The organism is Shewanella sp. 2_MG-2023 (assembly GCF_030548905.1).
Classification (GTDB): domain Bacteria; phylum Pseudomonadota; class Gammaproteobacteria; order Enterobacterales; family Shewanellaceae; genus Shewanella; species Shewanella electrodiphila.
The window spans coordinates 57,672-173,014 of sequence record NZ_JAUOSO010000010.1 but is presented as its reverse complement, the minus strand read 5'-3'; the positions used below and the strand labels follow the sequence as shown (position 1 = coordinate 173,014).

99 protein-coding genes, 2 pseudogenes and 1 riboswitch (2 of these 102 cut by a window edge) are annotated in these 115,343 nt (G+C 41.6%); of the genes and pseudogenes, 49 read left to right on the top strand and 52 right to left on the bottom strand.

The genetic code is table 11. From position 1 onward, the window contains the following. Nucleotides 1-762, top strand: the 3' portion of a protein-coding gene (locus Q4600_RS11955) for an adenylyltransferase/cytidyltransferase family protein (protein WP_303516319.1). The gene continues 96 nt to the left of window position 1, outside the view; 762 of the gene's 858 nt are visible here — the last part of the coding sequence; its start codon lies off the left edge, out of view; it ends in the stop codon at nt 760-762. Between the two features lie 46 nt (nt 763-808). Here Q4600_RS11955 and Q4600_RS11950 read toward each other — a convergent pair whose 3' ends face one another. Further along, nucleotides 809-1,819 (bottom strand): glycosyltransferase family 9 protein, encoded by a 1,011-nt coding sequence (locus tag Q4600_RS11950; RefSeq protein WP_303516321.1) that lies wholly within the window; start codon nt 1,817-1,819, stop codon nt 809-811. A gap of 644 nt (nt 1,820-2,463) precedes the next feature. On the opposite strand from Q4600_RS11950, the gene Q4600_RS11945 reads away from it, so the two are divergent. The 3 genes from Q4600_RS11945 (at nt 2,464) to Q4600_RS11935 (ending at nt 6,197) form a co-directional block, all read left to right on the top strand. Beyond that, nucleotides 2,464-3,213 carry a glycosyltransferase family 25 protein gene (locus tag Q4600_RS11945; protein ID WP_303516323.1) on the top strand — a complete coding sequence of 250 codons (750 nt, stop codon included), beginning with the start codon at nt 2,464-2,466 and terminating at the stop codon, nt 3,211-3,213. Nucleotides 3,214-4,117: 904 nt separating this feature from the next. After that, nucleotides 4,118-4,609, top strand: a complete 492-nt coding sequence (gene coaD, locus Q4600_RS11940) for a pantetheine-phosphate adenylyltransferase (RefSeq protein ID WP_303516325.1) — start codon at nt 4,118-4,120, stop codon at nt 4,607-4,609. A 169-nt stretch (nt 4,610-4,778) separates the two neighbouring features. Further along, a complete protein-coding gene (locus tag Q4600_RS11935) occupies nt 4,779-6,197 on the top strand; it encodes a capsule assembly Wzi family protein (protein WP_303516509.1) in 1,419 nt (472 codons plus the stop codon). Between the two features lie 108 nt (nt 6,198-6,305). Here the strand turns inward: Q4600_RS11935 and mutM are convergent, their stop codons facing one another. The 8 genes from mutM to Q4600_RS11895 form a co-directional block, all read right to left on the bottom strand. After that, entirely contained in the window at nt 6,306-7,121 is an 816-nt protein-coding gene (mutM, locus tag Q4600_RS11930; RefSeq protein ID WP_303516328.1) for a bifunctional DNA-formamidopyrimidine glycosylase/DNA-(apurinic or apyrimidinic site) lyase, read from the bottom strand. Nucleotides 7,122-7,197: 76 nt separating this feature from the next. Next, nucleotides 7,198-7,653, bottom strand: a complete 456-nt coding sequence (locus tag Q4600_RS11925; RefSeq protein ID WP_303516330.1) for a hypothetical protein — start codon at nt 7,651-7,653, stop codon at nt 7,198-7,200. Nucleotides 7,654-7,816: 163 nt separating this feature from the next. Beyond that, nucleotides 7,817-8,803: a GTP 3',8-cyclase MoaA gene (gene moaA / locus Q4600_RS11920; RefSeq protein ID WP_102527018.1), complete on the bottom strand. Its 987-nt coding sequence runs from the start codon at nt 8,801-8,803 to the stop codon at nt 7,817-7,819. 23 nt (nt 8,804-8,826) lie between these two features. Continuing rightward, a complete protein-coding gene (locus Q4600_RS11915) occupies nt 8,827-10,641 on the bottom strand; it encodes a bifunctional molybdopterin-guanine dinucleotide biosynthesis adaptor protein MobB/molybdopterin molybdotransferase MoeA (protein ID WP_303516333.1) in 1,815 nt (604 codons plus the stop codon). A gap of 39 nt (nt 10,642-10,680) precedes the next feature. Then, entirely contained in the window at nt 10,681-11,265 is a 585-nt protein-coding gene (gene mobA / locus Q4600_RS11910; RefSeq protein WP_303516334.1) for a molybdenum cofactor guanylyltransferase MobA, read from the bottom strand. Continuing rightward, nucleotides 11,249-11,959 (bottom strand): energy-coupling factor ABC transporter ATP-binding protein, encoded by a 711-nt coding sequence (locus Q4600_RS11905; protein WP_303516511.1) that lies wholly within the window; start codon nt 11,957-11,959, stop codon nt 11,249-11,251. The genes mobA and Q4600_RS11905 overlap by 17 nt, the downstream gene beginning before the upstream one ends. Then, nucleotides 11,956-12,663, bottom strand: a complete 708-nt coding sequence (locus Q4600_RS11900; protein ID WP_102527014.1) for an ABC transporter permease — start codon at nt 12,661-12,663, stop codon at nt 11,956-11,958. The genes Q4600_RS11905 and Q4600_RS11900 overlap by 4 nt, the downstream gene beginning before the upstream one ends. Then, complete coding sequence (locus tag Q4600_RS11895; protein ID WP_102527013.1) at nt 12,663-13,484, bottom strand: substrate-binding domain-containing protein; 822 nt, start codon at nt 13,482-13,484, stop codon at nt 12,663-12,665. Before Q4600_RS11895 ends, Q4600_RS11900 begins: the two co-directional genes overlap by 1 nt. Before the next feature lie 301 nt (nt 13,485-13,785). On the opposite strand from Q4600_RS11895, the gene Q4600_RS11890 reads away from it, so the two are divergent. Together Q4600_RS11890 and Q4600_RS11885 are read left to right on the top strand one after the other, a co-directional pair. Continuing rightward, on the top strand, nt 13,786-15,168 hold the full coding sequence (locus tag Q4600_RS11890; RefSeq protein ID WP_102527012.1) for a sigma-54 dependent transcriptional regulator: 1,383 nt from the start codon (nt 13,786-13,788) through the stop codon (nt 15,166-15,168). A 3-nt stretch (nt 15,169-15,171) separates the two neighbouring features. Beyond that, nucleotides 15,172-17,301 (top strand): HAMP domain-containing sensor histidine kinase, encoded by a 2,130-nt coding sequence (locus Q4600_RS11885; RefSeq protein WP_102527011.1) that lies wholly within the window; start codon nt 15,172-15,174, stop codon nt 17,299-17,301. Between the two features lie 820 nt (nt 17,302-18,121). Here the strand turns inward: Q4600_RS11885 and Q4600_RS11880 are convergent. Beyond that, the gene (locus Q4600_RS11880) at nt 18,122-18,577 is read right to left on the bottom strand and encodes a GNAT family N-acetyltransferase (protein ID WP_102527010.1); all 456 of its coding nucleotides are present in this window, start codon (nt 18,575-18,577) and stop codon (nt 18,122-18,124) included. A 64-nt stretch (nt 18,578-18,641) separates the two neighbouring features. On the opposite strand from Q4600_RS11880, the gene Q4600_RS11875 reads away from it, so the two are divergent. Then, nucleotides 18,642-18,782: a hypothetical protein gene (locus Q4600_RS11875; protein ID WP_229370550.1), complete on the top strand. Its 141-nt coding sequence runs from the start codon at nt 18,642-18,644 to the stop codon at nt 18,780-18,782. Between the two features lie 11 nt (nt 18,783-18,793). Here Q4600_RS11875 and Q4600_RS11870 read toward each other — a convergent pair whose 3' ends face one another. Both Q4600_RS11870 and Q4600_RS11865 read right to left on the bottom strand, forming a co-directional pair. Next, nucleotides 18,794-19,477 carry a 7-cyano-7-deazaguanine/7-aminomethyl-7-deazaguanine transporter gene (locus tag Q4600_RS11870; RefSeq protein ID WP_102527009.1) on the bottom strand — a complete coding sequence of 228 codons (684 nt, stop codon included), beginning with the start codon at nt 19,475-19,477 and terminating at the stop codon, nt 18,794-18,796. A gap of 259 nt (nt 19,478-19,736) precedes the next feature. After that, nucleotides 19,737-21,038, bottom strand: coding sequence for an isochorismate synthase MenF (locus Q4600_RS11865; protein WP_102527049.1), 1,302 nt, complete (start codon nt 21,036-21,038; stop codon nt 19,737-19,739). Nucleotides 21,039-21,443: 405 nt separating this feature from the next. Here Q4600_RS11865 and Q4600_RS11860 point away from each other — a divergent pair, with 405 nt between their 5' ends. From Q4600_RS11860 to Q4600_RS11850, 3 genes are all read left to right on the top strand, one after another. Further along, nucleotides 21,444-22,622, top strand: coding sequence for an HD-GYP domain-containing protein (locus Q4600_RS11860; protein WP_303516340.1), 1,179 nt, complete (start codon nt 21,444-21,446; stop codon nt 22,620-22,622). 160 nt (nt 22,623-22,782) lie between these two features. After that, on the top strand, nt 22,783-23,445 hold the full coding sequence (locus Q4600_RS11855) for a paraquat-inducible protein A (protein ID WP_303516342.1): 663 nt from the start codon (nt 22,783-22,785) through the stop codon (nt 23,443-23,445). Between the two features lie 180 nt (nt 23,446-23,625). After that, nucleotides 23,626-23,847, top strand: a complete 222-nt coding sequence (locus Q4600_RS11850) for a hypothetical protein (RefSeq protein WP_303524401.1) — start codon at nt 23,626-23,628, stop codon at nt 23,845-23,847. Between the two features lie 84 nt (nt 23,848-23,931). Here Q4600_RS11850 and Q4600_RS11845 read toward each other — a convergent pair whose 3' ends face one another. After that, the gene (locus tag Q4600_RS11845) at nt 23,932-24,870 is read right to left on the bottom strand and encodes a YeiH family protein (RefSeq protein ID WP_102527005.1); all 939 of its coding nucleotides are present in this window, start codon (nt 24,868-24,870) and stop codon (nt 23,932-23,934) included. A 192-nt stretch (nt 24,871-25,062) separates the two neighbouring features. Between Q4600_RS11845 and Q4600_RS11840 the strand changes: the two genes are divergently transcribed. The 4 genes from Q4600_RS11840 to Q4600_RS11825 all read left to right on the top strand — a co-directional run bounded on the left by Q4600_RS11840 (nt 25,063) and on the right by Q4600_RS11825 (nt 31,097). After that, nucleotides 25,063-26,505, top strand: coding sequence for a sigma-54-dependent Fis family transcriptional regulator (locus Q4600_RS11840; RefSeq protein WP_303516343.1), 1,443 nt, complete (start codon nt 25,063-25,065; stop codon nt 26,503-26,505). A gap of 190 nt (nt 26,506-26,695) precedes the next feature. Then, nucleotides 26,696-28,201, top strand: a complete 1,506-nt coding sequence (ccoG, locus tag Q4600_RS11835) for a cytochrome c oxidase accessory protein CcoG (protein WP_303516345.1) — start codon at nt 26,696-26,698, stop codon at nt 28,199-28,201. 210 nt (nt 28,202-28,411) lie between these two features. Further along, nucleotides 28,412-29,248 (top strand): formate/nitrite transporter family protein, encoded by an 837-nt coding sequence (locus Q4600_RS11830; protein ID WP_102527002.1) that lies wholly within the window; start codon nt 28,412-28,414, stop codon nt 29,246-29,248. A 70-nt stretch (nt 29,249-29,318) separates the two neighbouring features. Further along, nucleotides 29,319-31,097 carry a bifunctional protein-serine/threonine kinase/phosphatase gene (locus tag Q4600_RS11825; RefSeq protein WP_303516346.1) on the top strand — a complete coding sequence of 593 codons (1,779 nt, stop codon included), beginning with the start codon at nt 29,319-29,321 and terminating at the stop codon, nt 31,095-31,097. Nucleotides 31,098-31,190: 93 nt separating this feature from the next. On the opposite strand, the gene cynS is transcribed toward Q4600_RS11825, so the two are convergent. Both cynS and Q4600_RS11815 read right to left on the bottom strand, forming a co-directional pair. Next, nucleotides 31,191-31,631: a cyanase gene (gene cynS, locus Q4600_RS11820; RefSeq protein WP_102527000.1), complete on the bottom strand. Its 441-nt coding sequence runs from the start codon at nt 31,629-31,631 to the stop codon at nt 31,191-31,193. 258 nt (nt 31,632-31,889) lie between these two features. Further along, a complete protein-coding gene (locus tag Q4600_RS11815; protein WP_102526999.1) occupies nt 31,890-32,408 on the bottom strand; it encodes a malate synthase in 519 nt (172 codons plus the stop codon). A 198-nt stretch (nt 32,409-32,606) separates the two neighbouring features. Here Q4600_RS11815 and Q4600_RS11810 point away from each other — a divergent pair, with 198 nt between their 5' ends. After that, nucleotides 32,607-34,130, top strand: coding sequence for a DUF3612 domain-containing protein (locus tag Q4600_RS11810; RefSeq protein ID WP_229370557.1), 1,524 nt, complete (start codon nt 32,607-32,609; stop codon nt 34,128-34,130). 28 nt (nt 34,131-34,158) lie between these two features. Here the strand turns inward: Q4600_RS11810 and Q4600_RS11805 are convergent, their stop codons facing one another. Both Q4600_RS11805 and Q4600_RS11800 read right to left on the bottom strand, forming a co-directional pair. Continuing rightward, on the bottom strand, nt 34,159-34,797 hold the full coding sequence (locus Q4600_RS11805) for a type 1 glutamine amidotransferase (protein WP_303516348.1): 639 nt from the start codon (nt 34,795-34,797) through the stop codon (nt 34,159-34,161). 24 nt (nt 34,798-34,821) lie between these two features. Beyond that, on the bottom strand, nt 34,822-35,598 hold the full coding sequence (locus Q4600_RS11800) for a hypothetical protein (RefSeq protein WP_303516350.1): 777 nt from the start codon (nt 35,596-35,598) through the stop codon (nt 34,822-34,824). Between the two features lie 568 nt (nt 35,599-36,166). Between Q4600_RS11800 and Q4600_RS11795 the strand changes: the two genes are divergently transcribed. After that, the gene (locus Q4600_RS11795) at nt 36,167-38,119 is read left to right on the top strand and encodes a BCCT family transporter (RefSeq protein WP_303516352.1); all 1,953 of its coding nucleotides are present in this window, start codon (nt 36,167-36,169) and stop codon (nt 38,117-38,119) included. 121 nt (nt 38,120-38,240) lie between these two features. Here Q4600_RS11795 and gorA read toward each other — a convergent pair whose 3' ends face one another. The 3 genes from gorA to Q4600_RS11780 all read right to left on the bottom strand — a co-directional run bounded on the left by gorA (nt 38,241) and on the right by Q4600_RS11780 (nt 41,227). Beyond that, nucleotides 38,241-39,596, bottom strand: a complete 1,356-nt coding sequence (gorA, locus tag Q4600_RS11790; protein ID WP_303516355.1) for a glutathione-disulfide reductase — start codon at nt 39,594-39,596, stop codon at nt 38,241-38,243. A gap of 271 nt (nt 39,597-39,867) precedes the next feature. Then, on the bottom strand, nt 39,868-40,380 hold the full coding sequence (locus Q4600_RS11785) for a hypothetical protein (protein WP_303516357.1): 513 nt from the start codon (nt 40,378-40,380) through the stop codon (nt 39,868-39,870). A 121-nt stretch (nt 40,381-40,501) separates the two neighbouring features. Next, on the bottom strand, nt 40,502-41,227 hold the full coding sequence (locus Q4600_RS11780; protein ID WP_303516358.1) for a hypothetical protein: 726 nt from the start codon (nt 41,225-41,227) through the stop codon (nt 40,502-40,504). 322 nt (nt 41,228-41,549) lie between these two features. Between Q4600_RS11780 and prlC the strand changes: the two genes are divergently transcribed. The 5 genes from prlC (at nt 41,550) to Q4600_RS11755 (ending at nt 46,390) form a co-directional block, all read left to right on the top strand. After that, the gene (gene prlC, locus Q4600_RS11775) at nt 41,550-43,604 is read left to right on the top strand and encodes an oligopeptidase A (protein ID WP_303516359.1); all 2,055 of its coding nucleotides are present in this window, start codon (nt 41,550-41,552) and stop codon (nt 43,602-43,604) included. Between the two features lie 262 nt (nt 43,605-43,866). Beyond that, nucleotides 43,867-44,538: a flagellar brake protein gene (locus Q4600_RS11770; protein WP_303516361.1), complete on the top strand. Its 672-nt coding sequence runs from the start codon at nt 43,867-43,869 to the stop codon at nt 44,536-44,538. A 179-nt stretch (nt 44,539-44,717) separates the two neighbouring features. Further along, a complete protein-coding gene (locus tag Q4600_RS11765) occupies nt 44,718-45,293 on the top strand; it encodes a DUF2975 domain-containing protein (RefSeq protein WP_303516363.1) in 576 nt (191 codons plus the stop codon). Next, nucleotides 45,293-45,502: a helix-turn-helix transcriptional regulator gene (locus tag Q4600_RS11760; protein ID WP_102526987.1), complete on the top strand. Its 210-nt coding sequence runs from the start codon at nt 45,293-45,295 to the stop codon at nt 45,500-45,502. The genes Q4600_RS11765 and Q4600_RS11760 overlap by 1 nt, the downstream gene beginning before the upstream one ends. Before the next feature lie 27 nt (nt 45,503-45,529). Then, nucleotides 45,530-46,390 carry an alpha/beta hydrolase gene (locus Q4600_RS11755; protein WP_303516366.1) on the top strand — a complete coding sequence of 287 codons (861 nt, stop codon included), beginning with the start codon at nt 45,530-45,532 and terminating at the stop codon, nt 46,388-46,390. A gap of 175 nt (nt 46,391-46,565) precedes the next feature. Here the strand turns inward: Q4600_RS11755 and ribB are convergent, their stop codons facing one another. Continuing rightward, complete coding sequence (ribB, locus tag Q4600_RS11750) at nt 46,566-47,222, bottom strand: 3,4-dihydroxy-2-butanone-4-phosphate synthase (RefSeq protein ID WP_102526985.1); 657 nt, start codon at nt 47,220-47,222, stop codon at nt 46,566-46,568. 145 nt (nt 47,223-47,367) lie between these two features. Here ribB and Q4600_RS11745 point away from each other — a divergent pair. The 3 genes and pseudogenes from Q4600_RS11745 to Q4600_RS11735 form a co-directional block, all read left to right on the top strand. Beyond that, nucleotides 47,368-47,562, top strand: a pseudogene (locus Q4600_RS11745) (hypothetical protein); the annotation flags it as partial. A gap of 16 nt (nt 47,563-47,578) precedes the next feature. Continuing rightward, a riboswitch (FMN riboswitch) is annotated at nt 47,579-47,754 on the bottom strand. Nucleotides 47,755-47,992: 238 nt separating this feature from the next. Beyond that, entirely contained in the window at nt 47,993-48,547 is a 555-nt protein-coding gene (locus tag Q4600_RS11740) for a thioesterase family protein (protein ID WP_248956735.1), read from the top strand. Nucleotides 48,548-48,590: 43 nt separating this feature from the next. After that, a complete protein-coding gene (locus Q4600_RS11735; RefSeq protein ID WP_102527048.1) occupies nt 48,591-49,280 on the top strand; it encodes a DNA-3-methyladenine glycosylase I in 690 nt (229 codons plus the stop codon). Nucleotides 49,281-49,286: 6 nt separating this feature from the next. On the opposite strand, the gene Q4600_RS11730 is transcribed toward Q4600_RS11735, so the two are convergent. After that, nucleotides 49,287-49,907, bottom strand: a complete 621-nt coding sequence (locus tag Q4600_RS11730) for a TetR/AcrR family transcriptional regulator (protein WP_303516371.1) — start codon at nt 49,905-49,907, stop codon at nt 49,287-49,289. A gap of 105 nt (nt 49,908-50,012) precedes the next feature. Here Q4600_RS11730 and Q4600_RS11725 point away from each other — a divergent pair, with 105 nt between their 5' ends. From Q4600_RS11725 to Q4600_RS11710, 4 genes are all read left to right on the top strand, one after another. Further along, entirely contained in the window at nt 50,013-51,104 is a 1,092-nt protein-coding gene (locus tag Q4600_RS11725; protein ID WP_303516373.1) for an MBL fold metallo-hydrolase, read from the top strand. A 378-nt stretch (nt 51,105-51,482) separates the two neighbouring features. Beyond that, nucleotides 51,483-52,637, top strand: coding sequence for an efflux RND transporter periplasmic adaptor subunit (locus Q4600_RS11720; RefSeq protein WP_229370571.1), 1,155 nt, complete (start codon nt 51,483-51,485; stop codon nt 52,635-52,637). A 9-nt stretch (nt 52,638-52,646) separates the two neighbouring features. Further along, nucleotides 52,647-55,799: an efflux RND transporter permease subunit gene (locus Q4600_RS11715; RefSeq protein ID WP_102526980.1), complete on the top strand. Its 3,153-nt coding sequence runs from the start codon at nt 52,647-52,649 to the stop codon at nt 55,797-55,799. A 190-nt stretch (nt 55,800-55,989) separates the two neighbouring features. Continuing rightward, complete coding sequence (locus Q4600_RS11710) at nt 55,990-56,460, top strand: TlpA disulfide reductase family protein (RefSeq protein ID WP_102526979.1); 471 nt, start codon at nt 55,990-55,992, stop codon at nt 56,458-56,460. A gap of 55 nt (nt 56,461-56,515) precedes the next feature. Here the strand turns inward: Q4600_RS11710 and Q4600_RS11705 are convergent, their stop codons facing one another. After that, a complete protein-coding gene (locus Q4600_RS11705) occupies nt 56,516-58,147 on the bottom strand; it encodes an AbgT family transporter (RefSeq protein ID WP_303516375.1) in 1,632 nt (543 codons plus the stop codon). 1,342 nt (nt 58,148-59,489) lie between these two features. Between Q4600_RS11705 and Q4600_RS11700 the strand changes: the two are divergent. From Q4600_RS11700 to Q4600_RS11690, 3 genes and pseudogenes are all read left to right on the top strand, one after another. Beyond that, nucleotides 59,490-60,035 (top strand): annotated as a pseudogene (locus Q4600_RS11700) (lytic transglycosylase domain-containing protein); the annotation flags it as partial. Nucleotides 60,036-60,043: 8 nt separating this feature from the next. Then, complete coding sequence (locus tag Q4600_RS11695; protein ID WP_303516378.1) at nt 60,044-61,426, top strand: M28 family peptidase; 1,383 nt, start codon at nt 60,044-60,046, stop codon at nt 61,424-61,426. 47 nt (nt 61,427-61,473) lie between these two features. Beyond that, complete coding sequence (locus Q4600_RS11690) at nt 61,474-61,722, top strand: hypothetical protein (RefSeq protein WP_303516380.1); 249 nt, start codon at nt 61,474-61,476, stop codon at nt 61,720-61,722. A gap of 105 nt (nt 61,723-61,827) precedes the next feature. On the opposite strand, the gene Q4600_RS11685 is transcribed toward Q4600_RS11690, so the two are convergent. Beyond that, complete coding sequence (locus Q4600_RS11685) at nt 61,828-62,670, bottom strand: 23S rRNA (adenine(2030)-N(6))-methyltransferase RlmJ (protein WP_102526976.1); 843 nt, start codon at nt 62,668-62,670, stop codon at nt 61,828-61,830. A gap of 133 nt (nt 62,671-62,803) precedes the next feature. Here Q4600_RS11685 and Q4600_RS11680 point away from each other — a divergent pair, with 133 nt between their 5' ends. Next, nucleotides 62,804-63,571 (top strand): class I SAM-dependent methyltransferase, encoded by a 768-nt coding sequence (locus tag Q4600_RS11680; RefSeq protein ID WP_229370605.1) that lies wholly within the window; start codon nt 62,804-62,806, stop codon nt 63,569-63,571. 137 nt (nt 63,572-63,708) lie between these two features. Here the strand turns inward: Q4600_RS11680 and Q4600_RS11675 are convergent, their stop codons facing one another. Continuing rightward, complete coding sequence (locus Q4600_RS11675) at nt 63,709-64,104, bottom strand: nuclear transport factor 2 family protein (RefSeq protein WP_102526975.1); 396 nt, start codon at nt 64,102-64,104, stop codon at nt 63,709-63,711. Between the two features lie 112 nt (nt 64,105-64,216). Here Q4600_RS11675 and Q4600_RS11670 point away from each other — a divergent pair, with 112 nt between their 5' ends. The 5 genes from Q4600_RS11670 to Q4600_RS11650 all read left to right on the top strand — a co-directional run bounded on the left by Q4600_RS11670 (nt 64,217) and on the right by Q4600_RS11650 (nt 71,815). Further along, nucleotides 64,217-65,086, top strand: a complete 870-nt coding sequence (locus Q4600_RS11670) for a LysR family transcriptional regulator (RefSeq protein ID WP_303516384.1) — start codon at nt 64,217-64,219, stop codon at nt 65,084-65,086. Nucleotides 65,087-65,507: 421 nt separating this feature from the next. Next, nucleotides 65,508-67,445, top strand: coding sequence for a GGDEF domain-containing protein (locus tag Q4600_RS11665; protein WP_303516386.1), 1,938 nt, complete (start codon nt 65,508-65,510; stop codon nt 67,443-67,445). Nucleotides 67,446-67,816: 371 nt separating this feature from the next. Continuing rightward, nucleotides 67,817-68,671, top strand: a complete 855-nt coding sequence (locus tag Q4600_RS11660; protein ID WP_102526972.1) for a mannosyl-3-phosphoglycerate phosphatase — start codon at nt 67,817-67,819, stop codon at nt 68,669-68,671. 1 nt (nt 68,672) lies between these two features. Continuing rightward, complete coding sequence (locus Q4600_RS11655; protein WP_102526971.1) at nt 68,673-69,893, top strand: glycosyl transferase; 1,221 nt, start codon at nt 68,673-68,675, stop codon at nt 69,891-69,893. Between the two features lie 179 nt (nt 69,894-70,072). After that, nucleotides 70,073-71,815, top strand: a complete 1,743-nt coding sequence (locus tag Q4600_RS11650) for a sugar phosphorylase (RefSeq protein ID WP_303516390.1) — start codon at nt 70,073-70,075, stop codon at nt 71,813-71,815. A gap of 128 nt (nt 71,816-71,943) precedes the next feature. Here Q4600_RS11650 and Q4600_RS11645 read toward each other — a convergent pair whose 3' ends face one another. Both Q4600_RS11645 and Q4600_RS11640 read right to left on the bottom strand, forming a co-directional pair. After that, on the bottom strand, nt 71,944-73,398 hold the full coding sequence (locus tag Q4600_RS11645; protein WP_303516392.1) for a methyl-accepting chemotaxis protein: 1,455 nt from the start codon (nt 73,396-73,398) through the stop codon (nt 71,944-71,946). A 356-nt stretch (nt 73,399-73,754) separates the two neighbouring features. Next, entirely contained in the window at nt 73,755-75,728 is a 1,974-nt protein-coding gene (locus tag Q4600_RS11640; RefSeq protein WP_303516394.1) for a diguanylate cyclase, read from the bottom strand. Nucleotides 75,729-76,167: 439 nt separating this feature from the next. Between Q4600_RS11640 and Q4600_RS11635 the strand changes: the two genes are divergently transcribed. From Q4600_RS11635 to Q4600_RS11625, 3 genes are all read left to right on the top strand, one after another. Next, on the top strand, nt 76,168-76,518 hold the full coding sequence (locus tag Q4600_RS11635; RefSeq protein WP_229370595.1) for a DUF4870 domain-containing protein: 351 nt from the start codon (nt 76,168-76,170) through the stop codon (nt 76,516-76,518). Between the two features lie 85 nt (nt 76,519-76,603). Next, complete coding sequence (locus Q4600_RS11630) at nt 76,604-77,260, top strand: Bax inhibitor-1 family protein (RefSeq protein WP_102529618.1); 657 nt, start codon at nt 76,604-76,606, stop codon at nt 77,258-77,260. Between the two features lie 45 nt (nt 77,261-77,305). Next, nucleotides 77,306-77,938, top strand: coding sequence for a GNAT family N-acetyltransferase (locus tag Q4600_RS11625; RefSeq protein WP_303516397.1), 633 nt, complete (start codon nt 77,306-77,308; stop codon nt 77,936-77,938). 19 nt (nt 77,939-77,957) lie between these two features. Here the strand turns inward: Q4600_RS11625 and Q4600_RS11620 are convergent, their stop codons facing one another. Further along, on the bottom strand, nt 77,958-78,503 hold the full coding sequence (locus Q4600_RS11620) for an NADPH-dependent FMN reductase (protein ID WP_303516399.1): 546 nt from the start codon (nt 78,501-78,503) through the stop codon (nt 77,958-77,960). Nucleotides 78,504-78,565: 62 nt separating this feature from the next. Next, nucleotides 78,566-78,970: a VOC family protein gene (locus Q4600_RS11615; RefSeq protein ID WP_303516401.1), complete on the bottom strand. Its 405-nt coding sequence runs from the start codon at nt 78,968-78,970 to the stop codon at nt 78,566-78,568. Nucleotides 78,971-79,251: 281 nt separating this feature from the next. On the opposite strand from Q4600_RS11615, the gene Q4600_RS11610 reads away from it, so the two are divergent. Next, the gene (locus Q4600_RS11610) at nt 79,252-80,154 is read left to right on the top strand and encodes a LysR family transcriptional regulator (protein WP_303516403.1); all 903 of its coding nucleotides are present in this window, start codon (nt 79,252-79,254) and stop codon (nt 80,152-80,154) included. 2,096 nt (nt 80,155-82,250) lie between these two features. Beyond that, nucleotides 82,251-82,745 carry a hypothetical protein gene (locus Q4600_RS11605; RefSeq protein WP_303516406.1) on the top strand — a complete coding sequence of 165 codons (495 nt, stop codon included), beginning with the start codon at nt 82,251-82,253 and terminating at the stop codon, nt 82,743-82,745. Between the two features lie 251 nt (nt 82,746-82,996). Here the strand turns inward: Q4600_RS11605 and hutW are convergent, their stop codons facing one another. The 10 genes from hutW to Q4600_RS11555 all read right to left on the bottom strand — a co-directional run bounded on the left by hutW (nt 82,997) and on the right by Q4600_RS11555 (nt 94,038). Continuing rightward, nucleotides 82,997-84,388, bottom strand: a complete 1,392-nt coding sequence (gene hutW / locus Q4600_RS11600; RefSeq protein ID WP_303516408.1) for a heme anaerobic degradation radical SAM methyltransferase ChuW/HutW — start codon at nt 84,386-84,388, stop codon at nt 82,997-82,999. Between the two features lie 373 nt (nt 84,389-84,761). Further along, the gene (locus Q4600_RS11595; RefSeq protein ID WP_303516411.1) at nt 84,762-86,633 is read right to left on the bottom strand and encodes a methyl-accepting chemotaxis protein; all 1,872 of its coding nucleotides are present in this window, start codon (nt 86,631-86,633) and stop codon (nt 84,762-84,764) included. 1 nt (nt 86,634) lies between these two features. After that, the gene (locus tag Q4600_RS11590) at nt 86,635-86,859 is read right to left on the bottom strand and encodes a hypothetical protein (protein WP_303516413.1); all 225 of its coding nucleotides are present in this window, start codon (nt 86,857-86,859) and stop codon (nt 86,635-86,637) included. Nucleotides 86,860-87,067: 208 nt separating this feature from the next. Beyond that, entirely contained in the window at nt 87,068-88,954 is a 1,887-nt protein-coding gene (locus Q4600_RS11585; protein WP_303516415.1) for an ABC transporter ATP-binding protein, read from the bottom strand. A 93-nt stretch (nt 88,955-89,047) separates the two neighbouring features. Then, a complete protein-coding gene (locus Q4600_RS11580; RefSeq protein WP_303516513.1) occupies nt 89,048-89,875 on the bottom strand; it encodes a heme ABC transporter ATP-binding protein in 828 nt (275 codons plus the stop codon). Nucleotides 89,876-90,005: 130 nt separating this feature from the next. Then, nucleotides 90,006-91,022: an iron ABC transporter permease gene (locus Q4600_RS11575; protein WP_102528624.1), complete on the bottom strand. Its 1,017-nt coding sequence runs from the start codon at nt 91,020-91,022 to the stop codon at nt 90,006-90,008. A gap of 65 nt (nt 91,023-91,087) precedes the next feature. Further along, entirely contained in the window at nt 91,088-91,990 is a 903-nt protein-coding gene (locus Q4600_RS11570; RefSeq protein WP_303516417.1) for a hemin ABC transporter substrate-binding protein, read from the bottom strand. A 60-nt stretch (nt 91,991-92,050) separates the two neighbouring features. After that, nucleotides 92,051-92,473 carry a biopolymer transporter ExbD gene (locus Q4600_RS11565; RefSeq protein WP_303516418.1) on the bottom strand — a complete coding sequence of 141 codons (423 nt, stop codon included), beginning with the start codon at nt 92,471-92,473 and terminating at the stop codon, nt 92,051-92,053. Then, the gene (locus Q4600_RS11560; protein WP_303516420.1) at nt 92,470-93,261 is read right to left on the bottom strand and encodes a MotA/TolQ/ExbB proton channel family protein; all 792 of its coding nucleotides are present in this window, start codon (nt 93,259-93,261) and stop codon (nt 92,470-92,472) included. Before Q4600_RS11560 ends, Q4600_RS11565 begins: the two co-directional genes overlap by 4 nt. Before the next feature lie 21 nt (nt 93,262-93,282). Further along, entirely contained in the window at nt 93,283-94,038 is a 756-nt protein-coding gene (locus tag Q4600_RS11555; protein ID WP_303516421.1) for an energy transducer TonB, read from the bottom strand. A 364-nt stretch (nt 94,039-94,402) separates the two neighbouring features. Here Q4600_RS11555 and Q4600_RS11550 point away from each other — a divergent pair, with 364 nt between their 5' ends. The 3 genes from Q4600_RS11550 to hutZ all read left to right on the top strand — a co-directional run bounded on the left by Q4600_RS11550 (nt 94,403) and on the right by hutZ (nt 97,680). Continuing rightward, nucleotides 94,403-96,439, top strand: coding sequence for a TonB-dependent hemoglobin/transferrin/lactoferrin family receptor (locus Q4600_RS11550; RefSeq protein ID WP_303516423.1), 2,037 nt, complete (start codon nt 94,403-94,405; stop codon nt 96,437-96,439). A 158-nt stretch (nt 96,440-96,597) separates the two neighbouring features. Beyond that, complete coding sequence (gene hutX, locus Q4600_RS11545; RefSeq protein WP_102528630.1) at nt 96,598-97,107, top strand: heme utilization cystosolic carrier protein HutX; 510 nt, start codon at nt 96,598-96,600, stop codon at nt 97,105-97,107. Nucleotides 97,108-97,137: 30 nt separating this feature from the next. After that, a complete protein-coding gene (hutZ, locus tag Q4600_RS11540) occupies nt 97,138-97,680 on the top strand; it encodes a heme utilization protein HutZ (RefSeq protein ID WP_102528631.1) in 543 nt (180 codons plus the stop codon). A gap of 119 nt (nt 97,681-97,799) precedes the next feature. On the opposite strand, the gene Q4600_RS11535 is transcribed toward hutZ, so the two are convergent. Both Q4600_RS11535 and Q4600_RS11530 read right to left on the bottom strand, forming a co-directional pair. Then, nucleotides 97,800-98,642, bottom strand: a complete 843-nt coding sequence (locus tag Q4600_RS11535; RefSeq protein ID WP_303516436.1) for a helix-turn-helix domain-containing protein — start codon at nt 98,640-98,642, stop codon at nt 97,800-97,802. After that, nucleotides 98,639-98,950, bottom strand: coding sequence for a helix-turn-helix transcriptional regulator (locus Q4600_RS11530; protein ID WP_102528633.1), 312 nt, complete (start codon nt 98,948-98,950; stop codon nt 98,639-98,641). Before Q4600_RS11530 ends, Q4600_RS11535 begins: the two co-directional genes overlap by 4 nt. A gap of 112 nt (nt 98,951-99,062) precedes the next feature. Here Q4600_RS11530 and Q4600_RS11525 point away from each other — a divergent pair, with 112 nt between their 5' ends. Next, on the top strand, nt 99,063-99,989 hold the full coding sequence (locus tag Q4600_RS11525; protein WP_303516437.1) for a permease: 927 nt from the start codon (nt 99,063-99,065) through the stop codon (nt 99,987-99,989). 88 nt (nt 99,990-100,077) lie between these two features. Here the strand turns inward: Q4600_RS11525 and Q4600_RS11520 are convergent, their stop codons facing one another. Then, nucleotides 100,078-100,416: a hypothetical protein gene (locus Q4600_RS11520; RefSeq protein WP_102528635.1), complete on the bottom strand. Its 339-nt coding sequence runs from the start codon at nt 100,414-100,416 to the stop codon at nt 100,078-100,080. A 216-nt stretch (nt 100,417-100,632) separates the two neighbouring features. Between Q4600_RS11520 and Q4600_RS11515 the strand changes: the two genes are divergently transcribed. Both Q4600_RS11515 and Q4600_RS11510 read left to right on the top strand, forming a co-directional pair. Continuing rightward, on the top strand, nt 100,633-101,181 hold the full coding sequence (locus tag Q4600_RS11515) for a DUF2937 family protein (protein ID WP_102528636.1): 549 nt from the start codon (nt 100,633-100,635) through the stop codon (nt 101,179-101,181). Nucleotides 101,182-101,368: 187 nt separating this feature from the next. Further along, the gene (locus tag Q4600_RS11510) at nt 101,369-101,842 is read left to right on the top strand and encodes a peroxiredoxin (protein ID WP_303516438.1); all 474 of its coding nucleotides are present in this window, start codon (nt 101,369-101,371) and stop codon (nt 101,840-101,842) included. A gap of 481 nt (nt 101,843-102,323) precedes the next feature. Here the strand turns inward: Q4600_RS11510 and Q4600_RS11505 are convergent, their stop codons facing one another. Next, nucleotides 102,324-104,312 (bottom strand): methyl-accepting chemotaxis protein, encoded by a 1,989-nt coding sequence (locus tag Q4600_RS11505; protein WP_303516439.1) that lies wholly within the window; start codon nt 104,310-104,312, stop codon nt 102,324-102,326. Nucleotides 104,313-104,678: 366 nt separating this feature from the next. Here Q4600_RS11505 and hmpA point away from each other — a divergent pair, with 366 nt between their 5' ends. Further along, entirely contained in the window at nt 104,679-105,872 is a 1,194-nt protein-coding gene (gene hmpA / locus Q4600_RS11500; protein ID WP_102529591.1) for an NO-inducible flavohemoprotein, read from the top strand. A 97-nt stretch (nt 105,873-105,969) separates the two neighbouring features. On the opposite strand, the gene envZ is transcribed toward hmpA, so the two are convergent. The 9 genes from envZ to Q4600_RS11455 all read right to left on the bottom strand — a co-directional run. Continuing rightward, complete coding sequence (envZ, locus tag Q4600_RS11495; RefSeq protein WP_102529590.1) at nt 105,970-107,292, bottom strand: two-component system sensor histidine kinase EnvZ; 1,323 nt, start codon at nt 107,290-107,292, stop codon at nt 105,970-105,972. Nucleotides 107,293-107,333: 41 nt separating this feature from the next. Beyond that, nucleotides 107,334-108,059 carry a two-component system response regulator OmpR gene (gene ompR / locus Q4600_RS11490; protein WP_102529589.1) on the bottom strand — a complete coding sequence of 242 codons (726 nt, stop codon included), beginning with the start codon at nt 108,057-108,059 and terminating at the stop codon, nt 107,334-107,336. Between the two features lie 196 nt (nt 108,060-108,255). Then, on the bottom strand, nt 108,256-109,041 hold the full coding sequence (locus Q4600_RS11485; RefSeq protein ID WP_248956583.1) for a hypothetical protein: 786 nt from the start codon (nt 109,039-109,041) through the stop codon (nt 108,256-108,258). Nucleotides 109,042-109,202: 161 nt separating this feature from the next. Further along, nucleotides 109,203-109,688 carry a transcription elongation factor GreB gene (gene greB, locus Q4600_RS11480; RefSeq protein ID WP_102529587.1) on the bottom strand — a complete coding sequence of 162 codons (486 nt, stop codon included), beginning with the start codon at nt 109,686-109,688 and terminating at the stop codon, nt 109,203-109,205. 94 nt (nt 109,689-109,782) lie between these two features. After that, nucleotides 109,783-110,265, bottom strand: a complete 483-nt coding sequence (locus tag Q4600_RS11475; protein WP_102529586.1) for a hypothetical protein — start codon at nt 110,263-110,265, stop codon at nt 109,783-109,785. A 52-nt stretch (nt 110,266-110,317) separates the two neighbouring features. Continuing rightward, a complete protein-coding gene (locus tag Q4600_RS11470; protein WP_303516440.1) occupies nt 110,318-111,004 on the bottom strand; it encodes a molecular chaperone in 687 nt (228 codons plus the stop codon). Between the two features lie 50 nt (nt 111,005-111,054). Next, nucleotides 111,055-111,735 (bottom strand): DMSO/selenate family reductase complex B subunit, encoded by a 681-nt coding sequence (locus tag Q4600_RS11465; protein WP_102529584.1) that lies wholly within the window; start codon nt 111,733-111,735, stop codon nt 111,055-111,057. Between the two features lie 12 nt (nt 111,736-111,747). Further along, nucleotides 111,748-114,261, bottom strand: coding sequence for a DMSO/selenate family reductase complex A subunit (locus Q4600_RS11460; RefSeq protein ID WP_102529583.1), 2,514 nt, complete (start codon nt 114,259-114,261; stop codon nt 111,748-111,750). Nucleotides 114,262-114,307: 46 nt separating this feature from the next. After that, a protein-coding gene (locus Q4600_RS11455; protein WP_303516441.1) for an MtrB/PioB family decaheme-associated outer membrane protein crosses the window boundary here: on the bottom strand, nt 114,308-115,343 show its 3' portion. Its footprint extends 953 nt past the window's final position; only the last 1,036 of its 1,989 coding nucleotides appear in the window; its start codon lies off the right edge, out of view; its stop codon occupies nt 114,308-114,310.

Sequence of the window (115,343 nt, the reverse complement as noted above, 5' to 3'; positions counted from 1 at the left end):
TTAGGTTCAATGGTATTGGTGTGCAAAGAAAGTGTTCATCATTACTCTGGTATTTCAAATGCGGCAGCTGAAGAGCAAAAGCAAATTATTTCAGACATTGAAAGGGTGTTAAAGTATCGTTTTGACTGCAATAAAGTTAACTATTTAATGTTGATGATGGTGGATCCTGCTGTTCATTTTCACATTATTCCTCGCTATGAATTTCCTGTCGATTTTTGTGGTCAAGACTACGTTGATTCAAATTGGCCTAAACCACCAAGTTTAGTTGATGAATTAAAGTTAGAAGCCATTTATCGTGACGAATTGCTTAAGACATTGAAGAGCGATTTTTGTAATGCGGCTGAAACAGTAGTTGCAGACTCTAAAAAGCCTTATAGAAGAATGTATACTTCTGGCTGCTTTGATATTTTTCATCAAGGGCATTTAAATATCTTGAAGAAAACCAAAGAACTGTGTGATTATTTAATTGTTGGTGTTTCTACCGATGAGTTGATTATTAAGTCAAAAGGCCGCCCGCCAATTATCCCTTTTGAAGAAAGAATTTCGATTCTAGAATCAAATCGATTTGTTGATGAGGTTATTCCTCAAATCGATAAAGATAAGCAAGCTGTTGTGGAACAGTATCAAATAGATGCGATTTCTGTTGGCTCTGATTGGAAGGGAAAGTATCCGAAAGTGTCTTGCGAGATGGAATATTTTGACTATACACCTAATGTGAGCTCTACAGTGTTAAAGCAAAAGCTTAACATTACGCCTAAATAACGTAAAAAGAGCTACTTTTAAAGTAGCTCTTTTTATATGTATGCTATTAATTTTTAATGTAAAGTCTATCTAGTAAGCTTGAAATATCTTCAGCGGCTTGTTTGAAATTGATTAACGACATATCTCTACCTGTCTTTCTGCCAATTGGAGGCATAAAGTGCAAACGCTTACTTTCTTCTGTTAATGTTTGCCATCTAATGTGTGGTGCAGAGCGCCTACCTGCATAAAAACCTACAGTTGGAACGTTATGGAGCCCTGCTATATGAATTGGACCTGTAGAGCCGGCAATAAATATATCTGCTGCTACAATCGATTCTGCAAAGTCTGCAAGATTATCCAAGGGTGTTGCTAATTCAATCTTTATTTCAGTGTTTGATAAAGTTGACATTATGCGCTCTGCAATCACAATCTCATTTTTTCCAAACGTTAAAATGAAACGACAATCCACTTTGGTTTTAGCGTTTATTGCTTGAACTAGCGTGGCTAAATCATTTTCAGCCACAGCCCCAGATGAGCCCCCCGTACCAGCATGAACAAAAATAAGCTTTTCATTTCCTTGCTGATGATAATATTTACGCCATTTGTCTTTTTCTGAGTCTATATTCCAAAGCTTTTTGGGAAGTTCCGGTATATTGACATTATGAGTTGTTAAAAAGTGATCAACGAGCTTACAGCTGGCCCTTCTCATTGGCTTTGCTCTATCGAAGGAGTGATCGACTCGATAGGTGTAGAAGTATTGATACCAACCAACTTTAGGAACAAGCATATAAGGTATATTACAAGGCTTAAGAATTTTGTAGATGCGATATCTTGATAAGGCTACTATAGCTGCATCATAATTATTTTTATGAATTTCAGTACTAATTGCATCATCATCGCCATTATCAATGATGATGTTGTCAATATAAGGACAACGCAGAGCAAACTCTTTCATTATTGGGGCTATAAATACATCTATTTCAGCTTCTGGATAGGCTGTTTTAAGCAGGTATAACGCTGGCCAGGTTAAAACGAAGTCACCAATTTTATCATGTCGAATTACAAGGATTTTTTTCATTTAAGCCTTTAGCGCAGGTTGTTGTGTATGATTAAAGTCATTTAGATTTGGTAGGTTAATACGGTAAGTATAATATTAATGACCTCTGCTTCAAATACATATTGTTAGCTTTAAACTTCTATTTTATCTCACTAGGTAAAGGCGTGATTTCGGATATATCGAATATGTTTTTTAATTTATGAGTTGAAGTGGAGTCTACCTTTTATCATTGTGGTCTTTTTATTTTGATTCTTTCATATATCATAGGCTCCTTTAACGTGCACACAGTGCTTTTATTTGAGTCGTATTTAAAATTTGTTTAGATCTAACAAATGCTTCGAGTTTACAAACATTGTATACAATTAAGCTAAGTTATAAAGAATATAAAACAATTTTAAAACAAAGGGTTATTGTGGGGGGTTATGGTTAATTTCCGATAAAGATGTGAGTGATGATTAATAAGTAACTGATATTAATAAGTTTACTAATTTCAACCTTTGTTATTCTTATTATCGAGGTCTATTGAAGTCGATATTGCGCTTATGACTGTCAACCAAAGCCATAAACGAATGGATTATAATTTAAACGAAACTGCAACAGTTAACCACTGAGTTAATCGATGTAGCGAAAAGAGAGATTGGCCTTGGGAAGGTACAAAAAACATTATGCAGTTTAAAGTGTTTGTTATAAATCTTGATAAAAGCACTGAACGAATGGCTTTTATGCATCAGCAACTCGAGCAACTCAATATTGAGTATGAGAGAGTACCTGCTGTTTACGGTAAAGATTTGAGTGAAGCCGAAGTTCAAGCTGTGTTTAACGAATCAGATAATTTAGCGAAATACGATAAAGTACTAAATGTGGGTGAGATTGGTTGTTACTTGAGCCATATTAATAGCTGGAACATGATGGTTGAGCAAGAATTAGATTTTGCGTTAATTTTAGAAGATGATTCGGTATTGCATGAAGAGTTACTTTCATTAATTAACAGTATTAGTGAGCTATCTTCCTCTTGGGATTACATTAAGCTATGCCATGGACGTAAGCAAAAATCGGTTATTGATACGATGAAGTTGACAGAGAAATTCTCATTATCGACTTGCTTAAAGTTGCCTTCATCTACTCGTGGACAGTTTGTATCGATTTCTGGTGCTAAAAAGTTGCTAGCTACCGCCACACCGATCACTAGGCCGATTGATATAGATATACAGTTTTGGTACGAAAAAGCATTAACTTGCTACGTGGTTAGGCCATTCCCGGTTTTGGAAGCTGATTTTGAAAGTGAAATCTGCAACTTAGGTAATCGTCATACCGTTCAAAAACATCCACTTAAGCGTATCTGGCAAAAAATTTGTTTTGAAAAAAATGTGAGATGGAATAAAAATAAAATACCTAAACTATCTTCTCTTCTGTAATTGCTTAGGTTTTATTAATGCCACTCTGGTAGTACGTTAGTTTATTTGAAATTACATTAATATATAGCTTCTGAGTAACCGTCTCCATAGTTCTTGATTCCTCAAGGGATACAAGTGGTAGCAATTAGTTGAGTATTTAAGCATTTTCTTTGATACTCCATGATTTATTAGGCGAGTACAAAACTCTTTATCTTCCCCAACAAAAACACAACCATTGAACTCACGCCAAAAACTAAAGTTGCCACTTACAACGTTCACTGCCTTTCTGTTTACTTTACTTAGCAATCTACTGAGTGGAGAGCAGAGTTTGTAGCCAATTTGCGGATCTATTAATATTGAGCCTCTGGTAAGTTGGCTGATCTCTGAGATTGCCTATTTACTGAATGTAGAAGAGAGCCTCACTCTTTTTGAGGTTTTGTATTTTTAAGATGTTCTTCAATAACTGTGGATGAAAACTCTATCACTTTCTATACAGGTTATATATTCAGATCTTGTTGCTTCGGTTACATTATTTGGGCTCTTAGCCACTCTGAAACCTAAATTTCCTGCCAGCATTGTATTTGTTTTAAACCTGACTTTTTTGGATATGAAGCTATCAGTGCCAGAGTTTCCTCTTTTGAGCCGCCATCAGTGATGATGACTTCGTTTGGTCGTATTGTTTGTAATAAATAACTTTCTATAGACTCCTAAAGGGCTTCGGCCTGTGATGCTAATTGATCATTACTGGCATATTATTTGGGTTTTATTCTTATATTTTTGAGTTTTATTTCATTATTTTGATAATAGAAATAAATAGAGTAAAAGTTTAAAACTTGAAATAAGCATCTAGATTCTAAATCAAACTTTGATGCGTGTATTTGATGCTGATAAACTGTCGATAATTACTCTTATTAATGACTTTTACATGCATAGACGAGCGATATATCCAGGCACTTTTGATCCTGTTACTAATGGCCATGCTGACTTGATTGAGCGTGCAGCAAGACTTTTCCGTCACGTGATTATTGGTATTGCATCAAACCCTTCTAAAAAACCCATGTTTACCCTCGAAGAGCGTGTTGAACAGGTTAAATTAGTGACAGCGCATTTAGACAATGTTGAAGTGGTTGGCTTTACAGGCTTATTGGTCGATTTTGCCAAAGAGCAGAATGCCAGTGTCCTAGTGCGCGGATTAAGAGCAGTGTCAGATTTTGAATATGAATTTCAATTAGCGAATATGAACCGTCGATTAAGCCCTGATTTAGAAAGTGTATTTTTAACCCCAGCGGAAGAAAATTCATTTATTTCATCAACTTTAGTGAAAGAGGTGGCTTTGCACGGTGGAGATGTCAGTCAGTTTGTACATCATGATGTTGCGAAGTCACTTTTACAAAAAATAGCACTCACTAAGTCGTAACACGTAAATTGAAATGGATTTTTCACTACGTTACTCATTTCCTTCACCGATTAAGCGAAAAATGAAACTATCACAGTCGTTATTTCAAAAATGTTCCTTTCCTAGAAAACGTATTTTAGGACTTGGCATAGCTGGGCTTGGCTTAGGGCTTTGCTTAAACACGTCAGTGATGGCTGCGCCATGGGTCGATACTTCAGATATTTATTTACGAGCGGACATTCAAGCACTTGCAGATGCTGGTGTGATTACTGTGCCTATTAACACCTTTCCATTGATGTGGTCTGGTATTGGTAATGATTTAAAAAAAGCTGAACCTTCAATAATGTCGCCAGCTTTAATTGATGCATTTGCACGGGTTAACTTTTATTACCAAAATGCAGTAGAAAACCGAGGTAACACCAGTATTTCAGCTACTGCGGCGACTGATGAGGCTCGCTTTCAGCATTTTGGTTCTGAATATCGTGAGAAAGGTGAGTTAAGCGCATCTTATGAGTATCTGGGAGAGCGATTTGCTTATAAGGTCTCAGCATCTGCTAATTACGATCCCGAAGATGATAAAGAATTTCGGTTAGATGACTCGTATATGGCCGTTGTGCTTGGAAACTGGATTGTCACTGCCGGCACGATTGAGCAATGGTGGGGGCCAGGGTTTGATTCTGCGCTGCACAAATCTAACAATGCTCGCCCAATGCCGTCTTTGATGTTTGCCAGAAATAATGCAGAAGCATTTGAGACGCCCTGGTTATCTTGGCTAGGTACGTGGACGCTTACTGGTGGTATTAGCATGATGGAGGAAGAACGCTATGCTCCTCATGCTTTGTTGTGGAACTTGCGCGCTTCTATTAAACCGTTGCGACAGCTTGAAATAGGTCTTTCTTGGACCACTCAATTTTGTGGTGAAGGTCAAGAGTGTGATTTTGACTCGGCTTGGAAGTCAATCACAGGACAGCGTGATTGCCGCAACGATACTGGTGACGGTTGTTCAAATTACGGCAACCAGATGGCAGGCTTTGATGTTCGTTACTCAGAAACATTTTGGGATGTACCGGTTGGTATATTTTTAGAGCGAACCTGTGAAGATTCAAAAGGTCAGCCTTGGGAAATAGTTGATTGCGGGAAAATGTACGGCGTAGACACTCGTTTTAGCTTTGATTCTCAACAGTATAAATTGTTTTTCGAATACACAGATACCATGGTTTTTTGTGGTGACGACCCGACTAAATTTAACTGTTTTTATGAACATAGCACTTATAAAAGTGGCTCTCGTTATCATGGCAGAGCATTTGGCAGCACCTATGACAGTGATGCACAGGTTTATGCATTAGGTTTGGTGGGACAGTTTAAGAATAGCCACGCGTTTACTTCAATTTTAAGGTATGCCCAGCTCAATAAAGATGGCGAAAGTCCGACACATGGTTGGGCGCCTCAGCCGCCTAAAGAGGACTTGCTGATGCTGGAGTTTTCATATCGATTACCACTCTTAAGCGGCATGATGACTTTAGGTGGGACTATTTCGCAGTCTGAGTTTGAAGTTGAAGACAGTGAAACCGATGGAACATTATTCACTCGATACGAATATAAGTTCTAAAATTAAAAAGCCTCAAATGCTATTTGAGGCCTTTTAATAACTGTTTCTGTTCGCAAAAATTTATCAGGTAAGCTTTTGCAGACAGTAGAGGCTCCTGCCAAATATGGCTTAGTGTGTTTGGCAAAGCCCACAAAAAACTGTGGTGCGTTGGCCAAGTTTAATTTCACTGAGTAAATTACCACATTCAGTACAACTTTCTCCGCCTCGCCCATAAACATGAAGCTTTTGGGCAAAATATCCTGGCTTACCATCAGCATTGGTGAAGTCTTTTAGTGTGGTGCCACCTTGTTTGATAGCGTGGGCGAGGATTTGTTTCACCTCAGTGACTAGTATCGTTAGCCTTTCAATATCAATACTCCCCGCTGCGGCTTGTGGGTGAATGCCTGCAGCAAATAACGCTTCGTTTGCATATATGTTTCCTGCACCGACGACAATGTGATTATCCATTAAGCAAAGCTTGATGGCTTTTTTCTTATTCGCTAATGCTGCTTGTAACTGCAGAGGGTTAAAAGCATCACTTAAGGGCTCTGGGCCAAGTTTAGCCAGTAATGGGTGGGCCTCTTCTGGTAGCTCATACCACAACCAAGCTCCGAACCTCCTCGGGTCGTTATATCGCAGCACTCGTCCGTTTTCTAATACCAGATCAATATGATCATGTTTCTCTACAGGAGTGTGTGCGGGTAATATCCGCAAGCTGCCAGACATGCCTAAGTGGACGATGGTGACGCCAGCATCGGTATCAATAAGCAAGTATTTGGCGCGGCGGCGGACTTGTTTGATGGTTTGGCCAATAATGTTTTTACATATCTCTGGCACAGGCCAACGTAAGGAAGCATTTCTGACAATGAGGTCGCTCACGGTTTGATTGACAAGGTGCGGTGAGATCCCCTGCTTGGTTACTTCAACTTCTGGTAATTCAGGCATATGAGTCCGTTTAAGTGTCTGTTAGCTATGTATTATGAGATTCACGATGTTGAGCTTCTCGTGAATTGAAAATCAGTTATTGGCTTGAAATCACTGGTTCTAGCTCGCTACGTAGGCTCGGTGGTATTTGGTACCAATTTTGTGATGTTGACTGTAAATAACCTGCTTGAGGGTAATACTGCCAATGCTGAGCTTGCTGTTGGTGATTTATTGCGATGGATAGTGTTACGTAGGCTGGCAATGATTGGATCTCACCTGCCGTCATTTGAACAGGAGAAACCATTAATGCTTCCCAGGCTGTCGCTAGCGATTGGCAATTCAATACACTGTCTGCACAACGCCAAATACCATTCGATTTATTGAGCCAAACACCATTTAACTGTAATTGGGTCAATTGATTACTGTCATCAAAAAGCGCATGAGCATCATCGGGCATTTTATTGGTTTTGGAGTCGATAAAGGTTAACACTGCGACCATAAATACACAGGCAATGATGAGAATGTTATTCCACTTCTTTCGAGATAAAGCCATAAGCGAATGCGTAAGTGATTGTTAGCCACAGTGTATATCAAAAACACGATAGCAAAAAGTTATCCCATAGGAGAGGTTTAAAAGACAAGTTGCGCGGGAAATTAAAGCAATATAAAAGGTGATGTATCGATAACATCACCTTTTATATGAATGACTAGAACGGTTAGCCGCCTGTGGAATTCATAAAACGTAGGATTTGCACATCATCATCTGTGCCAAAATAATGCTCTTTAGGCTTATGTTGAATACCGTCCATGATAGCCTCTTTCAGCTTGCCAATATCACCAGGGAATTCACGTACAATAGCCTTAAGGTCGACAGAGTTTTCATTACCTAAACATAACAGCAAACGACCTTCTACGGTGACACGGACACGATTACATTCGTGACAGAAGTTATTGCTGTGTGGAGAAATAAAGCCAATGTGAATATCACTGTCTGCCATCTTAAAGTAGCGAGCTGGGCCACCAGTGCGTTTACTTGAAGGTATCAGTGGATAAGTATCTTCAATAATGCCTCTAACTTCTTCACTTGAGCAGTGACGACTGCGTTTACGCTCATCAATAACACCTAATGGCATTTCCTCAATGAAGGCAATATCGAGTTCTCGTTCACGACAAAAATCAATTAAATCGATCACTTCATGATCGTTCTTACCGCGTAAAATAACAGCGTTGATTTTGATGTGTTTAAATCCAGCCGCTTTTGCGGCATCAATACCTGCAATAACGCGATCAACTTTACCGTTGCGGGTCATTTCAGTGAATAACTCAGGATTTAAAGTGTCTAAACTGATGTTCAGACGTTTCAAACCTGCATCATGCATAGGCTGAGCAAGCTTACTTAATCGAGAGCCATTGGTGGTCATCGATAAGTCGTCTAAGCCAGGTAATTTACCCAGCAAATCAATTAACTTGTCACAGTCAGTTCTGACTAATGGCTCACCACCTGTTAGGCGAATTTTCTTCACGCCTAACTCAGTAAAAGCTTGTGCAATCCATGCGAGTTCTTCAAGACTTAGTACGTGGTCTTTGGGTAAAAAGCTTGGATCTTCACTCATGCAATATACACAGCGAAAATCACAACGGTCAGTGACCGATAAACGTAAGTATTCTACTTTTCGATTAAACTTGTCGACGATTAAACTCATGAATTAGCACATCTTATGGTTAGTTATAACAGTTCAGCGAATGGCTGAATGTAGACTTGTTGGCCTGGCATGACTGAATCTTCGGCTTCACCGATAACAATCAGACAATTTGCTTTTACCATCGAGTTCAACATCCCTGAACCTTGTGCCCCAGTAGTGGCTACATGTAATCGTCCATCATTGCTTAAATGATACTGGCCACGAACAAATTCTGTTCGTCCTGTTCTACTGCGCAACATACTATCGGTAATTGCAGGTAAATACTGTGGTGTATAGTCGGTTTCGCCCGCTAATTTGCGAATAGCTGGTTGCACGAACTGTAAAAATGACACCATTACCGCAACTGGGTTACCTGGTAAGCCAAAGAATAAGCTGTCGTTCACGGTCCCAAATGCAAGAGGTCGCCCTGGACGCATGTTGATACGCCAAAAGTTAATCGCGCCAATTTTAGCTAATACGGTTTTGATGTAATCAGCATTACCAACAGAAACACCGCCAGAACTTATCACGATATCAGCATCTACGCTGGCCTGTTGCAGAGCACTCGTTAACGCATCTTCACTATCTTCAATGATGCCTAAATCGATAACCTTACAGCCCAGCTTTTGCGCCATAGATTTTATGGTGTATCGATTTGAGTCGTAAATGCAGTTAGCTTTAAGTGGCTCACCTGGTTGGCTGACTTCATCGCCAGTTGAGAATACTGCGATAACAGGTTGCTTCACGACATCAGCTTTAGCTAAACCCAGTGATGCTAATAAACCTTGTTCGGCAGCTTGCAAACGATGACCTTTTGCTAAGGCTAATGCGTCTTTAGCAATATCTTCGCCCGCTAAGCGAACATGTTGACCGGCTTCAACTTTGCCTTGTAATTGCACATGACCATCTTGTTCAATCACTAATTCACGTGCTTCAACAGTATCAGCACCATTAGGCACTGTTGCGCCTGTCATGATACGTACAGCTTCGCCAGCAGCTAATGTGCCAGGATATTCATGCCCAGCGAGGACTTCGCCCATTAATTTAAGTGGCGAAACAGGATTGCTAGGACTGTTATCTTGGCTATAAGCAAAAGCATAGCCGTCCATTGCTGAGTTAGTTTGCTGTGGCACATTCACAGGTGAAATAGCATCTGTTGCTAAAACCCGGTTTGCGGCATCATCAATGGTGACTTGTTCGCTGTCTGCCAGCGGTTTAACCATTGTCATCAACTGCTCTAAACCTTGAGCAACAGATAAGAACTTTTGCTCATCAGTGACAGCAGTTGCTGTCGTCGGAATAGGTAACTCAAGCGCTGGAGCTTGCCAATTGGTTTGGTATTCAATAACAAAGTCTGCAATTTGACCGACATTATTTAAGTCTAAACGCGTTAGCTCCGCAGGGGTGTCAGTTTCATCACAACAGGCAATGGCAACAATGTTGTCATCGTGAGTGTGGATGAGTGGTTTTCCATGTGCAGCTCGGTGTAATTCAATCTTCGGCAACTCAAGTTTTTTAAACCCTTCAACCAAGACGATATCGACTTTATCGGCTTCGATTTGCGCGAGTAAATGCGGCAGTTCAGGATCGCATTCTACGGCATCTTCTGTCATGAGTGCCCATCGTACATGTGAAGCGACTAGCATCTGCTTAGCGCCAGCTTTGCGCATTTCGTAGCTGTCTTTACCTGGGATATCAACATCGAAGTTGTGGTGAGCATGTTTAATCACAGCTAAACGAACGCCACGGCGGTTAAGCTCTGGAATTAACTGTTTTAATAAGGTGGTTTTACCGGTGCCACTATAGGCACAAAATCCGAGAACTGGAATACTTAGCGGATTGGTAAACGGTATACTCATAAAGACCTCATTGTTGGCTTATCACTGTGTTGCCACAGATTATTTGCCATTTTCGATGACAAGTTTTTGTTCAAGTGTATTCACATTAACAAATGCATTGGGTTGGTCAGCAAAGCTTGTGACCACATATTTGTGTTGTTCATACCAAAGGAAAATTTTACGGTCGCCAGCATCTAGAAATGCCTGCATTGATGTTTTCAAATGCGGCTTAAGCAACATGACCACAGGTTGTTGATATTCACCGTCGCTGGCAACTACGATATCGGCATCGGCTTCTACAAGCGATGCATACATACGTTCACATAAATCCTTTGGTAACATTGGACTATCACAAGGCACAACCAACAGTAACTCTGCTTGAGTGTTGTCCATTGCAGTGACCATACCAGCTAAAGGACCTAAATAGCCTGTTTCTTTATCGCTGAGCACATCAAAACCCAGAGCGGCATATTGCTCTTGATTGCGGTTAGCGTTAATCATAATACGATCAACTTGTGGTTTAACACGCTCAATGGTGTGGCTAATCATTGGTTTGCCGCTAAGCTCAACCAAACCTTTGTCGATACCGCCCATTCTTCGGGCCATACCGCCAGCTAAAATCACCGCATCAATTTGCACTGACATAGTGAAACTCCTGAGATTGTTCAAAGCTAGGTATATGGCTACTTTCAACAACTTTTTGCTCTGAGATATGCCAATGCTTTTGGCATAAAGCTGTTAAACCACAGGTTTGATGGCTACTGATCAGCAGCCCAGTACCTTCTTGTTTTAAAATATTAATCATGGCTAAAACTAGTTTTTGTGACTGCTTATCCATGTTAGAAATCGGTTCATCAAGCATCAATAACTTGGGTTGAGTTATCCATGCTCTTGCAATGGCGAGGCGCTGTCTCTCACCACCAGATAAGTCCGTGGCATCACTTTTTAGTAATGAGCCAAGTTGCGCACTTTCAATCGCTTGAGCGATTCTTGCTTGTAACTCTTGAGGGCTAAAACGAGTTTTTGGTAAGGCGTAACGCAAGTTGTATTCAACCGAGCCGTCAAACAGGTATGCATGTTGATGTAAATAAACAGCTTTGCCAAGTAATGAATTAGACTGCCACCACTTTTTAGGCGCAAAACCGGTAGCGATAACGTCACCTGAATTGGGCTTAATAATACCTGCAATCAGTTTCATTAACGTTGACTTACCTGAGCCGTTATCACCTTGAAGATAGATAACATCCCCTTCGCAGAATGATAAATTATCGAACTCAAACAACTTACGCTCTTTAAAGTTGATACTGACATTTTGTGCAGTGAGCTTAGCAGTCATTATTGACTCCTAGGCATGGCTTTACCACGCAAAGAGCCGATAGCGAAGTTAATCACAATGGCTAAAATTAACAGCACAAGGCCTAAAGCAATCGCTTGAGCAAAATCACCTTTACTGGTTTCAAGGGCAATGGCCGTAGGAATATTTCGAGTGTGATGCAGAATGTTACCGCCGACCATCATCGAACAACCCACTTCGGTAAGAATACGGCTAAAGGCTGCAATCACTGCCAATAATAATGGCACGCGTAATTCACGACAAACAGTCCAAATAGCGCGTTGCCATGAAGCGCCTAACGTACGAGATGTTTCATAAGCACGTTTATCAATACTGCTAAACGCGGCTTGGGATAAAGCGATTAAGACTGGCGCGCAAATCATCATTTGCCCGAGGATCATACCTTCTTGCGTGAACAGCCAGCGTAAATCCCCTAAAGGTCCATTTCGGGTAAGCAGCAGGTAAGCCAGCAAACCGATAACAACAGTTGGAATAGATTGAAGTGTTTGGACGATATTAGTGACAAACCAGCGTCCTGGGAATTGATAAGAGGCTAGGAAAAAACCAAGCACAATCGACGGTATTAATGTGATGATTAATGCCGCAAAAGAAACCGAAAAAGAAACACTTATGATAGACCATACGTCTGGATCTAAAGAAAGCAGCAAGCTAAAAGCTTGCTGCATTAGGGCTAACCAGCCTTCATTCATTACTTATATGTTGCCTTAAACAATTGTTCTCCCTGAACTTTAAAGTCATTAATCATCTGCTGAGCTTTAGGGCTAATAAACCAATCGCTCAATGCTTTCGCTCCTTGATGATTTAAATCAGGATATTTGTCTGCATTAATTAACATGATCTGATAAGGATTGGCTAATGCGTCGCCACCTTCGAAAGTAATCGTTAAATCTAATTTAGATTTATAAGCAACAAACGTACCACGATCGGTAAGGGTGTATGCTTGTTTTTCATTTGCCATCAGTAGAGTCTTACCCATACCCTGACCAATAGAAGTATAGCCTGAAAAGTCAGGTGTTACAGAAGCTTCATTCCAAATTGCGAGCTCTTTCATGTTGGTGCCAGAATTATCACCACGAGAAATGAAAGTATTCTCAGTTTTAGCGACTTTTTTGAAGGCTTCAACAACGTCTGTACTGCCTGCCATTTTCGCTGGATCGTTCTTCGGGCCTAAAACCACAAAGTCATTTTCCATGATGCCACGAGGCGTCGTACCGTAACCTTCATTAACAAATTTTGCCTCAGCTGCTGGAGCGTGAGTCATGACTACGTCTACGTCTCCTTGACGTGCAAGTTTTAATGCCTTACCTGTACCCGTTGCAATCACTTGAACTTTGTAACCAGATTCCGCTTCAAAAGTCGGCAAAATAGCGCGTAAAAGTCCTGAGTTATCCGTGCTGGTGGTCGTGGCTAATTTGATGACTTCGTTTGCTTCAACGGTATCACTTACCATTGTGCTACTCAGTAATGCCATACCGATTAAAGCGGTTAAACTTGACTTAAAATTAAACATTCTAGCTCCTTGAAAATACTGAATTGCATTGACACCAAGCCGTGCCAATTAATGTATTTCGAAAACGAGGGCGTTGTTGCCCAAAACAGTTAAATGCAAAGGCAATTACTATGCCAGAGTGAGTCAGAAAAATGTTGATCACGACAAAATTAAAAAGTGTGATCTAACTCTCGCATTCAATTGAGGTTTAACAGACAAATTGTCCCACGGGTCTAATTCTGTAGGGCAAACTGACCCACAGCTAGATTTTTAATGGTACGATAATGTTAAATCTAGTCAAAATGTCCAAAGTAGAAGCCATATGAACAATAATGAATCAAATTCAAAACCACTACCGACTGCTGTTTCGGTTTTGATTGTTGATGATGAACCAGGGATGCGTAGCTTCCTTAGAAAGGCATTATCAAAGAAATTTGCGTTAGTCGAAACGGCTTCAACGATTGAAGAAGCTGAAAAGCTTCGTAGCCGCGGCCATTTTGACTTACTGATTGTCGATATCCGTCTACCTGATCGTTCGGGCATAGAATGGCATGAAGCCTTAAACGAAAAAGAACGCCGCTCAGATATCATCTTTATGACTGGCTATGCCGATATGGATGTGGCGATTAAAGCCTTACGAGCTGGCGCATCTGATTTCATCATGAAACCATTTCATTTAGAGCAAATGATGACATCGGTGGACCGCTGTATTGAAAGACGCTTACTTAAGCGTGAAAACTTTATGTTGCGCCGAGAGCTATCCAGTGGCCATTCAACCACCATGATTGGTAACAGTGATGCAATGGTTGAAGTTAAACAGGTTATTGAGCGCGTAGCGCCAACCAATGCAGTCGTTTTGATTGAAGGCGAATCAGGTACAGGTAAAGAATTAGTTGCAAGACAATTACATCAACTGAGTGGTCGTACAGGTCCCTTTGTGCCAGTTAACTGCGGCGCTATTGCGCCAGAGCTATTAGGCAGTGAACTGTTTGGGCATACTGCGGGGGCATTTACAGGTGCAAAAGGTAATCGAGAAGGGTTATTTCACTTCGCCACTGGTGGCACCATTTTTTTAGATGAAATTGGCGAGATGCCAATGAAAATGCAAACTGCGTTATTGCGAGTACTTGAGCAAAAAGCGATTAGACCAGTAGGTAGTGAGAAAGAAGTCGCTATTGATGTCAGGGTATTAGCTGCAACCAACCGTACTTTATCTGAGGAAGTTGCCGAAGGGAATTTCCGGAGTGACTTGTACTATCGTTTGAATGTCTTAAATATTTTAATTCCACCGCTGCGTACTCGCCCTGAAGATGTGATTGAGTTAACCCATCACTTTACCTGGCAGCTTGCTCGTGAGCTTGGAGTTAAAGAAGTCGTATGGAGTCATGAAGATTTGCAGGTACTGCAGCAACATGAGTGGCCAGGTAATATCCGTGAACTGCGTAATATGATTGAACGCTGCATTTTATTGGGTAAGCCACCGGCAGAATACTGGAAGAAAAATGAACAAGCAGAAGTGGTAACGCAAGCAGGCTATCCACTCAGTTGGCCGCTAAAGGAAGTTGAAAAGCAACATGTCATGAGCGTTGTTGATGCTCATAGCGGTAATAAGTCTGCAGCAGCAAGAGATTTAGGTGTTTCGCGTAAAACACTGGATCGTAAATATAAAGAATGGTTTGAAGTCGAATCGGATAAGGAAGACTAAATCGTGTCTGTTTTTAGTCAGTTTTTTGGAGTCAGTTGGCAGCAAATGCAGGCCAAGGTGCGTTATCGCATCCTGATATTAACTCTGTTACCGATTTTACTTACCTTGATCAGTTTAGTTTTCATCACTATTTACTGGAATATCAGCTACACAGGCAAGCAGCTGTTTATGAAAGTAAAAGCTGATTTAACTGTGGCAACCAACACCTTAGAACAGGTTCAAAAGCAACAAGAGATTCAACTACTTAATGTTAGTAAGTCTTGGGATTTTCAAAATGCATTCCTAGAAGTCGATAAAGGGAATCAAAGTGAGTTAGCCGCGCTCAATCGTTACCTCAAACAGCAAAAAGATATTCTTCAGTTAGATGTCTTACGATTAATCAGGCTCGAAGAAGCGAATGCCGATCCAGATTTACGTCAGATGTTGCCTAGAGTTGAAAACAAAGCCTTATCAGGTTTAATGGTGTTATCTGCTAAACGATTAGACAGGTTAGATCCGAGTTTAGCTAAACTCGCAAGGGTGCCATTGTCTGCAACTATGCGTGCAGAAGAGCCAACAAAGCTTGCTGAAACTCGGGGCATGTTAAGCCGGACACTGCTGCCGATTGCTGATGAATCAGGTCAAGTAAGCTGGTATCTGGATGGGGCAACATTGTTCAATCGAGATACGGTTATTGTCGACCACATCCGGGATCTTGTTTACGATAAAGGTACATTACCTGAGCGCTCAATAGGCACCGTGACTATCTTTTTAGATAACGCACGGATTAGTACCAATGTGCCTATGGACATGTTCTCTCCGAATAAAGATCTCCAATCACGGGCGTTAGGCACATTAGTATCCGAAGAAGTTCGTCAAAAGGTGTTGGTTGACGGCACGCCATGGGTTGATCGTGCTTTCGTATTGAATGATTGGTTTATTTCAGGTTACTCACCGTTAGAAGATGTTCGTGGAAAACGAATAGGTATGATTTACACCGGCTTTTCTGAAGCGCCATTCATTCACACCTATATCTTAAACATCATCGAACTGGGCACCATATTAATGTTAGTGCTCTTGGTGTCTGGCTTTCTGGTGTATCGAGGAGCAAATAGCTTACTTGAACCAATCGAACGTATTCACCATGTGGTAAAAGCGGTGCAATCAGGCCGAGATTTGCGGATTGGTGAGCTTGGGTTAGATAGGGATAATGAGCTATCCAATCTTGCTGAACAATTTGATCATATGTTGGATTTACTGCAGCGCCGTAACTTACAGATACAGTCGGCTGCTGAGCAGCTTGAAGTCAAAGTAGAAGAGCGAACTCGCAGCTTGCAAGACAAAACTGAAGAGTTACAACGCAATGTGGCCTTACTTAATGAAACTCGCCAACAGTTAGTCACCAATGAAAAGCTGACAGCATTAGGTGAGTTAACTGCTGGTATTGCCCATGAGATTAATAATCCGACGGCAGTGATCTTGGGTAACATGGAGTTGATGAAATACGAACTTGGCCCCAATGCAAATGTGGTCGAAGAAGAAATTGAGTTAGTGATCCAACAGGTTGGTAGAATAAGCACGATTATTCGCAGTTTGTTGCAATACAGCCGTCCTGGTGAATTTAATGCCCCACTAGAGATGCATCAAGTACAGTCAATGATTGAAGAAGTGTTAGTTCTGGTTCGACATTCGATTGAAAAGCAAAAAGTAGAACTGATTCAGCAAGTCAATACAACCGCAGAGGTCCAAGTTAACCGCCCTCAGGTTATTCAGGTGTTGATTAATTTAGTGGTCAATGCTGCTCATGCAATTGAGAGTAAAGGCAAGATCTGGATTAGAGCTGATGACTGGATAGAAAATGGAAACGTGGTGGGCGTAAAAGTAGAAGTAGAAGATGAAGGTGTGGGGATTGCACCAGAGCGCTTAAGTCGAATCTTCGATCCATTTTACACCACCCGCAAGGATGGAACAGGTTTAGGCCTATCGTTGAGCTACGGTATTATTAAGCGCATTGGCGGCACCATTGAAGTTAAATCGACATTAGGAAAGGGCACTGTTTTCTCTATTGGTATTTATAATAAAGCCAAAGAAGAGCAAGCGGATAATCCTTATGATGGCTTACATTTTGGTGCGGTAGATGACACGAATGGCTAATTTATGGGAGTCATTTAATCTTATGCGACAAATGTTATGTGGCAAGTGTGATGTGACAAATGTGGTACAGCTAAGGCGTAACACGAATTATAGGCAAAAAAAAGCCGGGTGATGAACCCGGCCACAAAGAGTGTGTGAGCAATGTCGTGCTTGCATACTCAGTAGGGGTAATAGGAGATGAAGCTATTATCTTAACTGAGCTTTGGAACGCACATAAACAATAATCATTCTCATTATCGTTTGCAATCATTTATTCAAATTAATTACCTACTTTACATTCTCTTTACAACCTTTTTAGTCTCTGCCGTATTGATTTTTAGTCTTATTTTTAGTTTTTTCATTCAAAAACAAACTGTTACATAAGTTGTATATATGTCGTATCCAAGGGGATCAAATGTGGGTGTTTGCATGCTCATTAATGGAAAGTCGATTAGGGAAATAGATAACGAGAGGGCGTTTAACGAAAGAGCTTAATCTGTGCTATTCACTGAACGATAATAAGAAAAGATATAATCGGAAATTAAAAGCTGACTACAAGGCACGAGTAGAGGTTTTTAAATCACTAAATTTTAGGCGAAAAAAAGCCAGGTGATGAGCCTGGCGTTTAAAGAGTGTATGAGCAATGATGTGCTAATTCAGCGTGTTTAATAGGAGATGAAGCTATTAACATTACTGAGTTTTGGAACGCAATTAAATAGTAATCATTATCATTTGCGTTTGCAAGTCAATTGCTCAATATTTTTCAATTTTGTTATAAAAAAGCACCGTAATTGAAAATACTCTTCATTTTTCATTTCATAAAAGTCGTTAAGCCAATGATTTAAAGCGACTTTTGTAAATGTAATTTATTTTTAGCAATATTGCTGTGGCTTTCAACCTGTGTGATCTGATATTGATTCGCCACTAACATATTCAGCATCGCTTTGTATTGATTACGGGTTTTCACTTCTAGACGACTAAACCCCTGTGCTGCAGCCCATTTCTCTTGGTATTCAAGCATAGATTTTGCTAGACCAATATTTCTGAAATCAGCCACTACACCACCTAACCAACTGTAGAAGCAATGCGCTTCAATTTGGTACCCCAATTTAAAACCAGCCAGCTCACCTTCAACATAAGTCAGTAGAATTAAGCTGGTCTTGTTACTCAGCCTTTGCTCAATAGATTCAATCGTTTGAGCACGATCTAATTCACTAATTTGAGCCGTTAATAAGGCAATTTTTTCAGCTAGCTCAGCTGTCAGCTCTGTATGAGCTTCGATTTGGATATTTAACATTTAATCTTCCGCAAGGCCGATAAACTTAGCATGCTTACAGTAGAACTTTTCTGAACTATCTAGCATGGATAATTTAAACGGTAAAAAACACCTAAGCATTATATCTCATCGTACCAGTTGGGTCGTGGTAGTGATTAAAAAGTGCAGTATCGATCAAATTATCGCCAATCATTTTGAGCTTAAGCAAGACGAAGGCGATAAATAGTGTCGATATAGCTAGGTTATAGCTGGTTTATCGCCGTTATTCTCTTCCGTGTTTGCGCTGGTAGTAATCAGCTTTTCGCTGAGCACTTTGAGCAATACACCGTAAGCAGGCAGGAACAAACCTAAACTGACAATAAGTTTAAATGCATAATCCACCATGGCAATTTCAGGCCAGTGTTGAGCCATAAAGGTATCTGTAGAGGCATAGAAAGCCACACTGAAGAAGACAATAGTATCAACGAGGTTGCCAAATAAGGTTGATGCCGCAGGGGCAATCCACCATGCTTTTGCTTTACGCATTTTGGCAAATACAGTGATATCCATTAACTGACCGACTAAGTAAGCGACAAAGCTGGCGAAGGCGATACGAAATACAAACTGGTTCCATTGAGCTAATGAATCAGTACCTTGAAAAGCGCCATTATGGAAAATAACCCCCATAACGTAGGAAATCACAAGCGCTGGCAACATAGCTTTAAAAATAATACTTCGAGCCGCTTTTTGACCAAATATTCTGACCGTTAAGTCGGTGGCTAAATATACAAACGGAAAGCTGAAAGCACCCCAAGTGGTGTGATAGCCAAATATCTGAAAAGGGAGTTGTACCAAGTAGTTACTGGCACAAATAATAATGATATGAAAACTGACAAGAAACATCAGTGCTCGACGACATTGCGCCTGCGTTAGTTTTAACATGTTGTAGCCTTTTTATTGGGTTAGACGGGGTGAGGGAACCCGTATTTGAATGAGGTTGGCAGTGTTATTTGATTGATTATCGCGAACGTTTTGCTCTTTATCCAAATTGGATTAAAAATCGTCAGCTACGCCAAGGAGGACGCATTATAGAGAGCAAAAATTAAGATGCAACTATCAATTGTGTTTTTTGGTGTTTAGTCAGCTAAACCTAAGCACTAGTTAAGTAGCTAGAGTGTAAGTAGCTAAAGTTAGCAGAGCGTTATAGCTCGACCAATATGGATAAAATAGTGGTGAGTTTATTTTCAAGCTCTTGCCATTCAGCAAGAGGATCTGAGCCTGCGACAATACCAGCACCTGCAAACAGGTTAATTCGTCCCGGTTCGATTAAGGCGCTGCGAATAGCCACCGAAAATTCACTTTCATATTTGTTCAAATAACCACAAGCGCCGGCATACCAACCGCGATTATATCCTTCACGTTGGCGGATAAAACTGAGTGCCGATTCTTTTGGTAAACCGCCAACCGCAGGTGTTGGGTGTAAGCCTTGAAGTAACTGAAAGTCATTAACGCCAGCTTTTAACTCTGCGCGAATTGAGCGGTGTAAATGCTGAATATGGGTGAGTTTAAAGATTTTAGCTGATTCATCAGCACCTACATAATTGCTCAGAGGGGTGAGTACATCAACAATCTCTTGTCTAACCAATTGGTTTTCATGGCTGTTTTTTGAGTCTTCTAAAAGCTGTTTAGCTAAAAATTCATCTTCTTCCTGATTGAGCCCACGCACAGTCGTCCCAGCTAATGCTTCAGTAAACAATTCTTTTTGTCTACGCAAATATAAGCGCTCAGGCGAGCATGATATAAAGGTTCTGTCTGGGCTGAACTGAAAGCCAAATTGGAAACTATTTGGGTTTCTGCCTTGCCAACATGCCAGCACCATCCAAGGGTCGACAACATCATTAATTTCAAGTTGAGTTTGACGAGACAGCACTACTTTAGGTGTGGTTTGATTGAACTTGGGTTGAGTGACCTGTTCAACCAGCTCTTTCCAACGCTGATAATTAGGTAAGTCGCTACGGCCCATCAATGGCAGTTTATTAGGTGGTGATAGCGGTTTGGCTGGCTTTAATTGCTCTATTGCTTCTATTGCAGCATCGCATTCAGTTTGTTGATCAGTATCTTCAAAATTAAGGTTGACCAAGAGTTTGACAATATTGCCATGACGTCGAAGTTCGATACGTGGCAGCACAAAGCGTGTGCGCCCAAAATCAGGCCAGCATTCTACTGTGCGATCAAACGCGACGCCGCCATAATAGCGAATATCTTGATTACTGCTTTTACCGCGTTGTGATTGGTAAATCGATGACAGTAATTCATCATCAATTTCTTGTTCTTGTTTGAAGTCTTTACAGGCGCCAATAGCGGCAACTTCTTCCTGTTTATCACGCCCATGCCAATAAATTCGTGGATACTGTGTTTGAGCACCTAACCAAGACAGTAATGGAATTGACTTTGCTTCCACAGAAATCTGCACTATGTGTTCTTTGGCGTGAGCCAACTTCATAGCGTTTAGCTTGTCGATTAACTGGCTAAATTGCTCAGAAAAAATGTGGCTAGGCAACAAAGACTCCAATAGTTGATAACTCAAATTGATGAAATGAGGAAGAGTAATATGGGTTTATGTAAATTATGCCTTAAGTTAATGAAGGGTTCAAAAACTGTCAATCTTAAGCCGCAATTGCTGTGATCTTAATTGCTAATATAATCTATAAAAATGGGCGATAATGATAATCAATCCCGCTAACTGCCTGAATTTGAACACTGTTAAAGATTAGTACATTTTATTTGGAGTATTTAGTCGAGACAGGATAAAATAACGATACTAAATTTACATATTTAACATTTTAAGTCATAAGTATTAGCATTATTCACTACTACTTCTTTACCGTATTCGGAGATTTACCCGTTAATGAGTCAGATTGATGAGTCAAAAGATGTCATTCGCATTCCAGTAAGCCGCTTAGGTTTAGGGATGTTTGTGGTAGCGATTGACCGTAAAGAAAGCAAAGTGGCCATTAGCAATGCAGGACAAATTAAGCATCGTGACTCAATTGCGAAACTCGATAAAGCAGGTATCAAAACTGTTTGGGTGGATGTTGAGCGTTCATCTGATAGTTGTGGCTTAAAGAAAAATAATTCAGCTAAATTAGCACGAAAACCAGTAGCTACCCGCGAAACCAAGCAAACTCAAGCGAAGAAAATTCTCTCTGAGGCGAAAAACCTCGTGCGTAAAGTGCTGTCTGAAACTTATGAAGGTAAAGCGGTTGAAGTCGCGCCTTTTGAAGATATTGCAGACAAAATGATTGAATCAGTGATGGATGATGCCGATGCATTAAAGTGTGTTTCAGCGTTAAGAACAAAAGATGCCTATTTACTTGAGCATTCTGTCAATGTGGCATTTTTGCTGGTGACATTTGGTAAGTATCTAAATCTCGATAAAGCATTATTGAAAGAAATGGCTGTGGGAGGAATTTTGCATGATATTGGTAAAATTCAAGTGGATAACAAGATCCTCCACAAACCAGGCAAACTGACTGATGAAGAGTTTGAAGAAATCAAAATGCATCAGGTGTACGCAAGAGATATCATGCAAGAAACCACTGGTTTATCGCAAGTGAGTAAAGATGTTTGCTTAATGCATCATGAAAAGCTAGATGGTAACGGTTATCCCAATGGCCTTAAAGGTGATGAAATACCACAACATGGCCGTATGAGCTGTATTGTTGATATCTTTGATGCCTTGACTGCCACTCGTTGCTATAAAGAAGCAATGAGTCCTGCGGCTGCGTTTAAAATCTTAATGAAGTTAACCCCATTTCATCTCGATCAAACACTCGTTTATGAGTTCATCCGCTGCGTCGGGATTTACCCTGTGGGTTCACTAGTGCAATTGTCTGATGAAAGAGTTGGCATTGTGTGGGAATCAAAGGGACGTGATGCATTAAACCCTGTGGTGAAGTGTTTTTATTCGCAAAAGCATCGACGTTATACCGATGTCACCTTTGTTGATTTACGTAAATCAGATTTAAATATTGAGCGGGGTATATCTCCTCGTTCTCTCGAAGTCGACCCTAGCCCATTTTATTAATTCACAATAAATACAAACGCTCAATGAACACTCATGTGAGCGTTTGAAGTTAATTACTTACCCGTATTTTTTGATTGTTCCCATTCACCAGCGTCACCCTTTTTAGCTTTCTTGTTGTATATTCCCTTTGACTTACTCTCAATCCATTTTCGGAGATAAAATGAAATCTTTGGTTAGCATTATTGTCATTCTACTTTCTTTAGCGTTGCTTATTCCTGGGGTGACACAACCTATTTTGACCATTCAAGGCAGCATCGAAAAAGCTGAGTTGGTTGAAACTGGGGTCAATATGTTTACCGAAAGCCTGTCTGAAAGTTCACGTGGCAATGCAAGGAGCATGATGGACATGGCGATAAGTATGTTTGGTTTCGACACTATTGAAGGTGAAGTTGAGGTGTTTTATAAAACCCGCAGCATTGTCGATACTGTCAATGAGCTTTATCAGTCAAATAATGTGCTTGTCGCCGCTTTAGTTGGCATATTTAGCATGGTGTTTCCTGCATTAAAGCTACTCCTCATGCTGGTTATTTGTTTACCATGGTTTTCTCGTCAGCAGCAAAGTGTGATTAAGGTGATTAGTGCAATCGGCAAGTGGTCAATGGCAGATGTATTTGTTGTTGCCTTGATTATTGTATATATGGCGGGTAATGCTTCAGCGGGAATGGGGGAATTATTAAAGACCACTGCTCAATTTGAACCTGGCTTTTATTTTTTCAGCGCTTATTGCGTCTTTTCAATCGCCAGTCATTGGATGGTTACGAGTATATTTATCAACTCAGCAGAAGATGTGTCTCATAAATTAGCTAACAGCCACACGGCGTAAATTCTGAGACGGCTTAGCTATTATTTTTGTATTACTTATTGAAAAAGTTACTATTTAAATTATCCAATAACCCTGTCTTTAAGTAACTACAGTGTAATTCAGCATAACTTAGAAATAATCAGTATTGGCGGCTTAAATAGACTCTTCCGATAATTGCCTTGAGTATCCTAAATCGAGGCAATGATGATTTCATTGTTTAAAGCAGGGTTAAAACCCCAATCTAAAATAAAAATATACAAAGCTATCGCGATTATCAGCTTGTGCATTATTGCTATTGTTGCTTCTGTGCAAACAACAGGACTAACCCGTGCGGTGATAGAGCTATTAGCTTTTGGCGGGCTTATTGGACTTGCGTTAGCTAAGCCCTATATTCAGACACAAGCATCACAGGACGCTGAGTAGCGACCTCCCAGCAATATTCACATTGCTAGATTTCGTGCTGCTTTAATGTTTTTCCTATCCTTCACTATCCTTCACTATCCTTCACTATCTTATCCATAAAATATAACCCAGTGATGAACTACCAATGGCTAGCCAGAGTAGTACGCCTAACAACAGAGGCTTAGGTCCATTGGCGCGCATTTTACTGACTGTGATACCCGCACCAATCAAGAATAAACACACAATCAATAATTGCTTCGACACGCTAAAAAGCACGTCATAGACAGGTTGGCCTTGGGGAATAAAATAAGCCGTTAAAATAGCTAAACAATAAAAACCAATAAAGTACGGAATAGATATTTTTGACTTATCACCACCAAACGCGATGGCGCTGAGTAAAGCGATTGGAATTATCCACAAAGCGCGAGCTAGCTTAATCGTGGTTGCCGTTTTTAAAGCTTCATCGCCATAAGCTGACGCAGCGCCAACAACTGAAGAAGTATCGTGAATCGCAATCGCGCTCCAAACCCCAAAGTCATACTGGCTCAATGATAATGCATGACCAATAGTTGGAAAGAGGAACAATGCGGCTGAATTGAGTAAAAAAATACAGGCGAGCGATACAGCAATTTGATCATTCTTAGCATTAATCGCAGGCGCGACAGCGGCAATCGCGCTGCCACCACAAATCGCGGTGCCACAGCTAATCAAGTGGCCAGTTTTATCTTCTAACTTCATTAATCGGGTTAACCCGAAACCCAATATAAGGGTGAAAAAAATAGAGCCAACGATTAAGCCTAAGTTATTGCTACTTGCAGAAATTGCTTCAGGTAAATTAATACCAAAACCTAAGCCGACAATAGAATAAGCCAATAGCTTTTTGGTGACTTTATTTAAATCGATACTGACTGGTACCATACCTAAGCTGGCAAGAGTAAAGCCCATTAGCAAGGCTATTGGAGAGGAGATAATTGGCGTTAAACATATCAAACCTACAGCAATAAATAGCCATAATTTGAATTGCGCAGAAAAACCACTAGTCATGAACAGTCACTCAAAAAATTGATAGTCTATTGTAGCAATTCGAAAGACATTGAACGATAACAGAAGATGAAAAACCATCAGCTAGAATAACTTTTGTCGTGTTGCGGCGCTTGAGTGATATTTTAATCGCGAAATATCGTGACTTGATTATAATAACCGCACTAATGATGAGTTTTACAGATGGTATTAGAGATGACAACGTCAGCAAAATTAGCTACTCCCCACTTTTTGCCTGAGAACACTTTGTTGCTAAATGCGATAACCGAAGGTGTTTACGGCTTTGATCTCAATGGCAATGCCGTATTTATTAACCCAGCAGCAGAACAAATGACAGGCTGGGAAAGTGCTGAATTAATTGGCAGAAATATTCATGACTGTCATCACCATAGTCACGCAGACGGTAGTCCTTATCCTCAGCATGATTGCCCCATTTACCGCACCTTGCACGATGGTGTTGCTCGTCAGGTATCGGAGGATGTTTTTTGGCGTAAAGATGGCACTAGCTTCCCCGTTTATTATAGTTCTACCCCTGTTTATGATAACGGTGTGTTGATTGGAGTCATCGCGATATTTCGAGATGTCAGTATACAAAAACATACCGAAGACTCACTGCGCGAGGCATTAGCACAGGTGCAGGCACTGTCGGAGCGACTTGCCTCTGAAAATCAATATTTACTTACTGAGCTTCAAGGAAAGCAAGGTGCGATGGGGTTATCTGGTAACAGCCAAGCAATTAGCCATTTAACTCAGCAAATCAACCTAGTGGCTAATACCGACAGTACCGTGTTGATTTGCGGCGAGAATGGCACAGGTAAAGAGCTGGTGGCACGAAGCCTTCATCAATTAAGTCACCGAAAAGATCATCCTTTAGTAAGCGTGAACTGTGCGGCTTTTTCAGCATCGATATTAGAAAGTGAACTGTTTGGTCATGAAAAAGGCGCTTTTACTGGTGCTGTTAGCAGACGTAAAGGTCGATTTGAGTTGGCCCATAATGGCACCTTATTTTTAGATGAAATTGCCGAATTAAGCCTTGAAGCCCAATCAAAGCTTTTGCGAGTAATTCAAGAGCAGGCCTTTGAGCGAGTCGGCAGCAGCGAAACGATTAAGGTCAACATTCGACTAATCGCCGCAACTCATCACGATTTGCAAGCACGAGTGGAGCAAGGCTTATTCAGAATGGATTTGTACTATCGACTCAATGTGTTTCCTATTATCGTGCCGCCCTTACGACAACGTCGTGAAGATTTACCTGCATTAGTCAGCGACCTAGTCGCTTCTTTAAGTCAGAAATTAGGCAAGAAAATCACCAAAGTGAGTGCCCAGGGTTTAAAGAAACTTCAGCAATATGCTTGGCCTGGCAATGTACGTGAACTGCAAAATCTAATTGAGCGCGAAATCATTCTGACGCAAACTCAAATGCTTGATTTTAAGAGCTTATCGCTTAATTCTGCTCAACAAGCTGATTTATCGACTAGTCAATCCCTCACTATGGCGCAAGCTGAAGCTGCACATATTGTCAAAACGCTTGAGGCTACTCAATGGCGAATTTCTGGGGCTCATGGCGCAGCTGCCATGCTTGATATGCCGCCAAGTACCTTACGTTCAAGAATGAAGAAGTTATCCATTAGCCGCTAGATGATTTGGTTAAACAGAAAGATAAGTTCGATTGAGTCACGGTATATCGCCAATTGGTGATATGTCGTGACTTGTTAAGTAGCAGATATTATTTATAGTGATTAAAATCAGGTGGTTATGTTTTTATTGTGATTGGCGCAGGTTTTGCTATTTAGCTTACAGCTAATAAGAGAAAACTAGGAACCACACAATGTCAGATCCAGTATCGTCAGAGCCAGTATCAAGTCGGTTACCCACTTCTTCCACCCTGCGTATTCCCGTTGTTAATGTTAGCGCTTCAGGCAAAATTCATGTGCGGGAACAGCAAGGCGTGTTTCAAAAGATCCGTCAGCACACTAATACTTTGCTAATAGCCATATTTTTCATTATCCCTTTCATCAATTTCAACGGGCGTCAGGCTATTCTGCTTGATGTGACCGAGCAGCAGTTTTTCTTTTTTAATATTACCTTGTGGCCGCAAGATTTCACTGTGTTGGCCTGGGTGTTCATGGCCGCGGCATTCGCGCTGTTTTTTGTCACTGTGTATTGGGGCCGAGTTTGGTGCGGTTTTTTATGTCCGCAAACTGCCTGGACAGCGATGTTTATGTGGGTTGAAGCGAAAATTGAAGGTAATCATCATCACCGTACTGCATTAGATAATGCGCCGTTATCTGCATCTAAAGTGGGCAAAAGGTTGTCAAAGCATACTGCTTGGGCATTCATTGCATTAGTGACAGGTTGTGGTTTTATGGGGTACTTCATGCCTGCACGCGACTTGTATATTGATATTTTCACTTTTAGCAGCGGTTTTTGGACCGGAGTCTGGGTGTGGTTTTTTGCACTCTGTACTTACTTAAATGCGGGTTGGATGCGAGAGATGATGTGCTTGCATTGCTGCCCTTATTCACGATTTCAGGCGGTGATGTTTGACTCGAACACTAAAACGGTTAGTTATGACGCGGCTCGAGGTGAAAATCGTGGTCCTCGTAAGCGCAATAAAAGAGGAACAGACATCGACAAAGTCGTTAAACCTGAAGGTTTAGGTGACTGCGTTGATTGTCATTTGTGTGTCGATGTTTGTCCAACTGGTATTGATATCCGTAATGGACTGCAATATGAGTGCATTAATTGTGGTGCCTGCGTTGATGCATGTAACCAAACGATGGAAAAGTTTGGGTATCAGCCAAACCTTATTAGCTTTACCAGCGAAAATGCCCTTGATAAAGGCCAGAAACCGTCTATCTGGTCAGTCAAAGCGCTGGGCTATGCGAGTGCGCTATTAGTGATGTTGGTGCTCATTGTGATGGATTTGAATAGTCGCACTGATATTCAATTAAATGTAATTCGTGATCGCCAAAGTCTGTATCGCGTGATCAATAGTCAGTCGGATAATGAAGTGATAGAGAATAGTTATTTACTGAAAATACGTAATAAAACTCAGCAAGCTGCTTTTTATAATATCAGTATTGCTTATGACAATTTGTCTGCTTATGAATTTGAGATTGAAACCGAAACCTTGGTATTGATTAAGGCGGCTGAACAGTTGGAATATCCAGTAACGGTCACAAGTGTAATGAGAGATAATCTTGGCATGACAGCAGGTAATGCACGTGATGAACTCACTTTCTTGATCACTGAAGTGAATTCAGCGGCTGAAATTGACTCTCAAAAACCGTTAAATCAAGTGTCTCAAGAATCGCGGTTTTTTAGGCCTTAATAGATAAAAAAGAACAATAAATACAAGATACAGCGGGAAAATTGTAACGTTCCATTTTAGGGCGAACTGAACAAATAACGAACTATTATAGTGCTTTAGATAAATAACTTATAGCATCACAATATGTTAACAACTTGTTTCTTTTGGTTTTTTAATAATGGCATAGAACTGGCAAAACATGATCAGAATTAAGTCTAGGAGTGTGTAGCTATGTCGTATATTGAACCAAAAGAGTTCGCCGTAAAAATGGTCGATTCAGGTGAGCAGAAAATCTTCATGTCAACCAAGGACACTTTAGTCCGTGCCTTTATGGCAGGGGCAATTTTAGGTCTGGCGGCATTTTTTGCCATAACTGTGATAGTTAAGACAGGCAGCTTACTTACGGGATCAATTTTGTTCCCTGTAGGTTTTATTATGCTGTATTTAATGAAGTTTGATCTATTGACTGGGGTATTCACTCTGGTGCCATTAGCAGTGTTAGATAAACGAAATGGTTGTACTGTCGACCAAATGCTGCGTAATTGGGGTTTAGTGTTTGTGGGTAACTTTGCCGGCGCCCTTACTGTGGCCTTTTTTGCATCGTTCATTTTGACTTATGGATATAACACCGATGGTGGTGTGTTGGCTGCGAAAGTCAGTAGTATTGGTGAGTCACGAACCTTAGGTTATCAGGAACATGGCTTTGCTGGATGGATGACCATTTTCATCCGTGGCATGTTATGTAACTGGATGGTATCTATGGGGGTTGTTGGTGCAATGATTTCAACTTCAGCAAGTGGCAAAATGATGGCGATGTGGATGCCGGTGATGTTGTTCTTCTTTATGGGGTTTGAGCACTCAATTGTGAACATGTTCCTGTTCCCATTCTCGATGATCATGGGGGGGGACTTCACTGTAATGGATTACCTTGTTTGGAATGAAATCCCTACCGCGCTTGGTAATTTAGTTGGTGGATTTGTGTTAGTTGGTTTACCGCTTTATCTTACTCATGTAAAAGAAAGCCCAGCACGTAAGCGTGAACAAGCACGCCGCGAAAAGCTTGCATAAGCTTTTGATGATTAATGCTCTGTGCCATTAAGCAGGTTTAGCTTACGGTAGCAGAGCATTTTTATTTTCTATGTCTAAAACACTCAAACTGACCATTGGCCAACATAGCGTTAGCGGGGTTAAACCTGTTAACCAAGATTGCTGTGGCAGCCGACAGCCGAAAAGCCCACAGCTTAATAGTAAAGGTGCCGTGGTCGCAATTGCCGATGGTATTAGTAGCAGTGACGTCAGTGATATTGCTAGCGAAACCGCGATTAGTAACTTTCTTCATGATTACTATGCAACCTCTGACGCTTGGTCGGTTAAAACCTCCGCACATAAAGTCTTACAGGCCTTAAATCATTGGTTGTTTGCTCAAGGCCAACAAGGCCTGAACCGCCATGATGCGAATAAAGGTTATGTCTGCACCTTCAGCGCATTAGTGCTTAAATCTAATACCGCGCATTTATTTCACTGTGGCGATTCACGTATTTATCAATTAAGTGGTCAGTCATTTGAGCAATTGACTAAGGATCATCGCCGTTATGTTGGTGATACAAGTTACCTGAGCCAAGCATTAGGTATTAGTCCATTGTTAAGCTGTGATTATCATGCTCATCCGGTTAAACAGGGCGACATTTTTGTGCTCACGACAGACGGAGTACATGAGTTTTTATCTGCTAAAGTCATTGCTGATGCGATTATTCAAGAGGTCGAACTAGGGCAGAAAAGGGCTAGTGCAGTTACAACTCCTGTTGATAAAAAAGCTATTGATGCAAAAGGTGCTGATTTTGATCGAGTTGCGCAAGACTTGGTGGCGCAAGCGTTGGCTGCTGGGGGGGATGATAATCTGACAATCCAAATTGTCAGCGTTGATGAGTTGCCCAGCCATGAGGTGAATGAGTTTAAACAATTGTTGACTCAACTGCCTTTACCGCCCGCTTTGCATAGCGAACAAGAGTTCGAAGGCTTTACCATTCAGCGTGAATTGTATGTTAGCAGTCGCAGTCGAGTTTACCTTGCTCAGGATAAAGCATCAGGCCAGCGGGTGGTCATTAAGGTTCCTTCTGATGAAATGCGCCACAATGAAGGTCATTTAGAAACCTTGTTAATGGAAGATTGGGTGGCACAAAGAGTATCTAACACTCACTTATTAAAATCATTCGTATCAACATCGCCTAAACAATACCTTTATACAGTAACTGAGTATGTTGAAGGCTGTACTTTGGCCCAGTGGATCCATGACCACGCCCAACCTGACTTAGACACAGTGAGAAATCTGGTTATTCAAATAGCCCGAGGCTTACAAGCTTTGCACCGACAAGAAATGGTTCATCAAGACCTACGCCCTGAAAATATTATGATAGATACTGCAGGTGTGATTAAAATTATCGACTTTGGCGCGGCGGCAGTGGCTGGAATCATTGAAACCCAAGGGGTTGATGATCACATGCTAGGCACCGCACAATACAGTGGTCCAGAGTACTTTATTGGGGAGTTAGGGGATAATCGCAGTGATATTTTCTCACTGGCGGTGATTACCTATCAGATGCTCACTGGTTATTTACCCTATGACGCGAATGTTGCTAAGGCGACAACATTAAAAGCGCAACAAAGTTTGCGATATATTCCAGCACGAAGTCGAAATGCTGTCGTGCCTCACTGGGTTGATTATGCACTTGAAAAAGCCCTGGCAGTGGATCCCGCAAAGCGCACCGCAGAAGTATCTGAGTTTATTTATAACCTCAAATACCCACACCCTAAAGCGACTCGAGAGAACGTGCCTTTTATTGATAAAGACCCGATTTTATTTTGGCAGCGGTTATCTTTGTTGTTAGGGCTAGGATTAGTCATTGCTTTGCTGAATTAAGCTGAATATGACTTAATGTAAATAGCTAACCCCAAGGTTTCAAAGTTAATAGTATTTACTCAACCGCTCAGCTTAATTCATTTTTAACGATAATTACCAAGCTTTATAAGGCAAAAACTTACCATTCATGGTGATCACCACTCTGTCGCCCTTCGGATCTGTTTGCTTTTCAACATCCATAGAGAAATCAATGGCGCTCATAATGCCATCGCCAAACTGTTCTTGGATGACTTCTTTAAGTGTTTCACCGTAAACACCAACCACTTCATATAAACGATACACTAGCGGATCTTGTGGTACATCACGTTGCCATTTTTTGGTGGGATAGGCCTTAAGTGCAGCTTGTGATCCTGCAGGAAGCTCCAGTAACTGGCACAGTTTTTCTGCCACTTTCTCTGGCATGCTATTCATCCCTAAACAAGCAGACGTGACCCAAACACAGCCCATTCCTAATTCATCAGCAATATTTTGCCAACTTAATTGACGTGCATGTTTTGCTAATACAATGGCTTCAACGACTTGTTCTTTATTCATTTTATATTCCTATAGGGATGGTAAACACAGATAAGACGTCGCAAGAGTTAGACCATGATTGAACCTATTTAAAATCAGTGGTTTACTATTTTAAATTGTAGGGTCGCGTCTGTTTTAGTGCAAGAACAGCAAATTATTGGTGCGATATTATTGGTGTGATAAATGATGAGGAACTCTTTAAAGGGTGGCGGTAGAATTGTTGATAACAAAAAGGCTGACAATTATGTCAGCCTTAATAACAGTGTTTACTAACGCTTACTAACGCTGATGCATAGCGTAATCGGTACCGTCTTTAGCGGTAAATACTTTGCAATTTCCTTCAGTTGGTAAACAGCGAGAGTGCAACATGCTTACCCATTGCTTGTAAGGTGTTGGTAGGTTTTTAATTGGCAATGCAACTTGTATATCTTCAATGTGTGCAGGGTCGTTTGCACCTAGTTCGCCATTTCGATCAAAACTTACTTCAACATGGGTATCGTTGTTTTTTAGTACGATAGAAGTTGGATCACTTTTATGACCGGTTAGCGCAACAAATTGACAAGGATTTTGTAATCCACATTGGCTGCCATCTTTCATAAACGCTAAAAGATGCGTGTAGTAAATAACATAGCTACTGACATCGGCATGTGAGCCTTCTGTTAGTGGAAAATTGTCATCTAAAAATACTTTCGCATTGTTAATTTTATCTGCGTTAGTACTGGTCGCCACAAATTGTTCTTCAATGAAGTTGTTAAGGTTGTGAGCGGCTGTGTTGGTGTGCATTGTTGTCATAGTCATAACCTTATCCTCTTCGCTTGGGTCATTACACTGACTGGTTGTTTAACTCAGCTCAGTGTTACTTCTATTTATTTCTGATTCATGTTGTAAGTTCAGTAAGCAAATCTTAAAAACTGTTTCCCGATTGCTTAATTTGTAGTCTAGAGTATTTTTCACTACAATTTCACAATAAAAATTTTACACTGTGAATTTTACAAAATGCGTAATGATCAAAGCTTAATGAGAAAGTCACATTTTCTTGGCACCAAGATTCGAAATCTACGTAAACGTAATCACCTGACCATGGAAGATTTATCGGCCAGGTGTATTCGTGTCGATTCCAGTTCTGCGCCTTCGGTATCGTATCTGTCGATGATAGAGCGAGGTAAGCGTGTGCCCAGTGCCGGGATGTTGGCTGTGATTGCGACAGTGTTTCAAAAAGAGGTGGATTGGTTCTTAGATGACATGCCTGAAGAGCAATCCATTACGCCAGAAAAAGGTCGCCGTGGTGGTATAAGTGGCATGCCACTTGAGCCCAGCTTCTTATTTTCAAATGATATTCTACAGATTGCGATCCCTGAAATGTTGTCACAAACCGGCACATCAGGAAGGCAATTTGCGCAGTTACTTATTCGTGCTCATCAAGAGCATCATCAGAATCACTTCCCTGATCTTGAACGCGCCGCAGAAGATATCGGCAAGAAACAAATGCCATTAAGCGCCGATGAAATGCTCAGTACAGCTAAAAGTATGGGGCTAAAAATTAAGTGGATTGATGAAATTCCTACTGAAGTCTTGGATGAAACAGGGGCGAGTTCTGCGCGGCTGACGACATCATTTTTTGAACCGCCAGCGACAATTTTTATTAATAAAGCCCTAAAATCTAATGCGCCAAGATTGAAATATGACCTAGCAGTGCATATTGGTCATTGTGTTTTACACAATAAAGATGGCTTAAAAAGTGTCATGACTTCAGGGCGACGTGTTGAGGCTGATGACGATGCCACCATGCAATCAAATACCCTAAATGCGCAAGATATTTTGCACGCTTGGCGTGATTTTGAATCTAGCTTTTTTGCAGGAGCATTGTTGTGCCCTAAGGTGCCATTTAGACAGCTACTTGACCGCCACGGTTACGAGATTGATATCCATAAACAATTGCAAGTTTCGGCTTCTGTGGCGATGAGACGGATGACGGTGGTTTCGCCTTATCCGCATTGGCATTACTTTGATGCTTATGCGCCAGGAAAGCTTAAGGCCGTTTATCGTGGCAATGGTATTCCACTGCCTTGGGGTAACATGCGCATTGTTGAAGACCCTTGTCATCACTGGGCTGTGTTTAGAAAAATCAATGAGCCTTCAACAGGCACATCAGCGCAAATATCGATTTTGAATGTGGGTAATGAACCGCGAATTTATTGTTGTGAATCGATAAAAGTAGATGATTCCGCAGGTAACCCACATGTGTTGTGTGCTGGGATTGATCTGAACCCTGCCATTGAAGCACAAGGTAAAGATGCGGTTAAAATTACCGAAGATTTAAAGCAAGCCTGTGTTGAAAATGGTGGCTTAGTGGCGATTCCAAAAGCCATTAAAGCGGATCTCACTAGTGTGGCTAAAATACTCAATATTAATTGGATTGAACGTGGTATCGAAAATGATGCTAGGGTGATTTGTTCACGTGGTGCAGTGTGTCCACGTCAGCCAAGCTGCTACGCCAGTGGCAAAGCGCAGTGTGAATAAGCCCTATGCAGAGCATAGGGCTTACCAGTTAAGTAAACATACGATTAAGCAAATTATTAAGCCAAGTATCGAGCTGTAGTTGGGCTGATAACATTTGCCCATCATTGTTATTAAATGGACAGTCATCGCCAAAAGCGAGTTGTAGCTGCACGATTTGTGCTGTATCCCACTCAGGGTGAAATTGCACACCCACTTGCCGCTGATGATGGAACATTTGCTGCGGCCAAAGGGAAGAACTTGCCGTAATTGTTACTGCAGCATCTGTGAAATTAAACCCTTGATAATGCCATTGAGGCACCTGCAGCAATTGGTTATTATCAAAAAGCACTCGCTGCCAGCCTAATTCTGGCTTTTTCAACGGGCTTAAGCTTGCGCCCAATGTTGAAGCTAATAACTGGGCACCTAAACAAATTCCTAAAATAGGCATGTTACGCTGAACAGCTTGGTTGATAAGTGCCAGCTCTGCTTGCATCCAACAGGGACTATCGACCACATCCATTGGCCCACCTAATATGATTAATCCATCTATTTCATCTAATCTAGGTAAGCAGTTATTCGGCGCCATGAAGTGCACCAAAGTGTGCCCCTCAATGCTGGCCCAATCAGCAATTCTCCCAGCACCCTCGGCTGGGTGATGTTGGATTATTGCTATGGTTAAATTTGACATATGTTTTCCCTAATCGTCATTCCACTACTGCAATTCACCTGTTTCAAGGTAAATCTCAATTAGCTGTTCAGGCGACATTGATAAGTGCTCAGCTAATTCAACCTTTGATGCGTGCAATGAATTTGATAATTCTAGGGTTATCGGAGCCGTGAATGGCCCAGCTTGTTTTTCAGTTGTAAGTTGCTCAGTAAGTGCAGAATTCACTTGATAAGTCATTGGTCGGTCTGGGTTTAATACCCGTAAAAGGTGGTCGGCTTCAGGCCTGTTTTCAAGTAATTTAATTAAAAACTGATTCTGGCTTTGGTTAGAGGCTGCAATCATTATGTATTGAGCAATGTTGGTCTTCTCTTGGGCGGTTTGCATACTGAGCTCAGTAAAGATGATCACTTTATCGATAATAATCTTCTGCGATGAGAAGCGTGATGTTCCACCTCGCTCAAAATGTCCCTCTACAACCTCTATTTGTAAATGGGTGAGAGGGCTATCGCTGTTGGGATGTAAGCGCATTAAGTCAAAGGGCTTAGGGACAATCGTCCAAAGTTGTTCAGACTGGGTTGATTGTTGCGCTAGCTGCTGTTTGACCGCTTTGTCGGTTGCGGCATCACTAAAGTGAAACTGCATGACCATTTGTACATTATGAGGTTGATGATACATGGGCAAATGCGATGCAAACAAGCCATCATCGCCACCGAATAAGGTCATGCCGTGCAAACCAAAATGGCTGTCATTTGCATGGGAGGTGGGAGAAATAAACTGGCTGATGAAGATAAAACATACTGCGATAAATCTGAGGTTGTACATTGTCGGCTCCTATCTGGAAAATAAATCAGATGGGGCCGTCCCCGGATGAATATCTACTGGCATACATCCCTTATGTGGAAGGTATAAGTAAATTGAGGTCGTCCTCAAATACCATTTTACTACAAACTAATAACAATTCGTAGATGTAGAAATAAGTAGATAACTTGTCATAAATCTCGAGAGCGCTTTGAATCGTTAGATGAGTGGATAACAGGTTAGAAGATTGAGAGAGGGGGACATTTTTGCTCGATAGGCGTGGTTCATTTCATACTGCATAAGCAGGGTTACTTTTGGCTTCAATAAAAAATGTTCGCTGTTTGAACTCGCTCACATCTCGGATAAGTTTGTAACAAAATTTTGTCGACAGTTTACTAAATTAACATTATTTTAGCGTGCCTGTATTGCCGTTAATGTCATAAGCATTAGACAACCTGGCGTTTTAACAACGGTTCACGCACAGTATTCCAACTCTTCAAAAAGTAAACCTACCTGGCTGTCTCGCAGCATGGGGAAGCACGTGTGGTGTGGACTCTCTCAAATGAGTTTTTAATTGTTTCGGACAATGAAAATGAACAAACACTTCGAGCTTATCGATAAACCGACCTTTTTTGGTGCGTTAATATTACTTTTTTCAGTTGTGATCCCCTTGATGATATTCCCTGTAGAGGGAGCACAATGGATTGCAGTGGCTAAAACCTTCATGACAGATAAGTTAGGCTTTGCTTACCTTGCTCTGGGGTTAGCGGCATTTTTCTTTATGATCTATATCGTTTTTTCTGATATTGGTCAGATTAAACTAGGCGATCCAGATGAATCGCCAGAATTTGGTTTAGCCTCTTGGGCTGCAATGCTTTTTTGCGGTGGCATTGGTGCCAGTATTTTATTTTGGGGCACCATTGAATGGGCTTATTACTATCAAAACCCACCTTTTCAATTAGAGCCAGGTAGCGAAGAAGCTATTCGTTGGGCTGCCACCTATGGTCTATTTCATTGGGGACCGATTGCTTGGTGTATCTATATGATCCCAGCAATCCCAATTGCCTACTTTTTCTATGTTCGCAAACAGCCGGTGTTGAAAGTCTCTGCTGCGTTAATGCCAGTGATTGGCGAAGCCCACAGTTTTGGTAAAGTGGGAAAGTTTATCGATATTCTGTTTATCTTTGGTCTGTTAGGAGGTGCGGCAACGACACTTGGTTTAGCTGCGCCATTGATCAATGAAGGTATTAGTTACTTATTTGGCATCCCTACTACGACAGGTAGCCAAATTGGTGTGTTGATGCTGTGTACTGCTATTTTTGCCTATTCAGCTTATATGGGCATGGATAAAGGGATTAAAATTCTTAGTAATATTAATTTCTGGGGTGCATTAGGGTTATTACTATTTGTGCTGGTGTGTGGTCCAACCATTTTCATGCTAGAAACTGGCTTAGACTCCATTGGTCGAATGCTATCAAACTTCTTTGTGATGGCCACGTGGGCAGAGCCTTTTGGCGGCCTAGGGACATTTGAAAATACTCACTTCCCACAGGATTGGACTATTTTTTACTGGGCTTGGTGGTTGGTTTTTGCACCTAGTATGGGGCTGTTTGTTGCGCGAATTTCTCGTGGAAGAACCATTAAACAGATGATTTCTGGTGCGGTGTTCTTTGGTTCGCTTGGTTGCTCAATGTACTTCATTATTCTGGGTAACTATGGTTTATCATTGCAGTTATCTGGTCAATTGGATGTGGTGTCAATCCTCAATACTGAAGGGGCTACCCGAGCAATTTTTGCTATTTTAGAGCAATTGCCTTTTAGTACGCTGGTTATAACGGTATTTACTCTACTGTGTATCATTTTCACTGCTACTACATTTGACTCTATTTCCTATATTTTGGCGTCTGTCGTGCAAACCAACGTAACCGACGATCCTCTACGCTGGAACCGACTTTTCTGGGCTTTTACGTTATCCCTCATGCCTTCAGCATTGATGTTTATGGGCGGTTTAGCCACGTTACAAACTGCTGCCATTGTTGGTGGTTTACCCTTGCTAGTGATTGCAGTCATGCTGATGATTTCTGGTGTTAAAGCGGCTTCGTTAGATTTGAGTCATCAAGATGACTATGTTGACCCTGTGATTAATATTTCTGATCTGCCTGATGTTGATCCATGGAGCAAAGAAGGCCAAGCTTTGGCTCGTTTTGAACTCTTACGGGACAATGCTATTGAAGCGGCCAACTCAGAGCGTGAAGCTAATGAAGCCATTTGGATGTTGAAAAAACAATTACGAAAAGAGGCATTATCTCGCGGTGAATCTAGTGTCGATTTAGGAGATGCACCAGATGATATTATTGCTAACTTGCAGCAGCTTAATGTAGATGCTTTAAAAGCAAAAGAGGCAAAACTTGCAGCATCTGAACTTGCACAGCAGGCTCGTGTCGCCTTTGATGTTTTGATGAGAGAAAAGGAAGAACAAGAGCTGTTACTTGAACAAGAAGAAGTAAAACTTGCGATTCAAGCAAGACTAAACTCGCAAAGCTAATTAGGATTAATTTGCTGAAATTAAGCCACAAAAAAGCCGCTATTAAGCGGCTTTTTTATTCAAGATGAAGAATGAGGTTGAAGTGCTATCGCACTCATTATCTCAATATTTATCTCAATCTTTATCGCATGGTGACAAATTCTTCAGCGCCGGTCGGGTGAATCGCGACAACAGCATCAAAGTCAGCTTTTGTTGCACCCATCTTCATCGCAACACCAAAGCCTTGGAGGATTTCATCCATGCCAAAACCAATACCATGAATACCGACAACCACTTCATTTTCGCCAGCACAGATTAACTTCATTTTACACGCTTCACGATGAGCGGTAATTGCGGTGTACATAGAGGTGAATCCAGAGGTATACACTTTAATGTTATCTTCGCCGAACTGTTCAGCCGCTTCTGGTTCAGTTAAGCCCATAGTGCCAATTGGTGGGTGACTGAATACGACTGTTGGGATTACGCTGTAATCCATTTTAGCGTTTGGCATATTGCCAAATAAACGCTCAGACAGTAGACGCCCAGCTTTAACCGCAACAGGAGTCAGCTCTACGCCGCCTTCCATAATATCACCGACACAGTAAATGCCTTTTGCAGTGGTATTTTGCTGCTCATCAGTGACAACATAACCTTTAGCGTTAAGCTTAACATCGGTGTTTTCTAGGCCGATGTTACCCGTTGAAGGTGAACGACCAATTGCCCAAATCAGCGTATCGACAGTGAGGCTTTCACCGTTTTCAAGCTCAAGAGTTAAGCTGTCGTCTGCATTTTTCACTACTGCTTTTGGAATGCTGTGAGTGTGCAGCGTTGGGCCATTGATTTCCATGGCTTCAACTAAAGTGTCAGTTAAAATTGGGTCAAAATTACGAAGTGGAGCATGCTTACGGACTAACAAATGGGTTTCGCTGCCTAGGGCATGCAATACACCAGCAAGCTCTACAGCAATGTAACCTGCACCAACTACAGCGACACGTTTAGGTTGTTCGCGTAGCGCGAAGAAACCGTCAGAGTCGATACCGTACTCTGCGCCTGGAATATTTGGGATCGTTGGCGCGCCGCCTGTGGCAATAAGAATATGATCGGCAGTGTAATGCTCGCCATCGACTTCAATAGTATTGCTATTGACGAATTTACCGTAACCGTTCAGTAGAGTGACCTTGTTACTTGCAAAGCCACGGCCGTACGCATCATGGATGCGGCTGATATAAGCTTCACGGTTATCGACTAAGGTATTCCAGTTAAAGTTATTAACGGTGACGTCAAAACCATAATCTTTAGCAAATAAATGCATTGCTTCGGCTACATGAGCGCCATACCACATGACTTTTTTCGGTACACAGCCCACGTTTACGCAAGTGCCGCCAACGTGCTTAGCTTCAATAACCAATACTTTTGCGCCACGCATAGCCGCGCGATTACCAGAAGCGATACCACCACTACCTGCACCTAGGCAGATATAGTCAAAATGTTGAGCCATGTTAACCCTCTCTATTTATTACTTCTGCCAAGCTATCAATTAATTACAGCCTGACTTTAATAAGTGTTTATTTGAGTTTGAATGATTTAATTGCAGCCATTGTAGGGGGGAATGCAATCACAAGCTAGTTTCAAAGACCGTAAAGTCGGGGAATTTATTGCAGCGAATTGCTGACACTCAGTTTAAGACAGAGTCACAATACAGATACAAACAATCATGACTTTGCAGTGAGTAAGACTGCAAAGCTCTGTGTTAAATGATGAGTTGATCATTAGCGGCGGTACTGACATTCAGCTTGTTGCCCTTGTGAAGGACCTTCGCCTTCACAATCCATGCATTGCCATTCTGTCTCACGATGTGACAATTCAGTTTGCAGGTATGCCGCCTGATCATGGTGTTTGAGTTGATTCGATAACTGCTTTATGCGGTTGCCAAGCCAGCGGCAACTCGGGTCATTAGCAGTTTTTCCTGAGCTGGCGCTCAGTTTTGTTGGTTCAGGTTTACCTGTAATTTGGGGCTTATTATAAGGGGCAATGGATTCATTTCGAAGCATATCTGTGGATGAAAAGTTTAGCGAGCCTTGTTCTGGTGGCAGCGAGATAGGCTGACCTTGATGGTCGAGCACCATGCCCATGGGGATTGGCTTTGGGGGCGTTGAACTTGTTTTGGTTTGCGTTCCTGTTTGCGTTTTAGCTTTAGTGAGTGTTGATAAGTCACTGGCTTGAGTGGCTGAGCTGAAAAAAGCACAGATAATGAGGCACAAGTATCCTTTTGAATATGTCATAAGCATTCCTTTGCTTGGTGAGTTTGCGCCTTGTTTGCAATGTAAAAACAAACAGGCTTAGGTCAGTGAGCTTAGAAGGCGATGCGTATTAATGCCAGTTTGAGGGAGAGGGTGATGGAAGTTAAAAGCGCCAAGTTAAATGAATGCCAGCGTAACTTTCATCTAAACTACCGCTAATGCCCTCAACTTTTGCTTGTTCTTTGATATCGTCCATAGCAATGGACTGACTAAAGTGAGCACTGACGGCGATATTGCTTGAGAGTTCATAACTTGCTTCAACGCCCATTTGGAAATGGTTAGCACCATTGTGTTCTTCAGTCGCATATTGAAAATCAAAGCCCTGAGTAATATATGGGGTTACTGTGAACTGCTCTGTCAATTGCCAAGGGCTATGTAAGCTGACCTCGACAAAATATCCTCCAGCTTCTGTTGCATAGGTATACGCAACTGATGGGATCAACCAGTCGACACCGGTGTAGGCTATGACGGCAAAGACTTCATTGTCTGAGCTGCGTTCATCACCATAAAACTCTAAACGTTGGTAACCTATTACTGTCTCAATATCTTCATGTAGGTGTAAAGCGTACTCAAGACCAAAATTCCATTCGATGTAATGTTCAGAGTCACCCCTGACCATAGTGGCATAAGTGGTTAAATCACCAGATGTCACCGCCGCTCCAGCTTGATATATGCCACCACTGTCTAAATTATTTCTACCTTCTGACACATACTTAGAATCCCAGCCCGCATTAAAAGCAAACTCAAGATCTTCTGCTTTAGCATGGGAAGAGCAAAGAGCGGTAATCGTCATGATTGATAAGAACAAAGGGGTTATGTTTACTTTCATATCAGTAACGTTTCTCAATAGTGTCAGTAGATGAGTCAAGAATACATCAACTTAACGGGCTAAAAATGATAATGAGTTAGATTTGCGATCAGCTTGTCAATAATTGATATGTAAATTATGAGTAAATGAATATGAATGATACATCACATTTTTTAAGGTTATTTTCAGGTAGAAGAAAAATTAGCCATGTTTATGCCAATCAATGCCATTTAAACAGAGGGCTAATTCTTACTTCAATAAAGAGCTAGACTTGAATTCAATCACTTGAGCCCTTATTAATGTGTAACAGGCAATTATTACCCTATTTCCCGAGGAATCACCTATGAGCAACCCATTGCTAGATAATCCTTTGCTTAAACAAAGCGAACTGCCGCAGTTTTCAGCCATTAAAGCAGAGCATATTCAGCCAGCTGTTGAGCAAGCGATTGCCGATTGTCGTAGTAAAATTGAACAAGTATTGGCAAGTACTGACCAATACACTTGGGAAAACTTGATTGAGCCACTTGAAGAAGTCGATGACCGCTTAAGTAAAATTTGGTCTCCAGTTTCACATATGAATTCAGTGACAAGTACAGATGAATGGCGCGAAGCACACGATGCTTGCTTACCATTATTGTCTGAGTACGGCACGTTCGTTGGTCAACATGAAGGTTTATACCAAGCGTATAAATCGATTCAAGAATCTGCAGATTTTGAAAAATTGACGACCCCGCAAAAAACCTTATTAACTCAAAGCTTACGTGACTTTGAATTGTCAGGCATTGGTTTGAATGATGAGCAAAAAGTACGTTATGGTGAGATTGTAAAACGCTTATCGGAATTAACTAGCAGCTTTTCAAACCAACTATTAGATGCGACAGAAGCATGGTCTAAATTGATCACTGATGAGGCAGCATTGGCTGGATTACCTGATTCAGCAATTGCTGCAGCAAAGGCAATGGCTGAGGATAAACAGCAGCAAGGTTGGTTATTCACGCTGGATTTCCCTTCCTATTTACCAGTAATGACTTACAGCGAAAACCGTGAGTTACGTGAAGAGTGCTACCGTGCTTTCGTTACTCGCGCATCAGACCAAGGCCCGAATGCGGGTGAGTTTGATAACAGTGCCAATATGGATGAGATTTTGGCTTTACGCCATGAGCTTGCGCAATTGCTTGGGTTCGATAGCTACGCAGATAAGTCTTTGGCAACTAAAATGGCCAACGACCCAAGCCAAGTTTTATCATTCTTAAATGAATTAGCATTACGTTCAAAAGAGCAAGGAAAGGCAGAACTCGCTGAACTGAAAGCCTTTGCTAAAGAGCACTTTGATGTCACTGAAATGGCTTCATGGGATTTAAGTTTTTATGCTGAAAAATTACAGCAGCACAAATATGAAGTCTCTCAAGAATTACTGCGTCCATATTTTCCTGAAGACAAAGTCTTATCAGGTTTGTTTTATACCGTGTCACGCTTATTCGGCTTGAGCATTGAAGAACAAAAAGACGTGGATACTTGGCATAACGATGTACGCTTCTTCCAGATTTATGATGCTGACAAGGTTCACCGTGGTAGCTTCTATTTAGATTTGTACGCCCGCAGCGGTAAACGTGGCGGCGCATGGATGGATGATTGTCGAGGCCGTCGTGTAACAAGTTCTGGTCTTCAAAAACCCGTTGCTTACTTAACGTGTAACTTTAATGGTCCAGTCGATGGTAAACCCGCGTTGTTTACCCATGATGAAGTCACCACTTTATTCCATGAATTTGGTCATGGTATTCACCATATGTTGACGCAAATTGAAGTCGGCGGTGTTGCTGGCATTAACGGCGTACCTTGGGATGCCGTTGAGCTACCAAGTCAGTTTATGGAAAACTGGTGTTGGCAAGAAGAGGCACTGGCTGAAATTTCTGGTCACTTTGAAACCGGCGAACAGTTACCAAAAGCCTTGTTAGATAAGATGCTAGCAGCAAAGAATTTCCAGTCAGGCATGATGATGTTGCGCCAGCTTGAATTCTCACTGTTTGATTTCAGAATGCATCATGAGTTTGATGCTGAAAAGGGCGCTGATATTCAAGGCATTTTGGATGAAGTACGTAGCCAGGTTGCGGTGAATGTACCTCCTGAGTTCAATCGTTTTCAACATGGTTTTGCACACATTTTTGCTGGTGGATATGCCGCAGGCTATTACAGTTACAAGTGGGCAGAAGTGCTGTCAGCTGATGCATTTTCTCGTTTTGAGGATGAAGGTATTTTTAATCCTGAAACGGGTAAAAGCTTCTTGAATAACATCCTAGAAATGGGCGGCAGTGAAGAACCAATGACTTTATTTGTGCGCTTTATGGGTCGTGAGCCTAATACAGATGCATTATTGCGTCACTCTGGGATCAATGCCTAAGTTGCATTTACTCTTATTTTACGTGTAAGCCATTTATACGTATTAAGAAATGCTAAAAATGAAGAGGCGCCCTAGGGTGCCTTTTATTATTTTTATTCCATCGCAGCTAGTTGGGTTGCAAAATAAACTTATTTTATCGTGAAAGTTACATTACTATGGCGGAAGCTAAGATATAAACAACGATAGAACTAATACTATCGAATAAATACTATCGAATAAATACTATCGAATAAATAATCGAATGATTTGAATGGACTCTATTTTGAACGAACAGCCATCACCAGAACAACAAATCTTTTTTAACCTATCGCCAGGGCGAACGGTTGATTTGCAGATTGATTTTCCTGTGAAATTTAGAACCAAAGCAACGTTAGTAGGTTATGAGTTAGGAAAGTACATCATCTTAAAACATCCCGCACCGCAGCAGATGAATAACTACAGCGATGTGTTTGTTGAAGGTAATGGCGTGGTGGTGCGCTACTTGTTAGAAGGCCAGCAGGGCGAGTGTTACGCATTCAAGTCAAACATCCGCAATATTACCAAATTACCTGAAAAACTGATCTTCCTTTCATATCCGAAGCAAATTGAGAATCGGCAATTACGTACTCACCAACGATATGTCACTCATTTGCCGGCCGCGATTCAAGCGAAAGACGAAAATGATGCCAGTCGTGGCACTCAATTAAAGGGCATTATTTCGGATATTTCGCCTAAAGGCTGTGGCTTTGTTTTTAAAACAGATAACCCTAACCTAAAAGTGAGTCAGAAGGACATCATAGTGATGATCCGCAATCCAAATGACGAAGGAATTAGCATTCCTGCCAAAGTTTGTAATAGCCGATTTGAAGACGGCAAGGTCAATGTAGGGATTAAGTTTGAAGAGAATGACCTGCAGATTAAAACCTTACTAAATCAACTTTATATTGATTTGTAACCCCCAACATGAATACCATTTCAATGAAAAAGCGACTGATTTCAGTCGCTTTTGCCATCGTGCTATCACCTTTAGTAAACCTTTAGACTGAATTGATTATCGTTTATCGATAACTTATTGCTGTTATATAACCAATCCGCTAGTTTGGGTTTAAATATTAGTTAGCCCTAAAGTGAATCATGGATAGAATTAATCGCTTAAGTAAATGGATTAAAGGATTGCTGCTGTTGCTCTCATTGATGCAATTAGGCAGTTATATTGCTGTGATGTTTAGTGGCGAATATCGCGATGGTGAATACGCAATGAGTATTAACTGGTGGGGATATTTCAGTAGTTTCTTAAGTGTCAGTTTTGAGTCTTCATGGCAAGCACTAGCAGAGAATTTATATTCGGCAGGATTACATCCTGGCATCATATTAGGCAGCGTTGAAATATTGCCTTATTTATTCATTTACTATTTCTTGTTCCAACTGTTTAGCCTTTATCAACAGGGTCAGGTATTCACTTCAGCTAATTTCCGCTGTTTAACTCGTATTGCTCAAGTCTTTTTAGTGTGGATTTTTGTCAGCCTTTTTTACCCCATGCTGGTGGCCTATTTCATTCATGTAACCGATCTCGCCGATGGGGTGCCGGGGTATTTTACATTAGGCAGTCAAGAACTCGAATATGCGTTATTTGGACTGATCTTTTACTGTATCGGCTGGGTTATGAAGCAAGCAGTAGAGTTGCAAGCAGAAGCGGAATTAACCATTTAATGGCCATCATTATTGAACTAGATGTCATGTTGGCAAAACGGAAAATGAAGTCAACGCAGTTGGCTGAACTTGTAGGTATTACCCCGCAAAATTTATCGGTATTACGCAGTGGCCGCGCTAAGGCTATTCGCTTTTCAACGCTGGACGCAATTTGTCATCACTTACAATGTTCGCCCGGCGATATTTTGGTGTATCAGGACGAAACGTAAGCATGTTTTTTTATTAAGGAAAATAGTATGCACAATTCAGTAAACAGAGTGTCTAGTGTCATTATTGCGGCAGCAGTTCTTATGACAACAGCCTGTACGGTTAGATTAAGTGAAGACACTTTCATTGCCAGCGATGATTCCGTCACCCCTTTTACCGCTGAGTTTACTCAGCAGTTACAACAAGTTATGCCTAACAATACCATTAACCCAATAAGCTTAGATGCCAGCGAGCAAGCCCGTTTACATGGCTTTTATATTGATAACCCTAATAGCAAAACCACCATTATGTTCTTTCAAGGTAATGGCATGAAAATCGAGCCTCATACCCTTAATACGCTAACAAGGTTATCGACATTAAATACTGACATTCTAATCGTTGATAGACGCGGACTCGGTGCGAGTGAAGGTCAGCCCAGAATTTACAACCTTGTTGCTGATGCACAACTGCAGCTAGATTACTTACATCAACAATATCAGCCAGACAACGTGATTATTCACGGCTATTCATTGGGTAGTTTTATTGCCGCAGATTTAGCAAAAAACAATAAGATTGCAGGATTGGTATTACAAGGTTCTGCAACAAATGCCGATGACTGGGTCGATGAAAAAACACCATGGTACATGTCACCTTTTATGAGCTTAGAAATGCCACAAGATTTCCGCAATATAGACAATGAACAAGTGGTGGCTAATCATTATCAAGGGCCGTTATTAGTTATTGCGGGTGAAAATGACGAAGAGGTGCCGCCAGAGTTATCTGAGAAACTCTTTGCTGCTAGTCAGTCTGCTCAAAAACAACTGATAATGGTGCCTAATGTGGGTCATCAAGGTATGTTAGATAGCAAAAAGACCTTGCAGCAATATCAGGCCTTTATAGCCGAGCTTTAAATATGTTGCTTGTGTATACGGAGCTTAATTTCTGATAAATCATATCGTCTGAAATAATAAAAAACGGTACAGCGTATTTACGCTATACCGTTTATTTTTATCTGCATTATGTTGCTTAAAGTTAATTCCGACCACCTTCTAAAGCAGGCCGATATCAAACTTAACTCGATTAAAGTTAAGCTAATTTAAGGTCATATTGCTGACGGTACATCACCATGTCTTCAATGGTGAGCACTGGCATATTGTGCTTTAAGCCAAAAGCGACAATTTCAGGCGCTTTTGCCATCGTGCCATCTTCGTTAGTAACTTCACACAATACGCCATAAGGCTGTAAACCTGCCATTTGCATTAAATCTACCGTGCCTTCGGTATGACCACGACGAGTGAGTACACCACCTGCGCGAGCGCGCAATGGGAATACATGTCCAGGTCTTGCTAAATCTGATGCTTTAGCATTTGCCGCAGTAGCCGTTTTGATTGTTGTCACGCGATCGGCTGCAGATACGCCGGTCGTGACGCCTTCTTTAGCTTCAATTGATACCGTAAAAGCGGTTTGATTAGCGCTATTGTTATCTGCAACCATTGGCGGTAATTCAAGTTTGCTCGCTTGTGCATCCGTTAAGCATAAACACACGATACCGCTGCATTCGCGGATCATTAATGCCATTTGCTGACTGGTAAGATGCTCAGCTGAATAGATAATATCGCCTTCGTTTTCTCGATCTTCATCATCGAGTAACAATACGCCATTACCTTGTCTTAAGGCAGCTAAGGCTTTTTCAACACGTTCTAGAGGATCGCCAAAAGGCGCAAGTAGTGATAGCTGATTCATGGTTAACTCCTAAAAAATACCAGAATCAGGGCTTTAAAGAGGGTTTTTACGCCAAACGAAATACACCAGTAAGCTAGGGTCTGTTGTTCTTTTCTGGTTAAGTTTTGTTCGAAATAAAAGCGTTTTAATCGAGGCGGATGAGTTGATGCCTAGTTATCTAAGCAAAATTCATCCAACAAAGAGTAAAACGCTTTTAGTCGAACCCCTTGGGCAGCGTTTGTTGGTCATTTTTACTGCGTTATCGACTTTTTATGTAGAATAACTACACTACAAAGTCTCTGCCTTGTATAAATGGCCAACAACTCGCTGCAAAAACAACCTTGAAAGATCAACAGACCCTGGGCTCACTGGTGTATTTCTATTCTCTCTCATCCGGACTATAACCGTCGGCTCTGGAATATGAAGCATTACACTTCAGTCACCAAATCTGCTGACCTCGAAAAATCGAGCGCTCGCGGGCTTAGCTAACTCTACATATAGGTAAAATAGCATCACCGCCGGTGGGGAATTTCGCCCCGCCCTGAGAATTAAAATAATCTGCTTAACGCCCTATGCATTAAACAGCGCCGTCATGGTAAGCCAAAATGTAGCGATAAAAAAGTGCTAATGCTCACAGAGATGGTAATTATTTATTCAACTCTGGCAGGTGAACTTTTCAGGGCTCAATTCGTAATAAGGTGTTCTATTTTATGATTTGTTAATTTAGGTGACGGACTTGATAGCTGGTATGACCTCTGATAGCCTGATGCGCTCAAAAGGAGTAGTAGTATATGAATTTATATTTCCGTCTAATATGGTTAATGTTTTGGCGTAATCGCAAAGCCAAAAAAATCAGCTTTTTAGATATCAGTCGTATTAGTTACCGTGCATTGCCACTTGATTGCGATATCAATATGCATTTAACCAACTCCCGCTATCCAGCGTTTATGGATCTCGCGCGTACCCATATGATTGCCGAAATGGGCATCATGAAAAAACTATTAAAGCTGAAATGGCTACCCATCGTGAATGCGTCGGAATTTACTTTTTTCCGCGACATTAAGCCGATGGAAAAGTTTGAGATTGAAACCAGAATTGTCAGCTGGGATGAAAAATACTTTTATATCGAGCAGCGCTTTGTCACTGCTAGAGGTTTGCACTGCATCATGCATGTTCGTGGTGTATTTGTGTGTAAGGGTAAACAAGTGCCTATTACTGAATTAGTGGCCGCGGCAGGTTATGAAGGCCCCACTCCTGAAATGCCACCTGAATTAGTTAAGTGGAAAGCGTTTTTACAGGTGAAGAAAGAACAAAATCAAGCGCCTAAATTGAGTTTAGCATCATAAAGTTTATGATAGGTATTTAGGCTCAACATTGACTGGAATGACTGTGGCAACATTAGAGAAGTTTAATGATATTTTTGATCGTGCAGCTGAGCGAAAAGGCGGTGCTAAATCGTTAGGCTTATTGATGCCACACACCTTAGAAGCCGACGAAATTGGACAGTTTTCTGATGCTCAGTTGTTATCAGCGATGAGCAAGCAAGTGTTTCAGAGTGGTTTTGTATGGCGGGTTGTTGAAAATAAATGGCCAGCGTACGAAAAAGCCTTCTTTGACTTTGAGCCTCTCAAAGTATTGATGTTGTCACCGGATCAAATCCAGCAACGAGCATCAGATGCGACACTCATTCGTCATCAAAAGAAAACCCAGTCGATTGTCGATAATGCCTATATGATCCAACAAATCGCTGCGGAACACGGTAGCTTTGCTGAGTTTATTGCTAACTGGCCTGAAGAGGATATTACTGGTCTGTGGCAAGCTCTAAAAAAGAAAGGTAGCCGTTTAGGCGGGAATACTGGGCCATACTTTTTACGCAATGTTGGTAAAGATACGTTTTTATTGACCAATGACGTACAGTCATACCTTAAAGCAACTCAGGTTGTTGATGCTGGATTTACGTCACAAACGGCTTTACGCCAAGCGCAAGCCGCTTTTAATCATTGGCAGCAAGAATCAGGCTTAAGCCTTGCACACATTAGTCGGATTATTTCGCTGAGTGTAGGTGATAACCGAGTTTAATTGGGTTTAACTGGTTTTCGTTTCATAGCGACATAAAAACATCAACGCGACTTCTGACGCTATTTCCTGCAGCTCTGCCTCAGTGAGTTGTTTTGAAAATTGCAGCACTTGAGGCCAAAAGCATGGTCCTTTAATCAGGCTGTGAATTTGCATTAAAGCAACATTCTCATCTTTTATCTCGAGTTTACCATCTGCCATTGCCGCTCTTATCCAGCGTAAAGTCGCCCCTTCCTGATTTTTAACTCGCATCAGTTCTTGGTTCATTTCTTGCGGACAATAGAAAAAGTGTCCCATTGCCATGCGCGTTAACTCGATATATTCATTACTGTTGATGAAGTTAATCTCAGTGAGTACTAAGTTCGTTAACTGCTGGTGTAGCGGAACATCAAGCTGATATTTAGCGACATTATGATTGATTGAACGTTCCCACAGATCAGCCATTAATGTCATGACAATGGCTTCTTTAGTTTCAAAATGATTGTAAACCGTGCGCTTAGATACTTTGGCGACTTCCGCTAATTTATCCATGCTTGTTGCTGCTACACCAAATTCAGTAAAGGTGATTTTGGCTGCTTCAATAATCGCGATGCGCTTTTTTTGGCTTAAGGTCATTTTTTCAGTGGTCATCGTTAGGTCTCAAATCATCTTCTGCGGGATATTCTACACTGAGCAGTTTACTTTTCAATATAAGTTTAATAAACTGCACCGTGTAGTTTACTTTTGGTGGTGTGAATGAAATATTTACTTGTCTTGATAGGGGTCGTAGTGATGGGGTTGTCAATTAAGTCATTTTTGGGTGCTGATAAAACAGAGACACCTAAATACCAAAATAGCGATATTCAGTACCAGTCAGGTTTAAGTGATATATGGAGTATTGCTAAAAGCTATATGACCACTAAAAGACTGCATCCAGTCCCAGAAGTAGACGTACCAGTCAAACCTATGACTGCTGTTAGTTTAAGTTTTTCTACAGAAGATGAAATTTTTAGACTTGGCCATTCCACCTTACTTATTCGCCTTGATGGTGAATATATCCTTTTAGATCCGGTGTTTAGTCAAAGGGCATCACCTGTTCAATGGGCGGGGCCAAAACGTTTTCATCAGTCTCCGATAAATATTGAACAATTACCCCCTATAAAGACGGTCATTATTAGTCATGACCATTATGATCATCTTGATAAAGCAGCTGTGATTGCACTTGAAGATAAGGTTGAGCATTTTGTGACGCCCCAAAAAGTTGGCGATCACTTAATTGAGTGGGGTATTGAACCAAGCAAAGTGACACAGTTAGCTTGGTGGGATGAGTTGACGTTAGGTGAGTTAACCTTAGTCGCCACACCAGCTCAGCATTTTTCTGGGCGCGGGCTATTTGATCGAGATGCGACTTTATGGGCGAGTTGGGTGATCCAAGGTCAGCAAAGTAAGCTATTTTTTAGTGGTGACGGTGGTTATTTTTCTGGTTTCAAGGAAATCGGTGAAAGATACGGACCATTTGATCTCACCATGATTGAAACTGGTGCCTATAATGAAATGTGGAGTGAGATCCATATGCTTCCTGAACAAAGTTTACAGGCGCACATTGATTTAAATGGCGAACTGTTTAATCAAAAAGCCATGTTACCAATTCATAATGGCACCTTTGATTTAGCATTACATGATTGGTTTGAACCATTGGAGCGTATTGTGGCATTAGGTGAAAAAGCCAATGTAAATGTGATTACTCCTGTGTTTGGTGAGGCGATTAGCTTGAAAGCGCCTACAGTTAAATCACGGTGGTGGCGTGAGATGCTTGCCAATGAAGAGTTGGTTTTGCAGTCACAGTAAATTTTTGTAAGAAAATAGGAAAATATCTGGTTTAACCTAAATTAAACCAAACAATATACTATTTCATATGCATTTATTTTAACGTTATGTTGTATATTGGTGTTTTTATAACCCGTTTCAATGTAACGTTTTTGTAACATAAAAGGGTTGTATTTTTTGTTGACACAAATTAGTTAACAAACCCGAAACAAGTCAGCTAAGTTTATTATTTGTTTACAATTTATAATATTTTAAATGGTTGTTGAGTTTATATGGGTGTGCGATAACAGTGCCCATCAAAAAGTAAGTAAATTAAAACGTTAGGAATATCGCTATTTAGCAACTGTTACGCAATGAAGCGAATGGTTACTGATGATGTCATTAGGAGTAAGAACAGTCATGCACAAAGCACTGAAAATAGCCTCAGTAATCACTGCGGCTTTATGGATTACCGCTTGTGGTCAAGCCGATAAGGCTCAAACCCAGCAAAAAGCACCTCCCGTTCCAGTTGGAGTGTTGAGTGTGACTGAGCAATCTCAAGCTATTCAAGTTGAGCTACCTGGTCGTAGTCGTGCTTTTTTAGAGGCTGAAGTACGTCCGCAGGTATCTGGCATTATCACTAATCGTGGTTTTGTTGAAGGCAAAGATGTTGAAGCCGGTCAATCACTGTATCAAATTGACTCAGCAACATATAAAGCTGCGTTAATCAGTGCAGAAGCTGACTTAGCAAGCGCCAATGCAGCTTTAGGTTCAGCAAAAGCAACGGCTGATCGTTATGCTGCACTTGTGCAAACCAATGCCATTAGTAAGCAAGACTTTGATGAAGCAGATGCCGCTTATAAAGAAGCGATTGCGAATGTGACAGTGGCCAAAGCTGCGATTAACACTGCCAACATTAACCTTGAATATACTGAAGTTAAAGCGCCTATTTCTGGCCGCATCGGTAAATCAAGTGTGACTCCTGGTGCATTGGTTACAGCTAACCAGTCAACGATTTTAGCTAAAATTCAGCAACTTGATCCAATCAATGTTGATATCGCTCAATCAAGTGCCCAGTTACTTCGTTTAAAAGCAAAGCTGAAAGCAGGTAAATTACAGCAAAGTGAAAATGCCGAAGTAAAGCTTATTCTTGAAGATGGCAGCACTTACGAGCAGATTGGTACGTTACAGTTTGCTGAAGTCAGTGTTGATGAAGCAACAGGTTCAGTGACCTTACGTGCTGAATTCCCTAACCCTGATGGTGTATTGCTGCCTGGTATGTATGTACGTGCGATTTTGAATGCTGGTCAAGATCCTAAAGCGATTTTAGTTCCGCAAAAAGCCATTTCACGTAATACCAAAGGCGAAGCAGTGGCGATGGTTGTTGGTGAAGGCAATAAAGTTGAAACGCGTGTTGTGACAACTGCTGAAGTGATTAATCACCAATGGCGTATCACTGAAGGTTTGAAAACTGGCGATAAATTGATTGTTGAAGGCTTACAAAAAATTCGCCACGGATCGGAAGTAACTCCACAAGTATTGTCAGCGACTAAAGCAACCACTGAAACTAAATAGGGTAACGTTATGGCTCGTTTCTTTATCGATCGCCCTATTTTTGCATGGGTGATTTCAATCTTAATCATGCTGGCAGGTGTCTTAGCAATTAAAGACCTTCCAGTTGCACAATACCCAAGTATTGCGCCACCAACCGTAGAGATTACTGCGTTTTATCCAGGTGCGTCTGCAAAGACCATGGAAGATACAGTAACTCAGGTTATTGAGCAGCGTATGACAGGTATTGACCATCTGCGCTACATTGCTTCTAGCAGTGACAGTTTCGGTAATGCGACTATTACCTTAACGTTTAATGCTGAAGCAGACCCTGATATTGCCCAAGTACAGGTGCAAAATAAGCTGCAAGCAGCGATGACTTTGTTACCTCAAGAAGTGCAGTCTCAAGGGGTTAACGTTGTTAAATCAAGTGCTGGCTTCTTGATGGTTGCAGCATTTGTATCTGAAGATGGCTCTTTAGAAAAAGGCGACATCGCGGATTATGTTGCTGCCAACATTCAAGATCCATTAAGCCGTGTACCTGGCGTAGGTGAAATCCAGTTATTTGGTGCCCAGTATGCAATGCGTATATGGCTAGACCCGCTTAAACTTACCCAATATAACCTGACCAGTATTGATGTCATGGCTGCGATTCAAGAGCAAAATGCTCAAGTTTCAGCGGGTCAATTAGGTGGTGCGCCATCGGTTGCAGGTCAAGAGTTAAATGCAACAGTAACAGCGCAAAGTCGTCTACAAACGCCTGAGCAATTCCGCGAGATTATTCTTAAGTCTGACCCATCAGGCGCGAATGTTTACCTGAATGATGTTGCTCGTGTTGAGCTAGGGTCTGAAAGTTATTCTGTTGAATCATTTTATAATGGTAAGCCTGCATCAGGTGTTGGTGTTCAGCTAGCAACTGGTGCTAACGCGCTAGATACTGCTAAGAATGTCCGTGAAAAGTTAGATGAATTAAAAACTTACTTCCCTGATAGTTTAGAAATTTACTATCCATATGACACGACACCATTCGTTGAGAAATCAATTGAGGGTGTTGTACATACGCTGATTGAAGCGGTTGTTTTAGTGTTCTTGATTATGTATCTGTTCCTGCAGAACTTCAGAGCAACGCTTATTCCGACGATTGCGGTTCCTGTTGTATTACTTGGTACTTTCGCGATTTTATCAGCGACAGGTTTCTCGATTAATACCTTGACCATGTTTGCAATGGTACTGGCTATCGGTCTACTGGTGGATGATGCCATCGTGGTGGTGGAAAACGTCGAGCGGGTCATGTCCGAAGAGGGGCTCAGTCCACTCGAAGCTACCCGAAAATCGATGGACCAGATCACCGGTGCACTAATTGGTATTGGTTTAACCTTATCGGCTGTATTTGTTCCAATGGCATTTATGTCAGGCTCAACGGGTGTTATTTACCGTCAGTTCTCGATTACGATTGTGTCAGCGATGGCATTATCAGTATTGATTGCAATGATCTTAACTCCAGCACTTTGTGCCACCATGCTTAAGCCTATTCCAAAAGGCCATACTCACACGAATAAAGGCTTCTTCGGTTGGTTTAACCGCAGCTTTGACAAGTTAACATCGCGTTATGAAGCCAGCGTTGCAGCAATCCTGAAACGTACCGTTCGCATGATGGGTGTATATCTTGTACTTGTGATTGCTACGGCATGGATATTCATGCGTATGCCAACGGCATTCTTGCCTGATGAAGACCAAGGTATCTTATTTACTCAAGCTATTTTGCCGACTAACTCGACGCAAGAAAGTACCATTAAAGTGCTTGAAGAAGTCAGTGACTATTACCTTAATGAAGAAGGCGATACCGTTAAATCTGTATTTAGCGTAGCTGGTTTCAGTTTTGCGGGTTCTGGTCAAAACATGGGTATTGCTTTCGTAGGTCTTGAAGACTGGGCCGAGCGTGGTGAAGGGCAAGATGTTCAATCATTGTCTAACCGTGCTATGGGTCGCTTCATGCAAATGAAAGAGGCATTGGTGTTTGCCTTTGTGCCGCCCGCGGTAATCGAATTAGGTACATCGAATGGTTTCGATATGTATCTGCAAGATCGCGGTGGTCAAGGACACGAGGCCTTAGTGGCAGCGCGTAACCAACTGCTGGGTATGGCAGCGCAAAATCCAAACCTTGTGGGGGTTCGTCCAAATGGACAAGAAGACGCCCCGATGTATGAAATCCATGTTGATCAAGCCAAAATCCGCGCTTTAGGTGTCGATATTGATAACGTCAACAGCGTACTGGCAACCGCTTATGGTGGTTCATACGTCAATGATTTCATCGACCGTGGCCGAGTGAAGAAAGTATACGTTCAAGGTGAAGCTGAATACCGTATGCAGCCTAGCGATTTAGATAGCTGGTATGTACGTAATTCAGAAGGTGAAATGGTACCTTTCTCAGCCTTTACCACAGGTACTTGGGAGTTTGGTTCACCTCAGTTACAACGTTTTAATGGTTTACCAGCAATCAATATTCAAGGTGCCACTATGCCTGGATACAGTACTGGTGACGCTATGAATGATTTCGAGGAAATGGTGAAGCAGTTACCACCAGGATTCGGCATTGAGTGGAACGGTCTATCTTATGAAGAAAGATTGTCAGGCAACCAAGCTCCTGCGTTATATGCCTTATCCATTTTGGTCGTATTCTTAGTACTTGCGGCGCTATATGAAAGTTGGTCAGTACCCTTTGCGGTTATCTTGGTAGTACCTTTAGGGGTTATCGGGGCATTATTAGCGATGAACGGTCGTGGATTACCGAACGATGTATTTTTCCAAGTAGGCCTACTGACGACAGTGGGGCTTGCGACCAAGAATGCGATCTTAATTGTAGAATTTGCTAAAGAATTCTACGACAAAGGCGCAGGATTGATTGAGGCAACATTGCATGCGGTTCGTGTACGTTTGCGTCCAATCTTGATGACATCATTAGCATTTGGTTTAGGTGTTGTTCCACTGGCAATCAGTACAGGTGTTGGTTCTGGTAGTAAGAATGCACTTGGTACTGGTGTACTAGGTGGCATGATGAGCTCAACCTTTATTGGTATCTTCTTAATCCCGCTGTTCTTCGTGGTGGTTGAGAGAATATTCAGTAAAAAAGAGCGTAAAGGCTATAAACCGCCTGAAGCTGAATCGGAAAGCACTGAGAAAAGTTAATCGTATTAACTGACTATCACTTAAAAAGCCTGCAATATGCAGGCTTTTTTATGCCCGAACATAAATTATAGTTAAGTCCAAATAGGCAATATACTGATCCTTATAGTGTCCGATAAACGTAACATGGTCATCAGTTTAGTTATAAGATACTGGCATTAATAAGGATGTGTGTTGGATGTAGGAGTGAACGATGAAAATGATAATCGGAATATTGCTGTTGATTGCGCCATTAATAGCATCAGCGGCGCCCTCATTAAATCATCTTGTGGAGGATGTAGAAGGTAATAAGGTTAGCTTGAGCGAGTTTAAAGGCAAAGTCGTTTATGTGGATTTTTGGTCATCTTGGTGTGGGCCATGTAGAAAATCATTTCCATGGATGAATCAAATGCATGAGCAATATCAGCAGCAAGGCTTAGCTGTTGTGGCGATTAATTTAGATGTTGAAGTCGAATTAGCCCAAGTATTTTTAGAACAGTTACCAGCACAATTTACGATTCGTTATGATCCCGAAAGTGAAGTCGCAAGACTATTTGGCTTAAAAGGGATGCCAAGTAGCTTTATCTTCAATCGCCAAGGAGAACTCGTGCAGCAACATACTGGGTTTAATTTGGAGCAGACTTCTCAATATGAACAAGAGCTAGTGAATTTACTGGAGCAATAAAAAAGCCAATGACAACTGATTGCTATCATTGGCTTTAAGGCATTTTCACTCTTTTCTATGGTGTGTAGTAAGTTGCAGCACCAGGGCCTACAGGGAAGCCAAGCACGAACACCCATAGGAAGAAGAACAGAGTCCAGCCAATAAAGAACACGATAGAGTATGGCAACATGGTAGCGATCAGTGTACCAATTCCTAGATTCTTCTTATAACGGCTTGCGACCGCAAGAATAAGTCCAAAGTAACTCATCATTGGGGTGATAAGGTTCGTTACCGAATCACCAATACGATACGCTGCCTGAATAGTTTCAGGGGCATAACCGACAAGCATCAGCATAGGCACAAAAATAGGTGCAGTCACCGCCCATTGTGCAGATGCACTGCCTAGCATTAAGTTAATAAAACCACATAGCATGATAAACAATACAAACACTAGTGGGCCTGTTAATCCTATGCTGCTCAATGCATCGGCGCCAGTAACCGCAAGCACTGCGCCTAAGTTTGTCCATTTAAAGAATGCGACAAATTGAGATGCAAAGAAAACCAACACAATGTACATACCCATGGTGCTCATGCTGTGAGACATGGCATTAATGATATCAGTGTCTTTTTTCATGCTGCCGACCACTTTACCGTAAACTAAGCCTGGAATAGCAAAGCCGATAAAGATGAATGCAACAATCCCTTTCAGAAATGGTGAACCTGCGACTAACCCTGTTTCAGGGTTACGAAGTGCGCCCCATTCTGGAACAATGGTTAAAGCAAGTAAGCCAGATAGGACTAATACAGAAAAACCTGCCATTTTTAGCGCATGTTTTTCTTCTGCTGTCACCACATCCATTTTTTGTTCTGATAAATCGTCAGCGGCTTCAGCTACGTCATATTTCCCCAGTTTAGGCTCAACGATTTTTTCAGTGACTAATGCGCCTAACCCGGTGATTAAAAAGGTGGAAACGAACATGAAGTACCAATTCACTTCTGGTCCAACAATGTACTCAGGATCAATCATCTGAGCGGCCGCTTCGGTAATACCTGAAAGCAGTGGATCGACGGTTCCTAACAATAAGTTGGCACTATAACCGCCCGATACCCCTGCAAAGGCAGCAGCAAGACCGGCTAATGGATGGCGACCAAGGGAGTGAAATATCATCGCAGCCATTGGGATAAGCACGACGTAACCTAACTCTGAGGCTGTGTTAGACACAATACCCGCAAACACAATCGTGAGTGTCACAAGACGCTTAGAAGCGCCCATCACTAACAAACGCATAGCGGCTGAAAGTAGTCCTGAGCGTTCGGCAATCCCTACACCTAGTAAGGCAACAAGTACGGTACCTAGTGGCGTGAAGCCAGTAAAGTTAGTGACGAGGTTTGAGACAATCATTCTCAAGCCTTCAGCATTCATTAAGCTGACGACATGGATCAGTCCATCTTCGCTTCGGCCTGAACTACCAATGGGTCTAGGGTCTGCGACCGTGAGCTCGAAATAACCTGCAATACCGCTCATAGCGATAACGGCTAAACAGAACATGGCAAATAAGGTAATTGGGTGAGGTAACAGGTTACCTAAACGCTCAACAATATTAAGAAATTTTACAAAAGCACCACTAGAAGCAATATCTTGAGGTGTCTGATTATTTGGCGGCGCGCCATTACCGGTTGGGCTCGTATTTGATGGAGGTGTGGTCATGATCTTCCCTTTAGCTTGGCTTAATTATTATGTGTTTGAGATTTTGCCAAGTTACAGCCTAGCGTATTTATTTTAAATTAAGCTTAAATTAACGATGAAAAAGTTGATAAAAATAACTTAACAACCATTATTCATTGAAGTTAACTTTATCACAACTCAACCAAGATAAAACAGCCTCTATCGTGATGATTTATTTGTAAGCTGGTATAAAAAACACCCAGGGCAGTTTGTCGTTATGGTGCTGTTATTTAACGGTAAAATTTAGTTCGTGGGTGATTTGTTCATTATTTAGTTGTATATAAAGCAATTCATTGACTGTTAATTGTAAAGTTGCTTTTTTTACTGGTTTAACCCCTTCTTTTTATCCGGTTTTTGAATGGATTGTAAAAAAGTGCGCAATAAAAAAACACTGCTTGTTACGCTATTAAAGGTGAACTTTGGTTCAAAGTATGACTATTATGAACAATAACAATAGGTGAACTGAGCTCGGTATTACCTTGAATAATAAAGAAATAGAGCTTCATAAGCTTGAGCATTAGGATTTTACAGTTTAAACATAATGAGAAAAATACAGTTTTTAATCAAAAGCTTAAGCATGTTTATTGCAGTATTAACTGTCATGACCAACCCTGTGCTGGCGAATGATAGCGCTACGTCAGACTCTACAACGCCTAAAACAAAACTCAGTATGAAACCCGTTGCAGTTAATTTAGAGCGCAAACAGCAGCAAAAGGCTTTGCTAACCTTATCACCAACTACTGCAGTAGTTGGTGATATTAACTTCACCGATTCGCCTGAAGAAAATACACTAAAAGAATCTAAGCCAACTCTGACATCTCAGTCATCTAAACCAACTAAGCCATCTAAACCAACTAAGCAATATCACTATGTTGAAACAGTTAAGCCGCAAAAGCAGTTTTCGCAATCAGTGACAGAATACATCAAACCCAACAAAGTGGCTCAAGTACAGCCAGAGCCTGTAAAGCAAACTAAATCACAGCAAGTGCTATTAGCGCCGATAGTGGTGTTACCAACGCAAAGTTCATCTACAAAGGATGTTGAAAGTCGATTGCAGTTAAAGCCGAAAAAGCAGCAAGTGCTTCATCCTTCTGTTGTTGCACTAGCAAGTGAATCACCAAAACCCATGTTGGTGTTACAACCTAAAGTAATCGAAGCGCCAATTCTTGAAACGAAAGTTATTGAAACTAAAGTTATTGAAACTAAAGGTGTTCAACTTTCTCCGGCAACATCAGTGGTTTCTAAGCCTAAAAAAACTTGGGTTAAACCCAATAAAACGGCCTCTTTTTCTACAACAAATTTATCTCAAGGTAAAACCAAAGCGAAGCGTAAAATTTATCAATATGAGCAAGGTGGTATTACAACGTTTTCAAACATAGTGCCTGACTCTGTAGACTTTGAAGTGCTGCTTTATGATTGTTTTGCGTGTCAGGTCAACTCCCAGGTCGATTGGCATAGCATTCCATTATTTACTTTTAAACATGCCGACTTTGTTACCGATGCCGCTGAGCAGTTTCAATTAGATCCTGCGTTAATTCGTGCGGTCATTCATGCTGAGTCAGCCTTTAATGCCAAAGCTCGCTCAAAAGTGGGGGCTATTGGCCTAATGCAATTAATGCCTGCGACAGCAAAAGAATTAGGTGTTAGTGATGCCTTTGATATCAAACAAAATATTTGGGGCGGCAGTCAATATTTAGCTTACTTACTCAACCGGTTTGATAATGATATTGATCTTGCTTGTGCCGCCTATAACGCCGGCCCAACAACTGTGACTAAATATCAAGGCATACCGCCTTATCCTGAAACACAAGCCTATGTAGAGCGAGTCAAAATATTACTAAAACGCTATCGCGCTGCACTACAAAGTTAGAGGATGTTATGAACCAAAAAACATTAATAAAAACCTTCACGTCTGCAGTCGGATTAACGTCGTTAATCAGCTTAAGCGCTGCAGCAACACCTGCACCTTCACAAGAAGATCTGCGTTTATACGATATTGCCAGCGCGCCACAAGCGAGCCGCTTACATGATGATGTGGCTAAGCTGGTGAGTTTTGGCACACGTCATACTTTGTCTGAAACTCAGTCAGATAGCCGTGGGATTGGCGCGGCAAGACGCTGGATTAAGGACGAGTTTGAGCGTATTTCTGCTGATTGTGGCGGCTGCCTTGAAGTGGTGATGGTAGGAGAAACCGTTAACGGTAAACGTATTCCTGAACCCACTGAGGTGGTCAATGTATTTGCAATACAAAGAGGTAAAACAGATCCCAATCGTGTAGTGATGATGAGTGGTGATATTGACTCTCGGGTTACCGACCCGATGGACTTTACTTCAGATTCACCAGGTGCGAACGATAATGCCTCGGGCGTGGCAGGTGCGTTAGAAGCTGCGCGCGTATTATCGCAATACCAATTTAATGGCACGATTGTTTATGCAGCGCTTTCAGGAGAAGAACAAGGCTTATATGGCGGCGATGTACTAATTAATTATGCTAATAAGCATGATTGGCAGGTTCAAGCTGTGTTGAATAACGACATGATAGGCAATATTGCTGGCATAAATGGCGTTATCAATAATTCAACCGTTAGAGTGTTTTCTGAAGGTGTGCGTATTGCTGAAACCAAAGAAGAAGCGAAAGAGCGTTATTTTAGTGGTGGCGAAAATGATTCAGCATCGCGTAATTTAGCTCGTAACATTAAATCCTTAGCAGATCAGTACATGACCAACTTAGATGTAATGCTGGTTTATCGTCTAGATCGTTTTGGCCGTGGTGGACACCATTTGCCCTTTAACAAAGCGGGTTTACCAGCGGTTCGAGTGATGGAAACCAATGAACATTACGACCGTCAACACCAAGACTTACGCACTGAAAATGGCATTGAATACGGCGATGTGATTGAAGGAGTCGATTTTGACTTTAATGCTAAGTTAACAGCATTAAATGCGATCAGTTTGGCTTCAATGGCATGGGCGCCTGCGCCGCCAACGGGGGTGAAGATTGAAGGCATTATGCAGCCAAACACTAAAATACAGTGGGATGCCAGTAAAGATAAAGCTGTGGTGGGCTATCGTGTTTATTGGCGCTTAACCACAGAATCAGAATGGACTCATAGCCGTTTTGTTGGCAATGTGAGTGAATTTATACTAAAGAATATGGTCATAGATAATTATCTTTATGGCGTAGCTTCCGTGGGTAGAGATGGCAACACTAGCCCTGTGGTATTTCCTGGAGCGGCTGGGGCATTTTTTAAAGTGATTTAATGATTAAGATTAAGGGCTAATTTTAATTTTAAGTTTAAGGGTTAAGGATGATGAAGAACAAAAGGATTTTATTGGCGTGTTTGTTAGTACCGTTACTTACAGCGTGTTCCGCACGAACGGCTACAAATGCAGCTAACGACTTTGTTATTGGTGCATATGGAAATGCTGAAAAGAGGGAAGTTGAGGAGTCTCGCCCCCAAAGTCAGACATCGAGTAATAATACCCGTAAGGATGTGAGTGTTGGGATTTTTAGTGCGATATTAGGTGCTCTTTCTCGGACGTTAAATGGCGATTAGCAAGTTGATATCACTATTTTGAAGCTAGAAACATTGAAACTAAAAAGCCCATGCAATTAAAATTACATGGGCTTTTTGTTGAGTACTAAATTATTTTGTCGCTAATTATTCTGGCACTTCTAATTTCACAACGGTTTTACCGCCACTTTTACCAAGACAGCGCTCTAAATAGTCTAAGGTTTCTTTAGCCGCGATATCTAATTTCCATGGTGGATTAATCACCCATAAGCCCGCTGCTGTCATGCCAAACACATTATTATCAGGAGTAATTGACTGTTCAATTCGCAGTTGATGCTTAATGCCACTGTCAGTCAAAATCTTTAGCATCGCTTCTGTTTGCGCTCTATCTACAACTGGATACCAAAGCATATAAACACCCGTTGCAAAACGTTTATGGGCTTTGATGATGGCATGAGCAACATCTTGATAGTCTGTCTTCATTTCATAGCTTGGGTCGATCAGCGCGACAGCACGGCGCTCTAGAGGTGGCACTGCAGCAATCAAGCCTTTTAAACCATCACCTTTAATCACGCGAACATGTCGGTCGTTACTAAATTGCTCATCTAATGAAGCAAAGTCGGTGCCGTGTAATTCATGCAATACCATGCGATCTTTTTCGCGCATGTTCATGTCAACAAAAGCCGGTGAGCCTGGGTAAAACGCTAACTCTTCTTCACCTTGATTAAAGTGTTTTACATCTTCAATATACTGCTGCAAAGGTTCAGGTAAATCATCTCGTTCCCAAAGTTTGGCGACACCATCTAAGTATTCACCCGTTTTCTTCGAAAACTCATCAGTTAACGCATAACCTCCCGCGCCAGCATGGGAGTCAATATAGGCCATAGGCTTATCTTTTTTGTGCATCAATTTAAGCACTTGAAGCAGCATTGTGTGCTTGAGTACATCAGCATAATTGCCAGCGTGATAACCGTGACGATAACTTAACATGAGAGATCCCAACTTATTTGAACAGCAAAATGCTGTGTAATAGCTGCATTATAAGTTTTCTATGGCATCAGGTATAGGTATTCACTGCCGCAGGCTTTTGGCATAATAAACAGGAATCACTTTGACTGTCGGGATCCCTTTGCAAATACCTATCTTTTTTAATCAACAATATCCTTCTCTCATCGATATTACTGAGCGTTGGGGATTAGTGTGGGACAAAGAGGCGGATTTTGAGCTGCGTTTTGAACACAACACCTTGAGTTTACATAAACGCGACGAGCCAAAACTCGATGGGATCAGTGTTGATTTTGTCTCAGGTGCCGTTGCTCATCGACGTAAATTCGGTGGCGGTCGCGGTCAAACTATTGCAAAAGCAGTGGGACTTAAGCAAGGCGTGACGCCGACGGTAGTAGATGGCACCGCTGGTTTAGGCCGTGATGCGTTTGTGCTTGCCAGTTTAGGTTGCAAAGTGATTATGGTTGAGCGCCACCCTGTGGTGGCAGCTTTACTTGAAGATGGCCTTCGCCGCGCCTATGAAGATGCTGAAATTGGTGAATGGATGCTCGCTCGCATGAGTTTATTCCATGGTTCAAGCATTGAGGCTTTGGCCGATGCAGCAGCGCAATCAGGTGAAGCAATCGATGTCGTCTATCTTGATCCTATGTACCCGCATCGTGAAAAGTCAGCATTAGTAAAAAAAGAAATGCGCGTGTTTCAAACCTTAGTGGGTGCAGACTTAGATGCTGACGGACTATTAAAACCTGCTCAGGCACTGGCAACAAAACGTGTTGTGGTTAAGCGGCCTGACTATGCAGAAGATTTAGATGGGGTAAAACCTAGCATGGTATTAGCGCAGAAGAAAAACCGTTTTGATGTGTATGTAAAAGCAGCAATGAAATAGTTTAAACTGCAACCAACCGAGGCATTGATAAAGCTAAACAACCCTTTCCCTCACAGTTTAGGGAAAGGTTGTAAATCGATGAACTGTCAATCATGTTAGCTGCATTCATCAACGGAGATAAACAGATAGCATAATGTTTAGCGCTCGCCTTGTACTTCAAATTCGTCGCTAGCGAGTCTAGCGCGTCCGTCTGCTTCAACAACCCAAAGTTCGCGATGTACAACACCAAAAGCTTTATTCATTGTCCATTGCGAGGTTAAAATATAGCCACTTTCGCCTTCAGCTTCCCAAGTCACTTGAGTGTAGTCAACTTGGTTAAAACCTTGGTCCATAATACCTTGCCAAAAAGCTTCAATAGCTTCGCGCCCTTCAAATACACCAAATGGACGTGCTGTCATAATGCAGTTTTGTTGATATTGAGCTGCACAAGCCTTGGCATCTTGATGGTTAAATGCGACTTGCCATGCAGCAATCCCTTTTTTGCATGCGGCTAATATTGAGTTGTCAGTGCCAGTAATCGTGTTATTTGTCATTTGAGGTTCCTTGATAAGCTGTTATTTCGTCATTGAGATCTAGATTAGTCTTATCATTAGCTCTTAAAAACAGCTATATTGATATTCACTGTTAAGTTAAATAGAACAATAAATGTCTAGATTACGACAAATGTCAGTATTTGCTCATATTGTTGAAATGGGCTCGATTACCGCCGCAGCTGAAGCGTTAGAAGTATCAAAGTCAGTGGTAAGTCAGCATTTAAAATCCTTGGAAGCTTCTTTGGGCATCATATTGTTGAAACGCACCACCAGAAAGCAAGCTCTGACCGCTGCAGGTGAGCAGTTTTATCAACAATGTAAAACGATAAATCAGATCGCCAGTGACGCATGGCTCGAAGCTGAGGAAACAAAGAATGTGCCTCAAGGTAAAGTAAGAATAACGGCACCAAATGCGCTTATGGAAACCCTCGTTGCTCCTGCTATTACACAACTGTTAGTGCAATATCCGCAATTAAAACCAGAGTTAATTAGTCATGACCAACATTTGGATTTGGTAAATGAAGACATTGACTTAGCGATTCGAGTTGGCCAGTCACCATCAAGTAACTTAAAGCAAAAACGCATTGGCGAGTTTAGAGATGTACTTGTTGGCAACAAAACACTTATTGAATCAAAGGCGTGGCAAGTTTTACCCTATGTCGCCAATTCATGGCAAAGTAAAACTATTAGCCATCAATTTATCAATTCAGAAAAATTAATTTGGCATTATCAAGCACAAGCACACTGTATTGCTAACTCATTTCATACTTGCTTAGCGTTAATCCAATCAGGAAGCGGTATAGGAATAGTGCCAGATTTTTATTTTTCCAAGTCTGAACATGAGTTATGTGAAGTTTTTCTGGGGCAGAAATTAGCGTTAAATAGTGTCTATGGCTTACACCCCTTTGACAATAGAATGCCACTGAGTGTCAAAGTGTGCTTAGATGCCATTAGCCAGCAGTTCACCCTAGCGACCGCATAATGCCAAATAGCTTTTGATCTATGTACGACTAAGCAATTTACAAAAGCATTGCACATAAGCATTGCACATAAGCATTGCACATAAACATTGCACATAAGCGCTTCATATAAGCATTTAACATCTCTATTTGGCAGCATGTTAATACTGAAACACTCCAAAAATATTAAAATCAATCGAGGCTTACAATGAGGTCTAATGAAAGCCGAGTGTAGATATTTTGTTTATTCGACAGTGTCATATTTTTATTCATTCACAGAGTCATATTTTTACGTTAGAAGCAGTAATTATTTTTGTTCCATATGTAACTATACGTCACAAATATATCTTTAAATCAATATTCTACCTTTAATGGAATGCTATGTTGGCTTGAAATAGATATACTGCTAAAGGGTTAGTGGATTGAGATGGATAGGGATTTTAAATGATGCAAAATTGGCGAGTATGGCTGTGTTGTGCCATTTTTGCATTCAGTGCAAGTGGAGTTGCAAATACTCTTGATATAAATTCTCGTGATATAAATTCTCGTGATATAAATTCTCATGATATAAATTCTCATGATATAAACAGTCTAGATATATTAGAAGAGTCAGCTTTATCTGTCAGCCCTCAAGAAGGTATAGCGTTATTAGATCAGTTTGGTCTGGGAAATAACGGCTTGAAACCAGAGCAGCAAGCCAAAGTGTGGTTTCTCTATGGTCAATTATATGAAAAAGCTCGTGAATTGGATAAAGCCATTGCCAGTTATGACAAAGGCATTGCATTAGTAAAGTATCTGCCAATTACTGATGTACTTATTGATAGTCATTTAGAAAAGTCCTTTGCTTTGTATTTACAAAGCAATGATCCTGCTGTGTATTGTGCCGATAGAAAACAAGCGCTTCTTTATGCCCGCCAACATAACAACTCTGAGCTACTCGCAAAAACCTTAACTCAAAATGCATTTTGTTACAGTGAGCCTGAAACTGTTTATCAAGGGATTGCCTTACTTGATGAAGCCATGCTGATTATTGATAAGAGTGAGAATCTCAATGTACATCGTAAAGCGATGATTTATAACGCAACAGGCAGTTTATATCGGAGCGTAGGCTTACATCAAAGAGGCTATGAAAATTTTGAAAAAGCGTATCAAACCTGGCAAAGCATTAATGACATTGAAGATATGTTTAACATGCAACATAACATGGTCAGCCAAGCGATTAAGTTAGCTGATTGGGACAAAGCGCGTAAGAGCATTGAAGCACAATTTGCCCTAGCAAATATGGTTGATGAAACCAAAGATTTACTGTTTTTTGCTCATTTAAATGCAGGACGTATTGCATTACGGACTCAAAATTATCAACAAGCTATATTCCATTTAGAAAATGCGGTTTCCTTAGAGCACACCACAAAAGAAAAGTATTTTATCTCCAGTAATTATTTGTATTTAGCCTTGGCCTATTTTAAAAGTGGAGATGCCAAAAAAGCTGCTGAAGCTGCAAGAACGTTTCGATTAAACAAGCGCTTTGCCGCCAATATGAAAGCAATGTTTCTAAAGGCCGATGCCATTATCGCACTGGATGAAAATAAGCCCGTTATTGCGGCAAGTAAATTGTTTGAAGTTATTGATATAGAGAGAAAAGTTAATCAAAGTGTTATCGATAACAAAGTGGTGAGTAATTCGCTGGAGCATAATTCAAAAATTGCCGATTTTGAGAATGAATTACTGGCAAATAAGTTAGCCATCAATGAATTGAATTGGGCATCAGTAAAAGATAAAGAACGTATCAATGAGCTTAAAATGAGCTTGTTCATCGTCATTCTGGTTGTTCTAGCTAGCATAGTATTGTTTTTACTTTTTTCGAGAAAATCTTTAAAAGTAAGGGCGCAAACCGATTTTTTAACGGGGCTTGCAAACCGTGGTCATACTTTTCAAATCGGTCAAAAAATCGTAGAAAAAGCCTGGAAGAAGCACCAACCTGTCGCTGTGATTATTTTTGATATCGACAACTTTAAATCGATCAATGACCAATATGGTCACCATATTGGTGATTTAGCGATTGATGCAACCGCTAAACGAGCAAAAAGCTGGCTTAAAAAGCATGATCTCGTAGGACGTATTGGTGGTGAAGAGTTTTTAATCATTCTAGACAATACCAATAAAGAAGAAGCATTTAATATTGCAGATCGATTACGCAATGGAATAGCATCTCAATCATTTCAATTTGATGATGAGACTGTCGAGTTCACCGTGAGCCTAGGAGTTGCAGTGCTAAGCGACAGCCATACAGCACTAACGACATTAGTTAAACAGGCAGATGATGCGCTTTACCAAGCTAAATTTTCAGGAAGAAATAAAGTTTACCTTGCTGAATGTGCTTAAAGTAAACTGTTGTTTTTCTTTCTGAGCATTAAAAATTTATTAAATAGCCTAGCAATTCAAACGTTGGGGCCGCATAAGTTTACCTCGTTTGTTATTTAAAAGATGATGGTTCAAGTGGCTCTCTCTGCGCAACTCAATGACCAAATTTGCACCTTATTGGTGCGTAAGTTGTTTTAAAACCTCGCAACAATGCCCTTAATTACCTCAAAAGCAGTATTTGTTTTGCAAATATCACTCAATATTTTATTGATTACTTTCAATGGTTAAAGCCTCTGTCTGTTCCAATTTAGTGCAGCCTATTACGATCTGGCATATAACCTGAAACGTTTTAAACAGAGATATTTTTTGTTTGCGAACGGAAGGGAATAAATATGACGACAAGACCGCTTATTTTTACCGACATGGATGGCACGTTACTGGATCATTACGATTATAGCTTTTCGAGTGCAATCGGGGTGATTGAGGCTTTGGTAGAAAAACAAATTCCCATCATTGCGAATACTAGTAAAACCTTTGCTGAAATGGAAAAAATCCAACAGACAATTGGTTTCAATTCTCCTTTTATTTCCGAAAATGGCGCGGTGGTTTATATCCCCATCGGCTATTTTGATACCCAACCTGCTGATACATTTACCCAAGGGTACTATTGGGTAAAAGAGTTCTGTGAACCCCGCGAACATTGGCTACAGCTATTAGATTCAAAGGCGAGTGATTTTGCCAGCGACTATATTGGCTTTTCAACTTTAACTGCAGAAGAGTTATGTGAATTTACTGATTTATCAGCTGAAAAGGCGACCTTAGCCTTAGTGAGACATTATTCCGAACCTGTACTTTGGACGGCCGATGAAAGCCGAAAAAGAGCCTTTATAGAACATATGAACAGCCTTGGAGCGAACATGCTTCAAGGAGGTCGTTTTTTACATGTGGGTGGTCATACAGATAAAGGTCGCGCAATGGATTGGCTTGCGCAAGTGTATGCAGACAAGTATCAAACCAGCGTGCAAACCATCGCCCTAGGCGACAGTGGTAATGACAGCGCCATGTTAGAGGCCGCTGATGTGGCAATTCAAATTAAGTCACCCACTCATACTTTTCCAAAAATCATCACAGACAACAAAACCATGCAGAGCGAGCATTATGGCCCTAAAGGTTGGGCTGAATGTTTGCAGGCCTTGTTATTAGAGTCATCGACATCCACACCATCATTCACACTTGAGGAGGCATAATATGGCCGATTTCTACCAAAATGGCATTGTTACTACGCTACATAACTTAACTCAGCGTACCCATGATGAAATGGAAAAGGACTTACTCAAGTTTTCTAAAACCCGTCCTTTAGGCTTGATCTTGCCTTCATTATATTCAGAGCTTGAAGGCGAAGCCTTACCGCAGATAATCAGTAAGTTAAAAGAAGTACCCTATCTCAGTGAGATTGTTATTGGGCTTGATAGGGCCGATAAAGAGCAATATAAGCAAGCGCTTGGTTTCTTTAATCAACTGCCGCAACATCATCGAGTATTGTGGAATGATGGCCCTAGATTACAGGCATTAGATGCCAAACTGAGTAAGTTAGGTTTAGCACCAAAAGAACTCGGTAAAGGACGAAATGTCTGGTATTGCATGGGTTACACCTTAGCGTCTGGTAAAACGGAATCGGTGGCACTGCATGATTGCGATATTGTCACTTATGAAAAATCATTACTTGCTCGTCTGTTATACCCAGTGGCCAATCCACAGTTTAATTACGAATTTAGTAAAGGTTTTTATGCGCGTATGTCGGATGGAAAAATCAATGGCCGCGTATCACGATTACTAGTGACCCCATTGATTAAGGCACTTCAGAGGGTTTTAGGACACAATGAATATCTAGAATATATGGACAGTTTTCGTTACCCATTGGCGGGTGAGTTTTCATTTCGCCGTGACGTATTAAACGATCTGCGCATTCCTAGCGATTGGGGTCTCGAAATTGGTGTGCTCAGTGAAATGCACCGTAACTATGCTCATAATCGTATTTGTCAGGTGGATATTGCGGATAATTATGATCATAAGCATCAGGATTTATCCTTAGATAATGCTGAGGCTGGCTTATCTAAAATGTCGATCGATATCACTAAGGCTTTCTTTAGGAAACTCGCCACTCAAGGTGAAACCTTTAATACAGAAGCCTTTAGAACCTTAAAAGCCACTTATTACCGTATCGCACTCGATTACGTAGAAACCTATCATAATGATGCGTTGATGAATGGGCTCACTACTGATATTCATACTGAAGAAAAAGCAGTAGAAATGTTCACCCAAAATATTGTCACAGCAGGGCAACGCTTTTTAGATAATCCGATGGAAACGCCGTTCATGCCAACGTGGAGCCGCGTGATTAGCGCAATGCCGGATGTACTCGAACAGCTTAAAGCCGCTGTCGAAGCAGATAACGCCGAGTTCATGTAAGTTATGAGTGTTGGGTTTTCTGGTCTATGGTTTTCACTGCAAAGTCCTTAAACGATTTAGTACTTAGATTAAGTGCCTAGGTTTAGTACTTAGATTTAGCGCTTAGATTTAGTTGCTAAAGCCGCTGGCTTCAAGGGCTTGGTAGTGAGTAGAAATGACTCAGGTTAGAAGAAAGACAAATGACAGAATTAGAATGTTTAAAACACAAGCTTACACAGCAACTTGATAGCATCTATCAAGATGTTGAATTAGCGCTTGAAAGCGATGAGATCGCTGATGCTTTAATTGATGCAATGCGTATCGAGCAAGGTGGATTTACCCCGAAACCGTTTAGTAATCATTGGTCAGAACAAGATGTGGTGATGATTACCTACGGTGACAGCATCATGTGTCCGAATCAAAATCCGCTCGCGACCTTATCTGAATTTATGGACACTCATCTTGAGTGCATTAATTCGGTGCATATATTGCCGTTTTTTCCGTTTAGCTCGGACGATGGTTTTGCTGTTATCGATTATTCCAGTGTCAATGATGGCTTAGGGGACTGGTCTGATATTGAGACGATTGCTGCAAAACGCAGGTTGATGTCAGATTTAGTGATAAACCATTGCTCTAGCCGAAGTGCATGGTTTCAAAACTTCATTAAAGGTGAAGGGGTCGGTCACGATTACTTTTTTACTGCCAATGTCGAAGATGACTTGGCAGAAGTCGTGCGCCCAAGAACCTCTGATTTACTCAGGCCGACACAAACCATTAAAGGCTTGCAGCATGTGTGGTGTACGTTCAGCCATGACCAAGTCGATTTTGATTTTAGAAACCCACAAGTCTTGTTGGAATTTGTGCGGATTATTCGTCAGTATCTTGATGCTGGAGTGAATATATTTCGCTTAGATGCAGTCGCTTTTTTATGGAAAATCGTTGGCACCAAATCCATTAATTTGCCGCAAACCCATGAAGTGATCCGTCTGCTGCGCACGCTTATTGAGCACGCACAACATGATGCAGTCGTTATCACTGAAACGAATATTCCTAATACTCAAAACTTGACCTACTTTGGTAATGCTAACGAAGCCCACTGTATTTATAACTTCTCTTTGCCGCCGTTACTTATCAATACTTTGATTACAGGTAGTTGTTTGTATTTAAAGCGTTGGCAAATGAGTATGCCACCAGCGCAAGACGGTACCACTTATTTCAATTTTATTGCTTCTCATGACGGTGTTGGTTTACGGCCAGTGGAAGGGATATTGGAAGATGAAGAGATCAAGGTGTTGGTGGACACCATGACCTTATTTGGTGGCAAAATTTCCAGCCGAACGAGCGAAGATGGCCAGAAAAAACCTTATGAAATGAACATAGCGTTAATTGACGCGCTGCAAGGGACGACAAAGGGTAAAGATCAGTTTGGTTTGGCGCGATTTACCTGTGCCCATGCAATTATGTTAGGGCTGGAAGGTATCCCTGGTATTTATATTCACAGTTTACTCGGTACGGGGAATGATTATGAAAAACTCGCTAACACCTCCCATAATCGTTCTATCAATCGTCACCGCTGGGATTGTCAGGCGCTTAATGGTCTATTAGCTGATGAAAATAATGTTCACAGTAAGGTGTTAGCGTCATTAACTAAACTGATCAGCATTCGAACGAATCAAAAAGCATTTAACCCTAATGCGACTCAATTTACCTTGCATTTAGGCTTACAGTTATTTGGTTTTTGGCGTCAAAGCCGCGATCGAAGACAAAGTGTTTTTTGTATCAGTAACATCACCGATCAACCGATGGACTTACCCTTAGCCGAGCTTAATTTAATTGGCACAGAAACCTGGTTTGATTTGATTGATGGTGAAGTGATTAATGACATTACTGCAACGCAATTATTAGAGCCTTATCAAACCGTTTGGATCAGTAATGTGGCGTAATATCAGTTAAATAAATTTTGGATATTTAAACAAAAAACCAGCATGATTGCTGGTTTTTTTATTAGTTTAGTTAGTGAAGTGCTCATTTAATTAATACTAAACACTATGGCATTGATGTGTAGACGCTGCTATTTTTCAGCAAGCGTGTACTGCTTCAAAATATCATCAAGCCCAACAGACGATTGGGTTAAATTGGCTGCAAGTGCTACTGAGCGGTGAGCGGTTTCTCTAATGGTTTCTGCTTGGCCGCGAATATCGTTTAGCTGACCAGCAATATCACGTGATGCCGCGCTTTGTTCTTCAGATGACGCTGCAATTTGTGAACTCATATCAAACACACTACTAATTGAAGTCACCATACTATCCACATCATGACCTACTGACTCAATTGCACTTCTACCTTGATCTGCTTGAGATACAATATCCGTGGTGATTTGCGATAAGGTATTGGTGTCTTTTTGTAGCCCTTCAATCATGGTTTGAATTTCAACTGTGGCTTGTTGGGTGCGACTTGCCAGGGTTCGCACTTCATCTGCTACCACTGCAAACCCTCGACCTTGTTCACCGGCTCGCGCTGCTTCGATAGCCGCGTTGAGCGCCAGTAAATTTGTTTGCTCTGAAATACTATTAATCGTGGTCACTACAGCACCAATATTGGCTGCCGCTTGAGATAACTCGCCTACCGAGGTTGAAGCTTCTGAGATTCGACTGGTTAGGGTACCAATACGATTAACTGCTTCAGCAATTTGAGCTTGGCTATTACTGGCTTGCGATGCGTTTTCTTGGCTTTGTTCTGACGTGCTGCTGGCATTATGGGATACATCTTCAATAGCGGCTGTCATTTGCGTCATCGCGACGGATACCGTATCTAAAAATTCGTGTTGATACTGAGTGAGTTCTTCACTTTGATTGGCTTGCTGATTAAATTCATTCGCCGCTTCAGACAGCGTTTGCGCATTAGCAGCAATGGCGGTGACCATTTCACTCATATTATCGGCGCTACGATCAATTTCACGGGCGATTAAGCTGAAATCATCAGTACCAAAAAAGTTAAGTCGTTGACTGAGGTCGCCGTCAGCAAGGCGCTTGATGGCAACATACATGTCCCATAATCCGCCACCGAGAGAGGTTGAAGTCCAATAGCACACTAAGTACAGCGGCAGTAAACCGATAAAGGCGAATAAGAGTGAGCTACTGGCGCTTGAGAGTGCATCGGCTTCTTGCTTAGCGACATTAACAGTGATGACTAATGCTTGGTTATTAATCGGGGCACTCACTGTGACATTGTCACCACTGCGGCGTGGTTGCATTAACGAGCCTATAGACGCATTGAGTTGTTGCGCATATTGAGATAGCTCTTGGCCTTCAAGGGATTGAAGTTGAGCGCTTTCGGCCAGTGCATTGACTCTTGACTGGACTGATTGCTCTGAGGCCGATTTGATGTTTGCGCTGGTATTAAAGTAAGTACTAAGGGCCACCGTCGCGGTAATCAGGGTGACTAAAGTGCAAATTACCCAAAATTTACCATTTAAGCTTAACTTGATCAGTATGGCATCGACTTTGCGAAAATTGATTTGTTTCATCTTAAATATTCCTTTACCAAAGCCAAACTTGAGCAGTGACTTCGTCTGTTAAACTCACGATAATTTATTCTAGTTGAATCTGAATTATCTATGGTTTAGTTAGCAGTATGAGCCCATGTTCAGGTTATTAATGTTCGGCTTTTGGTAATATATTGTTGAGTCATATATTGTGAATCATGTAACAAGGCATGGTAACGCCAATGAATAGCAATTAATTCGAGAGAGATCCCAGTATGCGTGTTTTATGTTTATGGCATAACGCGAATTCAGCTAAATCATCTAGTGAATGCAACTCTCTACAGTCAACTTGTATCGGCTAAATTTAAAAATAGTTTAATCAGTTTACTTGATCATACTCACAAATTAACTGGCTGTTTAATACTGATATCATCGTTGGCGTGCTTAAGATTCAAAGGGGCAATGACAGTCAACTTTTTACTATGTTCAAGTGAGTTAGCATCGAAAGCTTGAATCTGATTTCTCCCAGCCGCTTTAGCAGTGTATAGGGCAATGTCAGCATGCTTAAAAGCTAAGGTGGCATCATCTTGTACTTTCGAAATTCCACCACTCACAGTAAATTGCATCAATTCACTGTGAGCGATCATTTGTTTTAAGCGATTAAGTACAGCCTCCGCTTGTTCAAGAGAAGTATGAGGCATCAAAATGGCAAATTCTTCCCCGCCAATACGCGCAATAATGTCAGTTTCTCGGCATTGCGAAGTTAGAAAACTGGCTAAGTTTTTAAGTGCTACATCACCAACATCGTGACCATATTGGTCATTAATTTTTTTAAAAAAATCAATATCAATAATTCCTAAGCAGGCTTGATAATTACTATAGCGCTTAGTGAATATGTTAAGTTTAGTCAGTTCATCATCAAACTTTCTTCGATTCCATAAACCTGTTAATGGGTCAGACTCACTCTGATTTCTAAGGGTTTCTTCCAACTGCTTTCGCTGAGTAATATCAGTAAACGTAACCACATATTTTTTCACGCTGCCAAAACTATTTCTGAGTACTTGAATGCGTACCATCAAGGCGTATTCACTGCCTGACTTATTGGTTCCCATGACTTCACCTTGCCAATTATCTGTTTGCAAATGACGTTGAATTGCGACCATTTCCGTTTGCGAAAACTTCAGGTTTAACTTAGCCAGTGACTCGCCGATTAATTCATTAGCAGTAAAGCCTGAAACCCTCACAAATACTTGATTTGTTTTGACTAACTTAAAGCGCTTATCGGTAATAATGACACCAGCAATGCCATTAAAGGCAGCTTCCATGAGTTGCTGATTCATTTGATTATTTTCATGGCTGTTATAAATTTTGAAGAGATAGCTGCAAAATCCTAGTAAGAGCAATAGCAGCAAAATAGCCTTAGTTAGTAGGTTTTGTTTTTGTTCGGTGACATACGCAGAACTTGTCGGCGACGAAATAAGAATATATTTCCCTAATGGTGCATAAACGGCACTGAGTCCTAGCTCTGTATAAGAGTAAACCATGCTATCGATGGTTAAACGTCCTTCATCTGAAGACAATATTTGTTGCCATAAAACAGCAAAATCATTGGCAAGATTATGTTGTTCATCCGTGCTAAATAAATGGCCTAAGACTTCAGATGGCTTGTCACTGGCGAGTAAGTTGCCGTTTTCGTCAATGAACCGCGTTATAAAGGTGTCGCTTTGCATTTCTTCAATGGCATTAAGGATGTTATTCACACTGAGGTTGATGACGATATAGCCTTGACGTGCGTTGAGGTGATAAACAGGCATGATGATCCGTAAACTGGTTTGGATTGGCTTCATTAGCTGGCCGTTTTCAGTTTCAATATCAACAGGCCAGGTGCCTATTTCGCCTTGTTTAAGTGCTTGTGCATGCTGAAAATAAGCGCGTTTTGACTTATTTTCTAATTGAGATACAGGAATGCGCTCGATATTGTTTTGCTTATTATTGACCCTGATGAGCTCAATACCTGAAGCATCCAAATAGCGAATTTGTGAGTAAACATTTTCATTTTTAACAATGAAATAAAACATGTTTTCTAGTGCAGTGCGATTTCGGCTGCTTGGCGTTTGGCTGAATAACTCAATCTGTGGGCTGGTGGATATTTTTTTGATGATGTCGTCAACTTCTTCAATCACATCTGATAAGCGTTGAGATGAGAAAGCCAAACGTTGCTTATGACTGTCATTAATTCGAGTCAGCTGATCGGATGTAATCCGTTGATATTGGCTGAATACGTATAAAGATAAACTGATCGCAAAGAACAGCACTGTGCTAAAAATAAGCTTGAATACACGGATATTCTTATTTCGCAGGGTGTTATGCATAGGTCTTTGCTCACTTGTTTGGCTATGAAATTAGGGTTACTAATCTCTTCAGCTGCTACTTTATATGGGCCAAGAAACCGATAGTTACCTTTATGTGCCAAAGCAAGTTTGAGTATCAATGTTTTAAACTGATGGCATTTTACTGAGCAGATAAAATATTAACTAAGGCAATGTTTTTAAATGATTAATAAATTAAATTAAATTGAAATTTAAGCGCTGGAACTATTGCGGAACATGCTTATGCTGGTTAATCTAACTGCAGAACATATTGTTAGTCGAATAGTGAAGGATTGCTATTGAGTCAGTGAAAAGGAGCTTTCAAGGTTTTTCTTCACGCCTTTCTATATCCTCCTGTAACAAACTATTCCTAATATGCCTTCAATAACAATAATTTAATTATTTTTTAAAACAGCATAAAGCGAATGAAAAAGGATTCAACATGAGCGAAGAAACAAGTTTACAAGTCGAAGAAATTAACCAAGATTCTAAAAACCTAGCGCTACTTTGCTGGATTGGCACCATCTTTTTTGGTTTTATCCCTGGTTTAGTTTTATATCTGGTGAAAACTGATGATGAGTTTGTCCGTGAACAAGCAAAAGAGTCATTAAACTTATCGATTACGGTCATTATTGGTTACTTCATTTCAAGCCTGCTATTTATCATTGTCATTGGCATGTTAACTATGTTTGCTGTAGGTATTTTTAATCTAGTATTTTGTATTTTAGGTGCAATTGCAGCCTCTAAAGGTGACAGCATCAAAGTGCCTTATATTTTACGTTTAGTTAAGTAAATCAGAGTAAATTCATAGTGCTTGAACATCAGCATGGTGCAGTTATGCCATGCTGATTAAGCGCCACACTTAAAAGGAATATTAAGTGGAAACAAATGTTTTTGACCGTAGGCATACCACGGATAATATTATCAGTGGGCCGCTGTATAATTTGGTCATAGGTTTAACCCTTTGTTGGGGTTTTGGCGTGAACTGGTGGATGGTAACGAACATCTCCCCAGAAGCCATTGCTTCAGTTAATTCTTGGGTGTTTTTTATTGGCTATTTTGCTTCATGTTTTCTCGGTATTTACCTGTTTTCATCGTCTGATAAACCGATTGTGAGTTTTATTGGCTACAACTTTGTTGTGGTGCCGTTTGGTTTTATTATCAATTTAGTCGTCAGTCAGTATGATGCGGCTTTAGTGTCTGAAGCGATTAGAATTACTGGCTTGGTCACCATTGGTATGATGTGTTTAGGCACATTGTTTCCCGCTTTTTTCAGTAAAATTGCTGGTGCGCTGACGATTGCACTCTTGCTGGTTATCGTGGTTGAACTGATTGAAATCTATGTATTTGGTATTCATCACGGCATATTAGATTGGATAGTGGTGCTGATTTTTTGTGGTTATATTGGTTATGACTGGGGTCGTGCTAATCAAATACCAAAAACCGTCGATAATGCTATCGACAGTGCTGCAGCGCTCTACATGGATATTATTAACTTGTTCCTGCGGATTTTACGGATTTTAGGTCGAAAATAATTTGCCTGTTACCGATATTCATTAAGGGCTGCAAGGCCCTTTTTTATGGACTATCGAAAATATAAATGGGTGTTTGCTATGGATGTGATGGCTCAAAGTGGCGTGTCACAGAATGATATGCAGGAGAATAGTTTGCAGGATAACGAGATGAAATTGATTAAACCTTGTATGCAGTATCAGGCAAGCTATTTGGCTTACATTACTGAACTAGCTGATGAAGAACGTTACCCATTTCCGCTTGATTTTGACTGTGATGATTTTGCGGCAATGCTACAAAAAAATCAGGATTTTGCTGATGGGGTTAATTTGCCTCAAGGCTATGTTGCCAGCGAAACCTATTGGCTAGTCGACGGAGTAGACTTAATCGGTGTAGCCAATTTACGCTTAACCCTTAATGACAACATAAGGCACTGTGGTGGTCATATTGGTATGGGGATCAGACCGAGTTATCGGGGTAAAGGTTTAGGGGCTAAATTGATGGCGCAAACTATCGCATTGGCAAAGGGTAAAGGCATGAATGAACTGCACATTCATTGCCATAAACACAATCAGGCGTCAGCGAAAATGATCATAGCCAATGGCGGCATATTGCACTCAGAAATAGAGATAGTAGCAGACAATGGCAATCAATCTAATAACGCTGTAGCAATAGTACAGCGCTATCGGGTTTGTAAATGAAGCTAAAACTGCTCAAGCTTTATGAGTTACTGACCAATTCACTGACTGCTTGAGTTAACTGTTGTACTAGCGCTGAGTCGGTTATTTCGCCTGTTGCAGCATCAAAGTTCTGATAAAAGCTAGGTACTGACATTGAGCCTTTCACGTCTGCGGCAAAATATGGGGCTGAACCCGTTGCAGCGGCTAAAACACTGCTGGCACCGCCAGGTCCTGGAGAGGTTGCTAGTAGTAAAGTTGGCTTACCTTGGAATACTTTTTGGTCGATACGCGATGTCCAATCAAATAAGTTTTTATATGCAGCGGTGTAAGAACCATTATGTTCGGCAAAAGAAATAACGATAGCGTCAGCTTGACCTATTTTGTCGAAAAAAGCCTTAGCTAGTGCTGGCTGGCCTAGCTCTTTCTCTCTATCTTCACTGAATAATGGAATTTCATAGTCATTAATGTCCAGTAATTCTACTTCGGCGTTATCGACTAATTTGGCTGCTTGGTTAGCGGCGTAATTAGCTAATTGTTTGTTAATTGATTGACGGCTACTGCTTGCTGCGAATGCTAAAATTTTCATGTAATTGCCTTATATGTCTAAGTCAGTTTTTCTATTTGTTCATTAATGGTTTCTGTAAAGGGTTAATGGATATCTAAGCCTTTATATTCAATAAACTCAACCACATTTCTATCAGGGTCTCTGATAAAGAAAGAGGTGCCATTGACATGCTTAATTGGTTCACCACTCAATGGAATGTTTAATTCAGCTAGCTTAGTTATCACCGCTGCTGCGCTCGTCACTTCTAATGCCACATGGGTATAGCCAGTATGTTTAGTCGGAATATCCATTAACACGTTAGTGTCAGTATCTGCGGCGTTCAAAATAAAGTTAATATTGACACCGCTAGGGTGCTCGATAATCGCAACCGGCTCAGGTCCTATTGGGCCGGCAATATAGTTAAATCCGAGTTGTGCATAAAATGCCTTTGATACTTCGAAATCTTTAACTCTTAAGCCGTAATGATTAATGCGTGTTATCTGTTCCATGGCGTTATTCCTTACATTATCAATAAATTATTCAGTTAAGTGACTAGATGACTAGATGATTAAGTGACTAGGAACTCATGAAGCTACTTTACGCAATAAACTGCTTATGATTAAGCCAGTAAAAGGGAAATTATTATTTCCATATGACTCGTAATAACCATTTTAAGTTTTAATTTTGGCTTTATTGGAACTAAAACTATTGCTAAATTGGTTATTCATTAACGCACTAATGGCTGCAGACAATTCGAATTACAGCTCTGTTGCTAGAAAAGGAATGTGAAGTGAAATTGGATACTAAGTTATTTGACGGAATCGTTATTTTCACACAGGTGATTGAATCTGGCAGTTTTTCAGAGGCAGCAGATAAAATGGGCCATTCAACTTCGCATATTAGCAAAGCAGTTACCCGCTTAGAGCAAAGGTTAAAAACCAGATTACTGCACCGTACAACGCGTTCATTAAGTTTAACGCCTGAAGGAAAACTGTTTCATCAACAGTGCCTGCAAATCGTCAGTGATGCTGAGCAGGCCGTGGTCATGCTCGACAGTAGCCAGCAAACGCCTTCGGGCACGTTAAAGTTAAGCTGTCCTGTGACATTTGGACTAAAGCACTTACAACCGATTCTATCGATGTATATGCGCTTATATCCTGAGGTTAAACTAGAGTTGGATTTCAGCGATCGCCATGTGGATTTAGTTCAAGATGGTTATGATTTAGCGATTAGAGCGACACATCAATTGGATGATTCCAGTCTGATTTGTAAGCGTATTAGTCAATTTAATGCCTATACCATTGCGACACCTGCTTACTTAGCTAAGTATGGAATACCGCAAACCCCAGAAGATCTCATTACTCATCAATGCATCTGTTATAGCAATCTAAAACAGCCAAATCGCTGGGTGTTCGAGCATCCAGAAAAAGAGACTGTGACCATTGATGTCCCGCAAGTCATTGGCTGTAATAATGCTGATATGGAGCTGGCAATGGTACTCGACCATCATGGTATATGCCGCTTACCATCGTTTTATCTTGGCGATGCATTGGCAGAGAATAAACTGACATTACTGTTTGAAGATTACCTTCAACCTGAAATTGATATCTATGCCATCTACCCAAGCCGTAAGCATTTAACCCCCAAAGTTAGAAGTTTTATTGATTTGCTGGTGGAGCAAATGCCGGCTTAAAGTACACGTGCCTAAGCTACTTCAAGATGCACGGTTCTGCCCCAAAACTTGTTAGCAGCTTTAGTTAGCTAATGATTTTATTTGAATAGAATCTAAATCAAAGTCGTGGCGCTTCGCCCATTCTTTTGTAAAGAGCAGACTAAAAGGGAGTGAACTGCGACTCCCTCTTAGAACACCCCGCAGCTCCGGCGAAATTTAAAGAGCAAAATTTCCAACGGAGAATGATCCAGTTTTAAACTTCATTTTGAGTCCGCTTCGGCAAGCTACAAAAATCACTAACGCTTACGATGGGGCGTCCCTTCCCCTCGAAAGCTAGCCTGACGTCCTGTCAGGCTCACGCTATTTTCTTCAGCGTCCTCACTTCAAATGGAGTCTTTTAAATGTAAGATCTACTAGCTTTGGCTCTTTAAATTGTCACGAATACAGTCAAATCGAAGAGATGAAAATTCGGGTGTAAGCGCGGCTGTGACCGTCCATGACATGGACGTCATGGCCGAGCTTTCAGGGACGAACTTGCTGCGTGTCACAGTCGTGCTTGCACGATAGCCTGCGGCAGGCAATGGATTAGATTGAAGTGACGACTCTCATTAATAGGGCCAATACTGATGAAGTACAAAGTTGATGCTAGTAACTCGTTTATGCCCTAAAGCTTGTTTCAAATTTTGAAGTTATCATTTGAAAAAATCAAAGTCGTGGCGCTTCGCCCATTCTTTTGTAAAGAGCAGACTAAAAGGGAAACAACAGCATTTCCCTTTTCGATATCCCTTGCCGCTCCGACGAAATTTAAACAGAAAAATTTCCAACGGAGAATGATCCAGCTTTAAACTTCATTTTGAGTCCGCTTCGACAAGCGACAAAAATCACTAACGCTTACGATGGTGTGTCTGAAGTAAATGGAATTATGAATGTCACGATGGCATGGATGCCAAGGAGTGACCCTTCCCCTCGAAAGCTAGCCTGACGTCCTGTCAGGCTCACGCTATTTTCTTCAACGTCCTCAATTCAAATGGAGTCTTTTAAATGCAAGATCTACTAGCTTGAGCTCTTTAAATTATCACCAATGCAGTCAAATCGAAGAGACAATAAACCCAGTGTAGATACGTTCAAGACCTTCGAAAACATGGATGTTTTCGCAGAGCCCACAGGGATGTGTTTACGGCGTGTCTTGGATGTATCTGCACAAAGGTCGCTTTTTCACATCCATGTGATCACGACATTCCGTTCATCCTGAACATCCCTGCGGCAGGCAATGGATTAAATTGAAGTAATGGTCTGCTGTAACTGAGCCAATATAAATGAAGTTATCGTAAAACGTTTTTGCCCCAAAACGATTTAGCAGCTTTAGCCAGCTAATGATTTTATTTGAATCGAATTTAAATCAAAATCAAAATCTAAATCAAGATCTTAATCAAGGTCGTGGCGCTTCGCCCACACCAGACGAAAGGGAAACAACAGCATTTCCCTTTTCGATATCCCTTGCCGCTCCGGCGAAATTTAAACAGCAAAATTTCCAACGGAGAATGATCCAGCTTTAAACTTCATTTTGAGTCCGTTTCGGCAAGCTACAAAAATCACTAACGCTTACGATGGGGCGTCCCTTCCCCTCGAAAGCTAGCCAGACATCCATGTCTGGACTCACGTAATTTTCTTGCTTACCTCAATTAAAATTGAGTCTTTTAGATTTTTATAGTTAGATCTTTTTATGCTTATCATTGACACAAATACAGTCAAATCGAAGAGACAATAAACCCAGTGTAGATGCAGCAGCGAGCTTCCAAAACATGGATGTTTTGGCAGAGCTTACATGGACGTACTTGTAGCGTCTCGCAGCTGTATCTGCACAAAAGCCTGCGGCAGGCAATGGATTAGATTGAAGTGACGACTCTCATTAACAGAGCAAATACTGATGAAGTACAAATTTGAAGCTGGTAACTTGTTTTTGCTCCATTCAAAGTTACACCTGATTAGCTACTTAGTTCGTTAAGCAATGATTTGACATATGTTTTCTGATACCAGTATTGTTTCTTTGGCTTGGGGCGATATCATGCTTTAATTCACCATAGCGATAATGAAATACGATAGAAAGTAGGACTAAAATGGCAAATAACATGGTTGCAGAAGCTTTGGTTAGAGATGTGCTACTGATAGCCAGAACTCTGAGGAAGGAGAAAAACCAATGCATAAATATTGCTACGTTAACTTTCCTTGAACTTCTAGATAAAGGCTACCAACCTGAGCTCGTTGTCGGAAGCTTAAAATGCAACGACAAGACAATCTTCGAATGCCCTTCAGACTTCCGTTATGTTCATCTGACGGGAGATATTGAGTTTGACGGACACATATGGGTAGAGTGTGCAGGCTTAATTATTGATATAGCGATCATGTTTAGCATCATGAACATGCAGGAACTGCAAAAATTCCTTTTCATAGAAGGCTTTGACTTCAGTAATCCAACATTTTGCACTCCAGTATCGAACGTGGAAGGCTCTGGATGCCTGAGTTACGAAAAACACTTACTAATTCAAGATCCTAATGTCATTCGCTGCCTAAAGTTGGGAGCTTTAAATTGGCTAAAGCCTACAGCTCATTAGGGCTGAAGAGGGAGGTACAAGGATGGCATCAAGATACTTTATTATTTCTATTAAGCTCTTTAGCTCAGCACGTCTTAAACGTCTTTCAACGTACGTCTTAGAATGTTCGCCCTAAACCGTTGTTGTCCAAAAGTGAGTTTGGAAGTGATCAAACTTTAGCATCAAAAAATCACATTCATGATCAGATAAATTATCAAATCCGCACTTGAAAGCTACTCAAATCTCGCTGAACTATATGCTCCACTCGTATGCTAGCTCGCGATTTTCGCCTCAGCGATTGGGTTGGTAGCCAAAAACTCAAACAAGCCGGTTTGCATGTTTACATTCCAAAAGCGGCCAGCAAGGGTCAGGCTTAAGCAGTGATTATCGAGTGTGGCCAGCCCATGTTGCTGCCAGGCTTCGAATAACGGGTGTAAATGGGTCACAACGTCAGCCTCTAGGGCTGTAAAGTTAAGTACTCCAGAGTCTAAGCCGCGCTTAAATATGGCGTCGAAAGCCGCCGACGGATTAGGGCTTAATATCATGCCAGGTACTTTGGCGGGTAAACACTGTGATGCCAATTGGCTATTTACTTCTGCCTCTTTACTAGGGGCTTGCGCTTGATGCCATTCGCTTAAATCTCTGGCATTCATCATGCCGTGACCATGAATACTGCCACCTGCGCCAGCACCAAAAGGGAGAATTTCAATGCCGCTCTTGGCTAACGAGTTATAAATACTGCGCTCTCGATTATCGCGGCGCCAGTGGCAACTTGATAGTCGTTGCCAGTCCTTTGATTCCAATCTGTTAGCACCAAAGGCATACATATTGGCACGGGTTTGACTGTCAGCTTGAAACTCGCTGGCTTGTGTACCTAGCACTTTGCCCTTTTCACTGGCTTTATCGATACGGGTGCCACCTAAGCCAATTAACTGATAGAGATCTACACCATGTGCGCCACAAGCCATGGCTGCTTCAATATCTTGTTGCCAGATGTCCATGGTTTGGCCGGGTAGACCAAAGATAAGATCGATAACAATGCTAGCGGTTGGGTGCTGACTAAGTTGCTGGAGTCTATCGAATAAGGTTTGTTTATCATCAAAACGCCCTGCAGCACGGCGAACATCGGTATTAAAGCTTTGTACACCGAATGAAAAACGGTTAAAGCCGTTATCCAAAGCGCTATGCCACTTATCGTCATCAAAACCATTAAGGCGGCCCTCTAGGGTGATTTCAGTATCTTTCCTTAATGGAAACTGCTGAATGGCTTGACCTAGGGCAGCAATTTCTTCTGCTTTGATATCGGTGGGCGTACCACCGCCGACATAAACGGTATCAAATGAACGACTTTGCGCTAGAGGTGTTTGCGCTGCTACGGTCAACTGCTGACATAGGCTAGCCATATAATCACTGATCCGTTCAGGTTTAGCGCCATTTTCAAAAAAGTTACAGAAGCTGCAACGTTTTCGGCAAAAAGGAATGTGAATATACAGTGCGCGTTTATCTGCGGTAGTCGAGGTGTGCCACCATTGCTGCCACAAATTGCTGTCTACCTTTATCGGCTTACTGCCACTGCGACCTGCATGGGGTGCGCTTTTTACCTTAAAAGCATGTTGTAAAGGATCTGGGCTTGCAATGCCTGTCATGGTCGACGTCAATATCATGGTAATTCTCAGCAAATTAAAAAACAATTGTCGTAATGATAACTATTATCATTTGATCTTTTGTTGGGATAGATCAAATTTGCTGGCTTTGCATTGTAAATATTGTCGCACTGCCCCAGTGAAACAGTGAAACAGTGAAACAGTGAAACAGTGAAACAGTGAAACAGTGAAATAGTGAAATAGTGAAATAGTGAAATAGTGAACAGGTGAAATGCTATTAGCTTCACCTGAAGCTTTACCAAAAGTGACCAAGATTCAGCACAAAAAAGCCCCATAGCATCTTTAAATGCTATAGGGCTTTTTATGGACTTTTATTCTAGCTATCGATACTGACTCTCTATACGGCTTTCTATACAAGCTTGCTTTGCGAGAGCTACAGAATGAATGTCGCTACTAAATCATTTAATGATTTTGCCTGCACTTTTAAGTCTTTTGCTTTTTGAACACTGATTTCTGCCGCTTGGGTTATATCATCAGTGACGTCTTTAATCGCAACCGTATTTTGGGTAATTTCGTTAGTCACCTGAGTTTGCTCTTCTGCAGCGGTTGCAATTTGGCTAGCCATATCTGAAATTAGCACTACTGCTTGAGTGATTTCTTCAATGGCGATAGCGGCTTCAGTTGCGTCATTAACACTATTGCCAGCTAATGCTTGGCTGCTCTGCATTAATGTTACTGCACTCGATGTCGTTTGCTGCAAGGTTTCAATGGTTTCATAAATTTCTTGCGCTGAATCTTGGGTGCGGCGAGACAATACGCGCACTTCATCAGCCACTACTGCAAAGCCACGACCTTGATCGCCGGCTCGCGCTGCTTCAATTGCTGCATTCAGTGCCAGTAAGTTAGTTTGTTCTGCAATACCCTGAATGGTAGAAAGGATACTTGTAATAGCATTGGCATGACGGCTCAGCTCGCCAATCACATCAGTTGCTTGAGTGACTTCGTTCGCCAGTAAGTTGATTGATTGTCGGGTATTATCAACCAAACTTTGACCTTGCTGGCTACTGTTACTCGATTGCTGGGCGGCCGTTGCTGTGCTTTCTGCATTACCGGCAATTTCTTGAGTGGCACTGGCCATTTCAGTCACTGCAGTGGCAACCATAGTGACTTCTTGCTGTTGCACTTGCAGTTCTTTCTCAGTTAAATGGGTGTTAGCAAGGCTTTCATCGGCCTCTTTATCAAGTTTCTGTGCTAGTCCACGGATTTGAGAAATCAATTGGTGCTGACTGCTTACAAATCGGTTAAAGCTATCTGCAAGGGTGCCTACTTCATCTTTCGACTCTATTTCAATGCGTTGAGTTAAGTCACCGTTACCATCAGCAATGCGAGCCAATGCTTGTGATACCCGTGATAGTGGTGCTAAGAGTTGACTAATTAACCATGAAATCATCGCCATACTAATTAACAATACCAGTGCTGAAATCCCTAATTGCGTCATGAGTAATGAACTTAAAGGTGCTTCAAGGGTGTCTTTATCAAGGACAACAATTAATTCCCAATCTGTATTAGGGATATCTTCAGCCCAAACTAATTTATCACGATCTTCAGGAGCAAAATGAATTGGGGTCATTCGGTCAGTTTTGCGTTGTTGATTTAATAATTTGTAGTCGAGATCGCTATCAATAGCGCTAATGTGTCCCATGGCTTTACTGGCATCTTTATAAGCGATGACAGTACCGTCTTTATGCATCATGATGGCAAAACCATTAGAAGGCAGTGTCATACGATTCACATCGTCAACTAGGCTATCGATTGACAAATCTCCACCGACAACACCATTTAATATAGGTTTAGCTAAGGTGACAACCAAGATGTTATATGCGACATCTAAATAGGGTTTGGTCAGGATCATTTGTTGCTCGCTAACAGCTTCTTGATACCAAGGACGCGTGCGTGGATCAAAATCGGTATGTTCTATTGTTGGATCATCTTCAAACATCTCACCTCTATCCGTACCAAAATAAGTACCTTCAAATCGGCCTGATATTTGGGCTTGCTGTAATGCATCTAACGGTTGGCTGTCTAGTTTTTCACCAAGGGCATTAATAATATCCTCACGAGCCGCTAGCCATTCACTGATCCGCTCAGCTTGTTGGGCACTCAATCGCTGAACTTGCTCAAGGTTGGATTTAAGCAAGAGATCCTTTTGGTTCGAATAACTCAGCCAAGATAACAACGCAATTACCATCGAAAGGGCAATCAGTACGGGAACGAGAATTTTCTGCTTTAACGAATTAGAGATCATATTAACCAAGGTAATGTTCAGTGAATAAAAGCCAATACAGTGATGAGGTCATGTAGCTTATTCCTCTAACTGAGCGGCGGCGGATAATGGCATATGCCAGTACGATTTGATAGCAAATTGGTGGTAAAACGAACAAATGATACACGTGGGTAACGAAAGCGACACGAACTGGAAACAAGTTGTTTTTATCAGCAATCAACGATCGAACACTAATCGACTGCCGCACGAGAAAACACCTTGTAGAAAGTAGAGCGACCTGCTTGGAGTCAAACTTTAACGAGGGGAGCGTTAAACCTTAGGCCTATTTAAACTAAGATTTACCAGCCGATAAAAGTGGATCTGTTAAACAAAGCGTTAATGAACAGGCAAATTGCTCATCAACGCTATATTGTTCATCAACGCTATATTGTTCATTAACGCTGAGGCATATGAGTTTAGCTGGCATCCACATAAAGTTGTTTAAATAGGCCGGGCTGAGCTTTAAGACTTTGCTCTGTGCCTGATTGGGTTATCTTACCATCATCCAATACGAATATGCGATCCGCTAGGCGCAAGTTGTTCAGCCTATGGGCAATAATAATCGCAGTGCGTTGCTGTAAAAATGCCTTCAGATTGGATAGTATTTTTGCTTCTGTGGCGGCATCGAGTGCCGAAGTCGCTTCATCTAAAATCACCACTTGGGGCTGACTTAACCACATTCTTGCAATGGCTAACCGCTGCATTTGACCACCTGATAAACGGGCATTCGAGCGGCCTAAATCAGTATCAAGCTTGTCTTGCCACTGAGACACAGTATCACTGAGCTCAGCATGAGCAAGTGCTTGCCATAACTGCTCATCAGTCATTTCAATACCAAAGGTTAAATTGTCACGTAAGGTGCCAGCAATTAATTTGGGATGTTGCGGCACATAGCCGACTTGCTGGCGAAAACGATTAATCCCATAGTCATGAATGTCTTCACCATTAATCATAATCTGACCTGAATGCGGCGTATAGAAGCCCAACAGTAAATTGATTAAGGTGGATTTACCGCCGCCACTCATTGCCAGTAAAGCTATAGACTCGTTCGCTTTGAGATTAAGGTTGAGCTGTTGAAATAAGTTTGGTTGTTGTTCAAATCCAAAGCTGACAGCGTTAAAATCAATGCTAATAGCTGAAGTTTGTTCAAGTGCCGACTTTGATAAAATAGGCTTTTCTTGGCGTGGTTCTACTTCTACTTCTACTTCTACTTCTATTTCTACGTCTAATTCCAATAAGTGATTGAGTCGCTCCATCGATGCCTGCGCACCAAAACGGGCATATTGAATATTGAGCAGCTCTTGTATCGGCCCCATCAAATACCAGAGATAACTGAAGACCGCGAAAATTTGGCCAACAGTAAGATCTGATACCAATACCATAAAGATAGCCATGGCGCGAAAGCATTCAAAACCGAGTAAGAATGTAGTGAAGCTCAGCTTATTGAGCGCATCGGTTTTCCATTGATTGGCAATAGCATGCTGGCTTAGATCTGTGGCTAATCCAAATACCTTTTGGTAGTAATGCTTTTCTTGCTGGGCTAAGCGTAATTCACGGGTGGCATCTACGGTATCGACCAAGGCTTGTTGAAAAGCTTCAGTGGCGGCATTTTCTTTACGGCGCAAACTTTTTACGTGCTCAGCAAAACGAGATGAAAAGTAAATCACTAAAGGATTGAGTAAAATAATCATTAGCCCTAGCTGCCAATTAAGCCATAACAAGACACTGGCAATGGCCACGATAGTGAGCACACTGATGATTAAACGGGATAAGGTATCACTGACAAAGCGTTCAACGGTATCCACATCTGTGATGCAGCGTGAAGCTAAACCTGCACTGCCGTACTTATCGAATGCACTCATCTTAATTTGCGGTAATTGCAGTAACATTCGCTGACGAATCGCTAAACTGATCCGTTTAGCAATCTTGGTGAACTCACGAGCCTGTACCACTTGCGTCAGCATAGTCAGTAGGCGTAGTACGATAACCGCCACTAATACGATACTGATATACACGCCAGGCAGGTGCCAAGCTTCAGGTAACACAGGCTGTAAATTATTCAGTAACCAACCGGTTTGTCCTAATAGCACTTCATCCACTAATAGCGGCATTAACATAGGGATAGGCAAACTCAATAGTGTGGCTAAAACAGCAATCAAATTGGCTTGAATTAACTGCCGTTTATGCGTGACAATTTTGTGCTTTAACCAAGAGCAATTGAGCCTGGACTGTACTGTATCCTGTGCGTCTTGCTGTGTTTTTGCTTCTGTTTTAGAAGAAGTTTGCGAATGCTGTTGAGCCAAAACGAATGTCCTTAATGACACGTGCACCAAAATATCGACTCAGACCGTTTGTACGGCTGAAGTCGATATAGATGAACATGATTTAAATAAAAGCTAAAAAATCAGAGGCAGTTTACTGTTAGGGTCGATCACTAAGGTGGGTTTGTAGTGCCAGACTTTTTCGATGATGTCAGCAGTTAATGCCTCGGCAGGTGTACCGTCACTGACGACTTCGCCTTGTTCTAATACCACTAACCTATCAGCATAACGGCAAGCTTGATTTAAATCGTGCAGTACCACTACCACACAGTAGTTATGTTCATGGGCTAATGTATGTGCTAGTTCAAGTACTCTGTGTTGTTGGGCTAAATCTAACGCTGAAGTAGGCTCATCGAGTAGTAAAATCGGTGTGCTTTCAGCTTGAGCCAATTGTGTTAGCACGCGAGCTAACTGCACTCGTTGTTTTTCCCCCCCAGAAAGGGTGGGGTAACTACGGTATTTAAGTGCAGATAACGCAACCTGTTGCAATTGCTTATCGACTAAATCCTGTCCTTGCTGTTGGCTGATGGATAATGGATATAACCCCATTTGTACCACTTCATGTACTTTAAATGGAAAGGTCAGCGACGCATGTTGCGGTAACACGGCTAATGACTTGGCTAATTCGGATCTGTTCCAGTTAACGAGTGATTTACCTAGCATGGAGATGCTGCCTGCTGACAGTTCAGTTTCTTGGCACAAGCTTTTCAATAACGTGGATTTACCCGCGCCATTGGGGCCCAATAATGCAGTGACTTGGCCTGGCATAATCTCAAGATTGATATCATTTAATACTGGTTTTTTGCCAATATGCACCGAGAGGTTATTAATACTGACGACAGAGTTTTCAGTTGCGGAACGTGAGGTTGAACTTTCAGTCCCAGCAGACTTTTGTTTAGGCATAAAAGTCGCAGCCTTTCTATCTGAAGGTGCTAATTCAACAGGCTTTACACCAGCTAGTGCTAAACCTGTTACTTGAGGCGCCGACTTAGGTGTTTTAAACATAGATTTAAATTCGATATTTCTCAGCATGTTACACCAACTTATTACGTTGTTTGAGTAATAAAATGATAAAGAATGGTGCACCTAAAAGTGCCGTCACTAAACCAACTGGTAATTCAGAAGGGGCAACAATAGAGCGAGCGCCAATATCGGCGACCACTAACATTGCTGCACCTAACATGGCGCTTAATGGCAGCAATAAACGGTGATCTGGGCCAATCATCATTCTGACTAAATGAGGTACGACTAACCCAATAAAGCCAATAATACCTGTTGCAGCCACTGCAATACCCACGCCGATAGCACACAGTACAATCAGTTTAAGTTTGAGTTTATCGACATCCAAACCAAGATGACGAGCTTCGGCCTCACCGAGTAATAAGGCATTTAAGGCTTTGGCGCTTTGGTTGAATTGCCAACTTATCACCGCTAATGCGACCAAGCTTAAAATGACGTAATGCCACTGAGCGCCAGCCACTGAGCCCATCTGCCATAAGGTTAAGTCTCTTAATGCCATGTCATTGGCCATATAGGTCAATACGCCAATACCTGCTCCAGCAAGCGCAGCCACAGCCACTCCAGATAGGAGTAATAGCACGACGGAAGTGCCACTTGGACTTGCGGCTAAACGATAAACAATTAAGGTCGTCGCAAGGCCAGCAACAAAGGCACTAAAAGCAACTAAGTATTCACCGCCATTAGGAAATAGCACGATACAAATTGCTGCGCCCAATGCCGCGCCAGAAGAGACACCAATAATGCCAGGATCAGCAAGTGGATTTCGAAATAATCCCTGCATCACCGCGCCACATTGAGCCAGTGTGGCACCCACTGCTAAGGCTAAAATTGTCCGCGGTAAACGGACATTATTAATCACCAATTGCTCATGGGGAGCCACTGATGCTAACTCTTGACCTGTTGCCCAGTTCACCATGGCATTAAAGCTGGTGGACGGGCTAATTTGTAATGGTCCGATGCTGACAGACAACAGGCTTGTTATCACCAAAGCGGTGAGTAAACAGGGCCAAAGCCAACGTTGATTTTCCATGTTAAATCCTAATAAAACGGGTTGATATTGCGCAAGTCATCACCACTTTGATGGTCATGATGTCGCTACAGCTTTTTAATGCTAATAAAATCGCTAGCGAGGTCATCAGCAGCAGTGATGGCACTTAATCCTAAACCACCAATTAACGCTTGAGATGGCAGGTTTTTAATGTGTTGATGTTCACCTGCTGGGGTGTGCGCAAGCAATGGCATGGCTTTCAATAATTCAGTAACAGGATCGCTTGATTCACTCTCGCTGCGGTTTGATATCAGGATCACATCGGGTTGTAGCGCTAAAATACCTTCCTGAGAGACACTTTTATAACCGTCAAACCCCGCAATGTTTTGTCCGCCAGCGAGGTTAATAATGATATCTGCAGCGGTATCGTTGCCGCCTACACGTGCAGGTCTATCAGGTTGTAATAGCAAAAATAACACCTTTGGTGCATCGCCTAGTTCATTGAGTTTTTGCTGTTTTGAATCTAATTGATTAAAGGACAAATCAATTTTTTGTTTTAGCTCAGTCGCCTGAGATTCACGATTAAGTAACTTGCCCATTTGCTCAATGTTACTGACGAGCTCTGTTCTGGTATTGGCGCTGGGTAAAGAAACCACTTCAACGTTGGCACTGCTTAATACTTCAAGGGTGTTTTTAGGTCCCATGGCTTCTGAGCCCAATAGAATCGTAGGCGATAAAGCTAAAATTCCCTCAGCAGATAACATGCGGTGATAACCCAACTTCGTTACAGAATCTAACTCGTCTGGGATTTGACTCGTTGAATCTACACCGACTAGTTCGTCACTGGCATCCAACGCGAGCACTAACTCTGTGATGCCTGCGCCCGCACTTACAACGCGATTTTCAGCCATAGCACTTTGGCTTAGTAGGGCACTTGAAAGCAGCATGCTTGCTGTCATCAAGCGAGTCAGTAATGAGTGTTTAGTATTGAACATTGATTGCTTAAGCATAATTAACTCCGAATAAATAAAATCGTTGGAACATTCCTAAATGGATGGATAAAAGATGATTTAGGGTTCCATTAAAATTTGGGTATTAGTGATTTGTTGTCGCTGAAGTAATGCCAATACCGTCATTAATGGCTGAACAGGGGCATTTTTATCAGCAGCGACAACCACATTGATATTTGGTGACGAATCCAAGACTTGAATGAAAGCGGCTTCGAATTGGTCGAAATTGTCGAATTGCTTAGCATCTAACGCCCAATGGGGCGCATCAGTTAAAATATTGATTGAAATATGCTCGTCTTGAGACAAGGCCGTTAAGCTTGAGTCTGTTTCTGTAGGTACATCCACAGGCAATGTCAGCAGTTGGGTATTGGCTGTAAGTAACAGGAATACCAATACTATAAAAATGATGTCGATGAGCGGGGTGAGATCAATTCCTACATTGACCTGAGCTGAAGCCCCAGCTTGACCGTCTGCGCTGATCATCTGTTTGACTCCGCTAGAGTCGCAGTCGCAGCCGCAGTCGCAGCAATAGAGGCTGTTGCTTCGGTAGTGGTATTTACTGTGTTTTGATTTAAAGCATTGCCTTTAAGACAAGGTGCATTGGCGCCACATGGGGCATCACAACCAATGTTTAATGCTTGATCAAAGCCATCTAACCATAGGTTCATTTGGTTTAGGGCATGGGCAATTCTGTTGCAGCGTTTCTCGGCCCAAAGTGTCAGTAAGTGCGCCATTGTGATTGCAGGCACGGCAATGATTAAACCTGCTGCCGTGGTATTCATCGCAAGCCCCAAGCCTGTTGCCAGTTGCGATGGGGTCACAGGACCATCAGATAGCCCAAGTTGACTAAACATTTCAATCAGGCCAAGCACAGTACCTAAAAGGCCAAGCAGGGGAGTGATCACACCAATAATCTGCAGTACCTTTAGCCCAGATTGCAGCTTTTCTTTTTGCTTAAGTAACCATAAATTTAAGATTTCTTCGCGCATTGCACGAGGTTGGTCACCGTGGGATAGCAAGAGTGCCGTGCCCTTAGCAAGCATGCTACGACCTTTGCTTAATAAGGTAATCAGCTGCTGCCTTTGTTCGGGAGTGGCGCTGCGAGTTTGTTGTCTTAACTCAGTTAGCCAAACATCCCGTTTTAATAGTTCATTCACTAATAAAGCGAGTCGCTCAAGGATGATCAATAAGGCTAAAAAAGCACAGATAAATAGCGGCCAAGTTAAGTAACCTAACTGCTCTGACAGTTGTAGATATAATGGTTGAGACATGTTGATTTCCTATATTCAGGCTTAATTTAAAGCGAACTTCACAGGTACTCTGACGGTATAAGCAAAAGCGGTTTGTGGAGATGGCGCGGCAAATTGCCACTGCTCAACTGCATTAATAGCTGCTGCATCGAGTAGGCTGTAACCTGAACTATCGACGAGGGTAAGCGAGAGTTGCTCACCAATTTGATTAAACATGACTTCCACTGTCGCGGTGCCTTCAAAGCCACGTTTACGTGCCTTTTTAGGGTAATTAGGTTGTGCTGGTGGTGCTGAAAATGTCGGTTGTTGTAAGGCAACTGTTTCTTGGGTGACTCCTTGTTTAGCGTCGACTTGCTGTTGATTGTGAGTTGCACTGGCATCAGTGCTGGCATCCTCTGTTACTTCGGCTGGTGGCTGCTCAGCTGTTTCTGGCTTAGAAGTTTCAGGTTTAGAAACTGAGGGTTTAGAAACTGAGGTTTTAGCTTGTTCAATTTTGGTAATGACTTTCTCTGCTGCAGGCTTTTTAGGAGCAGCTTTAACCACTGGTTCAGGCTTAGGTTTAACCACAGGTTTAGGTTTAGCAAGGTGCTCTGGTTTTTTCACTTCTTCTACAGTGTTTTCGATACTTGTTGCCTGTGTACTTACTTGCATAGCAATCATGACACTGACAGCTTTATTTGAGCCCATTGCCGCACCTTCAGATAACTGAATCGATGGCTCACTATTTTGAGAGGCGAGCACCCCTCCTTGGATTAAAATGGTTAAACATCCGAAAGCAAAATATCGTTTAGGTGTCATCTGAAATAGTCTTCTACAACATCAATGTGGTCAAATGTTGAACATATCTAAATTAAGCAATTAGTTAGCTTTGAATCTTTACATTCTTTACAAAGCTATTAATAACAAATAGTTAGGTTCTGCCTTTGTCTTTGTTGATTTGAATGTATAACAAACTGAATGAGATCGCAAATGATAATGATTTTCATTTGATCTAAGTTTTGTTCTCAGGTAAAGTGCGGCAAATAGTTCGTCAGAGATAACACTTTGTGCTGATGTTTTTTCCTACTGATTGGTGATTTACGCGTTTTAACACCACAGTGAGTAGCACACCTAATTCTCTATGAACGACAGAAAAGTCGCATTTATTATTGAGGATATAACAATGACCAAGAAGCCACTCGTTGTAGCAATGGCAATGGTTTTTAGTACCAGCGCATTCGCACAAGAAAAACAAACCATTACAGAATTTGATGAAGTGCTTGTTACCGCTACCCGTATTAGCGAAAAAGTATCAGATTCCAGCCGCAGTGTGACGGTGATCAGTGAAGAGAAGATGCAAGAGTCCCAGCCTTCGTCTGTCGCTGATGCGTTAAAGAATGAAGCCAATATTAGTGTGACGAATGGTCCTCGTGCATCATCACAAGGTGTCGAAATTCGTGGTTTAAGTGGTCAACGTGTATTACAAACTATTGATGGCGCACGTCAAAATACCAATTCTGGTCACCGCGGTACTTACTTCATGGATCCAGAGTTACTCAGCTCAATCGAAGTGGTACGTGGCCCTGCCAGTAGTTTATGGGGCAGTGGTGCAATTGGTGGCGTGGTCGCACAAAACACCAAGTCAGCCCATGATTTTTTAGATGAAGGCGATACGTTTGGTGGCTACATCAAGCAAGGTTTTGAAACCAATGGCGATAAAATCAAAACCAGCGGTACGCTTTACGGTTTAGCTGACAACATTGATTGGTTGTTAAGTGGTAGCTACCACGACAGCAACAATATCAAAATTGGTAATGATCAAAGCCTTGAAAACAGCTCATCTGAAGCGACCAGTGGTTTAGCTAAAATCGGCTGGGAGCCAACAGACGATCAACGCCTGCAACTATCTGCACGTTTTTCTGATACAGATGAATTAGTTCCAAGTAACCCATCGACCCATGTTGGCAGCTCAGTACCATTAGTGCAGCGTAATACTGAAGATCAAAACGTGACCTTAGATTACAGCCTAAACCCAACAGACAATCCGTTATTAGATTTAAATGCGACTGTGTATTGGAATAGCACTAATTACGATGAAGATCGTGTCACTAAAGATCAATTTGATAGTACTGAATTTGAAACCATTGGTTTTAGTGTCAATAACAGCTCTGCATTTGGCAACACTGTACTGACTTACGGTATTGATGGTTACAAAGATACGATTAACACAGTGCGTGACGACAATGGCCAAGCCGGTGAACGACCAGATGATATTGATGGTGAAACCACAGTTTGGGGCGCATTTACGAAAGCAGATATCAAGCTCACAGATACCGTTGCCTTAGATGTAGCTGTTCGTTACGACACCTTTGAAAATGAAAGCAATAACTTAGGTCTGTCATCAGATGATAATGCCTTTACGCCTTCTGTTGGCCTAGTGTGGAACACCACAGACTGGTTAACCTTAAGTGCTCGATATGATGAAGCATTCCGCGCACCTAGCATGGAAGAAATGTACTCAACAGGTACGCATTACTGTATTCCTTCAATTCCTGGTTTCTTACCTGACGGCCTGTGTAACACCTTTGAAATCAACCCAGATTTGCAAGCTGAAAAAGCGCAAAACAAAGAGCTCAAAGCCGATATGCGTTTTGCTGATTTAGCCGGTGATGATGAGTTAGCAATTACCTTAAGTGTGTTCAGAAATGATGTTGATGACTTTATCGAGCAAAGCGTTTCTAACCCGCTATACGGCATTCCAGGGTTGGAACAAACCACCTCTTGGGACAATGTGGATGAAGCTAAACTAACAGGTTTTGAATTCAATACCCGTTACCGTTACAAGCAAACTCGGGTGACATTTAACTATGGCCAAACCGAAGGCAGAGACAAGAATACTGATGAGTATTTATCAAATATTCCAGCTAAGAAAATGGGCATAGATTTATCGCAATCCATCATGGAAGGCGATATGAAATTTGGTACTCGTTTCACTTATGTGGCTGAGCAAGATGACTTGCCTGTAGACAACCTTGAGCAATATGACTCTTACAAATTGTGGGACGTTTATGTGGCTTGGGAACCAGCAATGGGCACATTTGAAGGTTTACGTGTCGACTTTGCAGTAGAAAACATCGGTGATGAGGAATATCGCCAAGCGTGGCAAACCTTGTATGAACAAGGCAGGAATTTCAAATTGTCAGCGCGCTATTCATTTTAATCCCTTACCCGTTTGCGGGTGAATAACGCTGAAGCAAAAGGTTGCAGGCTTAATGACTGCAACCTTATTTCAAAAAGCCTCTCAAGCATTAGTGCTTGAGCGGCTTTTGCAGTGTTAGCCAGTCGCATATTAGGGTTATCAATTATTGGAGATATTCCATGACAGTATCAGTAGCACAAATTCAGCAATACTTAAGCGAAAACCCAGCAGCGATGCCAGGTCAAGTGGCACAAGCGCTATCCATCACAGAGCTTGAAGTGGTCACGGCATTACCGACAGAACAACTGGCTTTATTGCCATTAACAGAAAAAGATAACCTGCTGACATCACTACCTGAGTGGGGCAACATGACCACGATTATCTCAGTATCAGGCAGTATTTTTGAATTTAAAGGTAGTTTTCCAAAGGGGAAATATGCCCACGGTTACTACAATTTAATCACTAAAGGTGAGGGGCTACACGGTCACTTGAAATTAGATGACATCAGCGCCATTGCTTTAATCAGCAAACCGTTCAGAGGTACAGAAAGCCACTCTATCAACTTCTTTGGTGCACAGGGCGAAGTGGTATTTAAAGTGTATTTAGGTCGCGATAAAAAGCGGGTGCTGCTAAGCAGCCAAGTTGAGCGTTTCCAAGCACTCAAAGGCAGCGTCACCGCAGCAGCTTAACTGATAATAATTAAATAAAAGGAATGTGTGATGTCGACTGAAAAAGAACAACGCTTACGTGAAAAGCTACTACCTGAAATTGAAGAATTTAAAGCTCAACGCTCAACTTTACAGCTTGCCACACAAGATGCAGACGGTGTACCCAATGCCAGTTATGCCCCTTTTGCTTTAGCTGATGATGGCTTTTACATTTTAGTCAGTGAATTAGCCCGTCATGGCACTAATCTACAAGCCTCTGACAAGCTTTCAGTCATGTTGGTTGAAGATGAATCAGAATCGAAAAGTGTGTTCGCCCGTAAACGATTAACGTTTGATGCAACGGCTGAAGTTGTTGCACGAGACAGCGAAACATTTACTAAAGGCGTGGCTGCGTTATCGGCTCGTTTTGGTGAAATGATTGATAACTTAGCTGCGCTAAAAGACTTCAACTTATTCAAGCTAAACCCGCATCACGGCTTATACGTAAAAGGTTTTGGTCAGGCATTTAGTTTATCTGGTGCAGAACTATTAGATGTTGACTGGAAACGCGATGGTCACCATGGCACCCCGAAACAGGTGGCAGAACAAGCTTAAGGGTTACCTTGTTTATGGCCATTGAGTCTTAAGGCACAAAATCCCGCAATATAAGCGGGATTTTTTTATGCTCAAATGAATTAAATATGTAGAGTTAACGATGAAGCTTTTATCGCTGATTACTGAAAATTGCCATATATATCAATCACGAATTCTCGCTGTTTGGCGTACTCCCCTGGTGTATTGCCAATGGCGTTTTTTAAATAACGGATTAAGTGGGGCTGATCACTAAAGCCAAACTGCAATGCGACATCACTCCAATCAATCTCATCTTGTTGATATTTTGATAAGTAAGTCAGTAGATTATCGAGTTTATTAATCGACTGGCATTGCTTTAATGTCATGCCAATAACCCGCAAAAAACTACGCTCTAATGTGCGCTGTGAACAATGCAGTTGTTCACCCATGTTTGAAATTGCAACCGCTTGCGGTAAAGCTAAAGCTTTTTTGACTAATGCGCTGTGCTTATCTTCTTTCGCTGTTTGTAGCCATGGCAGTAACAGCTCATCTAACTGGGCTGTACATTCAGTTTGCTGAAACTCAGCCGCTGATAATAGCCCTTCGATATTACAGATTTTGTTTTGAGAAAGTGGCTTAAATATGTCTGAGACATCGACTTGAGCAATATCATTAATTTGCAGCGCAGTTGGCGCAAGGTTTAAGCCGTATAAGGCGCCAGCATGAAACTTTACGCCTAGTAAGGTCATAGGTTCACTATGATCCATCGTGTAGGTTTTGTTATAGGGAAATAACCAATGACTGCCTTTGCCCTGAGTGGTCGTGGCTTCTGAACGATAGTCATACGCTTGCGATTTAGGCGTGATAATTAAGTGGCCACAGGTATCGGGGTTAAGCTTTGGGTGATCGATGCCGTCATCATCTTTATGGGTTTTAATAAACCAATAGCATTCAACAAAATGCGAGACAATGTCATTATTCGGCGGGATCACCCAGCCTTTCATGCGGTAACCTTTGGCGTACAAGCCTCGTCGGCGCAACATTCGTTTTGTAAAAAGCCAATCACAGATTCGAGTTGCTCAAATTCGGCAACGCAAAATAAAGTACGGCCTTCACGTCGCTGCGAAATCAAGCCTGCAGAGGCCAAACTAGAGATGTGGTGAGATAACGTCGAACCAGGAATAGCTAAAGACTCCTGTAATCCACCGACAGCAATGCCCTGATAACCCGCGCGAACCACTTTATTATAAATGGTAAGCCGTGTTGGATGACCCAGTTCTTTCAATGCTTTAGCGATAGTCTCAATTTCCATAACCATACCTTTTGTAAATTATATTTCGATAATACTGGAAATATATTGATCTATCCAGTTTAAAGGAATATATTTCGATTATTCTAGAAATATAGTTAATTAGGTATAAATGATGTTTGATTCTAACTTCATCAATATGGACATGCTCAAGGAAACCCTCGACATGTTTATGTTCTTAGCCGTTGAGCTAACCATTTTATTTTTGGCGATCAGCTATTTTGTCGGCGTATTGCAGCTATACATTCCACCGACAAAAATTCAACGTATTTTGAGTAGTAAAGGCGGCCGTGGTTACATTGTCGCTGGTTTTCTGGGGGCAATAACCCCGTTCTGCTCTTGCTCGACCATCCCTTTTTTAAAAGGGCTATTAAGAGCAAAAGCAGGGTTTGGCACCATGATGGTGTTCTTGTTTGCAAGTCCTTTGCTAAACCCAATTATCATTGGTTTATTTGCGGTGACATTTGGTCTTAAAGTGACTCTGTTTTACTTTGTGATGGCAATGGGCGTATCAGTTATTGCTGGCTACACCCTTGAAAAACTTGGCTTTGAGAAATATGTGAAATCTGAAGCCTATATTGCCCCTGAGTCAAAAGGCTGTGGCAGCGGATGCGGTGGTAAAGCTAAAGAAGTCAGTAAATGGCGCAAAGTATGGAACAGCACATGGGCAGATTTTAAAACCGTTTTACCGTACTTATTAGGCGGTATTGCGATTGGCTCATTAATCTATGGTTTTATGCCAACCGAGTTGGTTGCCAGTTTTGCTAGCGAAGATAACCCATTTGCCATTCCTGTAGCTGCGGTCATTGGTATTCCTTTATACATCCGAGCTGAAGCGGTAATTCCATTAAGCGCTGCATTAGCGGCAAAAGGGATGGGATTAGGTGCGGTAATGGCGCTGATTATCGGCAGTGCAGGTGCCAGCTTAACTGAAGTCATCTTGCTTAAATCAATATTTAAAAATCAAATGATTGCGGCGTTTTTAGTGGTCATTATAGCGATGGCGATTGGTGCAGGCTTGTTGTATCAGTTTATTTTTTAAGCTCCTTTTTATGATAAAGCAATCAACACAGGTTAATCGCCGTGTTGAGTGCTTCACTCTTTTTTGCTCTTTTTTTTTAATGTCTTGTTTATTCGCTTTGCTCTGAGCAAGCGGTAAACGTCTCGGCTGAAACGCCCAATTCTCCGGAAAAGTTTTCGACTAAACAGGCTGTGGTTTTCTCATCATCTTCATCTTGCATATGTTTTTCTACGCAAGTTCGCATCACTGAGCGAAACACCGATTCAACCTTGGCTTCTGACTGATTGGTACAACTGGCCATATTGGCAAATTCACCTTCTGCTTTCATTTGATTGACCGACATATCAATCATGAGATTCATTTGTTCAGGGCTGATAGTGGCAGCATTGCTCGAGGGCGCTATTGATAACGACAATAGTAATAGGGGTAAAATAATCGCGGCTTTCATGTATTAATCCTTTAATGTAATGTCCATATTGATGGTAAGAAATGAAACCTAAGATAAAGTCAGTCACTGATTCATCTTGGTAGAACTTGCATCATCATTTAAAGATAGCAGCATTGATTGGGTGATTGAACCAGCGATTGAACCAGCGATTGAACTATCGATTAAGTGAGAGTAAATAACCAATTAACACTTTGTCTTGAATAACGGGAAACATTGATGAAATCAATCATGGAGTATCTACGGCTGATATTATTTGTCAGTGGTGTACTGCTTGGAGTACAAGTGCCTGCATTTGTCGATCAATATGGTCAGCGACTTCAAGCCCATACCCAAGAAGCCAAGCTCAGCTTGGATGAATTTCAGCGTGATGCCGACCGATTTTTTGCTGGCGATATCCAAAAGTTAATTAGCCACTATCAACAAAACCCAGATCAAGTGATTAACGCCGGCGGCGACAGTATTGAAGCGATTTATCAACGTTATCAATTGCTCAATGGCGCACTGAATCAGTTTAATCAAACGGCTTACAGTCGCTTTGAACAAGTGGCTTTTGAGCCAATGGAAGATATTAGGCAAGAAGTATGGAATAACTTTAGCCATACAATCATGCTAGATACGCGGGCAATTGCTATCGGATTAGTATTGGGTTTTCTACTGTCGTTAATCTGTGAACTATGTTTAGTGGGTTGTGGCAAAGGTTGTAAACATGCTTATCGAGCCCTAAAACCGAAAGGGCAGTCAACCCTTAAATCTGAGCACGACTAATCCATTCAATGACTTTTATTCCGGTCATTATGATTGTTATTTTAATTGTTATTTTGATTGTGACTGTCATTAACCATACAAACCCTCGGTGTTTGTGATGGCCATTTCGCTTTATGCTAGCGCTTAACTAATTAACAGTTCATTTTAATATTACTTTTAAACATAAATCGAAAGATAAGGATTCCCCATGATAGAACAAGGACAAGCTTTACCCGCTGGTACATTAAGCGAACTGACTGATGATGGCATGCTAAACCATAACGTAAGTGAATTTTTCGCCGCTAAAAAAGTCGTGCTGTTTGCTGTACCTGGCGCGTTTACACCAACTTGTTCAGAAGCGCATTTACCGGGCTTTGTAGTATTCGCTGACCAACTTAAAGCCAAAGGCGTGGATTTAATTGCCTGTGTTTCAGTTAATGATGCTTTTGTCATGAAAGCATGGGGCGCAGCACAAAATGCATCTGAACTCACCATGCTAGCTGATGGCGATGCAAGCTTTACCAAAGCATTAGGCTTAGACATGGATACTGCAGGATTTGGCGGCGTACGTTCACAACGCTATGCCATGGTAGTAGAGAATGGCGTGGTGACGACTTTGAATGTAGAAGCACCAAAGTCGTTTGAAGTGAGTACAGCAGAAGCGATATTAGCAGCGTTATAAATGGCGCTAGTTTGACTCACTTTTATATTGTTGATTTCATGTTGATTATTTAAAGATACAATCGCAGGGTTCCACCCTGCACTGGCCAAAAGGGAGTGAACGGCTACTCCCTCTTGGATCTCCCACCCGCTCCGAATAAGTGCTGTCTCCTCGACGATAAAAGTGAATTAGCTAACGCTTCAGATGCGCCATCCATGGCTTAACTGAAGCTATGTTGGCATCCATGCCAACCTCACGCTAATTCACTTAATCGTCTCGGGCACTTCTCACGGAGACCATTGAACCCGACAGTTCATATGAAGTTGCAGACTCTTTATGAAGAGAATACGTAAGTCCAAACATGGCCTTTCTCGCACATCCATGTGCTTCGAGGCATTTAGTGCATCCTGCAATTAAGATTCGGCTAGCTTTCGAGGTGAAGGGAAGCGCCACGACTTTATGTCTTATTTAAAATGCATTAAATAATGAATAATTCACATCACTAAAACACACTTCTTCTTGCCGTTGTAGCCACAACGACTTCTGTTTCAATTCCTAAGCTTTGCTCAATGGTACTGACACTCTCTGCGACTTCAGTGGCGATAGCTTGGCTTTGATCTGATGCACTTTGTGCATGGGTATTGAGGCTTTCCATTGCGTTGACAAATTCATCTAAATAATTGACTTGTTGGTTAGCAAAGTCAGAGCCTTGTTTTGCGGTGCCGACCATTTCGCTGGCTTGGGCTTGTACCGTTTTGGCAACATCTAACAAGTGAGTTGCGCGTAATTGTTGGCTTTCAGTCGCATCACCAATGCCTTGTACGCTTTGGGTTAATGCCTTATTAGATACCGTAAGTTGTTCTAAAATATTCATAATATCTTTAAGGGATATTTGAGTGCGGTGAGATAAGTTACGCACTTCATCAGCAACAACGGCAAAGCCGCGGCCTTGTTCGCCTGCGCGGGCAGCTTCAATAGCTGCATTCAAGGCCAGTAGATTCGTTTGCTCGGCGATGTTGCCAATCACATCAATAATTTTTGATACATCAGTGACAGAAGTCGATAAGTTGGTCAGTGATTCGTAACAGTTGGTCACTGCATGTTGCGATGTTTCAGTCGCTTCTAATACGGCTTCTGCTTGGGTTTGGCTTGCCTGCATATGTTCCATGGTGGCAGTGGCTTTTTGCTCAACAATGGATGAGTTTTGTTCTACTTCACTGGCTAGTTCTCGTAAATGGCTGGTTTGTGTTTGCGCGACATTGACCACTTCTTGAGTTTGTTCTGTGGTGGTCGAGATTTGCTTGATCCTGTCAATTAATGAGCTTAATGAGTGCGATACTTTAGACACTTGTTGACGCTGACTTTCGTCTTCTTGCTCAAACCGGTTTAATAGTTGGTTGAAGTGACCTGCTATTTGGCCTGTTTCACAACGGCTATTAATTTGTAATTGCTCACGCTGATTGGATTCACTTAGTTTCATAAAGGCCGCATTTAAGCGTTTTAGCGGTTGTACAACTCGGCGTTGTTGCAGCCATAAATAACCAAAGGCAAATAAACCAATGATAATCACCATTGAATATAAAATGGTTTGTAGCTGCTTTTTTAAATCATGATCATATTCAGCGTGCACTTTTCCTAGACGCAGCAACTGTTGCTCCACTTGATCAGTGTCGGCAGACAATTGTGATTGCACCAAAAGATTATCGGCGAGTAAGTTATGGGTATTGGCCACTTCTTTGTCATAGCGCAGGCTTAAACTGAGTAGTTCATCGCGATAAGATTCACCTATTTCAAACTGCTCAGGCTCATCTGCACCTAAGGCAAATTCATCGACTTCTTCTTGTTCAAAAATTCCAATAAGAGAGAGTTTTGTTAATTGCTCATGCCATTGATTTAGTGCTTGTATATTACGTTGTAGGCTAGCTTCTAAGCGACTGTCTTTACCTATTAAATAGCCTTCAGTGAGTTGTGATAACTGAAACACCAATGGTGGTAGCTCACGGGTTAATTGTAAATATGATTGGGCTAAATCAGCATCCACTGCCAAGCCTTTTTCGGCGTAAGCGGCGAGGCGCATATTATTATCAAGCATTTCAGACTCTGAGTAAGCCAGTAACTTCCTTGGGTTACCTGCTAGTTTTCCTGCCGCAAGGTAGCGGTTATTCAAATTTGCGACAAATTCAGCTAAAAATTGCTGTATAGAGGTGGTGGCTGCTGTTGCTGAAGCTAAGTCAATTTGGCCGATTTGATGGGAGATTTCGGTGAGTTCTTGCCTTGCTTGGCTAAGAATTTCACTGTCTCCCGATTGCAAATAGGCATTGATATTGGGGCGAACCTTGAGCAAAAAAGTGTGTTGTATCTGTTGCAGAGTATTTGCTTGTAATTCGACTTGCTGACGTTTGTCTGTGCTCCAAAGGACTGTGGCAGCTAAAAGTCCTGCCAGTAGCAACAATATTGCCGAAGCTGTTAAGGAAAGAGTGGAAATCTTCATTGAAATGTTAGCTTTTTGGAGATTAAGTGTTGGTGATTTTATGAATTAAATATGACAGTAAGATTACATTTTGTGTATCAACTTGTATCTTGTTGCGTAATTAAATCCTTGTTTATTATATGGTTAAATGTAAAAAAGACTAAGATGATTGTAATGAAATAGAGGGTTAACACCTAAGTAGAGTTATTGCTCTATCTCTTATTGGATATAAGGTGTTACTTGCTTATGAACGACCGAATGTATGAGATCAATTGTTAAATGATCGCTAGATAAAATGAAATTAATCTAAAATATATTGATCTAAATCAAATGCATGTTTATTATCTTGTCAAAACATGCATTTTAAATACATATTAGGGGTTGTTTATGTTAGATCAGCATACTAAAGACGTTGTTAAGAGCACTATTCCATTATTAGAAGCGGCAGGTCCTGCACTGACTACGCATTTTTATCAACGTATGTTTGAACATAATCCTGAGTTAAAAGATGTATTTAACTTGGCCCATCAACATACTGGTGGCCAACCTGTTGCCTTGTTTAATGCCGTTGCCGCTTACGCAAAAAATATTGATAACCTAGAAGCACTGGGCGCCGCAGTTGAGCGCATTGCCCATAAACACACAGGTTTCTTAATCAAGCCAGAGCAGTACGCCATTGTTGGTGGTCACCTTTTAGCGACACTTAAAGAACTCGGCGGCGATGCCGTGACTGAAGAAGTGCTGACCGCTTGGGGTAATGCATATGGCTTTTTAGCGGACATCTTTATCAACCGCGAAGCACAGCTTTATCAACAAACAGCGGCTAAAACTGGCGGCTGGGAAGGTACACGCCGCTTTGTGGTTCAAGCGAAAACACCTGAATCCTCGGTTATCACTTCATTCCTGTTAGCACCAGAAGACGGTCAGCCAGTCGTCGAATTCACTCCAGGGCAATACTTAAGTGTGTCGCTTGATCACGAGCAGTTAGATTTTAAAGAAATTCGTCAGTATTCATTATCAGATGCACCTAATGGCAGTACGTACCGCATTAGTGTTAAGCGTGAACAGGGCGGTAAAGTTTCTAACTTACTGCATGAGCATTACCAAGTCGGAGATATCATCGATGTGGTTGCACCAGCGGGTGATTTTGTGCTGAATACCGCAGCTGAAACGCCTGTAGTGTTGTTGTCAGCTGGTGTCGGCCTTACACCAATGAAGAGCATGTTGAACCAGCTATTATCGCAATCACATACAGCGAATATCACTTGGGTTCATGCCTGTGAAGATGGCGCACAGCACAGCTTTAAACAAGCAATTAAAGCCAAACGAGATGTGAATACCAACTTAGAAAGCTACGTTTGGTATCGTCAGCCTTTAGCGACAGATTTACCTGCCGAAGATTTTGATTTTGAAGGGACTGTAGAGCTTAATAACATCGCCGAAAGTATTGTGCCAAATGCCCAATATTACTTCTGTGGCCCTATCGGTTTTATGAAAGCCATCAAGCAGCAATTACTTGGGTTAAATGTGCCAGAGTCGCAATTACATTACGAAGTCTTTGGCCCTCACGCAGATTTATAATCTGTATTAAACCGATTTTTATTTAGCAAAAAGCGACTCATCGAGTCGCTTTTTTGTTGAATGAAATTGACTTAAAACAGGGTTAGCTAAGAGCCACTTACTGGTTTTCTATTGGTAACCATACTTGCGCTCTAAGGCCGCCTTCAGGTCGGTTTTTAAGTTCAATCTTGCCGTGGTGACGGTCGATAATTCGTTTCACAATGGCTAAGCCAAGACCTGAACCTACTGAACCTCGGGCACTATCCCCTTGGGTGAATGGTTGAAACAGCTTTTCAATCTCTGCTTCATTAATGCCAGGGCCGTTATCTTCGATAATAAAACTGACACCTTTAGCGGTTTGATACGAACTGATTTTTATCAAGCCGTTACCGTAGCGAAAGCCATTTTCTACTAAATTACTTAATACTCGTTTAATCGCCACGCTTTGAAAAGGCACCAATGGACAATCTTGTAAATTGAGTTCAATGTTGCCTTCTCGGTGCATTTCCTGTTGGTTGATTTCCTGGATCAAGCGGTTGATATCATTCAGCTCTCTGGCACTTTCTTGGTCGTGACGCACATAAGCAATAAACTGGTTAATGATGTCATCCATATCTTCAATATCGGTGACTATGCCATCTTTAAGGTATTGATCTTCATCCACCATCATTTCAGAGGCTAAGCGAATACGTGTCAGTGGCGTACGTAGGTCGTGGGATATGCCGGCCATCAGTAAAGCTCGATCTTGCTCAAGTTGCTTCATACTGTGAGACATTTGATTAAAAGCGTGAGTTACCTCGACGATTTCAGATGATCCACTTAAGGGTAATGGCTCTGGGAATTCGCCTTTAGATACAGAGAAAGCAGCGCGTTGTAAACGCTTAAGCGGCCTGTTGAGCCTGCGTGCAAACCACCATCCACCTGCGACACTGAGCGCACCAATTACCAATAAATACAATGTTAGTGGTGATAAATCATTTTCGTTTAGCCCTGTCAGCGGTACTTTTATCCACAGAGTCGGTGCTTGTGGCGGTCTGATCCACACTTGCAGTTGTTTACCTTGAGAAAAGCGTACTTCCGCTTCGCCGCCAAGGTACTCAGACATTTGTTCGGACAAAAAACCATAATAGGTGGCCGATTCGAGCCCGGCTGCAATGGCGTTTTGCTGATTGTAAACTTTCATCTCATCATCGCGCACTTTTGCATTGAGGGCATCAACAACGGTGAGGTTTTCACGGGTGATGACAACACCATCAATAAACAATAAGTTTATTTGTCGTGCGATGAGTTGGTTGATTTGTTCATAACTGGGTTTAATAAAATAAACCGTTACAGAGAGGTAAGAAACCAGTTGATTAATCAGTAGCAAACTACCAATAAGCAATACGGTTTGGCTGAAAGAATTACGTGGCAGAAAACGCTGCCACCATTTCAGTTTGATTGCTTTTGGCTGGCTAATGGTTTGTGACTGGCTGATAGAAATTAACCCCGAGCAGTGCCGTCAGGCACGAACACATAACCTAAACCCCAAACCGTTTGGATATAGCGGGGGTTAGCGGCATCAACTTCGATTAATCGGCGTAAGCGAGACACTTGTACGTCAATAGAACGCTCTAGTGCTGAGTAGTCACGACCACGGGCAAGGTTCATGAGCTTATCGCGCGATAATGGCTCTCTTGGGTGAGATACCAATACTTTAAGCACGGCAAATTCACCTGAGGTGAGAGCGATACTTTTTTCTTCATGGAACATTTCGCGGGTTGCAAGGTTCAATGAAAAGTCACCAAAACTAATCACTTCTTCTTGTTGCGCTGGTGCTCCAGGCACTTCTGCTGTTTGACGACGCATCACAGCTTTAATGCGCGCGAGTAATTCACGTGGATTAAACGGTTTTGGCAAATAATCATCGGCGCCAAGTTCTAAGCCAATAATACGGTCAACTTCGTCGCCTTTGGCGGTGAGCATGACAATTGGGATTGGGTTTTCTTGTTGACGTAAGCGACGGCAGATTGATAAACCATCCTCACCCGGCAGCATTAAGTCTAAAACCAATAAATGAAAGTTTTCGCGCTCTAATAAGCGATCCATTTGTTCAGCATTAGCTGCGCTGCGCACTTGATAACCTTGTTCAAGTAAATAGCGTTCTAATAATGATCTGAGTCGCATGTCATCATCGACAACGAGAATTTTAGATGTTTCCTGGCCCATGAAATATCCTTTTGTCTAAATTTCGGCGCTAAATACAGTTAGTAAGCTAAATATAGCGACTTTATTAGAGTGCAAACAAGAGGTGTAATAGTAGTTTATGATTGTGCAGGGATAATATGACGAAGTTATTAGATTAAGTCTATGAAATTAATTGAATTTAATGATATTGATTGGAATATTAGAAATTGTAACTAAATCAGTTTTTTCGCATTAATCGCGAAAAAGTATCAATCACGCCATCTTCGTTGTTATCGAGGAGGAAGATGAGCTGATCATCATGAAGTTTGACATTAAAAGCTGCCGATGCAATTTCACCGTAGCGACTAAAGCCTGTTTGGTTGTTGTCATCATATTGAGCCTGAAAATAAACTTCTTCAGAATCTGATTGATGCTGATATTGACCCCATTCCATTCCCGTGAGTTCGTCATCATGGTCAAAGTTAATTTGTAACTGTACATATAAGCCATTATCGAGCATCAATACGGCATACAAGTCATCATATTCTTGGTTATACCAGTAACCTTCAATGTCTCGCGAGCGCAGTTGTTCGTATTCAACAATATTGTCGATAGAATTGTCGGCTTGTTTATCCATATTCAACTGCAATCTTGATGCGTCATTATTGAGGTAAACATGACTGTGATTGTGCTTAGTAAGTAAGGTGATAAACCCTTTGGACGGGTTATTGCTAAAGGTGGGGTTGAAGGAAATGGATATTGGCATATCCACAAAAGCGGTGGTATTAGATAACGCAAAACTGCCCCATTCAGCGAAACTATTACTCGGCTCATTTAAGTCCAGCCCAATTTGCAGGTAACTTTGATCTTCATTTATTTGCAGTAGTTCAATATGCCCAGCTTGCTGGCTAAGCCAGTTGCCTATGATGTATTCAGGTAGGTGGTTACTCGGTTGTGCCTTGAAACTTATCAGCATCAGAAGCGTCACACCAACTAACATCATCCAGAAAACTCTACTACACATAAAAGTTCCTTTTTTATGTTATTTACTCGATACAGGGTAAATAAAAACCGGATCTCAAGTTTAGTAAAGAAACATCATAGGGCAAGGAATTGTAGAATAATTCGCCATAAAGTTGACGTATGTATGAGTAATACACTGTTTTTGGGCAGGTGTCAGGTTTATTATACCTCTAAGTTAGTATAAGAAATTTTGTTGATATACCAATCTTGGGGGCCATTGGGGGTAGGGACAACTGCATCGTCATCGACTTCTTTTTTGAGTAATGCACGGGCCATGGGTGAATCAATAGAAATATAGCCTTTAGCATCGCCGTAAATCTCATCAGGACCAACAATGCGAAATTGTAAAATATCACCGGCATCATTTTCAATTTCGACCCAAGCGCCAAAGAAGATTTTTCCTTCTTGTTCTGGGGCATACTCAACGACTTTTAAACTTTCGATACGTTTGCGCAAAAAACGGACTCGACCATCGATTTGGCGCAATAAACGTTTGTTTTCTTTGTAGTCAGCATTTTCGCTACGGTCACCAAGGCTAGCTGCCCAAGCCACTTTTTTGGTGATCTCAGGACGGTATTCTCGCCATAGATAGTTCAATTCAGTTTTTAGTTTGGTCATCCCTTCCGGGGTGATGAGATTGGTCTTCACTTGGTTTGCTACTCAATGATGCTGATATATCTGATTGAGTGAAATTACCTAAAAGGAGTGCGGTTGTCGATAGCGCTTTTTGATAAGTATGGGGCTAGTTACCCATATTTCGGCTTTGACTGCGACGTTGATGACGTAATTGCGATAACTGACTCATCGCAGTGATAACCTTTTGGCTCTGATTACAGATAACAGCTTGTCTGGCATCAATGCTTTGGTTACTTGCGTTAGCCTGAGTATCGGCTTGCTTCAAACACTGTTTGGCATAATGCTCAGTGATTTGCACAATTAACGCTTCGGCTTGGCTGAGATCATTGCTGTTTATTTCTTTGACGAAGAGGAGTAAAAAGCAATCGAATAGGGCGCTAAAAACATCAGCATTAGCAAACTCTGACTCAATACAGACTTGCCTGCGGGACTCATCAATTAAAGCGGCGACTAAGTTGGCAATTGTAGTTGCGTTGGTTGCCCCGACTAAAAGGCTGTTTACGTAGGTGTCTTGTTGCCAAAACGCGACCAATTGATGCGACCATTCGGCCTTATCCCATTGCTCGCCCATTGCGTGAATGACTGACATAACAAGCTCCTACGAAAACAACATATATCGAGTATAAAACCAGGTTAAACAGCTACCTAAATAACTTTCTTGGCATAGGTAATATTTTAAATGCTTCGGCTAGTTCCGCTAAATAGTCATTAGCCAATAGCGAGATACCTACATAAAAGTCGGTCTCAGCATTGATTTTGGCCAGCTCTAAACAGCGTCCTGCCCATGGCAACATATGTTGTTGCAATAGCACTTGGATAAACTGTGTTAGCTGCTGTGCATCAGTGTCAGAATCTGGGTTAGTCGCCGCCTCTTGCAAGGTAGCAAAGCTTGAATCCAGTACACTAAAGAACAAACCGATATGATCCACTGGCTGTGGCATTGTTAGGTCGAAGTTAACCCCGTATTGCTTATAAAAATCAATGAGGGCAATGGTTGATGCATCGAAATGCACTTGATCTTCACCTAAATACGCAGAACCCTGTGGAATAGCTTTAGGTTCACCAGGACCAAAGAAAAGCTGGCCGTAGTCGACTTTTAAATCAAGTAACTGTTCGGCTTCATTCCAATGATTCAGATAGGTTGTTAGAGCGTCACGTCCTTGTTGATTATCGCTACGGTTGGCAAATGTAGGCCAAGTTGCAGCGACGTCATTTTCTACCATGCTGTGAATTAATTCAGCTTCTGGATAATGACAAAATAGGTTATGTAAAATACGTGCGATTGCTTGGTATTCACTTAACTGTTCAACTGACTGTTCAATACTCATTTAACTTTTCCTCAAAAAGGGCAGTGGTGAAGCACCACCGCCAGATCTGATTATACTTCGTTAGGGTTCAAGATTTTACCTGCACCAGCACCTGCTGGTTGACCATTGCGGTTTGCTTTAATGATCAAGTTAGGTGTAGTGATCGATGGATCTGGTAATGGTGCAATATGCCCATCACCAGCGCCATATTTAGCTTGAATGTTTTCTACTGTATCAAAATCCATTGCACGCATTGGGCAAGATTCAACACAGATAGGCTTACGCCCTTCAGCTAGTCTGTCATAACAACCGTCACACTTGGTCATCACTTTACGTTCTTGATCTAATTGCGGCGCGTCATATGGACATGCACGTGAACAGCTTTCACAGGCAATACATAAGTCTTCAGCTACATGCACTAAACCGTCTTCACGACGTTTGTGCATTGCACCTGTTGGACAAGCCTTAACACAAACTGGCTCGCTACAGTGGTTACAGCCAATAGACATGTAGTAAGCAAATACGTCTTGCTCAAAAGTACCAGTTGCTGGATCGACATTCCAAGATCCGCCACCGTATTCATATACGCGGCGCCAGTTAACACCATTTAAACTAGGTACGCCGTTTTCAACTGGCTTAGTTGCATTGCGAATCTCTTCGCCTTGTCTGTCTTTACAAGAGATATGGCAGGCTTTACAGCCAGTACATTTTGTCGTATCGACATAGAAACAATATTGGATAGCATCGCTCATGGTAGCGCTCCCTTATAAAACTTTACGAAGTTGAACACGGTTAGTGTGTTGTGGATTACCTTTAGCCACTGGGCTAGGCATGTAACGGGTTAGCGAGTTAATCGCGCCGCCAATGTCCACGACTTTGCCAGAAGAGCCAGTGCGACCATTTGGATCAGGTTTGAACCAAGCGCCTTGACCTAAAGCAACGACACCAGGAAGTACGCGAGGTGTGATGCGTACAACCACTTCAATAGAACCACGTTCGTTATACATTTCGACAGTGTCACCAGAGGCTACGCCGTACTGTTGAGCATCAATCGCGTTCATCCATACTGCATCTTCAACCGCTTCACGTAACCAAGGTACGTTGTGGTAGCTAGAGTGAGTACGACCCTTAGTGTGGTAACCCGCTAATTGCAGTGGGTAATCATCTTTGGTGTCTTCATCTTCATAGCTGTCCCACGTTACTGTGTATTGTGGGATTGCAGTAATGGTGTCGCCTTTAACTTTGTTTTGTTCCCAGTTTGCTGAGCGCCATGCAAGCTCTGCAGAGTGGATTTCAATTTTTCCTGAAGGTGTTGCTAGTGCTTCACCGCCATTCACAAAACCTTGTAGCGCCACGTTGCGGTTTTCCATGTTCTTGCGGAAGAAACCAATTTCTTGTGCTTCTTTGTAAGTTGATGGGAACGCAGGAGTCACACCTAAGTTTTTGCTGTTTGAACGAGTTTGTTGGTAAAGCTCTTCTAACCACTCATCTTCTGTTTTACCTTCAGTAAACTCAGCACCAACACCCATTGCATCAGCGATCATTGCTGATACTTGGTACATTGATTTACAGTCCCAAATTGGGTCTACAGCGGCTTTCATTGCTGTGATGTAACCCATTGCGCCAGAAGCATAAGAGTCATCAACTAAGTCATTTGATTCTAACCAAGAAGTATCTGGAATGATGATGTCGGCAAATTTAGCGCCTGGGGTCATCCAGCAATCACAAGAAACGATAAGCTCAACGCCGCTTTCATCTTTTAAGATTTCTGCAGTACCGTTAATGTCAGCATGTTGGTTCAATAGCGAGCTATCAGAAGCTGAGATGATCACTTTGATATTAGTGCCAAGTGGCGTATCTAAGTCGTCAGTACCCGTAATACCGTGAGTACGGGCAGTCATGGTTTCACCATTGTGAATCGCTTCTGACCAAGTGAAGAAAGAGATTTTTTCTTTCACTGGGTTAGTGCCTGTAGGGATAGAAGCACGGTACATGTTAGTCATGTTTGGTAGTTCACCGTTTGATGAACCTTCACGACCTAATTTACCTGCTAATACACCTAGCATGTAGATAGCACGAACGGTTTGTTCACCGTTTGCTTGGCGGTTAACACCCGCGCCAGCAATGATGTAAGGCTTTTGAGAAGCCATTAAATCGTCTGCAACTTGCTTGATGTTTGCTTCAGAAATACCAGTGATTTTCGCAGCCCATTCAGGCGTACGCGCTTCACGGTCAGCAAACTTGCCTTGCGCCATGATGTAGTCGTAGTAGTTCTCTGCACTGTCCATTGCTGCAGCGTATTCAACTTTTTTCGCATCGCCACTGGCTGCAAATTCTGCTTTTTGTGCTTCGATTGAAGCAGCGTCATAACCGACACTGTTCTTATTGATGAAGTCGATAGAGTTTGCGTCAACCCAACCTGAACTGATCATCAAGTAAGCAATCGCTTCTGCTAATGCAGCATCAGTACCTGGACGGATTGGTAACCAAGATGATTCTTTACCTGTCATTGAGTCAGTGTAACGTGGGTCGATCATCGTGACTTTAAGGCCGTTTGCACGTTGCAGAGCCTGTAAGTAATCGTAACCTTCACCTGAGCCTGATTGACGGATTTCACTTGGGTTGTAAGCAAAACCTAATAAAAAGTCACTGCTTTCAAGTGTTACTGTGGCAGAACCTGATGTGCTGCCAGTACCAAAGGTGTGTTTAGCCGCTTCAGTTTGTTGCGCCCAAGAGTAGTTACCGAAGTATTGTAAGCAACCGCCAACTAAGTTGAATAAACGGTTGAAACAACCATTTGATGCGAAACCATAATATGCGCCAGAGCCGTAGCTTCTGAAAATCGCCTTATTACCGTGTTCAGCAATAACAGAAGTCAGTTTGCCACCGATAGTGCTCGCTGCTTCTTCCCATGTAATTGGCACAAACTTACCTTCGCCGCGCTCACCAACACGTTTCATTGGTGATTTTAAACGGTCAAATGCATAAGTGCGTTGACGTAATGAACGACCACGTGCACAAGCACGAACTTGGTGCATACCGTACTCATCTTGTACATCATGATGAGTTTCAACGCGGGTAATCATCCCGTCGCGGCTGTAAACTTTAACTGGGCAGTTTGAGCCACAGTTTACTAGACATGCCGACCAAGTTAATGCTTCATCAACTGGTGGTTGCGGTGGTACTGGCTCAGCATCTTTTGAGCTGGAATTACAACCAGTAACGGTGGCAGCACAACCTAAAGCAGCACTCATTTTTAAGAAACTTCTGCGTTCCATTATTAAATCCTCTTACTAAAATTTATTCAGTGCGTTCGTTCAACGACTACAGCACATAGCTGAAATTCAGCATGATCTGATGGGCGTTATAATTGTGATTAAGCTCGCCCAGGGTAACCATGCCTGGCACTTGATCAGTGGTCATTTGAGCGTCATCAGTGTCGTAATAACGTTCGTAGCGATAAGTCAGTTTCAATGCCATGTCATCACTCAAGGCATAGTTAGCGTAAAGACTCGCGCTATGGTTATAGGAGTAGTAATCGCCGTATGGGTTAGTACCATCAGCGGTAACATAAGTGTCACTGCTTGAATTACTGAACAGGTAATCAGCGCCTAAAGTCAGCTTATCTTCCATTAAGCCGCCGTAACTTACGCCTGCACCTAAGTTGATAAACTCATCTTCAATGTCGGCGTACCAGTCAGGGTCGCTGTAGTTTTGACTCCCTGCCTGGGCTGAATTAATCCATTGTTGGCCTGCGAAACCGTAAGCAGAGAACTGCTTAGTCAGTTGCATATTGACGTTAATGTCGTAGCTGTAATCTTCTGATTCAGTTAATCCGATCACAGTGTCGTCATAGTTATCTTTTGCATAACGACCAGTAAAATCGATGCTTAACCAATCAAGCGGTGTGTGACTCATGCGCAGTTCAACTTCGTTACGCTCTCTGTCCGCAAGGTAGTATTTGCGCATCAGTGAATTGTCTTCACTCGAGGTTAATTCAGTGGCTTGATATTCAGAGCCGCTACGATTGCTGTGACCTGCTTTCATATCAATGGTGAAGTTATCAATGGCGCGGATAGACAATTTTGCCCATAAGCTATCTTCATTAGTTTCTTCACGGTCGCTGTAGGTGCGTTCGATATCTTTGCGGTCGTAACCTGCTTGTAGGCGGTAGCCACTGGCGATGCGGTAACTGGCATTGACCTTGAACGTTGAACGCTCAACATCTGTGGCGACATTTTCTTTAAAGGTGCCGCTGACGCTATCGAAGTTGTATTGCTGGAATTCAAATACCGAGCTGTTGTTTTCACGGTTGCTGTAGTCGTAACTACCGCCAACGCGTAAACGGTTGCTTAGCATT

Coding starts and splice junctions, on each gene's coding strand:
- Q4600_RS11950 (WP_303516321.1), bottom strand. CDS start 1,819: ATGAAAAAAATCCTTGTAATTCGACATGATAAAATTGGTGACTTCGTT.
- Q4600_RS11945 (WP_303516323.1), top strand. CDS start 2,464: ATGCAGTTTAAAGTGTTTGTTATAAATCTTGATAAAAGCACTGAACGA.
- coaD (WP_303516325.1), top strand. CDS start 4,118: ATGCATAGACGAGCGATATATCCAGGCACTTTTGATCCTGTTACTAAT.
- Q4600_RS11935 (WP_303516509.1), top strand. CDS start 4,779: ATGGCTGCGCCATGGGTCGATACTTCAGATATTTATTTACGAGCGGAC.
- mutM (WP_303516328.1), bottom strand. CDS start 7,121: ATGCCTGAATTACCAGAAGTTGAAGTAACCAAGCAGGGGATCTCACCG.
- Q4600_RS11925 (WP_303516330.1), bottom strand. CDS start 7,653: ATGGCTTTATCTCGAAAGAAGTGGAATAACATTCTCATCATTGCCTGT.
- moaA (WP_102527018.1), bottom strand. CDS start 8,803: ATGAGTTTAATCGTCGACAAGTTTAATCGAAAAGTAGAATACTTACGT.
- Q4600_RS11915 (WP_303516333.1), bottom strand. CDS start 10,641: ATGAGTATACCGTTTACCAATCCGCTAAGTATTCCAGTTCTCGGATTT.
- mobA (WP_303516334.1), bottom strand. CDS start 11,265: ATGTCAGTGCAAATTGATGCGGTGATTTTAGCTGGCGGTATGGCCCGA.
- Q4600_RS11900 (WP_102527014.1), bottom strand. CDS start 12,663: ATGAATGAAGGCTGGTTAGCCCTAATGCAGCAAGCTTTTAGCTTGCTG.
- Q4600_RS11895 (WP_102527013.1), bottom strand. CDS start 13,484: ATGTTTAATTTTAAGTCAAGTTTAACCGCTTTAATCGGTATGGCATTA.
- Q4600_RS11890 (WP_102527012.1), top strand. CDS start 13,786: ATGAACAATAATGAATCAAATTCAAAACCACTACCGACTGCTGTTTCG.
- Q4600_RS11880 (WP_102527010.1), bottom strand. CDS start 18,577: ATGTTAAATATCCAAATCGAAGCTCATACAGAGCTGACAGCTGAGCTA.
- Q4600_RS11875 (WP_229370550.1), top strand. CDS start 18,642: ATGGATAATTTAAACGGTAAAAAACACCTAAGCATTATATCTCATCGT.
- Q4600_RS11870 (WP_102527009.1), bottom strand. CDS start 19,477: ATGTTAAAACTAACGCAGGCGCAATGTCGTCGAGCACTGATGTTTCTT.
- Q4600_RS11865 (WP_102527049.1), bottom strand. CDS start 21,038: ATGAAGTTGGCTCACGCCAAAGAACACATAGTGCAGATTTCTGTGGAA.
- Q4600_RS11860 (WP_303516340.1), top strand. CDS start 21,444: ATGAGTCAGATTGATGAGTCAAAAGATGTCATTCGCATTCCAGTAAGC.
- Q4600_RS11855 (WP_303516342.1), top strand. CDS start 22,783: ATGAAATCTTTGGTTAGCATTATTGTCATTCTACTTTCTTTAGCGTTG.
- Q4600_RS11850 (WP_303524401.1), top strand. CDS start 23,626: ATGATGATTTCATTGTTTAAAGCAGGGTTAAAACCCCAATCTAAAATA.
- Q4600_RS11845 (WP_102527005.1), bottom strand. CDS start 24,870: ATGACTAGTGGTTTTTCTGCGCAATTCAAATTATGGCTATTTATTGCT.
- Q4600_RS11840 (WP_303516343.1), top strand. CDS start 25,063: ATGACAACGTCAGCAAAATTAGCTACTCCCCACTTTTTGCCTGAGAAC.
- ccoG (WP_303516345.1), top strand. CDS start 26,696: ATGTCAGATCCAGTATCGTCAGAGCCAGTATCAAGTCGGTTACCCACT.
- Q4600_RS11830 (WP_102527002.1), top strand. CDS start 28,412: ATGTCGTATATTGAACCAAAAGAGTTCGCCGTAAAAATGGTCGATTCA.
- Q4600_RS11825 (WP_303516346.1), top strand. CDS start 29,319: ATGTCTAAAACACTCAAACTGACCATTGGCCAACATAGCGTTAGCGGG.
- cynS (WP_102527000.1), bottom strand. CDS start 31,631: ATGAATAAAGAACAAGTCGTTGAAGCCATTGTATTAGCAAAACATGCA.
- Q4600_RS11815 (WP_102526999.1), bottom strand. CDS start 32,408: ATGACTATGACAACAATGCACACCAACACAGCCGCTCACAACCTTAAC.
- Q4600_RS11810 (WP_229370557.1), top strand. CDS start 32,607: ATGCGTAATGATCAAAGCTTAATGAGAAAGTCACATTTTCTTGGCACC.
- Q4600_RS11805 (WP_303516348.1), bottom strand. CDS start 34,797: ATGTCAAATTTAACCATAGCAATAATCCAACATCACCCAGCCGAGGGT.
- Q4600_RS11800 (WP_303516350.1), bottom strand. CDS start 35,598: ATGTACAACCTCAGATTTATCGCAGTATGTTTTATCTTCATCAGCCAG.
- Q4600_RS11795 (WP_303516352.1), top strand. CDS start 36,167: ATGAACAAACACTTCGAGCTTATCGATAAACCGACCTTTTTTGGTGCG.
- gorA (WP_303516355.1), bottom strand. CDS start 39,596: ATGGCTCAACATTTTGACTATATCTGCCTAGGTGCAGGTAGTGGTGGT.
- Q4600_RS11785 (WP_303516357.1), bottom strand. CDS start 40,380: ATGACATATTCAAAAGGATACTTGTGCCTCATTATCTGTGCTTTTTTC.
- Q4600_RS11780 (WP_303516358.1), bottom strand. CDS start 41,227: ATGAAAGTAAACATAACCCCTTTGTTCTTATCAATCATGACGATTACC.
- prlC (WP_303516359.1), top strand. CDS start 41,550: ATGAGCAACCCATTGCTAGATAATCCTTTGCTTAAACAAAGCGAACTG.
- Q4600_RS11765 (WP_303516363.1), top strand. CDS start 44,718: ATGGATAGAATTAATCGCTTAAGTAAATGGATTAAAGGATTGCTGCTG.
- Q4600_RS11760 (WP_102526987.1), top strand. CDS start 45,293: ATGGCCATCATTATTGAACTAGATGTCATGTTGGCAAAACGGAAAATG.
- Q4600_RS11755 (WP_303516366.1), top strand. CDS start 45,530: ATGCACAATTCAGTAAACAGAGTGTCTAGTGTCATTATTGCGGCAGCA.
- ribB (WP_102526985.1), bottom strand. CDS start 47,222: ATGAATCAGCTATCACTACTTGCGCCTTTTGGCGATCCTCTAGAACGT.
- Q4600_RS11740 (WP_248956735.1), top strand. CDS start 47,993: ATGAATTTATATTTCCGTCTAATATGGTTAATGTTTTGGCGTAATCGC.
- Q4600_RS11730 (WP_303516371.1), bottom strand. CDS start 49,907: ATGACCACTGAAAAAATGACCTTAAGCCAAAAAAAGCGCATCGCGATT.
- Q4600_RS11725 (WP_303516373.1), top strand. CDS start 50,013: ATGAAATATTTACTTGTCTTGATAGGGGTCGTAGTGATGGGGTTGTCA.
- Q4600_RS11720 (WP_229370571.1), top strand. CDS start 51,483: ATGCACAAAGCACTGAAAATAGCCTCAGTAATCACTGCGGCTTTATGG.
- Q4600_RS11715 (WP_102526980.1), top strand. CDS start 52,647: ATGGCTCGTTTCTTTATCGATCGCCCTATTTTTGCATGGGTGATTTCA.
- Q4600_RS11710 (WP_102526979.1), top strand. CDS start 55,990: ATGAAAATGATAATCGGAATATTGCTGTTGATTGCGCCATTAATAGCA.
- Q4600_RS11705 (WP_303516375.1), bottom strand. CDS start 58,147: ATGACCACACCTCCATCAAATACGAGCCCAACCGGTAATGGCGCGCCG.
- Q4600_RS11695 (WP_303516378.1), top strand. CDS start 60,044: ATGAACCAAAAAACATTAATAAAAACCTTCACGTCTGCAGTCGGATTA.
- Q4600_RS11690 (WP_303516380.1), top strand. CDS start 61,474: ATGATGAAGAACAAAAGGATTTTATTGGCGTGTTTGTTAGTACCGTTA.
- Q4600_RS11685 (WP_102526976.1), bottom strand. CDS start 62,670: ATGTTAAGTTATCGTCACGGTTATCACGCTGGCAATTATGCTGATGTA.
- Q4600_RS11675 (WP_102526975.1), bottom strand. CDS start 64,104: ATGACAAATAACACGATTACTGGCACTGACAACTCAATATTAGCCGCA.
- Q4600_RS11670 (WP_303516384.1), top strand. CDS start 64,217: ATGTCTAGATTACGACAAATGTCAGTATTTGCTCATATTGTTGAAATG.
- Q4600_RS11665 (WP_303516386.1), top strand. CDS start 65,508: ATGATGCAAAATTGGCGAGTATGGCTGTGTTGTGCCATTTTTGCATTC.
- Q4600_RS11660 (WP_102526972.1), top strand. CDS start 67,817: ATGACGACAAGACCGCTTATTTTTACCGACATGGATGGCACGTTACTG.
- Q4600_RS11655 (WP_102526971.1), top strand. CDS start 68,673: ATGGCCGATTTCTACCAAAATGGCATTGTTACTACGCTACATAACTTA.
- Q4600_RS11650 (WP_303516390.1), top strand. CDS start 70,073: ATGACAGAATTAGAATGTTTAAAACACAAGCTTACACAGCAACTTGAT.
- Q4600_RS11645 (WP_303516392.1), bottom strand. CDS start 73,398: ATGAAACAAATCAATTTTCGCAAAGTCGATGCCATACTGATCAAGTTA.
- Q4600_RS11640 (WP_303516394.1), bottom strand. CDS start 75,728: ATGCATAACACCCTGCGAAATAAGAATATCCGTGTATTCAAGCTTATT.
- Q4600_RS11635 (WP_229370595.1), top strand. CDS start 76,168: ATGAGCGAAGAAACAAGTTTACAAGTCGAAGAAATTAACCAAGATTCT.
- Q4600_RS11625 (WP_303516397.1), top strand. CDS start 77,306: ATGGACTATCGAAAATATAAATGGGTGTTTGCTATGGATGTGATGGCT.
- Q4600_RS11620 (WP_303516399.1), bottom strand. CDS start 78,503: ATGAAAATTTTAGCATTCGCAGCAAGCAGTAGCCGTCAATCAATTAAC.
- Q4600_RS11615 (WP_303516401.1), bottom strand. CDS start 78,970: ATGGAACAGATAACACGCATTAATCATTACGGCTTAAGAGTTAAAGAT.
- Q4600_RS11605 (WP_303516406.1), top strand. CDS start 82,251: ATGGCAAATAACATGGTTGCAGAAGCTTTGGTTAGAGATGTGCTACTG.
- hutW (WP_303516408.1), bottom strand. CDS start 84,388: ATGATATTGACGTCGACCATGACAGGCATTGCAAGCCCAGATCCTTTA.
- Q4600_RS11595 (WP_303516411.1), bottom strand. CDS start 86,633: ATGATCTCTAATTCGTTAAAGCAGAAAATTCTCGTTCCCGTACTGATT.
- Q4600_RS11580 (WP_303516513.1), bottom strand. CDS start 89,875: ATGCCTAAACAAAAGTCTGCTGGGACTGAAAGTTCAACCTCACGTTCC.
- Q4600_RS11575 (WP_102528624.1), bottom strand. CDS start 91,022: ATGGAAAATCAACGTTGGCTTTGGCCCTGTTTACTCACCGCTTTGGTG.
- Q4600_RS11570 (WP_303516417.1), bottom strand. CDS start 91,990: ATGCTTAAGCAATCAATGTTCAATACTAAACACTCATTACTGACTCGC.
- Q4600_RS11565 (WP_303516418.1), bottom strand. CDS start 92,473: ATGATCAGCGCAGACGGTCAAGCTGGGGCTTCAGCTCAGGTCAATGTA.
- Q4600_RS11560 (WP_303516420.1), bottom strand. CDS start 93,261: ATGTCTCAACCATTATATCTACAACTGTCAGAGCAGTTAGGTTACTTA.
- Q4600_RS11555 (WP_303516421.1), bottom strand. CDS start 94,038: ATGACACCTAAACGATATTTTGCTTTCGGATGTTTAACCATTTTAATC.
- Q4600_RS11550 (WP_303516423.1), top strand. CDS start 94,403: ATGACCAAGAAGCCACTCGTTGTAGCAATGGCAATGGTTTTTAGTACC.
- hutX (WP_102528630.1), top strand. CDS start 96,598: ATGACAGTATCAGTAGCACAAATTCAGCAATACTTAAGCGAAAACCCA.
- hutZ (WP_102528631.1), top strand. CDS start 97,138: ATGTCGACTGAAAAAGAACAACGCTTACGTGAAAAGCTACTACCTGAA.
- Q4600_RS11535 (WP_303516436.1), bottom strand. CDS start 98,642: ATGAAAGGCTGGGTGATCCCGCCGAATAATGACATTGTCTCGCATTTT.
- Q4600_RS11530 (WP_102528633.1), bottom strand. CDS start 98,950: ATGGAAATTGAGACTATCGCTAAAGCATTGAAAGAACTGGGTCATCCA.
- Q4600_RS11525 (WP_303516437.1), top strand. CDS start 99,063: ATGTTTGATTCTAACTTCATCAATATGGACATGCTCAAGGAAACCCTC.
- Q4600_RS11520 (WP_102528635.1), bottom strand. CDS start 100,416: ATGAAAGCCGCGATTATTTTACCCCTATTACTATTGTCGTTATCAATA.
- Q4600_RS11515 (WP_102528636.1), top strand. CDS start 100,633: ATGAAATCAATCATGGAGTATCTACGGCTGATATTATTTGTCAGTGGT.
- Q4600_RS11510 (WP_303516438.1), top strand. CDS start 101,369: ATGATAGAACAAGGACAAGCTTTACCCGCTGGTACATTAAGCGAACTG.
- Q4600_RS11505 (WP_303516439.1), bottom strand. CDS start 104,312: ATGAAGATTTCCACTCTTTCCTTAACAGCTTCGGCAATATTGTTGCTA.
- hmpA (WP_102529591.1), top strand. CDS start 104,679: ATGTTAGATCAGCATACTAAAGACGTTGTTAAGAGCACTATTCCATTA.
- ompR (WP_102529589.1), bottom strand. CDS start 108,059: ATGGGCCAGGAAACATCTAAAATTCTCGTTGTCGATGATGACATGCGA.
- Q4600_RS11485 (WP_248956583.1), bottom strand. CDS start 109,041: ATGTGTAGTAGAGTTTTCTGGATGATGTTAGTTGGTGTGACGCTTCTG.
- Q4600_RS11475 (WP_102529586.1), bottom strand. CDS start 110,265: ATGTCAGTCATTCACGCAATGGGCGAGCAATGGGATAAGGCCGAATGG.
- Q4600_RS11470 (WP_303516440.1), bottom strand. CDS start 111,004: ATGAGTATTGAACAGTCAGTTGAACAGTTAAGTGAATACCAAGCAATC.
- Q4600_RS11465 (WP_102529584.1), bottom strand. CDS start 111,735: ATGAGCGATGCTATCCAATATTGTTTCTATGTCGATACGACAAAATGT.
- Q4600_RS11460 (WP_102529583.1), bottom strand. CDS start 114,261: ATGGAACGCAGAAGTTTCTTAAAAATGAGTGCTGCTTTAGGTTGTGCT.